The 115343-nt window shown below is 52.0% G+C and carries 100 protein-coding genes and 2 pseudogenes (2 of these 102 cut by a window edge); 44 read left to right on the top strand and 58 right to left on the bottom strand.

Features of this window, described 5'->3' with window-relative positions; genetic code table 11:
- A protein-coding gene (locus tag GFB57_RS16115) for an ABC-F family ATP-binding cassette domain-containing protein (protein ID WP_290366833.1) crosses the window boundary here: on the top strand, positions 1 to 1032 show its 3' portion. The gene continues 684 nt to the left of window position 1, outside the view; the window shows 1032 of its 1716 coding nt (coding positions 685–1716); the start codon falls outside the window, past its left edge; it ends in the stop codon at positions 1030 to 1032.
- Between the two features lie 79 nt (positions 1033 to 1111).
- On the opposite strand, the gene GFB57_RS16110 is transcribed toward GFB57_RS16115, so the two are convergent.
- The 4 genes from GFB57_RS16110 to fdnG (GFB57_RS16095) all read right to left on the bottom strand — a co-directional run bounded on the left by GFB57_RS16110 (position 1112) and on the right by fdnG (GFB57_RS16095) (position 6438).
- Positions 1112 to 1714 (bottom strand): inorganic diphosphatase, encoded by a 603-nt coding sequence (locus GFB57_RS16110; RefSeq protein WP_003020048.1) that lies wholly within the window; start codon positions 1712 to 1714, stop codon positions 1112 to 1114.
- Between the two features lie 129 nt (positions 1715 to 1843).
- Positions 1844 to 2500 (bottom strand): formate dehydrogenase-N subunit gamma, encoded by a 657-nt coding sequence (gene fdnI / locus GFB57_RS16105; protein ID WP_003020054.1) that lies wholly within the window; start codon positions 2498 to 2500, stop codon positions 1844 to 1846.
- A complete protein-coding gene (fdnH, locus tag GFB57_RS16100; protein ID WP_003836226.1) occupies positions 2493 to 3377 on the bottom strand; it encodes a formate dehydrogenase N subunit beta in 885 nt (294 codons plus the stop codon). Before fdnH ends, fdnI (GFB57_RS16105) begins: the two co-directional genes overlap by 8 nt.
- 13 nt (positions 3378 to 3390) lie before the next feature.
- Positions 3391 to 6438 carry a formate dehydrogenase-N subunit alpha gene (fdnG, locus tag GFB57_RS16095; protein ID WP_085952501.1) on the bottom strand — a complete coding sequence of 1016 codons (3048 nt, stop codon included), beginning with the start codon at positions 6436 to 6438 and terminating at the stop codon, positions 3391 to 3393.
- Positions 6439 to 6725: 287 nt separating this feature from the next.
- Between fdnG (GFB57_RS16095) and yddG the strand changes: the two genes are divergently transcribed.
- From yddG to GFB57_RS16080, 3 genes are all read left to right on the top strand, one after another.
- Positions 6726 to 7607, top strand: a complete 882-nt coding sequence (gene yddG, locus GFB57_RS16090) for an aromatic amino acid efflux DMT transporter YddG (RefSeq protein ID WP_003020082.1) — start codon at positions 6726 to 6728, stop codon at positions 7605 to 7607.
- Positions 7608 to 8067: 460 nt separating this feature from the next.
- Positions 8068 to 9159 (top strand): porin OmpD, encoded by a 1092-nt coding sequence (gene ompD, locus GFB57_RS16085; protein WP_003020085.1) that lies wholly within the window; start codon positions 8068 to 8070, stop codon positions 9157 to 9159.
- A gap of 143 nt (positions 9160 to 9302) precedes the next feature.
- On the top strand, positions 9303 to 9683 hold the full coding sequence (locus GFB57_RS16080; RefSeq protein ID WP_085952502.1) for a GFA family protein: 381 nt from the start codon (positions 9303 to 9305) through the stop codon (positions 9681 to 9683).
- Positions 9684 to 9686: 3 nt separating this feature from the next.
- Here GFB57_RS16080 and GFB57_RS16075 read toward each other — a convergent pair whose 3' ends face one another.
- Complete coding sequence (locus GFB57_RS16075) at positions 9687 to 11171, bottom strand: MFS transporter (RefSeq protein ID WP_003020091.1); 1485 nt, start codon at positions 11169 to 11171, stop codon at positions 9687 to 9689.
- A 116-nt stretch (positions 11172 to 11287) separates the two neighbouring features.
- Here GFB57_RS16075 and GFB57_RS16070 point away from each other — a divergent pair, with 116 nt between their 5' ends.
- From GFB57_RS16070 to GFB57_RS16040, 7 genes are all read left to right on the top strand, one after another.
- Positions 11288 to 11866, top strand: a complete 579-nt coding sequence (locus GFB57_RS16070; protein ID WP_003020094.1) for a TetR family transcriptional regulator — start codon at positions 11288 to 11290, stop codon at positions 11864 to 11866.
- Positions 11867 to 12077: 211 nt separating this feature from the next.
- On the top strand, positions 12078 to 13463 hold the full coding sequence (locus GFB57_RS16065) for a NarK family nitrate/nitrite MFS transporter (RefSeq protein ID WP_003020098.1): 1386 nt from the start codon (positions 12078 to 12080) through the stop codon (positions 13461 to 13463).
- A 49-nt stretch (positions 13464 to 13512) separates the two neighbouring features.
- A complete protein-coding gene (locus GFB57_RS16060; protein ID WP_003020100.1) occupies positions 13513 to 17253 on the top strand; it encodes a nitrate reductase subunit alpha in 3741 nt (1246 codons plus the stop codon).
- On the top strand, positions 17250 to 18794 hold the full coding sequence (gene narH / locus GFB57_RS16055; RefSeq protein WP_003020103.1) for a nitrate reductase subunit beta: 1545 nt from the start codon (positions 17250 to 17252) through the stop codon (positions 18792 to 18794). The genes GFB57_RS16060 and narH overlap by 4 nt, the downstream gene beginning before the upstream one ends.
- A complete protein-coding gene (narW, locus tag GFB57_RS16050; RefSeq protein WP_003020105.1) occupies positions 18794 to 19489 on the top strand; it encodes a nitrate reductase molybdenum cofactor assembly chaperone in 696 nt (231 codons plus the stop codon). Before narH ends, narW begins: the two co-directional genes overlap by 1 nt.
- Positions 19486 to 20166 (top strand): respiratory nitrate reductase subunit gamma, encoded by a 681-nt coding sequence (narI, locus tag GFB57_RS16045; RefSeq protein WP_003020109.1) that lies wholly within the window; start codon positions 19486 to 19488, stop codon positions 20164 to 20166. Before narW ends, narI begins: the two co-directional genes overlap by 4 nt.
- Before the next feature lie 98 nt (positions 20167 to 20264).
- Positions 20265 to 21158, top strand: a complete 894-nt coding sequence (locus GFB57_RS16040) for a PhzF family isomerase (RefSeq protein WP_003020111.1) — start codon at positions 20265 to 20267, stop codon at positions 21156 to 21158.
- 58 nt (positions 21159 to 21216) lie between these two features.
- Here the strand turns inward: GFB57_RS16040 and nhoA are convergent, their stop codons facing one another.
- On the bottom strand, positions 21217 to 22062 hold the full coding sequence (gene nhoA / locus GFB57_RS16035; protein WP_003020114.1) for an N-hydroxyarylamine O-acetyltransferase: 846 nt from the start codon (positions 22060 to 22062) through the stop codon (positions 21217 to 21219).
- A gap of 157 nt (positions 22063 to 22219) precedes the next feature.
- Here nhoA and GFB57_RS16030 point away from each other — a divergent pair, with 157 nt between their 5' ends.
- On the top strand, positions 22220 to 22792 hold the full coding sequence (locus GFB57_RS16030; RefSeq protein ID WP_003020117.1) for a flavin reductase family protein: 573 nt from the start codon (positions 22220 to 22222) through the stop codon (positions 22790 to 22792).
- Between the two features lie 28 nt (positions 22793 to 22820).
- Here GFB57_RS16030 and pptA read toward each other — a convergent pair whose 3' ends face one another.
- The gene (gene pptA / locus GFB57_RS16025) at positions 22821 to 23048 is read right to left on the bottom strand and encodes a tautomerase PptA (protein ID WP_003020119.1); all 228 of its coding nucleotides are present in this window, start codon (positions 23046 to 23048) and stop codon (positions 22821 to 22823) included.
- 34 nt (positions 23049 to 23082) lie between these two features.
- Complete coding sequence (locus tag GFB57_RS16020) at positions 23083 to 24087, bottom strand: LacI family DNA-binding transcriptional regulator (RefSeq protein ID WP_162009207.1); 1005 nt, start codon at positions 24085 to 24087, stop codon at positions 23083 to 23085.
- Between the two features lie 319 nt (positions 24088 to 24406).
- Here GFB57_RS16020 and GFB57_RS16015 point away from each other — a divergent pair, with 319 nt between their 5' ends.
- The gene (locus GFB57_RS16015; RefSeq protein WP_003020125.1) at positions 24407 to 25603 is read left to right on the top strand and encodes an L-talarate/galactarate dehydratase; all 1197 of its coding nucleotides are present in this window, start codon (positions 24407 to 24409) and stop codon (positions 25601 to 25603) included.
- Between the two features lie 74 nt (positions 25604 to 25677).
- Positions 25678 to 26988: an MFS transporter gene (locus tag GFB57_RS16010; protein ID WP_003020126.1), complete on the top strand. Its 1311-nt coding sequence runs from the start codon at positions 25678 to 25680 to the stop codon at positions 26986 to 26988.
- A 69-nt stretch (positions 26989 to 27057) separates the two neighbouring features.
- Here the strand turns inward: GFB57_RS16010 and GFB57_RS16005 are convergent, their stop codons facing one another.
- Entirely contained in the window at positions 27058 to 27675 is a 618-nt protein-coding gene (locus GFB57_RS16005) for a glutathione S-transferase family protein (RefSeq protein WP_003020128.1), read from the bottom strand.
- A gap of 112 nt (positions 27676 to 27787) precedes the next feature.
- Between GFB57_RS16005 and GFB57_RS16000 the strand changes: the two genes are divergently transcribed.
- Both GFB57_RS16000 and GFB57_RS15995 read left to right on the top strand, forming a co-directional pair.
- Complete coding sequence (locus GFB57_RS16000) at positions 27788 to 28708, top strand: LysR family transcriptional regulator (RefSeq protein ID WP_003020130.1); 921 nt, start codon at positions 27788 to 27790, stop codon at positions 28706 to 28708.
- Between the two features lie 98 nt (positions 28709 to 28806).
- Positions 28807 to 29796, top strand: a complete 990-nt coding sequence (locus tag GFB57_RS15995; protein WP_003020133.1) for a zinc-dependent alcohol dehydrogenase family protein — start codon at positions 28807 to 28809, stop codon at positions 29794 to 29796.
- Positions 29797 to 29831: 35 nt separating this feature from the next.
- On the opposite strand, the gene GFB57_RS15990 is transcribed toward GFB57_RS15995, so the two are convergent.
- The 6 genes and pseudogenes from GFB57_RS15990 to GFB57_RS15965 form a co-directional block, all read right to left on the bottom strand.
- Positions 29832 to 30605 (bottom strand): amino acid ABC transporter ATP-binding protein, encoded by a 774-nt coding sequence (locus tag GFB57_RS15990; RefSeq protein WP_003020135.1) that lies wholly within the window; start codon positions 30603 to 30605, stop codon positions 29832 to 29834.
- The gene (locus tag GFB57_RS15985; protein WP_003020138.1) at positions 30589 to 31515 is read right to left on the bottom strand and encodes an amino acid ABC transporter permease; all 927 of its coding nucleotides are present in this window, start codon (positions 31513 to 31515) and stop codon (positions 30589 to 30591) included. The genes GFB57_RS15990 and GFB57_RS15985 overlap by 17 nt, the downstream gene beginning before the upstream one ends.
- A 9-nt stretch (positions 31516 to 31524) precedes the next feature.
- On the bottom strand, positions 31525 to 32034 hold the full coding sequence (locus GFB57_RS15980; RefSeq protein ID WP_003020140.1) for a GNAT family N-acetyltransferase: 510 nt from the start codon (positions 32032 to 32034) through the stop codon (positions 31525 to 31527).
- A gap of 10 nt (positions 32035 to 32044) precedes the next feature.
- A pseudogene (locus tag GFB57_RS15975) lies at positions 32045 to 34303 on the bottom strand (NtaA/DmoA family FMN-dependent monooxygenase).
- Positions 34304 to 34328: 25 nt separating this feature from the next.
- Entirely contained in the window at positions 34329 to 35450 is a 1122-nt protein-coding gene (locus tag GFB57_RS15970; RefSeq protein WP_003020146.1) for an amidohydrolase, read from the bottom strand.
- Positions 35450 to 36448: an MsnO8 family LLM class oxidoreductase gene (locus GFB57_RS15965; protein WP_003020149.1), complete on the bottom strand. Its 999-nt coding sequence runs from the start codon at positions 36446 to 36448 to the stop codon at positions 35450 to 35452. Before GFB57_RS15965 ends, GFB57_RS15970 begins: the two co-directional genes overlap by 1 nt.
- Before the next feature lie 507 nt (positions 36449 to 36955).
- On the opposite strand from GFB57_RS15965, the gene GFB57_RS15960 reads away from it, so the two are divergent.
- Both GFB57_RS15960 and ansP read left to right on the top strand, forming a co-directional pair.
- Positions 36956 to 38497, top strand: coding sequence for a PAS domain-containing methyl-accepting chemotaxis protein (locus GFB57_RS15960; protein ID WP_003020152.1), 1542 nt, complete (start codon positions 36956 to 36958; stop codon positions 38495 to 38497).
- 279 nt (positions 38498 to 38776) lie between these two features.
- A complete protein-coding gene (gene ansP, locus GFB57_RS15955; RefSeq protein ID WP_003020155.1) occupies positions 38777 to 40219 on the top strand; it encodes an L-asparagine permease in 1443 nt (480 codons plus the stop codon).
- 41 nt (positions 40220 to 40260) lie between these two features.
- Here ansP and GFB57_RS15950 read toward each other — a convergent pair whose 3' ends face one another.
- From GFB57_RS15950 to GFB57_RS15935, 4 genes are all read right to left on the bottom strand, one after another.
- Positions 40261 to 40482 (bottom strand): YgdI/YgdR family lipoprotein, encoded by a 222-nt coding sequence (locus GFB57_RS15950; protein WP_003020157.1) that lies wholly within the window; start codon positions 40480 to 40482, stop codon positions 40261 to 40263.
- Between the two features lie 137 nt (positions 40483 to 40619).
- The gene (locus GFB57_RS15945; protein WP_003020161.1) at positions 40620 to 41681 is read right to left on the bottom strand and encodes a YncE family protein; all 1062 of its coding nucleotides are present in this window, start codon (positions 41679 to 41681) and stop codon (positions 40620 to 40622) included.
- A 264-nt stretch (positions 41682 to 41945) separates the two neighbouring features.
- Complete coding sequence (locus GFB57_RS15940; RefSeq protein WP_003020165.1) at positions 41946 to 42980, bottom strand: NADP-dependent oxidoreductase; 1035 nt, start codon at positions 42978 to 42980, stop codon at positions 41946 to 41948.
- A 58-nt stretch (positions 42981 to 43038) separates the two neighbouring features.
- Positions 43039 to 43614, bottom strand: coding sequence for an XRE family transcriptional regulator (locus GFB57_RS15935; RefSeq protein ID WP_003020168.1), 576 nt, complete (start codon positions 43612 to 43614; stop codon positions 43039 to 43041).
- 37 nt (positions 43615 to 43651) lie between these two features.
- On the opposite strand from GFB57_RS15935, the gene mddA reads away from it, so the two are divergent.
- Both mddA and GFB57_RS15925 read left to right on the top strand, forming a co-directional pair.
- Positions 43652 to 44170, top strand: coding sequence for an L-methionine sulfoximine/L-methionine sulfone acetyltransferase (mddA, locus tag GFB57_RS15930; protein WP_003020171.1), 519 nt, complete (start codon positions 43652 to 43654; stop codon positions 44168 to 44170).
- Complete coding sequence (locus GFB57_RS15925) at positions 44167 to 44616, top strand: DMT family transporter (protein WP_003020174.1); 450 nt, start codon at positions 44167 to 44169, stop codon at positions 44614 to 44616. Before mddA ends, GFB57_RS15925 begins: the two co-directional genes overlap by 4 nt.
- Positions 44617 to 44679: 63 nt before the next feature.
- Here the strand turns inward: GFB57_RS15925 and GFB57_RS15920 are convergent, their stop codons facing one another.
- The gene (locus GFB57_RS15920; protein ID WP_003020183.1) at positions 44680 to 44913 is read right to left on the bottom strand and encodes a YdcY family protein; all 234 of its coding nucleotides are present in this window, start codon (positions 44911 to 44913) and stop codon (positions 44680 to 44682) included.
- Positions 44914 to 44930: 17 nt separating this feature from the next.
- Positions 44931 to 46529, bottom strand: a complete 1599-nt coding sequence (locus GFB57_RS15915; protein WP_003020186.1) for an ABC transporter substrate-binding protein — start codon at positions 46527 to 46529, stop codon at positions 44931 to 44933.
- 282 nt (positions 46530 to 46811) lie between these two features.
- On the opposite strand from GFB57_RS15915, the gene GFB57_RS15910 reads away from it, so the two are divergent.
- The 3 genes from GFB57_RS15910 to GFB57_RS15900 are packed head-to-tail and all read left to right on the top strand — an operon-like array spanning position 46812 to position 53264.
- Complete coding sequence (locus tag GFB57_RS15910; RefSeq protein WP_003020189.1) at positions 46812 to 48119, top strand: SrfA family protein; 1308 nt, start codon at positions 46812 to 46814, stop codon at positions 48117 to 48119.
- A gap of 4 nt (positions 48120 to 48123) precedes the next feature.
- The gene (locus tag GFB57_RS15905; RefSeq protein WP_061548290.1) at positions 48124 to 51105 is read left to right on the top strand and encodes a virulence factor SrfB; all 2982 of its coding nucleotides are present in this window, start codon (positions 48124 to 48126) and stop codon (positions 51103 to 51105) included.
- Positions 51102 to 53264, top strand: coding sequence for a virulence factor SrfC family protein (locus GFB57_RS15900; RefSeq protein WP_003020195.1), 2163 nt, complete (start codon positions 51102 to 51104; stop codon positions 53262 to 53264). Before GFB57_RS15905 ends, GFB57_RS15900 begins: the two co-directional genes overlap by 4 nt.
- A 19-nt stretch (positions 53265 to 53283) precedes the next feature.
- On the opposite strand, the gene GFB57_RS15895 is transcribed toward GFB57_RS15900, so the two are convergent.
- Positions 53284 to 53457, bottom strand: a complete 174-nt coding sequence (locus GFB57_RS15895; protein WP_003020198.1) for a GhoT/OrtT family toxin — start codon at positions 53455 to 53457, stop codon at positions 53284 to 53286.
- Positions 53458 to 53649: 192 nt separating this feature from the next.
- Here GFB57_RS15895 and yncL point away from each other — a divergent pair, with 192 nt between their 5' ends.
- A complete protein-coding gene (yncL, locus tag GFB57_RS15890; protein ID WP_071524268.1) occupies positions 53650 to 53745 on the top strand; it encodes a stress response membrane protein YncL in 96 nt (31 codons plus the stop codon).
- Between the two features lie 139 nt (positions 53746 to 53884).
- Complete coding sequence (locus GFB57_RS15885) at positions 53885 to 54064, top strand: hypothetical protein (protein ID WP_032932598.1); 180 nt, start codon at positions 53885 to 53887, stop codon at positions 54062 to 54064.
- Positions 54065 to 54501: 437 nt separating this feature from the next.
- On the opposite strand, the gene patD is transcribed toward GFB57_RS15885, so the two are convergent.
- The 8 genes from patD to GFB57_RS15845 all read right to left on the bottom strand — a co-directional run bounded on the left by patD (position 54502) and on the right by GFB57_RS15845 (position 62341).
- A complete protein-coding gene (gene patD / locus GFB57_RS15880) occupies positions 54502 to 55929 on the bottom strand; it encodes an aminobutyraldehyde dehydrogenase (protein ID WP_003020201.1) in 1428 nt (475 codons plus the stop codon).
- 21 nt (positions 55930 to 55950) lie between these two features.
- Positions 55951 to 56757 (bottom strand): ABC transporter permease, encoded by an 807-nt coding sequence (locus tag GFB57_RS15875; RefSeq protein WP_003020204.1) that lies wholly within the window; start codon positions 56755 to 56757, stop codon positions 55951 to 55953.
- The gene (locus GFB57_RS15870; RefSeq protein WP_003843727.1) at positions 56747 to 57691 is read right to left on the bottom strand and encodes an ABC transporter permease; all 945 of its coding nucleotides are present in this window, start codon (positions 57689 to 57691) and stop codon (positions 56747 to 56749) included. The genes GFB57_RS15875 and GFB57_RS15870 overlap by 11 nt, the downstream gene beginning before the upstream one ends.
- Positions 57692 to 58708 carry an ABC transporter ATP-binding protein gene (locus GFB57_RS15865; protein WP_003020210.1) on the bottom strand — a complete coding sequence of 339 codons (1017 nt, stop codon included), beginning with the start codon at positions 58706 to 58708 and terminating at the stop codon, positions 57692 to 57694.
- Positions 58709 to 58724: 16 nt separating this feature from the next.
- A complete protein-coding gene (ydcS, locus tag GFB57_RS15860; protein ID WP_003020212.1) occupies positions 58725 to 59870 on the bottom strand; it encodes a putative ABC transporter substrate-binding protein YdcS in 1146 nt (381 codons plus the stop codon).
- Positions 59871 to 60198: 328 nt separating this feature from the next.
- Positions 60199 to 61608 carry a PLP-dependent aminotransferase family protein gene (locus GFB57_RS15855; RefSeq protein ID WP_003020215.1) on the bottom strand — a complete coding sequence of 470 codons (1410 nt, stop codon included), beginning with the start codon at positions 61606 to 61608 and terminating at the stop codon, positions 60199 to 60201.
- A 93-nt stretch (positions 61609 to 61701) separates the two neighbouring features.
- The gene (locus tag GFB57_RS15850) at positions 61702 to 62118 is read right to left on the bottom strand and encodes a type II toxin-antitoxin system HicB family antitoxin (protein WP_123924900.1); all 417 of its coding nucleotides are present in this window, start codon (positions 62116 to 62118) and stop codon (positions 61702 to 61704) included.
- A gap of 46 nt (positions 62119 to 62164) precedes the next feature.
- On the bottom strand, positions 62165 to 62341 hold the full coding sequence (locus GFB57_RS15845; RefSeq protein WP_003020221.1) for a type II toxin-antitoxin system HicA family toxin: 177 nt from the start codon (positions 62339 to 62341) through the stop codon (positions 62165 to 62167).
- Positions 62342 to 62604: 263 nt separating this feature from the next.
- Here GFB57_RS15845 and GFB57_RS15840 point away from each other — a divergent pair, with 263 nt between their 5' ends.
- The 4 genes from GFB57_RS15840 (at position 62605) to GFB57_RS15825 (ending at position 65563) form a co-directional block, all read left to right on the top strand.
- Complete coding sequence (locus tag GFB57_RS15840; protein WP_003020224.1) at positions 62605 to 64008, top strand: cytochrome ubiquinol oxidase subunit I; 1404 nt, start codon at positions 62605 to 62607, stop codon at positions 64006 to 64008.
- Entirely contained in the window at positions 64008 to 65018 is a 1011-nt protein-coding gene (gene cydB, locus GFB57_RS15835) for a cytochrome d ubiquinol oxidase subunit II (protein ID WP_003020227.1), read from the top strand. Before GFB57_RS15840 ends, cydB begins: the two co-directional genes overlap by 1 nt.
- Positions 65018 to 65143 (top strand): DUF2474 domain-containing protein, encoded by a 126-nt coding sequence (locus GFB57_RS15830; RefSeq protein WP_003020230.1) that lies wholly within the window; start codon positions 65018 to 65020, stop codon positions 65141 to 65143. The genes cydB and GFB57_RS15830 overlap by 1 nt, the downstream gene beginning before the upstream one ends.
- A gap of 189 nt (positions 65144 to 65332) precedes the next feature.
- Entirely contained in the window at positions 65333 to 65563 is a 231-nt protein-coding gene (locus GFB57_RS15825) for a DUF2554 family protein (protein ID WP_003020233.1), read from the top strand.
- Positions 65564 to 65566: 3 nt separating this feature from the next.
- Here the strand turns inward: GFB57_RS15825 and GFB57_RS15820 are convergent, their stop codons facing one another.
- Together GFB57_RS15820 and GFB57_RS15815 are read right to left on the bottom strand one after the other, a co-directional pair.
- Entirely contained in the window at positions 65567 to 67528 is a 1962-nt protein-coding gene (locus GFB57_RS15820; RefSeq protein ID WP_003020237.1) for a U32 family peptidase, read from the bottom strand.
- Between the two features lie 79 nt (positions 67529 to 67607).
- Positions 67608 to 68144: an XRE family transcriptional regulator gene (locus tag GFB57_RS15815; RefSeq protein ID WP_003020241.1), complete on the bottom strand. Its 537-nt coding sequence runs from the start codon at positions 68142 to 68144 to the stop codon at positions 67608 to 67610.
- Positions 68145 to 68248: 104 nt separating this feature from the next.
- Here GFB57_RS15815 and GFB57_RS15810 point away from each other — a divergent pair, with 104 nt between their 5' ends.
- Positions 68249 to 69415 carry a benzoate/H(+) symporter BenE family transporter gene (locus GFB57_RS15810; RefSeq protein WP_199880179.1) on the top strand — a complete coding sequence of 389 codons (1167 nt, stop codon included), beginning with the start codon at positions 68249 to 68251 and terminating at the stop codon, positions 69413 to 69415.
- On the opposite strand, the gene GFB57_RS15805 is transcribed toward GFB57_RS15810, so the two are convergent.
- Positions 69398 to 70267: an AraC family transcriptional regulator gene (locus GFB57_RS15805; RefSeq protein ID WP_003020246.1), complete on the bottom strand. Its 870-nt coding sequence runs from the start codon at positions 70265 to 70267 to the stop codon at positions 69398 to 69400. The two genes, GFB57_RS15810 and GFB57_RS15805, sit on opposite strands and share 18 nt — an antisense overlap.
- Before the next feature lie 185 nt (positions 70268 to 70452).
- On the opposite strand from GFB57_RS15805, the gene GFB57_RS15800 reads away from it, so the two are divergent.
- Positions 70453 to 71361, top strand: a complete 909-nt coding sequence (locus GFB57_RS15800) for a DMT family transporter (RefSeq protein WP_003020250.1) — start codon at positions 70453 to 70455, stop codon at positions 71359 to 71361.
- A gap of 37 nt (positions 71362 to 71398) precedes the next feature.
- Here GFB57_RS15800 and GFB57_RS15795 read toward each other — a convergent pair whose 3' ends face one another.
- The 3 genes from GFB57_RS15795 to tehA all read right to left on the bottom strand — a co-directional run bounded on the left by GFB57_RS15795 (position 71399) and on the right by tehA (position 73836).
- Positions 71399 to 72070, bottom strand: a complete 672-nt coding sequence (locus GFB57_RS15795) for a DUF3313 domain-containing protein (RefSeq protein ID WP_003020253.1) — start codon at positions 72068 to 72070, stop codon at positions 71399 to 71401.
- A 168-nt stretch (positions 72071 to 72238) separates the two neighbouring features.
- Positions 72239 to 72835, bottom strand: a complete 597-nt coding sequence (tehB, locus tag GFB57_RS15790) for a tellurite resistance methyltransferase TehB (RefSeq protein ID WP_003020257.1) — start codon at positions 72833 to 72835, stop codon at positions 72239 to 72241.
- Positions 72835 to 73836 carry a dicarboxylate transporter/tellurite-resistance protein TehA gene (gene tehA, locus GFB57_RS15785; protein WP_003020259.1) on the bottom strand — a complete coding sequence of 334 codons (1002 nt, stop codon included), beginning with the start codon at positions 73834 to 73836 and terminating at the stop codon, positions 72835 to 72837. Before tehA ends, tehB begins: the two co-directional genes overlap by 1 nt.
- 113 nt (positions 73837 to 73949) lie before the next feature.
- On the opposite strand from tehA, the gene ydcK reads away from it, so the two are divergent.
- Complete coding sequence (gene ydcK, locus GFB57_RS15780) at positions 73950 to 74930, top strand: YdcK family protein (RefSeq protein ID WP_003020262.1); 981 nt, start codon at positions 73950 to 73952, stop codon at positions 74928 to 74930.
- On the opposite strand, the gene rimL is transcribed toward ydcK, so the two are convergent.
- The gene (gene rimL / locus GFB57_RS15775; RefSeq protein ID WP_003020265.1) at positions 74922 to 75467 is read right to left on the bottom strand and encodes a 50S ribosomal protein L7/L12-serine acetyltransferase; all 546 of its coding nucleotides are present in this window, start codon (positions 75465 to 75467) and stop codon (positions 74922 to 74924) included. The genes ydcK and rimL overlap by 9 nt on opposite strands.
- 217 nt (positions 75468 to 75684) lie before the next feature.
- On the opposite strand from rimL, the gene alr reads away from it, so the two are divergent.
- Positions 75685 to 76911 (top strand): alanine racemase, encoded by a 1227-nt coding sequence (gene alr, locus GFB57_RS15770; protein WP_003020268.1) that lies wholly within the window; start codon positions 75685 to 75687, stop codon positions 76909 to 76911.
- Positions 76912 to 76977: 66 nt separating this feature from the next.
- Here the strand turns inward: alr and GFB57_RS15765 are convergent, their stop codons facing one another.
- From GFB57_RS15765 to GFB57_RS15750, 4 genes are all read right to left on the bottom strand, one after another.
- On the bottom strand, positions 76978 to 77202 hold the full coding sequence (locus tag GFB57_RS15765; RefSeq protein ID WP_003020276.1) for a YdcH family protein: 225 nt from the start codon (positions 77200 to 77202) through the stop codon (positions 76978 to 76980).
- Between the two features lie 167 nt (positions 77203 to 77369).
- Positions 77370 to 79025, bottom strand: coding sequence for a glucan biosynthesis protein (locus GFB57_RS15760; RefSeq protein ID WP_003020279.1), 1656 nt, complete (start codon positions 79023 to 79025; stop codon positions 77370 to 77372).
- Between the two features lie 193 nt (positions 79026 to 79218).
- The gene (locus tag GFB57_RS15755) at positions 79219 to 80562 is read right to left on the bottom strand and encodes a VOC family protein (protein ID WP_003020282.1); all 1344 of its coding nucleotides are present in this window, start codon (positions 80560 to 80562) and stop codon (positions 79219 to 79221) included.
- A gap of 120 nt (positions 80563 to 80682) precedes the next feature.
- Entirely contained in the window at positions 80683 to 81585 is a 903-nt protein-coding gene (locus tag GFB57_RS15750) for a manganese-dependent inorganic pyrophosphatase (protein ID WP_003020285.1), read from the bottom strand.
- 231 nt (positions 81586 to 81816) lie between these two features.
- Between GFB57_RS15750 and pcaQ the strand changes: the two genes are divergently transcribed.
- Positions 81817 to 82740: a pca operon transcription factor PcaQ gene (pcaQ, locus tag GFB57_RS15745; RefSeq protein ID WP_003020288.1), complete on the top strand. Its 924-nt coding sequence runs from the start codon at positions 81817 to 81819 to the stop codon at positions 82738 to 82740.
- A 40-nt stretch (positions 82741 to 82780) separates the two neighbouring features.
- On the opposite strand, the gene GFB57_RS15740 is transcribed toward pcaQ, so the two are convergent.
- From GFB57_RS15740 to GFB57_RS15715, 6 genes and pseudogenes are all read right to left on the bottom strand, one after another.
- Positions 82781 to 84469, bottom strand: coding sequence for a methyl-accepting chemotaxis protein (locus GFB57_RS15740; RefSeq protein ID WP_003020290.1), 1689 nt, complete (start codon positions 84467 to 84469; stop codon positions 82781 to 82783).
- Positions 84470 to 84638: 169 nt separating this feature from the next.
- Positions 84639 to 85757: an S-(hydroxymethyl)glutathione dehydrogenase/class III alcohol dehydrogenase gene (locus GFB57_RS15735; protein ID WP_286533710.1), complete on the bottom strand. Its 1119-nt coding sequence runs from the start codon at positions 85755 to 85757 to the stop codon at positions 84639 to 84641.
- Positions 85758 to 85789: 32 nt separating this feature from the next.
- The gene (locus tag GFB57_RS15730) at positions 85790 to 86065 is read right to left on the bottom strand and encodes a metal/formaldehyde-sensitive transcriptional repressor (protein ID WP_003020296.1); all 276 of its coding nucleotides are present in this window, start codon (positions 86063 to 86065) and stop codon (positions 85790 to 85792) included.
- Between the two features lie 121 nt (positions 86066 to 86186).
- Positions 86187 to 86645 carry a DUF302 domain-containing protein gene (locus tag GFB57_RS15725; RefSeq protein ID WP_008322331.1) on the bottom strand — a complete coding sequence of 153 codons (459 nt, stop codon included), beginning with the start codon at positions 86643 to 86645 and terminating at the stop codon, positions 86187 to 86189.
- A gap of 34 nt (positions 86646 to 86679) precedes the next feature.
- The gene (rclC, locus tag GFB57_RS15720; protein ID WP_032932627.1) at positions 86680 to 87279 is read right to left on the bottom strand and encodes a reactive chlorine resistance membrane protein RclC; all 600 of its coding nucleotides are present in this window, start codon (positions 87277 to 87279) and stop codon (positions 86680 to 86682) included.
- Positions 87280 to 87454: 175 nt separating this feature from the next.
- Positions 87455 to 87630, bottom strand: a pseudogene (locus GFB57_RS15715) (DUF4113 domain-containing protein); the annotation flags it as partial.
- A gap of 175 nt (positions 87631 to 87805) precedes the next feature.
- Between GFB57_RS15715 and fdnG (GFB57_RS15710) the strand changes: the two are divergent.
- The 3 genes from fdnG (GFB57_RS15710) to fdnI (GFB57_RS15700) are packed head-to-tail and all read left to right on the top strand — an operon-like array spanning position 87806 to position 92402.
- Positions 87806 to 90856, top strand: coding sequence for a formate dehydrogenase-N subunit alpha (gene fdnG / locus GFB57_RS15710; RefSeq protein WP_003020303.1), 3051 nt, complete (start codon positions 87806 to 87808; stop codon positions 90854 to 90856).
- A 12-nt stretch (positions 90857 to 90868) separates the two neighbouring features.
- Positions 90869 to 91756, top strand: a complete 888-nt coding sequence (fdxH, locus tag GFB57_RS15705; RefSeq protein WP_003020306.1) for a formate dehydrogenase subunit beta — start codon at positions 90869 to 90871, stop codon at positions 91754 to 91756.
- Positions 91749 to 92402 carry a formate dehydrogenase-N subunit gamma gene (gene fdnI, locus GFB57_RS15700; protein ID WP_003020312.1) on the top strand — a complete coding sequence of 218 codons (654 nt, stop codon included), beginning with the start codon at positions 91749 to 91751 and terminating at the stop codon, positions 92400 to 92402. Before fdxH ends, fdnI (GFB57_RS15700) begins: the two co-directional genes overlap by 8 nt.
- A gap of 122 nt (positions 92403 to 92524) precedes the next feature.
- On the opposite strand, the gene GFB57_RS15695 is transcribed toward fdnI (GFB57_RS15700), so the two are convergent.
- The 3 genes from GFB57_RS15695 to cybB all read right to left on the bottom strand — a co-directional run bounded on the left by GFB57_RS15695 (position 92525) and on the right by cybB (position 94918).
- Positions 92525 to 93793, bottom strand: a complete 1269-nt coding sequence (locus tag GFB57_RS15695; RefSeq protein WP_003020316.1) for a Y-family DNA polymerase — start codon at positions 93791 to 93793, stop codon at positions 92525 to 92527.
- A 2-nt stretch (positions 93794 to 93795) separates the two neighbouring features.
- Positions 93796 to 94215 (bottom strand): translesion error-prone DNA polymerase V autoproteolytic subunit, encoded by a 420-nt coding sequence (locus GFB57_RS15690; protein ID WP_003020321.1) that lies wholly within the window; start codon positions 94213 to 94215, stop codon positions 93796 to 93798.
- A gap of 172 nt (positions 94216 to 94387) precedes the next feature.
- Positions 94388 to 94918, bottom strand: a complete 531-nt coding sequence (gene cybB / locus GFB57_RS15685) for a cytochrome b561 (protein WP_003020322.1) — start codon at positions 94916 to 94918, stop codon at positions 94388 to 94390.
- A gap of 189 nt (positions 94919 to 95107) precedes the next feature.
- Here cybB and gap point away from each other — a divergent pair, with 189 nt between their 5' ends.
- Together gap and GFB57_RS15675 are read left to right on the top strand one after the other, a co-directional pair.
- Positions 95108 to 96109, top strand: coding sequence for a type I glyceraldehyde-3-phosphate dehydrogenase (gene gap / locus GFB57_RS15680; RefSeq protein ID WP_003020325.1), 1002 nt, complete (start codon positions 95108 to 95110; stop codon positions 96107 to 96109).
- Between the two features lie 126 nt (positions 96110 to 96235).
- Positions 96236 to 97162, top strand: a complete 927-nt coding sequence (locus GFB57_RS15675) for an alpha/beta hydrolase (RefSeq protein WP_003020328.1) — start codon at positions 96236 to 96238, stop codon at positions 97160 to 97162.
- A gap of 41 nt (positions 97163 to 97203) precedes the next feature.
- Here the strand turns inward: GFB57_RS15675 and aldA are convergent, their stop codons facing one another.
- The 3 genes from aldA to hrpA form a co-directional block, all read right to left on the bottom strand.
- Positions 97204 to 98643, bottom strand: a complete 1440-nt coding sequence (gene aldA, locus GFB57_RS15670; protein ID WP_003020331.1) for an aldehyde dehydrogenase — start codon at positions 98641 to 98643, stop codon at positions 97204 to 97206.
- Positions 98644 to 98842: 199 nt separating this feature from the next.
- The gene (locus tag GFB57_RS15665) at positions 98843 to 99640 is read right to left on the bottom strand and encodes a YdcF family protein (protein ID WP_171847522.1); all 798 of its coding nucleotides are present in this window, start codon (positions 99638 to 99640) and stop codon (positions 98843 to 98845) included.
- Positions 99641 to 99720: 80 nt separating this feature from the next.
- Positions 99721 to 103623: an ATP-dependent RNA helicase HrpA gene (gene hrpA / locus GFB57_RS15660; RefSeq protein ID WP_008322336.1), complete on the bottom strand. Its 3903-nt coding sequence runs from the start codon at positions 103621 to 103623 to the stop codon at positions 99721 to 99723.
- Positions 103624 to 103824: 201 nt separating this feature from the next.
- Between hrpA and azoR the strand changes: the two genes are divergently transcribed.
- The gene (gene azoR, locus GFB57_RS15655; RefSeq protein WP_003020341.1) at positions 103825 to 104430 is read left to right on the top strand and encodes an FMN-dependent NADH-azoreductase; all 606 of its coding nucleotides are present in this window, start codon (positions 103825 to 103827) and stop codon (positions 104428 to 104430) included.
- 43 nt (positions 104431 to 104473) lie between these two features.
- On the opposite strand, the gene GFB57_RS25860 is transcribed toward azoR, so the two are convergent.
- The 4 genes from GFB57_RS25860 to GFB57_RS15640 all read right to left on the bottom strand — a co-directional run bounded on the left by GFB57_RS25860 (position 104474) and on the right by GFB57_RS15640 (position 107949).
- Positions 104474 to 104665 (bottom strand): hypothetical protein, encoded by a 192-nt coding sequence (locus GFB57_RS25860; protein WP_003020344.1) that lies wholly within the window; start codon positions 104663 to 104665, stop codon positions 104474 to 104476.
- A 122-nt stretch (positions 104666 to 104787) separates the two neighbouring features.
- Complete coding sequence (locus tag GFB57_RS15650) at positions 104788 to 105114, bottom strand: YdbL family protein (protein ID WP_003020347.1); 327 nt, start codon at positions 105112 to 105114, stop codon at positions 104788 to 104790.
- A 7-nt stretch (positions 105115 to 105121) separates the two neighbouring features.
- Positions 105122 to 105313: a YnbE family lipoprotein gene (locus GFB57_RS15645; protein WP_003020350.1), complete on the bottom strand. Its 192-nt coding sequence runs from the start codon at positions 105311 to 105313 to the stop codon at positions 105122 to 105124.
- Positions 105310 to 107949, bottom strand: coding sequence for a YdbH family protein (locus GFB57_RS15640; RefSeq protein ID WP_003020352.1), 2640 nt, complete (start codon positions 107947 to 107949; stop codon positions 105310 to 105312). Before GFB57_RS15640 ends, GFB57_RS15645 begins: the two co-directional genes overlap by 4 nt.
- A 615-nt stretch (positions 107950 to 108564) precedes the next feature.
- Here GFB57_RS15640 and GFB57_RS15635 point away from each other — a divergent pair.
- Both GFB57_RS15635 and hslJ read left to right on the top strand, forming a co-directional pair.
- Positions 108565 to 109554 carry a 2-hydroxyacid dehydrogenase gene (locus GFB57_RS15635; RefSeq protein WP_003020354.1) on the top strand — a complete coding sequence of 330 codons (990 nt, stop codon included), beginning with the start codon at positions 108565 to 108567 and terminating at the stop codon, positions 109552 to 109554.
- Positions 109555 to 109666: 112 nt separating this feature from the next.
- Positions 109667 to 110086, top strand: a complete 420-nt coding sequence (hslJ, locus tag GFB57_RS15630) for a heat shock protein HslJ (protein WP_003020356.1) — start codon at positions 109667 to 109669, stop codon at positions 110084 to 110086.
- Between the two features lie 13 nt (positions 110087 to 110099).
- Here hslJ and GFB57_RS15625 read toward each other — a convergent pair whose 3' ends face one another.
- A complete protein-coding gene (locus tag GFB57_RS15625; RefSeq protein ID WP_003020360.1) occupies positions 110100 to 110366 on the bottom strand; it encodes a DUF333 domain-containing protein in 267 nt (88 codons plus the stop codon).
- Between the two features lie 274 nt (positions 110367 to 110640).
- Between GFB57_RS15625 and nifJ the strand changes: the two genes are divergently transcribed.
- Positions 110641 to 114165 carry a pyruvate:ferredoxin (flavodoxin) oxidoreductase gene (gene nifJ / locus GFB57_RS15620; RefSeq protein ID WP_003020362.1) on the top strand — a complete coding sequence of 1175 codons (3525 nt, stop codon included), beginning with the start codon at positions 110641 to 110643 and terminating at the stop codon, positions 114163 to 114165.
- A 366-nt stretch (positions 114166 to 114531) separates the two neighbouring features.
- On the top strand, positions 114532 to 115343 hold the 5' portion of the coding sequence (gene ompC, locus GFB57_RS15615; RefSeq protein ID WP_003020364.1) for a porin OmpC. It continues 313 nt past the right edge of the window; 812 of the gene's 1125 nt are visible here — the first part of the coding sequence; the start codon lies at positions 114532 to 114534; its stop codon lies beyond the right edge, outside the window.

Raw genomic sequence — 115343 nt, 5'->3', positions numbered from 1 at the left:
CAAAAAGAGATAGACCGGGTTACCGCCAGCGGCAAACGGCTGGCAACCTGGGGGCGGGTCTACGACAACGAAGATCTCTCCCGCAAGGCCAAGCAGATGGAAAAACAGGTGCAGCGCCTGAAAGAGGTGCAGACAGAAGTGACGGCAGGAAGTCAGTGGACACTAACATTGCAGGGTGATTCCCTGCGTGCAGATCGTTTGCTGGAGATGACCAATCTGTCTGTAGCCCCTGCTCCCGACGCAGATACACTGTTTTCCATTGCCGGTATCCGGTTAAAAAGCGGCGATCGCGTGGCAATTGTCGGGCGTAATGGTTGCGGTAAATCATCGCTGTTAAGGCTTATCTGGCAACAGTTTCAGTCACCGCTGGCATCGACTTCACTGGTGTTGCACCCGCGCGTTACGCTGGGCTATTACGATCAGACGCTGCATCAGCTTGCCGATAACGATTCATTGTTTGACGCGCTGGAAGCGTTTGCCCCGCAGCCAGAGATTCGCAAGATGGCGCTGATTAGCGCGGGTTTTCCGTGGATTCGTCATACGCAGAGGGTCATTACATTAAGCGGCGGTGAGCGCTCCCGGCTGCTGTTTGTGGGGCTGACGCTTGCGCGCTACAGTCTGCTGATGCTCGATGAACCGACCAACCATCTGGATATGGAAGGTAAAGAGGCGCTGGCAGAAACGCTACAAAGCTATAACGGCGGCGTGTTGCTGGTCAGTCACGACCGGCAGCTTATCAGCCAAAGCTGTAACCGGTTCTGGTTAATCGACAATGGCGAACTCAGTGAATGGCACGATCTGGAGGCGGTCAATGCGCGTATTAGGGAAACGTCCGCGGAGATAACCGTTCCCAAAACAGTGGTCGAAGCGAAAGTTGAAATAAGCTGTGACAGCGATGGATTGCTGGAACAAATCCTCGATCTGGAACAGCGTCTGGCCGACGATCTCGCCCGCAAGCCGAAACATCAAAAACCGCTGTTACAGGCGCAATGGCGTAAAGAGATTGAGCGTCTGAACTCACAACTGAAGTAATCTTTATTGCCGGATGGCGCAAGCTTATCCGGCCTACACCAGCAAAATGCGCGTGTAGGCCTGCCATCCGGCATACCATTTATTGCTGCGGTTTTTTCTCTTTCCAGGCATCCCAGGCCTGTTTGATCTCTTGCTTTGCCGTAGCGGCGTCGTTGAAACCGTTTAATTCGACCTTCTTGCGCCCTTCCGGCAAATCTTTGTACACGCGGAAGAAAGATTCCAGACGTTGAACTTCAATCTTGGGCAGATCGCTCAATTCTTTGATGTTGTCATAAGTGGGGTCAATTTTACTGGCCGGCACGGCGACAATTTTGTCGTCCTTTTCACCGCCGTCGATCATCTTCAGGACGCCTATTGCGCGCAGCTTAATCAACGTCCCCGGAGCCAGCGGCGCACGAGTATAAAAGATAACATCCAGCGGGTCGCCGTCACCGGCTAAAGACTGGGTTAGTGAACCGTAGTTGGCGGGATAGGCAACCGGCATTGACTGGAAGCGATCGGCAACGATAAACCCGGTTTTGGCGTCGGTTTCATATTTAATCATTCCACCTGCCGGGATTTCGGTTACGGCATAAAACTCTTCCGGGTTGTTCTCCGGCTGAGGAAATTCGAGGATGTTCTGCGCCTGAACTGAAGCACAAAGAAATACGCTGACTGCGAGTAGTTTTTTCACCAGATGCATTGTCTTTTAACTCTTCTATTATTGGAAAGACAACACCTTACGTTCAGCAGATGACAGAAACATGACGTTTTTTTGGCAAAAAAATGGCGCTACCGATGTAGCGCCATTGCGTAGAGGGAACATCAGGGATTAGTTAACCCCTTCCTCGCTCTCTTTTTTCGCTTCTTGTCTTTCAACTTCGCGATACCAACGTGGGTGATGTTTCTTCGCCCAGCGACGGCTCACCTTCCCTTCAACCATGCCTTTAATCGAACCTTTCACCCAGAATGCCATATACATATGGATGAGGATGGCGTGCATCAGGATAATCCCCGCCGCCGCATGGATCAGCAGGCTATAGCGCACGACCTGCATTGGGAAGAACTGTGCAAAGTATGGACGCCAGATAATAATACCGGTAATCAGCAGCACGAAAATCATGCTCATGATCGACCAGAACATCATTTTCTGCCCGGCGTTGTACTTGCCCACATCCGCCACTTTGTGTTCATTGCCTTTCAGCACTTCCACGATGTTTTTCAGCCACGGAATATCTTTTTTATCCGGGATGTTGTGGTGCACAAAGCGCACAAACATGAACATTAGCGCGACGAAGATCAGTATGCCGAAGAACGGGTGCAAAATGCGTCCCATCTGCGGCGTACCGAAGGTTTGCGTCAGCCATTGCAGAGTCGGGAAGAAGAACGAAATCCCCGACAGCGCCACCAGGAAGAAGCAGATCACCACCGTCCAGTGACAGGCGCGGTCGATAAACTTCGTGCGCACAATCATTTTAGACTTACTCATGATGTTCCTCCTCGTCGTCGTCCACTTCCTTATTCGGACCGATACCAATGTAGTGGTAAATCAGCCCGGCGAAGGTGGCGATAAATCCGGCAGCGGCCAGCGGTTTCAGCGCCCCTTTCCACAGATTGATAGAGGTATCGATCTGCGGATCTTTCGGCAGGCCGTGATACAGCTCCGGCTGGTTGGCATGATGCAGAACGTACATAACGTGCGTACCACCCACACCTTCCGGGTTGTAGAGACCGGCGTGTTCGAAACCGCGTGCTTTCAGTTTTGCCACACGCTGTTCGCCCATTTCCAGCATTTCCTGCTTGGTGCCGAAATGTATTGCCCCGGTCGGACAGGTCTTCACGCAGGCAGGTTCCTGCCCGACGCTGACCCGGTCGACACACAGCGTACATTTATACACGCGGTTATCCTCTTTATTGAGGCGCGGAATATTAAATGGACACCCGGCAATACAGTAGCCGCAGCCAATACAGTGTTCTGACTGGAAATCGACAATCCCGTTGGCGTACTGGATGATTGCCCCGGCAGACGGGCATGCCTTCAGGCAGCCCGGATCTTCACAGTGCATACAGCCGTCTTTACGAATCAGCCATTCCAGCTTGCCGTTCTGTTCGGTTTCGGTAAACCGCATCACCGTCCAGGACTTGGCGCTGAGATCGGCGGGGTTGTCATACACCCCGACGCAGTGGCCAACTTCATCGCGGATATCGTTCCACTCTGAGCATGCCACCTGACAGGCCTTGCAGCCTATACAGGTGGAAACGTCGATCAGCTTCGCGACCTCGGCTTTGTAATCACGGGCCTGAGGTGGCGGCGTGATGGAGTTTGTTGCGGACCGTTTGATGATGTCCTGCGTTTCCATAGACATATGTTCGCCTCCCTTACGCCTTCTCGATGTTAACTAAAAACGCTTTGTATTCCGGCGTTTGCGAGTTTGCATCACCGACATTCGGCGTCAGGGTGTTGGCGATAAAGCCTTTACGCGCGACTCCTTCAAAGCCCCAGTGGATTGGGATCCCAACCGTTTCAACCTGCTGACCGTTGACGTTCAGGGTACGCAGACGACGGGTCACCACGGCAACTGCGCGAATAAATCCACGTTTACTGCTAACTTTCACGTGATCGCCGTTGTTGATCCCTTTCGCTGCCGCCAGCGTTTCGCTGATTTCCACAAACTGCTCTGGCTGGGCAATCGCATTCAGCAATGCGTGCTTGGTCCAGGTATGGAAATGTTCGGTCAGACGATAGGTCGTCCCGACGTACGGGAAGTCCTGTTTCGTGCCCATACGGAGTTTATCCGCCTCGTACAGACGCGCTGCCGGGTTGGAGATCACATTCGGGTGCAGCGGGTTAGTACCCAGCGGCGTTTCCATCGGCTCGTAGTGTTCCGGGAACGGACCTTCCGCCATCTTATCGATAGCAAACAGACGCCCCAGCCCTTCCGGCTGCATGATAAATGGATTGGTGCCACTGCCCGGTGCCGCGGTATTGAAGTCCGGGATATCGTTACCCGTCCACTTCGTACCGTTCCACTGGATAAGCATGCGTTTTGGATCCCACGGTTTACCCTGTGGATCCGCCGAAGCGCGGTTATACAGCACGCGACGGTTCAGCGGCCATGCCCAGGCCCAGCCCAGCGTATTACCCAGACCTGACGGATCGGCGTTATCACGATTGGCCATCTGGTTGCCCTGCTCGGTCCAGCTACCGGTATAAATCCAGCAGGATGATGACGTAGAACCATCATCGCGCAGCAACGCAAAGCTGTTGAGCAACTGACCTTTCTTCGCAACCAGTACACCGTTGGCATCATAGAGATCTTCCAGCGCATAGCCGTTGTTCTCTTTCGCCACTTCCTCTGAGTGCGGTTCGTCCGGCTGCTTATAGTTCCAGCTCATTTTCAGAACGGGTTCTACAGCTTTACCGCCTTCAGTGCGATACATGTCTCGCAGACGGTGGTAAATACCGGCCAGAATTTCGCCGTCGTTGCGGGCTTCGCCCGGTGCGTCCTGACCTTTCCAGTGCCACTGCAGCCAACGGCCGGAGTTGGCGATGGAGCCGTCCTCTTCCGCAAAGCAGGTAGAAGGCAAACGGAAGACTTCGGTCTGAATCGACGCAGGATCAACGTCGTTTGACTCACCGTGGTTCTGCCAGAACGTTGAGGTCTCGGTCACCAGCGGATCGATAACCACCAGATACTTCAGTTTGCTGAGGCTCTGCACCACTTTGTTTTTGTCCGGGAAGGACGCAACCGGGTTAAAGCCCTGACAGATGTAGCCGGTGACTTTTCCGCTATCCATCATGTTGAAGTATTTGATTACGTCATAGGACTGATCCCACTTCGGCAGCCACTCAAAACCCCAGTCGTTTTCTTTCTGTGCAGCATTGCCGTAGAAAGATTTCATCAAGCTGACGAAGAACTTCGGATAGTTGCCCCAGTAGTTAACCTGATCGGCCAATGTCGCTTTTGGCGTGTTCGCGGCCAGATAGGTTTGCAGGTCTGTCTGTTTCTCTGACGGCAGCATCAGGTAGCCCGGCAGGCTGGTAGAGAGCAGACCTAAGTCGGTTAACCCTTGAATGTTGGAGTGACCGCGCAAGGCGTTGACACCGCCACCTGCCATCCCCATGTTGCCGAGCAGCAACTGGATCATCGCCATGGTGCGGATGTTCTGCGCCCCGACGGTATGCTGAGTCCAACCCAGCGCGTACAGGAACGTGGTGGTGCGATCGGCTGCGCTGGTGGAAGCCAGCACTTCGCAGACTTTCAGGAAGTCTTCTTTCGGCGTACCACAAATGTTTTCCACCACATCCGGCGTGTAGCGGGAAACGTGCTGTTTTAGCAGGTTCCAGACACAGCGAGGATGGCTTAACGTTTCATCGCGTTTCGCGTAGCCATTTTCATCGAACTGGTAGTTCCAGGACGATTTATCATATTGGCGTTTGTTTGCGTCATAACCGCTGAACAGACCGTCTTCGAAAGCAAAGTCATCCCGCACCAGCAGGCTGGCGTTGGTGTAATGCTTAACGTATTCAGCGTTGATTTTGTTGTTTTCAATCAGGTACAGCAAGACGCCGGACAGGAACGTAATGTCCGTGCCGGAACGAATTGGCGCATAGATATCCGCCACCGAAGCTGTACGTGTAAAACGAGGGTCAACAACAATCAGCGTGGCATCATTGTTGTTTTTTGCTTCCATCGCCCAGCGGAATCCCACCGGATGTGCTTCAGCGGCGTTACCGCCCATCACCATCACGACGTTAGCATTTTTAATATCAACCCAGTGGTTGGTCATCGCACCGCGACCAAATGTTGGAGCAAGACTTGCTACCGTTGGTCCGTGTCAGACGCGCGCCTGGTTGTCTACTGCCAGCATGCCGAGTGAGCGCACAAATTTTTGCGTCAGCATACCGGTTTCATTACTTGCCGCAGATGCACACAGCATCCCGGTTGAAAGCCAGCGGTTTACCGTTACGCCCTGCTCATTCTTCTCGATAAAGTTGGCGTCACGGTCAGTTTTCATCAGCTTCGCGATACGGGTGAATGCTTCATCCCAGCTGATACGCTGCCATTTGTCGGAACCAGGGGCGCGATATTCCGGGTAACGCAGACGGTTTTCACTGTGCACGTAATCCAGTAATCCTGCGCCCTTAGGACATAATGCCCCGCGGCTCACCGGATGATCCGGATCCCCTTCAATATGGTAAATCGACTCTTTGGCGTTTTTTGCTCCATCTCCCAGGCTATACATTAATAGCCCGCAACCTACGGAACAGTATGTGCAGGTGTTTCGGATCTCTTTGGCGCGTAACAGCTTATAGTTTCGCGCCTGAGCCAGTGCCATTTTGGGTGCAAAACCCAAAGCGGCCACTGTTGTTCCCGCCATACCGCCCGCGCAGATTTTAAAAAATTGTCTGCGGCTGACGTCCATTGCTTTCCTCTTTTTTGCAGGGGTTCGTACATGAAATCTCTCAAATTGCGCCAGCGCAGCAGTCTGAAAGATGCCATGTACAACTTCGCGACGAAACTATCAGCTATATCCATATTTTTTTTGCGTCAAATCAATAACGAAACGGTTCCGCTACTAAATAGTGCACTTTGTTTAACCCTTGTACCCATAAGGGAGTATGGGAAAGGCAATTAATTAGCGCGCTACGGTATAAAAGTGCTATAAATTTCAGCTTAAATTTTTGCCAGTACCATGGACAGACAATCAGAATGACAAAACAAAAGGCAACGTTAATTGGGCTCATTGCCATCGTGCTCTGGAGCACGATGGTCGGACTCATGCGTGGGGTAAGTGAAGGACTGGGTCCTGCGGGCGGCGCAGCAATGATTTTTTCGTTAAGTGGTCTGTTGCTGATTTTTACCGTCGGCTTTCCGAATATCAGAAAAATTCCTGTGCGCTATTTAATCGCTGGTAGCGTGCTTTTTGTTACTTACGAAATATGTTTAGCGCTGGCTCTCGGTTATGCGGCTACTCGTCACCAGGCTATTGAAGTCGGTATGGTCAATTATCTCTGGCCGAGTTTGACGATATTGTTTGCTATTTTATTTAATGGTCAAAAAACAACCTGGTTGGTGATCCCTGGATTAATTATCGCATTGACCGGGGTTTGTTGGGTATTGGGTGGTGAAAACGGCCTTAACCTTGATGAAATTATCAGCAATGTTGCCAGCAGTCCGCTGAGCTATTTTCTCGCCTTTCTCGGCGCTTTTATCTGGGCAACGTATTGCACGGTGACCAATAAATATGCAAAAGGCTTTAACGGCATCACCGTGTTCGTTTTACTAACAGCCGCAAGTTTGTGGATTTACTATTTTATGACTCCGCAACCAGAAATGATTTTCAGCACTTCGGTGACTATTAAAATGTTCTCAGCGGCATTAACGTTAGGATTTGCCTATGCGGCGTGGAATATTGGCATTTTGCATGGCAACGTGACCATCATGGCCGTAGGATCCTATTTTACCCCTGTGCTCTCTTCTGCACTGGCTGCTGTGTTACTCAGTGCACCGCTTTCGCTATCTTTCTGGCAGGGCGCACTGATGGTCTGCGCGGGATCGCTACTTTGTTGGCTGGCAACGCGCCGCGCCTGAAAAAAAGCCGGGTTTTATCACAAACAAATAAAACCCGGCTATACTTTAGACAAATTGATGAATAATAATTGTTCATTCCACTTGCGATTTATGTTTGCATTTGTTTAATTAAATGTTAAATATATGGTAATTAGTTAACACACGAAAATATTATGCGGTTATCTATATCCCTTCATATGCATATATTACACATGCGAAACTAACGCTATTTAAATCATAGCCCTGACAATAGTCCCCTACGTAAATATACCCATTCATATTTGTCACATATAAAGATTAATGCAATCAGTCATATTATGTAGATCTAGATCACACAACTTCAAATATTTCGCAATATTATGAAACTTATTATTGAACTTATACCACTGCGTCATTTAAAAATAGTTTGCCATTGACGAACCCCTTCGTTTAGCAATGGTTTAGGAAACACACCAAGAAAAAATTATAAGGATTATTTAGAATGAAACTTAAATTAGTTGCAGTGGCAGTGACTAGCCTGTTGGCGGCAGGTGCGGTAAACGCAGCTGAGGTATATAACAAAGACGCAAACAAACTGGATATCTACGGTAAAGTTCACGCTCAGCACTACTTCTCTGACGACACCAGCAGCGATGGCGACAAAACCTACGCGCGTCTGGGCTTCAAAGGCGAAACTCAGATCAACGACCAGCTGGTTGGCTTCGGTCAGTGGGAATATGAATTCAAAGGTAACCGTACTGAATCCACCGGTGGTTCCGACAAAGATAAAACTCGTCTGGCATTCGCTGGTCTGAAATTCGCTGAATACGGTTCTTTCGACTACGGTCGTAACTACGGCGTGGCCTACGACATCGGCGCATGGACCGACGTTCTGCCAGAGTTCGGTGGCGATACCTGGACCCAGACTGACGTATTCATGACTGGCCGTACTACTGGCGTTGCAACCTACCGTAACACCGACTTCTTCGGTCTGGTTGAAGGTCTGAACTTTGCAGCTCAGTACCAGGGCAAAAACGAAGACAAACGTAATCCTAACGAAGCTAATGGCGACGGTTTTGGTCTGTCTACCACTTATGAGTACGAAGGCTTTGGTGTAGGTGCTACCTATGCAAAATCTGACCGTACTGATTCTCAGGTAAACCGCACAGATCTTCTCAATCTGAACGCTAAAGGTAAAAACGCTGAAGTATGGGCTGCTGGCTTGAAATATGATGCGAACAACATCTACCTGGCAACCACCTACTCTGAAACCCGCAACATGACTGTGTTTGGTGATGCTGATTATATCGCTAACAAAACGCAGAACTTTGAAGCTGTTGCTCAGTACCAGTTCGACTTCGGTCTGCGTCCGTCCATCGCTTACCTGAAATCCAAAGGTAAAGACCTTAACACCACTTATGGCGACCAGGATCTGGTTGAGTACATCGATTTAGGTGCTACCTACTACTTCAACAAAAACATGTCTACCTTCGTTGATTACAAAATCAACCTGCTGGATGACAATGCCTTCACTAAAGCTGCCGGTGTAAGCACCGACAACATCGTGGCTGTTGGTCTGAACTACCAGTTCTAATTTTGTTGTAGTCAGAATACAAAGCCAGTCCTTCAAGGGCTGGCTTTTTCTCTTGATGTAGACTCGGTCATAAGGAGTATGCCGTGCAGACATTCACTGGTCGTTGTCTTTGCGGACAGAGTCATTTTACCGTTGACGTCGAAATGCTGGATGTCTATGCCTGCCATTGTACGCTGTGTCAGAAATGGTCAGGCGGCATCGCCATGTATCTGGAAGCCAGCGCTCACCCGCTGATGTCGCCAGACTCGGCAGAACCTTCGCACTTTCCTTCCTCAAATCGTGGTGAACGGTTCTTCTGTTCCGGCTGCGGATGCCCACTGTGGTTTACGTTGACGGACAGCGATCGCTACTTTATTCCGTGGACACTTCTGGAACTTAATGAGGTAGATCGCCGCCGCCTAATATTAGCGGCAGAAATCTATACGGAAACACAGCCTGCGTTCTGGAGATTGACGGGGCAATACGCTCGACTGAGTGGGAAAGAAGTCGAAGAGATGGATTACCCCTGTCATTTAGCTCACTAGTTATTAACGTTGTACCTTTGCCAGACTGAACCACATTCCTATCGCTAATACGATAAGCATGCTGCCGGCGCTGCTTAAGGCCACGCTATGTGACCAGGTGAACGCTTCTCTGGCAGCCGTCAGCAATGCCTCACTCAGTGACGACGGGAGCGAGTGTGCCAGTTGTACCGCCTCCCCCATTGACGATGAGGCACGTTCCATTTCCTGCGCATTAAGTCCGGCTGGCGGCAGAATCGATGCAGAAAAGCTACGGCTCAACAGCAAACCAAAGATAGCGATCCCAAGTCCGGCTCCCAGTTCATAAGCCATTGTCTCGATGGCACCCGCGGCCGCGGCTTTTTCCGCAGGTGCTGCTGCCATGATAGCCGCCGTTGAAGCCAGAAGCGCACTGGCGGCGCTGAAGCCGAGCAAAGCCATCAAAATCCAGGCTTGTACCTGTTGGCTACTGAAATCCGTCATCGCCAGGCCGTAAAAGCTAACAGCGCTCAGCGCCATACCCGCCGTCGCCACACAACGTAATCCCAGACGTGAAACCAACATACCGGCAATCGGTCCGCTGAAACCACTTGCCAGCATCACCGGCAGCATGAACAACCCTGCCTGATACGGTGTTAAGCCGTGGACAAACTGTAGCTCCTGAGCCATCAGTAACTCGAAACCCACCAGCGTTATCATCGCGGTCATCGCCATCACTACGCCACTTAAGATTATGCGATGTGTGAACAACCGCATATCAATCATCGGGCGGGCTGCCGCAAGCTGGATGCGGACAAACTGCCACAACAGCAAAGCGCCGGTTAACAGCGTCAGGGCGATGGCAACGGTCGCCGTATGCCCTTTCAGCGCGGTTTTGGCGCTGTAAACCAGCAGCAGAATGGCGACAATCAGCATTATCGCATGACCAAAATTTAACGATTGATCGCGACGTCCAGCCTGACGCGGCACTAAGCGTGCGGTTAAGGCCATTACCACCAGGACAATCGGTACATTAATTAAGAATACGGATCCCCAGTAGAAGTGCTCCAGTAGCATCCCGCCTACCAGTGGGCCAAACGCCGCACCGCCGGAACCAACCGCGGCCCAGACACCGAGCGCCATATTACGATGCCGTTGCTCAGCGAACGTGGCGCGAATCCCCGCAAGCGTTGCCGGCACAATCATCGCCGCGCCAATCGCCAACACGGCCCGGGTGACAATCAGCCAACTGGCGCTATGAGCAAAAGCGGCCGCCAGTGATGCCAGACCAAACAAGCCTCCACCTAACAGCAGCAGGCGTTTAAAGCCGATGCGATCGCCCAGCGCGCCCATTGGCAATACCATACCGGCCATTACCAGGGAATAAATATCAATTATCCACAGCAGCTCGTTGCCACTGGCGCCCAGCGTCATACTCAGCGTGGGCGCGGCAACGTGCAGCACCGTTGCATCAATCGCAACAGGGATGTAGACCAGCACAATAATCACTAACGTTAACCACTGACGAAACATAAAACTCCCTTCAAAACTGAAACTGGACACACGTCCAGGTTCGGCGATCCTACGGAAATTTGAACGTATGTCCAACTTTTTGTTAGACTGCGTGCTAAACGGATATGGGAGGAACGATGAGCTATCTAAATCGGGATGAACGTCGGGAAGTGATTCTGCAGGCGGCAATGCGCGTCGCGCTTGAGGAAGGATTTACCGCCATGACGGTGCGGCGTATTGCCACGGAAGCTCAGGTGTCAACCGGCCAGGTGCATCATCACTTTACGTCTGCCGGCGAGTTAAAATCCCTCGCTTTTGTGCAACTGATCCGTACTCTTCTGGATGCCGAACTGGTCAGCGCAAACGCCAGCTTCCGTGAACGGCTGCATGCCATGCTGGGCAGCGAAGATGGCGGGTTCGAACCCTATATAAAACTATGGCGTGAAGCGCAGGTTCTGGCGGATAAAGATCCGGAAATCAAAAGCGCTTACCTGCTGACCATGCGGATGTGGCACGAAGAAACCGCCGCTATCATCTCTCAGGGACAGAAAGCCGGTGAGTTTTCTTCACGCCCGGATGCTGCCGATGTGGCCTGGCGTTTAATTGCGTTGGTATGCGGTCTGGATGGCATCTATGTATTAGGCATTGAGGAAATGGCCGATCCTGCATTCGAACGCCACCTGGATCGTATGATTACGTTAGAGTTAGTAAATTGATGTTATAGATGAATTAATAATACATCTTTTATATTTACAATTGGTAACACTTAAGCAACGTGTAATTCCCTCATCACGCCGCGTTATTGCGCTTTTTTATCTATTCTTTCAGTCAATATTCCCAAAACTTTTCAATAGTTTCTAAAAGAACTCGCGCGGCGCTGTATGCGTTTATTTCTTTTTCATGAACGGCATGTGCATGGAGAATAATATGTCAGCATCAAATGAGAAAAATAATCGTTATCTTTTAACTGACTGGAAACCCGAAAATCCTGCCTTTTGGGAAAACAAAGGTAAGCACATTGCCCGAAGAAACCTCTGGATATCAGTGAGTTGCTTGCTGCTTGCGTTTTGCGTCTGGATGTTGTTCAGCGCTGTTGCTGTCAATCTGAATAAAATTGGTTTTAATTTTACCACCGATCAACTGTTTTTATTAACGGCATTACCTTCTCTTTCTGGTGCAATATTGCGCGTTCCCTACTCCTTTATGGTACCTATATTTGGGGGGCGCCGTTGGACCATTTTTAGCACCGTCATTCTGGTTATTCCCTGCGTCTGGCTCGGTTTTGCCGTGCAAAATACCGCTACTCCGTTTGGCGTATTTATTATCATTGCGCTGATGTGTGGGTTTGCTGGCGCTAACTTTGCCTCCAGCATGGGTAATATCAGTTTTTTCTTCCCCAAAGCGAAGCAAGGTAGCGCACTAGGCATTAACGGTGGCCTCGGCAACCTCGGTGTCAGCGTGATGCAGTTGATCGCGCCGCTGGTGATCTTTCTCCCCATTTTTACCTTCCTGGGCGTGCAGGGCGTACCACAAGCTGACGGATCGTTACTGTCACTGGCCAATGCCGCATGGATTTGGGTGCCGCTACTGCTGATAGCGACCGTGGCAGCGGGCATAGGAATGAACGACATTGCCAGTTCGAAGGCCTCAATTGCCTCCCAGCTACCGGTCCTCAAGCGTTTTCATTTGTGGTTATTAAGTCTGCTGTATCTCGCCACCTTCGGTTCATTTATCGGTTTTTCAGCAGGCTTTGCCATGCTGGCGAAAACACAGTTCCCTGACGTGAATATTCTGCAACTGGCGTTCTTCGGGCCCTTCATCGGTGCGCTTGCGCGATCGGCGGGCGGTGTTATCTCTGACAAGTTTGGTGGTGTTCGTGTCACCTTAATTAACTTCATCTTTATGGCACTGTTCAGCGCCCTGCTGTTTCTCACTTTGCCCGGCTCGGGCGAAGGAAGCTTTATCGCGTTTTACCTGGTGTTTATGGGCTTGTTCCTGACCGCGGGTCTGGGAAGCGGTTCGACCTTCCAGATGATTGCGGTGATCTTTCGCAAAATCACCATTTACCGGGTGAAGCTGCACGGTGGTACTGAAGAACAGGCCCAGCGTGAGGCGGTAACCGATACCGCCGCCGCCCTGGGATTTATCTCCGCAATTGGCGCTGTCGGGGGCTTCTTTATCCCGAAAGCGTTTGGTTCATCGCTGGCGCTGACCGGATCTCCGGTAGGCGCAATGAAAATATTCCTTGTGTTCTACATCGTCTGCGTGCTGGTGACCTGGCTGGTTTACGGCCGTAAATCACAAAAAAAATAGTCATCTTTTGGCCTGTGTAGGCAACGTTATTCGAAGCAGGAGTTATGTCATGAGTAAACTGTTAGACCGCTTTCGCTACTTTAAACAAAAGGGCGATACGTTTGCCGAGGGGCATGGGCAAGTAATGCACACCAACCGGGACTGGGAAGACAGCTATCGTCAGCGCTGGCAGTTCGATAAAATTGTGCGTTCTACCCACGGCGTTAACTGTACCGGCTCATGCAGCTGGAAAATCTACGTCAAAAACGGGCTGGTAACCTGGGAAACTCAGCAAACCGACTACCCGCGTACCCGCCCTGACCTGCCAAATCATGAGCCCCGTGGCTGCCCACGCGGCGCAAGTTACTCGTGGTATCTCTACAGCGCTAACCGCCTGAAATATCCACTGGTGCGTAAACGCTTAATCGAATTGTGGCGCGACGCCCTGTCCCGCCAGCCCGATCCGGTGCTGGCCTGGGAATCCATTATGAACGACCCGCAAAAATGCCAGAGCTACAAGCAGGTACGCGGGCGCGGTGGGTTTATCCGTTCCAACTGGAAAGAACTTAATCAACTGATTGCTGCTGCCAACGTCTGGACGGTGAAAACTTACGGCCCTGATCGTGTGGCCGGATTCTCTCCCATCCCCGCAATGTCGATGGTCTCCTATGCTGCAGGTACGCGCTATCTCTCGCTACTGGGCGGAACCTGTCTGAGCTTCTATGACTGGTACTGCGACTTACCGCCCGCGTCACCGATGACCTGGGGCGAGCAGACCGACGTTCCTGAATCCGCCGACTGGTATAACTCCAGCTATATCATCGCCTGGGGCTCTAACGTGCCGCAGACCCGTACCCCGGACGCGCACTTTTTTACTGAAGTTCGCTACAAAGGCACCAAGACAATTGCCATTACGCCAGACTACTCGGAAGTCGCCAAACTGTGCGACCAGTGGCTGGCACCGAAACAAGGGACAGACAGCGCGCTGGCAATGGCGATGGGCCACGTGATCCTGAAAGAGTTCCATCTCGACAATCCCAGCGATTATTTCCTCAATTACTGTCGTCGCTATACCGATATGCCGATGCTGGTGCTGCTGGATGCCCGCGAAGATGGCAGCTACGTGCCTGGGCGCATGATGCGCGCCTCAGACCTTGTCGATGGTCTGGGTGAAAGCAACAATCCAGAGTGGAAAACGGTGGCTTTCAACCGCGAGGGCGAACTGGTTGTCCCGAACGGATCTATCGGTTTTCGCTGGGGCGAGAAAGGCAAATGGAACCTGGAACCCCTGGCGGCTGGCGCTGAAACTGAACTTTCCCTCTCGCTGCTTGGTCAGCATGATGACGTGACCGGCGTGGCATTCCCCTATTTTGGCGGCAACGAAAACCCACATTTTCGCAGTGTAAAACAAGAACCGGTGCTGGTCCGTCAACTACCGGTAAAATATCTTACCCTCGCTGACGGTAGCCGTTGCCCGGTGGTGAGCGTCTATGATCTGGTGCTGGCGAATTACGGCCTCGACCGTGGTCTGGATGATGTTCATAGCGCACAAGATTACAGCGAAGTAAAAGCCTACACCCCGGCCTGGGGTGAGCAAATTACCGGCGTGCCACGCCGTCATATCGAACAAATCGCCCGTGAGTTTGCCGATACCGCGCACAAAACGCATGGCCGTTCGATGATCATCCTCGGGGCTGGCGTTAACCACTGGTATCACATGGACATGAACTACCGCGGGATGATTAACATCCTGGTGTTCTGTGGTTGCGTGGGACAAAGCGGCGGCGGCTGGGCGCACTATGTGGGTCAGGAGAAACTGCGTCCGCAAACCGGTTGGTTGCCGCTGGCCTTTGCCCTGGACTGGAACCGCCCACCGCGTCAGATGAACAGCACTTCGTTTTTCTACAATCACTCCAGTCAGTGGCGTTATGAAAAACTCACCGCTCAAGAACTCCTCTCTCCGCTGGCCGATGCGTCGAAGTTTAGCGGACATTTGATTGACTTTAACATACGTGCTGAACGAATGGGCTGGCTGCCCTCTGCGCCGCAGCTTAACCTTAACCCATTGACCGTCAAAGCGAAGGCAGAACAAGCTGGGTTATCTCCTGCGCAATACACTGCCCAAGCGCTGAAGTCGGGTGATATTCGTTTTGCCTGTGAGCAGCCGGATAGCGGCAAAAACCACCCACGCAACCTCTTCGTCTGGCGCTCTAACCTGCTCGGTTCCTCCGGTAAAGGGCATGAATACATGCTCAAGTATTTACTGGGTACCGAAAGCGGGATCCAGGGGGAAGCGCTCGGTTCAAGTGAGGGTATTAAACCTGAAGAGGTTGAATGGCAATCCGCGGCGATAGAGGGCAAGCTCGATCTGCTGGTCACGCTCGATTTCCGTATGTCCAGCACCTGTTTGTTCTCCGATATCGTTTTGCCAACCGCTACCTGGTATGAAAAAGACGATATGAACACTTCGGATATGCATCCGTTTATTCACCCGTTGTCCGCGGCGGTCGACCCGGCATGGGAATCGAAGAGTGACTGGGAAATTTATAAAGGCATCGCCAAAATGTTCTCCGAGGTATGTGTGGGACACCTTGGACAAGAAACGGATGTGGTGTTGCAACCACTGCAACACGACTCTCCGGCAGAGCTGGCGCAGCCGTTTGACATTCTGGACTGGCGCAAAGGCGAATGCGATCTCCTCCCGGGGAAAACGGCACCAAATATCGCCGTTGTGGAACGTGACTACCCCGCTACCTACGAACGCTTTACTTCACTCGGTCCGCTTATGGACAAGCTTGGTAACGGTGGGAAAGGCATTGCGTGGAATACCCAGGCGGAGGTCGATTTCCTCGGCAAGCTGAACTACACCAAACGCGAAGGCCCGGCAAAAGGCCGACCGCTGATTGACACCGCGCTGGATGCCTCTGAGGTGATCCTCGCCCTGGCGCCGGAAACCAACGGTCAGGTGGCGGTAAAAGCCTGGGAAGCGCTGGGGGCGATGACCGGACGCGACCATACGCATCTGGCGTTGAACAAAGAAGACGAAAAGATTCGTTTTCGCGATATCCAGGCGCAGCCGCGCAAAATCATCTCCAGTCCTACCTGGTCCGGCCTTGAAAGCGAACATGTCTCCTATAACGCAGGCTATACCAACGTTCACGAGTTGATCCCATGGCGTACCCTGTCCGGTCGCCAGCAGCTGTACCAGGATCACGCGTGGATGCGAGCGTTCGGTGAAAGTCTGGTGGCGTATCGTCCGCCTATCGATACCCGCAGCGTCAGTGAAATGCGCGAAGTTCCGCCTAACGGCTTCCCGGAAAAAGCCCTCAACTTCCTGACGCCGCACCAGAAATGGGGGATCCACTCTACCTACAGTGAAAACCTGCTGATGCTGACGCTTTCGCGCGGCGGCCCCATTGTCTGGATCAGCGAGACCGATGCCAAAGATCTGGGCATTGAGGATAACGACTGGATTGAAGCCTTCAACGCCAACGGTGCGCTCACCGCGCGTGCAGTGGTGAGTCAACGCGTGCCGCCGGGAATGACCATGATGTATCACGCTCAGGAGCGAATCATGAATATCCCAGGCTCGGAAGTCACCGGGATGCGTGGCGGGATCCATAACTCGGTCACCCGCGTCTGCCCGAAACCCACGCACATGATCGGCGGCTATGCGCAACTGGCATACAGCTTCAACTATTACGGGACGGTCGGCTCTAACCGCGATGAGTTCATCATGATTAGAAAAATGAAAAACATTAACTGGCTGGATGATGAAGGTCGCGATCAGGTACAGGAGGCGAAAAAATGAAAATACGCTCACAGGTAGGCATGGTTCTTAATCTGGATAAGTGCATCGGCTGCCACACCTGCTCCGTCACCTGTAAAAACGTCTGGACCGGGCGTGAAGGGATGGAATATGCGTGGTTTAACAACGTCGAGACTAAACCGGGGATTGGTTATCCGAAAAACTGGGAAGATCAGGAAGAGTGGCAAGGCGGCTGGGTTCGCGATGTTAACGGCAAGATAAGACCGCGTCTGGGCGGTAAGATGGGCGTAATCACCAAAATTTTCGCCAACCCGGTGATTCCGCAAATCGATGATTACTATGAACCGTTTACCTACGATTATCAGCATCTGCATAGCGCGCCGGAGAGCAAGAATCAGCCCACCGCGCGTCCGCGTTCGCTGATAGATGGTAAACGGATGGACAAGATTATCTGGGGTCCAAACTGGGAAGAACTGCTTGGCGGCGAATTTTCAAAACGTGCCCGCGACCGTAACTTCGAGAAGATGCAAAAGGAGATGTACGGTCAGTTCGAAAACACCTTCATGATGTATTTACCGCGCCTGTGCGAGCACTGTCTGAACCCAAGCTGTGTCGCCACCTGCCCGAGCGGTGCTATCTATAAGCGTGAAGAAGACGGCATTGTGCTGATCGACCAGGACAAATGTCGCGGTTGGCGCTTGTGCATCAGCGGCTGTCCGTACAAAAAAATCTACTTTAACTGGAAGAGCGGTAAGTCAGAGAAGTGCATTTTCTGCTACCCGCGTATTGAGTCCGGCCAGCCGACGGTGTGTTCAGAAACCTGCGTTGGGCGTATCCGTTATCTCGGGGTATTGCTGTACGACGCCGACCGTATCGAGGAAGCAGCGAGCACCGAGCATGAAACCGATCTCTACGAGCGTCAGTGCGATGTGTTCCTCAACCCGAACGATCCAGCGGTGATTGAAGAGGCGCTAAAACAAGGTATTCCACACAACGTCATCGAAGCAGCCCAGCGCTCGCCGGTTTACAAAATGGCGATGGACTGGAAGCTGGCGCTACCGCTGCACCCGGAGTATCGCACCCTGCCGATGGTCTGGTATGTGCCGCCATTGTCACCGATACAGTCGGTCGCCGACGCGGGCGGACTGCCGCACAATGGCAACATTTTGCCTGCGGTTGAGTCGCTGCGAATTCCGGTTCAGTACCTCGCCAATATGCTCAGTGCGGGTGATACCGGTCCGGTGCTGAGGGCGCTCAAACGGATGATGGCCATGCGCCACTATATGCGTGCGCAAACCGTAGAAGGCGTCACGGACACCCGCGCGATTGAGGAAGTGGGTCTGAGCGTTGAGCAGGTCGAGGAGATGTATCGTTATCTGGCCATCGCCAACTATGAAGACCGTTTCGTGATCCCGACCAGTCACCGCGAAATGGCGCGTGATGCCTTCCCGGAGAAAAACGGCTGCGGCTTTACCTTCGGCGACGGTTGTCATGGTTCCGACACCAAATTCAACCTGTTCAACAGCAGCCGTATTGATGCCATCGACATCACCGAAGTGCGCGATAAAGCGGAGGGTGAATAATGCAAATCCTGAAGGTTATCGGCCTGCTGATGGAGTACCCCGACGAGCTGCTATGGGAGTGTAAAGACGACGCGCTGGCGCTTGTGGCCAGCGATGCCCCCACGCTGAGTGATTTTAGCCAGGAGCTGCTCAATGCGCCGTTACTGGATAAACAAGCCGAATGGTGCGAAATCTTTGACCGGGGTCGGGCCACCTCACTGCTGCTGTTTGAGCATGTGCACGCCGAGTCCCGTGACCGGGGCCAGGCGATGGTTGATTTGTTGGCGCAGTATGAAACGGTCGGGCTGCAGCTAAACTGTCGCGAACTGCCGGATCACCTGCCTTTATATCTTGAGTACTTAAGCGTGTTACCGGAAGCGGAGGCCAAAGAAGGACTGCAGAACGTCGCACCGATTCTGGCGTTGCTTGGCGGGCGCTTAAAACAGCGCGATACGCCGTGGTATCAACTGTTTGATGCCCTGTTGCAGCTTGCCGGAAGTCCTCTTTCGAGTGACAGTGTCACTAAGCAGGTTGGCGCGGAAACGCGCGACGATACCCGACAGGCGCTGGATGCAGTCTGGGAAGAGGAACAGGTGAAGTTTATCGAAGATAATGCCACCGCCTGTGACAGTTCACCGTTACAAAACTATCAACGACGCTTTAGCCAGGACGTGGCACCTCAGTATGTCGACGTCAGCGCGGGAGGCCCGAAATGATACAGTACCTGAACGTCTTTTTTTACGATATCTATCCGTACCTGTGCGGTACGGTGTTTATCCTCGGCAGTTGGCTACGCTACGACTACGGACAATACACCTGGCGCGCGTCTTCCAGCCAGATGCTGGACAAACGCGGCATGGTGTTGTGGTCAAACCTGTTCCACATCGGCATTCTGGGGATCTTTTTCGGGCACCTGTTTGGCATGTTAACGCCGCACTGGATGTATGCCTGGTTCCTGCCGATTGCGGTAAAACAGCAGATGGCGATGATTGCCGGCGGACTTTGTGGCGTGCTCACACTGGTGGGTGGCGCTGGCCTGCTGGTGCGCCGGTTGACTAACCCGCGCATTCGCGCAACCTCCTCGACCGCCGATATTCTGATCCTCTGCGTTCTGCTGATTCAATGTATTCTCGGTTTAACCACTATCCCGTTCTCTGCACAGCATCCTGACGGCAGTGAAATGCTAAAACTGGTCGGTTGGGCGCAGTCGGTGGTGACCTTCCAGGGCGGTGCGTCTGCGCATCTGGATGGCGTGGCGTGGATTTTCCGTGTGCATCTGGTTCTGGGGATGACCATTTTCCTGCTGTTCCCGTTCACCCGACTGGTCCACGTGTGGAGTGCGCCGTTTGAGTACTTTACCCGCCGTTATCAGATAGTGCGTTCGCGTCGCTAATTTCCTCTGCTGCCCGGTAGCGCTAGCGCTTACCGGGCCTGGATCGCTATCCCGCTTTTTGTACGTTATGATGCTTCTCCATCCCAGGGAGAACGCTAATGAAACCACAGGTTTATCACGTCGATGCCTTTACTTCAGTACCCTTTCGCGGCAATTCAGCGGGAGTGGTGTTGCATGCTGACGGATTGAGCGAAGCACAGATGCAACTTATTGCTCGCGAGCTGCGTCATTCGGAAACCGCATTCCTGCTGACCAGTGACGACAGCGATGTTCGCATTCGTTATTTCACGCCGACGGTCGAAGTTCCCATCTGTGGACACGCTACCGTCGCCGCACATTATGTGCGCGCCAAGGTGCTGGGTCTGGGCAACAGCACCGTCTGGCAAACCTCGCTCGCCGGTCGTCATCGGGTCGATATTGAAGCAAGTGACAATGACTATCGCATCAGCCTTGAACAAGGCGTACCTGGATTCGAAGCTCCGCTGGAAGGTGCTGTACGTGCCGCGATAATCGATGCACTGCACCTGAGCGAAGACGATATGCTGCCCGGATTACCCATTCAGGTGGCCACTACCGGACACTCTAAAGTAATGATTGCGCTGAAGCCTGAGGTGGACCTCGACGCCCTTTCCCCGGATTTGTCTGCCCTGACCGCTATCAGCAAGCAAATTGGCTGTAACGGTTTCTTCCCTTTTCAAATTCGCAAGGGCGAAAACGCCACCGATGGCCGCATGTTCTCGCCTGCTATTGGTATTGTGGAAGATCCGGTTACCGGCAATGCCAACGGTCCAATGGGCGCGTGGCTGGTTCAACATGGGTTGATGCCGCATGACGGGAAAACGCTACGTGTTCAGGGACATCAGGGCCGCGCGCTCGGGCGTGACGGTATTGTTGATGTGACGGTGGCTATCCGTGAAAACCTGCCGGAAAAAGTGACTATTACCGGTTCGGCAGTGATCCTGTTTCACGCCGAATGGGCGGTAGATTTTTAATTGTTCCCGTAGGCCGGATAAGGCGATAACGCCGCATCCGGCATGACTTCCGATGCCCCTATTTCCCCGCCTCCGGATGCGTATCAAACGCCGCCATGACCGTCGCCAGCTCATCTTCGGTAAACCCATGCTTCACGTCATCCACGCCCAGTCCAAACTGTTCCTGCAGCAAGGCATACAGGCTGGCGACATCGGGCAGATTAATCTGCTCTATCGCCCGACCATCCTGATAACGGGTGAAATGAAAATTGGTCAACGTCAGCTTACCGCCGTCCGGAAGATGACGACACATCAGCAAATGATGACGAAAATGCGATTGTGGCCAGTGCGCGGACCAGAAATTGCCCATCAGATAATCGCTCTGGTGCTGCACGACCAGGTCAAAACGGTACATTGATTGCCAGTGATCGTGATGGCGGAACTGCAGGATCCAATCGTCCCCCTCCTGAACCAGACGATATTCGCCGTGTGGCGTTTGCTGCTCAATGTCGGCCTGCAGACGAATCGGCGCCGTCAGCGTTTGCCCGCCGAAGCCAACGTCGGCGATCCACTGCTCTCCCTGTAATTCAACCAGCAACAGACGATGCGTGCGCGGCGGCAGACTTGACGGATTTGCCAGTACCACACGACCGAGAAGGCTGCGTACGTTAAAACCGATTTCGCGTAACGCGCGCTCAAACACTCCATTCTGTTCAAAGCAATAACCGCCACGATGCGCCGTCACCAGCTTCTCTTCCAGCGACAAATCGTCAAGCTGCATCTCTCTTGGCAGCAATACATCCAGGTTTTCAAACGGAATCGCGCCGTTGTGCTGTAAATGCAGCGCTTTTAAAGTTTCAATGTCGACGCTGGCCGAATCTGACCAGCCAATACGGGCAAAATAAGCGGTTAAAAAAGGCGTCATAGGGAGTTCCTGTTCGATTAATGCAGTACTTATAACGCATTTTTAATTTTACGCCGTCGATTTTGTGCGTTGTTCCTCCAGACGAGGCGACAAAATCGCTAATACCGTTAATATCTATATCTATTGTGGTGTGTTATCTCTCAGCCCAGGAGCATCCATGAGCCATTTCCGTTCAATCGAATTAAAACATGCCAGTCGGCTGCTTAACCACGGCCCTACGATACTGATCACCAGCCGGGATGAGCATACCGAGCGGCGCAATGTGATGGCGGCAGCATGGTCAATGCCGGTGGAATTTGAACCGCCGCGGATTGCAATTGTTGTTGATAAGACTGCCTGGTCGCGTGAACTGATTGAGCGTAGCGGCAAGTTCGGTATTGTTATTCCGGGCGTGGCCGCTACCAACTGGACTTACGCGGTGGGCAGCGTTTCCGGTCGCGTGGAAGATAAATTTAACTGCTACGGTATTCCGGTGGTAAAAGGTCCGGTGCTGGGATTACCGTTAATAGAAGCGAAATGTCTGGCCTGGATGGAGTGTCGTCTGCTGCCTGCAACGGCAGCACAGGAAAAATATGACACCCTGTTTGGGGAAGTGGTCTCGGCTGCCGCTGATGAGCGAGCTTTCGTGGAAGGACGCTGGCAGTTTGATGATGATAAACTCAATACCCTGCATCATCTTGGTGCCGGAACGTTTGTCACCAGCGGGAAACGCATAACAGCGGCTGAATAATACGGGCGCAATAATCGCCCGTTCTCTTTCACATGCTGTAGCCGGGTTTTTTAATCAGCCTCGTCATCTGTGGTGCAATTTCCGCATCCCACACGCTCTGCCACGCCTCGGGCTCAATTTCATTCAGCGCCACGCTCACTGAACTCTCTTTGCTTTGTAAATGGCGAATAATGACTTCGGTAATATCCGTCGCCAGTGCGGCCTTCTCTTCTTCGTTCAAATCGCGAGGAAAACATTTGATATCAACGTGCGGCATGACAGGTTCCTTATTGTTTTGGGATGCAGGTAACTTATGCGGACTCTCGTTCAACCAGGTGAAATCCGACATCAATAATATCGTCTTCACGTGGAATTTGTTCGATACGATCGGCAAGCAGAGAGGCGGCGCGTTGTCCAATGGCCCGTCGGTCGACGCTAACTGTGGTGATGGCAGGCCGGTTACTGGCGGCAAAATCAAGATCGCCAAAACCGATTACAGCTAGCTCCTGCGGCACGCGTAAACCACGGCTTTCGGCTTCCATAATCGCCCCCTGGGCTAAGGTATCTGAGCTACAGACAATGACATCAAACTCGCGATCCGCCAATAGCTGCGTCAATCCAGTGCGTCCCAATGCCAGAGAGGCCGGAAGTGGGACGTCCACCTGTGCGTCAGCCGTAATACCATGACGACTCAGCGCATCGCACAGCCCTTGTTTACGCTGGCCTGCCCGGCGATCGGCGGTCCATAACAACCCCGGACGGCGATAACCTTTTTTCAGCAAATAGTCTGCCACCGCCTGACCAACTTTTTCATGCGAAAAACCGACCAGCATATCGATGGGCGTTGGGGTTAAATCCCAGATCTCTACAACCGGAATGGCCGCATTAAGAATCACCTTTTTCAGCTCGGCGGTATGATGGATACCGGTGAGCACGACGCCATCCGGGCGGCGAGAAAGCAGCGTCGCAACCAGCTCTGCCTCAGTTTGCGGCGTGTAACCTGATACGCAGAGCAAGATGTGGTATCCGCGTTCAGCCAGTTCATCGCTTAATGACTGAATGGTATCGACAAACATATTGTTGTTAATTTGCGGAACAACCACGGCGATAAGCTTACTGCGACGCGACGCCAGCCCCCCGGCCAGCGCGTTGGGGATATATCCCGTGGCACGTACCGCCTGCATCACTTTTTCCACGGTTTTCGGGCGCACCAACTGCGGGCTATTTAGCGCCCTGCTCACCGTCATGGGTGACAATCCAGCAGTACGGGCAACATCTTCCAGCGTGGGTGCACGCGGAGGTCTGGCGTTTTTCACTGTCGATGCCCTTGTCAAAAATCGCTGATTTATCCTGGCATTATTCATCATGATTTCGGCTATTGCCAGCGACTCTCGGCGATAACGCTGAGAAAACAGCAGCTTAGTTAATTATCGTCAATCAAAATGATAGCGCAATCACAATGATTTGTGCATTTCTCCATAAAATATTGGAATGTGACATCGTTTACAAGTTACTACCCTTTTATCTCAGTATTTGTGAGCAATTGTTCAAATCACAATCAACTCACTGGTGAAATGATTGCGCTAACACTAAAAATGATAGCGCAATCATTTATTACCACCAGGAGAGAATAATATGTCTTTAAGCGCTAATTCCGATGCCGTGACCTATGCCAAATCGGCTAACGCCAAAACCGCAGCAGAAACCGGTGACCGTATTGAATGGGTAAAACTGTCTCTGGCTTTCCTTCCGCTGGCAACACCAGTGAGCGATGCCAAAGTGCTGACTGGTCGCCAGAAACCACTAACCGAAGTCGCCATAATCATCGCCGAGATCCGCAGTCGCGACGGGTTTGAAGGCGTGGGATTTAGTTACTCCAAGCGTGCTGGCGGTCAGGGGATCTATGCGCATGCCAAAGAAATTGCCGATAACCTGTTAGGTGAAGATCCAAACGATATTGACAAGATCTATACCAAGCTGTTGTGGGCTGGGGCTTCCGTAGGACGCAGCGGCATGGCGGTTCAGGCCATCTCCCCTATCGATATCGCTTTATGGGATATGAAGGCCAAGCGTGCAGGATTGCCGCTGGCAAAACTGCTTGGCGCGCATCGTGACTCCGTACAGTGCTACAACACCTCCGGCGGATTCCTGCATACGCCGCTGGATCAGGTGCTTAAAAACGTGGTTATTTCCCGTGAAAACGGCATTGGCGGCATCAAACTCAAGGTCGGTCAGCCAAACTGTGCCGAGGATATTCGCCGCTTAACCGCGGTACGTGAAGCGTTGGGGGATGACTTCCCGCTAATGGTCGATGCCAATCAGCAGTGGGATCGGGAAACCGCCATCCGTATGGGACGTAAAATGGAGCAGTTCAATCTGATCTGGATTGAAGAGCCGCTCGACGCCTACGATGTAGAAGGCCATGCCCAACTGGCCGCCGCGCTGGATACCCCGATTGCCACCGGTGAAATGCTGACCAGCTTCCGCGAACATGAACAGCTGATCCTTGGCAACGCCAGCGATTTTGTACAGCCCGATGCACCGCGTGTGGGGGGGATTTCACCGTTCCTTAAAATTATGGACCTGGCGGCTAAACATGGTCGCAAACTGGCTCCGCACTTCGCTATGGAAGTTCACCTGCATCTGTCCGCCGCTTATCCACTTGAGCCATGGCTGGAGCATTTCGAATGGCTGAACCCGTTATTTAATGAACAACTTGAGTTGCGCGATGGCCGGATGTGGGTTTCCGAACGTCACGGTCTGGGCTTCAGCATCAGCGAGCAGGCGCGCCGCTGGACGCAATTGACCTGCGAGTTTGGTAAACGTCCTTAATTTATTTGGCGGGTAAGTAATACCCGCCCTCCTCCCCTACAAAAACGCTCTCAACCTTATGAAAGGAGTGGGTGATGAACACAATAATAAAGCGCACAAAAGTGCGTTACGGCATTCTGATATTTCTGTTTCTTGCCACCGTATTTAATTACGCCGATCGCGCGACGTTATCCGTGGTCGCGCCGATAATGAGCAAAGAATTAGGTTTTGATCCTGAAGCTATGGGACTGGCCTTTTCTGCCTTCGGTATTTCTTATGTCATTATGCAACTGCCCGGCGGCTGGTTGCTGGATCGGTACGGTTCCCGGTTGGTATACGGCTGTGCCCTGATTGGCTGGTCACTGGTAACCATGTTTCAGGGCACCATTTATCTGTACGCCAGCCCACTTGTCGTATTGATTATCTTACGATTACTGATGGGTGCGATTGAAGCTCCTGCCTTTCCGGCCAATAGTCGATTAAGCGTGCAATGGTTTCCCAATAACGAACGGGGATTTGTTACCTCAGTCTATCAGGCCGCACAATATATCTCGTTAGGGATTATTACGCCGCTCATGACGATTATTTTGCATAATCTGAGCTGGCACTTTGTGTTTTATTATATCGGGGCTATTGGCGTTATTCTTGGCATCTTCTGGCTGGTCAAAGTCAGGGATCCCATGCATCATCCGAAGGTAAACCAACAGGAAATTGACTATATCCGGGAAGGCGGTGGCGAACCGGCGCTGGGCAATAAAAAAGAGTCGCAGAAAATTACCTTTACGCAAATTAAGAGCGTCTGCGTCAATCGCATGATGATTGGCGTTTATATCGGGCAGTTCTGCGTGACATCCATTACCTGGTTCTTCCTGACCTGGTTCCCTACTTATCTGTATCAGGCGAAAGGCATGTCGATCCTCAAAGTGGGGTTTGTCGCCAGTATCCCTGCCATTGCCGGTTTTATCGGTGGATTATTAGGCGGCGTGTTCTCCGACTGGCTACTAAAACGCGGTTACAGCCTGACGATTGCTCGTAAGCTGCCGGTTATCTGCGGAATGTTGCTTTCCTGTGTCATCGTTATCGCCAACTACACCTCGTCAGAATTTGTGGTGATCGCCGCGATGAGTCTGGCATTTTTCGCCAAAGGGTTTGGCAATCTGGGATGGTGCGTTCTCAGCGATACCTCGCCAAAAGAAGTGCTCGGCATTGCAGGCGGCGTTTTCAATATGTGCGGCAATATGGCCAGTATCATCACGCCACTGGTGATCGGCGTCATTCTGGCGAATACCCAGTCTTTTGATTACGCCATTCTCTACGTCGGTTCGATGGGGTTGATTGGCCTGATTTCTTATCTGTTTATCGTGGGTCCATTGGATCGTATTACGCTGACCCCTTCTGTCGCGTAATTTAACCTTATGGCGATAGTTCGCCCGCTGTTCCGGGATTTGCACTCCTGCGGAACAGCGTTTTTTTATTCAAATAATCTTATTGTTTTTCAGTACAGTACGTAGCCTCGGATGCTGACAAACTGCATCAGCGATAGCGCTAATATTCGGCGTGTTGTCCTGAAACCAGTCATGCCCTGGCCCCCAGGTGCGCATAACGGCAATATATACGTCCAGTAGTGTTAGCTGATCCCCGAATGCGTACGGCTCGGCGTTTAGCTGATCGTTCAGCCACATATAGAGGGATTTACGGTACTCAATGCAGTTCTTTTTCAACTGCGCCGGGGAGTCCGGTACCCAGCGTTCTGGATAGTCGGCATAGGTAAACGTGGGATAGACATTTGCCACCAGCCATATCAACAGACGCTGAAACTGCTGGCGTTCGGCGTGTCCAACGGGTGGTGAAAGTTCAGGGCGACGATCGAGGATCATCAGCGCGATCGCCGCCGTTTCCGTCATCACACTGCCATTTTCCAGTACCAGCGTGGGCACCTGGCATAGTGGATTCATCGTCTTAAGCAACTCCCGCTGAGGGCCGTCACTGTCAAAACCGTCGACATTAATAAAATGATAAGGGATCTCCGCCAGTGTGAGCATCACTTCACTGATGGCCGATCCCCAGCCCGGTACCCCATAGACCTTAATCATGCTGCAATCCCCAAAGTTAAAACCCTAAGTGTAGAGCAGCATTCGGCAACCTATGCAGACGTGATTATTACTTTCATAATAACAATGGTCGAATACCGGGGGAGAATAAGCAATGCGTTCCAGTATGTTTGAATATATGAACATTTTTGTACAGGTTGTTGAGCAAGGTGGATTTGCCAGAGCAGCAGACGTGTTACACCTGCACCGCCCTGCAGTGACCAAAGCTATCCAACATCTTGAAGACGATCTGGGAGTAAAGTTGCTTAACCGCACGACTCGTAAAGTGAGTCTGACAGAAGAAGGTGACGCTTTTTACCAACGCACAAAAATCCTGCTCAGTGACGTTGATGACATCATGGCTTCTTTCTCACCCACTCGCCCTCCGCGCGGAAAACTCAGGGTGAATGCCCCCCTGTCGCTGGCTCACTCGGTATTAGTCCCGGCCCTGAACGATTTCCAGTCGCGCTACCCGGATATTGAGATTGTCCTCACCTCCACCGACCGCAGAATCGATCTGCTTGCCGAAGGTATCGACTGCATGATTCGCATTGGCGAGTTACAAGACTCTTCTCTGATTTCACGGCGGCTTGGCGAGGTAAAAATGGTGACATGCGCGTCACCGGATTATCTGCAACAACATGGCGTACCGCAGACACCAGAGGATTTATCCCGACATCAGGCAATTAACTTTTTCAGTGAACGTCATCGTGAAGCACTGGAATGGTCCTTCGTCCGCGAGGGTGAAACCGTGTCGTTTATCCCCGCAGGTCACATCAGCGTTGATAACTCCGACATCCTTTTGACAGGCTGTTTATCCGGACTCGGTATCATCCACGGTGTGCACGCGGTACTGGCCCCCTGGATCCAGTCGGGCCAGCTCGTTGAGGTGCTGGCTGATTATGCCGGGGAATCAAAACCGGTTTCTGTGCTTTACCCCGACAGACGTCATCTTGCCCCCCGTGTTCGGGTGTTTATTGACTGGCTGTGTGCGCTTTTTACCGAGCAAAAATCGCGCCTACAGGGATTATTATAATCTAAGTAATAGTGAAGTTCCGCAACGGCGGTTTTTCACCCTCATCTGAGCCGTTAAATTGTGCAGACCCAATACAGAACAATTTACAGAGGTTTGCTATGTCTAAGGTCGTGGTTTTTAATCAACCAGGCGACGCTGACGTCCTGACAATCCAGGATATGCCAGTTTCTGCTCCTCGTGCGGATGAAGTTCAGATACGCGTACGCGCAATCGGCATTAACCGTGCGGAAATTATGTATCGTACCGGCCAGTATATTTACCAACCCAAATTTCCGGCTCGTCTGGGCTATGAGGCTTCTGGCGTTGTTGAATCCGTGGGAGACAACGTGCGTGAGTTTGCACCTGGCGATTACGTTAGCGTCATCCCGGCTTTCAGCTTCCATGAGTATGGTATGTACGGTGAAGTCGTCAATGCTCCAGCCCATGCTGTCGTAAAACATCCTGAGAATCTTAGCTTCGAGGAAGCAGCGGCGAGCTGGATGATGTATGTGACCGCTTTCGGTGCGCTGGTTGAATATGCGGATATTAAGCCAGGTGATAACGTGCTGATCAATGCTGCTTCCAGCAGCGTCGGACTGGCGGCAATTCAGATTGCTAACATGCGGGGAGCAAAACCGATTGCGATGACGCGCACCAGTGAGAAACGTGCCCAGCTTCTGCAACTTGGTGCGGCAGAGGTTATCGCCAGCCAGGAGCAGGATCTGGTGGCGGAGATTAACCGGATCACTGACGGCAAAGGTACCCGCGTGGTCTTCGATCCGGTCGGTGGCCCTGGCGTGGCAAAAATTGCCCAAGTGATGCCTGCCGGCGGACTCTTTTTCCAGTATGGCTCTCTTGATGCGCGTGATTTGTCGATTCCGGTAATTGAGATACTCGGTCGCCATCTGACCTTCCGCGGCTATGAGATTTTCGAAATCACCACGAACCCGGAAAAACTGTCACGTGCAAAACGGTTTATCTTTGAAGGACTGCAATCCGGTAAGCTCAAACCGCTGATTGATAAAACCTTTGCCTTTGATGATATCGTTGAAGCACATCAATACATGGAAGCCAACGGTCAGGTGGGCAAAATCGTCGTCACCCTGTAACCCCCGTGCGGCACAGCCTTGTGCCGCAATGTAACTCAAAGCACTTTCGACAAAAACTGCTGGGTGCGTGTATGACGCGGATGATTCAACACCTGTTCGCTGCTGCCCTGCTCGACGATTTTGCCATCGACCATAAACACCACCTGATCCGCCACTTCCCGAGCGAAGCCAATCTCGTGCGTCACCACCACCAGAGTGGTTCCCGACTTCGCCAGCGCTTTGATGACATCCAGGACTTCGCCCACCAGCTCAGGATCCAGTGCAGATGTAGGCTCATCAAACAGCATGACGCGCGGATTTAGCGCCAGCGCACGGGCAATAGCGATACGCTGCTGCTGACCGCCAGATAAGTGACGCGACCAGGCATCGGCTTTATTCCGCAATCCTACCGCATCAAGCAGCGTTAATGCCCGCTCGGTGGCGGCTTTACGCGTTGCCAGTCCGTGCGCGATGGGCGCTTCAATCAGGTTCTCCAGCACCGTTAAGTGCGGGAACAAATTAAAGTTCTGGAACACATAGCCGACGTTAACGCGCTGGCGCAAAATTTCCGCCTCTTTCAGCTCATACAGCTTGTCTCCCTGCCGACGATAGCCAATGTAATCGCCATCGATTTGAATAAACCCCTCATCGACGCGTTCCAGATGGTTGATAGTCCGCAGTAGTGTTGATTTTCCTGAACCGGACGGTCCGAGAATGACCGTTACCGTTCCGGGAGGGATCTCCAGCGACACATTATCCAATGCTTTGTGGCGGCCGAAGTATTTGCTGACGCCGGTAATAGAAATATGGCCTTCAGGCGAGTGGGACATGGACGGCCTCCTGCTGTGGACGTTGACGACTGCGTTTTTCTGCACGACTCACCCGGACTGTGTTGATCGCTGAACGTCGTTCGCTGCGTGCCAGCGCACGTTCGACCAGGTGCTGAATTAGCGATAAGACGCTGGTGATCACCAGATACCACACCGCGCCGACCATCAGCAGCGGGATCACCTCCTGCGTGCGGTTGTAGATCATCTGGATGGTGTAGAACAGCTCCGGCATTGCCAGCACGTATACCATCGCTGTCCCTTTCGCCAGACTGATAATTTCATTGAAGCCAGCAGGCAAAATGGTGCGCAGCGCCTGCGGCAGAATAATCCGCAGCGTACGTCGCCCTGCCGGTAAGCCCAGTGCTGCCGCTGCCTCGTACTGACCGTGATCGACCCCTAAAAATCCACCACGTATAATCTCAGCGGTATAGGCGCTTTGCACCAGCGTCAGGCCAACCACCGCAGTGGAAAACTGACCGAGTACATTGATGGTCTCAAAACTCCCCCACTGAATGGGAGTGAACGGAATACCAATCGTCAGCGTGTCGTACAGATAGGAGAAGTTGTACAGAACGATTAGCACCACAATCAGCGGTAACGAACGAAACAGCCAGATGTATCCCCATGCCAGTCCATTCAACAGCCAGGAAGATGAAAGCCGCGCCAGCGCCAGCAGACCGCCGATGAGAATACTCAACAGCGTCCCGATAAGTGTCAGTAACAGCGTTTGTCCAAGACCAGACAAAATCACCGGATCGAAGAACCAGCGGGCAAACACGCTCCATTCCCAGCGCGGATTAAACGCCACGGACTGGAGAATCACTGCCAGGGCAAACAAAGCAATGACCGCACCAACGGTGCGCATGGGGTAACGCGCCGGTACGACTTTAATGCTATCTGTCGTTTTCATCTTCTCTCCTCAGGCGATTCTGGCCTGACCGGCAATAGTCAGCAGTTTGGTAAAGCGCAGCCGTCCATCAAACGGTGGCTGGCTGTACTCTTCGGGGTTGCGCGTCGTATCAAATTGCGGATCGTAGCCCTGGCTTAAATAAAGTCTGACGGCCTCCGGCTGGCGAAATCCCGTGGTGAGATATATCCGGCTGTAGCCCGCGAGTAGCGCCCGATGTTCCAGTTCCTGCACTACACGCGCCGCCAGTCCCTGCTGACGCAGGCTGCTTTTTGTCCAGATACGCTTAATCTCGGCGGTGTCCTTGTCGTAAGGTTTGTAAGCCCCGGTGGCGATAATTTCGCCGCTACGCTCCAGGACTACAAAAAGTCCCTGCGGTGCCAGATACCATTCGTTCAGTTCCACTTCAGCGTCGCGAGAAAAATAATCGCCATAACGGGCAGCATACTCACCGAACAGACCGTTCAAAATGGGCTGTAGCTCGCTGGCTTCAGGTGAGACCACGCGAAATTGATCGCTCACGATGACCTCCTTAGTCGCCTAAACCGGCCGGGTTGATTTCAGATTGCGGAATGCGTTCCACCCCTTCTCCCCAGCGATTCAGCACCTTGTCATAATCGCCGTTGCCAATCACGCCGTTGAGGGCGGTTTGTACCGGCAGAACCAGACCGCTGTCCTTTTTCAGCGTCACAGCAATGTGTGCCGCTTTTGGCCAACCGCCATCAACACTACCCACCAATTGCGTTTTACCGTTGAGTGCAGCTTTCCATGCGCCGATTACATTAGGACCGAAGTAGGCATCGGCGCGGCCTGACTGTAGGGCCAGGGTTTGCGCGGCATCATCTTTGGTATACACCGGCGTAAACGGCTGTAACCCTTTCTTCACGTTCTCATCGTTCCAGGCCAGCAGGATGGCTTCCTGGTTCGTCCCTGAACCGACGATAATGCGCAGTCCAGCGATATCTTCCGCCTGCTCGATTTTCTTCAGCTTGCTACCGGTTTTGACATAAAAGCCAAGAGAGTCCTTCCGATACGTCGCGAAATCGAATTTTTCTTTGCGTGCTTTGGTGACGGTAATATTGCTGATCGCGGCATCGTATTTGCCGGAAGTGATGCCCAGCGGCCAGTCTTCCCATGACGTAGGTACGACGTTGAGTTCCAGCCCCAAACTGTCAGCCACCAGACGCGCGATGTCCGCCTCGCTGCCGATCAGCGTCTTATTGTCATCGGCAAAGACGGTCAGCGGCGGTTGACTGAGCCCGGCAATCGCCACGGTGAATTTGCCCGGTACGGCCAGGTGCAGGTTTGCGGGCAATTGCGCGATCGCCTGCGTATTCTTTGCCGTATTGATCGGCGTTTTATTGGCTTCCAGACTTACGCCCGTGCCGTTAATCGTCACATCATTTGCCCAGACAGTCGCGCTGAAAGCCAGCGACAGCGCGAGGAATACTGATTTTTTCTGCATAGCGTTTTTCTCTTATTGTGCGAATTGATTTGCAGGTGTCGTTAATCCCAGGCTTGCGCGCAGGGTCGTACCGGGATATTCATGGCGGAACAGGCCCCGCGCCTGAAGCACAGGGACAACCTGTTCGACAAAACGCGGGAAGGTATCCGGCGTTCCGCCCTGGATAATAAAACCGTCTGCGGCTTTCTCGTCGAACCACTGCTGCAGGCCGTCGGCGACCTGTTCCGGCGTGCCGCTGAAACGCGGACGTGGGCTAGCCGCTTCCAGAGCAACCTGACGGAGTGTTAAGCCACGCTCGCGCGCGTTGCGTTTGATCTCATCAGTCGTACTGCGAAAGCTGTTTTGTCCGAGAGAGCCAAGATCCGGGAACGGTGCGTCCAACGGATATTGGGCAAAATCATGATGTTCAAAGTAGCGGCCAAGATAGTTCAGCGCGTCGGTAACGGAGACCAGCGCAGCGGTAGTCTGATACTGCTGCTCAACATCCTCTGCGCTGTCGCCAACAATAACGCTGACGCCCTGGAATATATGCAGTTGATCGGGATGTCGTCCGGCGATTTCCAGCTGACTTTTTACATCCTGATAGAACGCCTTAGCCTCTGCCAGCGACTCCTGATGGGTAAAAATGGCATCAGCATGCTGCGCCGCTAATTTCTTGCCATCTGCTGAAGCTCCCGCCTGAAATATAATCGGACGACCTTGTGGCGTACGCCCAATATTTAACGGCCCGGCGACCTGGAAATAATCTCCATGATGGTTTAGCGTGTGCAGTTTATGCGGATTAAAAAATTCCCCGCTTGTTTTATTACGGGTAAAAGCATCGTCTTCCCAGGAATCCCACAGTCCTTTCACTACCTGTAAATATTCATCGGCAATACGATAACGCTGGGCATGCTCCGGATGCTGAGCGCGAGAATAGTTTTTTGCCGATCCTTCCAGAGGCGACGTAACCACGTTCCAGCCTGCACGCCCGTTGCTGAGATGGTCCAGGCTGGCGAACTGTCGTGCGGTCGTAAACGGCTCGCTGTATGATGTAGACACTGTGCCAACCAGTCCCAGATTCTGGGTGATGCTGGCCAAAGCGGATAATACTGTCAGCGGCTCAAAACGATTTAAAAAGTGCGGGATTGATTTTTCATTAATATACAGACCATCGGCGACAAAAATAAAATCCAGCTTCCCTTTTTCCGCAATAAGCGCCGTCTCTTTGACAAAATCAAAATTAATACTGGCATCGGCCTGAGCCGCCGGGTGGCGCCATGCGGACATATTTCCCGATGCGCCATGCAGAATAGTTCCGAGCCGTAGTTGCCGATTTCCAGCCATAATAACCCCTACCCAACAGGTAAACTTAAAGGTGTGCGAATGCCGTTTTTGCTAACTGCGCAAAGTAATGTGCGGCAGGTTCAATTAAACGTTCGTCTGGATTAAATCCCGGGTGATGTAATCCGTATTCACTGGCACTGCCAATACTGACAAATGCGCCTGGCGTATTTTGCAGGTAGACGGCAAAATCCTCCCCGCCCATATGCAGGTCAGCATGGTGAGTGGTGTAGCCTGACTGTTTCGCCACCGTGGTGGCGATATCGGCCCAACGCGCATCGTTCACCAACGCGGTCGGCCCCGCATGCCAGATAACGTCTATTTGTGCGCCAAAGGCATGGGCAAATCCGGCAGCGATGTCATTAACCCGTGCTTTAACCTGCTGCTGTACCTGAGTCCGGTGCGTTCTGAGCGTCCCTTCCAGCTCAACGGACTCTGGCAGTACGTTCCATGTATTTCCTCCCTGAATACGGGTCACGCTGAGTACCACCGAATCCAGCGTGTTAACGTCGCGACTGGCAACGCTTTGCAACACGGTTACCAACTGGCTGGCAAGCAGGATGGCATCTTTGCCTTCATGCGGACGCGCCGCATGTGCGCCCTTGCCATTTATACGCAGCACGAAGCGATCGACATTGGCATAGAACGCACCGCCGCGTGTGGCAAATTCGCCCACCGGCAAACCGGGCTCATTGTGCATACCAAAAATAGCCGCTACGTTTTGCAGCGCACCGGCGCGGATCAACGTTTTTGCGCCGCCGAAACTCTCTTCAGCTGGTTGAAACAAAATACGTACTCGCCCCGGTAAGGTTGTTTCCTGTTGTTTAAGCAGCAGTGCTGCACCAAGCATCACGCTGGTATGGACGTCATGCCCGCAGGCATGCATCACGCCCGGTGTGAGGGAACGAAACGGAACGTCGGCACTTTCTTCTATCGGTAGCGCATCGATATCCGCCCGCAGCGCGATGACATCTTCTCCCTTGCCGATTTCCGCGACCAGACCGGTTTTCAGCTCGAACGGCAGAATGTCGACATCCGCAGCGTGCAACCAGGCCTGAATGCGCCTGGTGGTTGCTTCCTCCTGCAGGGAAAGCTCCGGGTGCTGATGTAATTCACGACGCCAGTTGATAAGCGTTGAGCTGAGGGTCATCAGAGCACCTCCACGGCATTATGGACTTGTGCCAACAAACGCAGCGATGTCAGACGCGCGTGGCCCTCCGCCACTGGCGTGTCGATAATGAACTCATCAATACCAAATTGCGTATGCAGAGCATTCAGCTTTACCATCACCTCTTGAGCGGTGCCGTGTAACAACGCCAGTTCACGACGCGCGATTTTGCGTGGCGAACTCCCCGCCTGTACGGCGAATGCCAGGGCTTGCTCTTCGCTGGCGACTGTAACGCGTTGACCATTTTCCAGCTCAACGCCCCAGATTTGCACGTTTTCCGCCAGTTGCGCAGCGGTATCGTGACTGTCAGCCACAATCACCTGAACGGCGACTATCGTCGGGCGGTCGCTGTGGGTCTGCCAGAAGGACAAAACCTCACGTAATAACGCTTTGTCACCGTTGAGGTGCGCAGCGAAGATAAAATTCAAGTCGGATTGCGCTGCTAACTGTGCGCTTTGCACACTGGCTCCGAGTACAAATCCTTCTGGCGGTATTGGTGGGATTGGCGTCGGGAATACCGTTTCCCCGCTTTCCGTTCCGTTCAGCGCCAGCCAGCCGTTAAGCTGAGAAAGCTGATCGGCAAAACTGCCTTTTTCTTCCTGATGCAGTCCATGCTGTAACGCCTGAGTCGACAACGGTAACCCGCCAGGGGCCTTCCCTACGCCGAGGTCGACACGTCCAGGAGCCAGTGATGCCAGAAGATTGAAGTTTTCCGCCACTTTGTACGGGCTGTAATGTTGCAGCATCACGCCGCCGGAACCAACGCGGATACGCTGGGTTTGCCCGAGGATCCAGGCGATCACCAGCTCCGGCGATGGACTGGCCAGCTGTGGCGTATTATGGTGTTCCGCGATCCAGAAACGATGGTACCCCCACTCTTCCGCCAGTTGCGCCAGGCGCAACGTCCGGGAAAGCGCAGTCGCGGCAGTTTCACCTTCCCCGATGGGGCTTTTATCCAGAACACTCAGGCGATATGACATGTTACGAGCCTATGTTTGTTAACATGTCTTTATTATTAATTTATCAAATAGCCATACTGAAACATTTAATTCACATTTACTCAGCTAAAAAGTAGATAACAAACCCTACCGCAGCCAGGGTTAAAATTTGGATCGCCCAGTACCGCTAAACTGAAAAACACCAGCAATTAATGGCCTACAAAATATAATAGGGTCGTTGATATCACGGTAATAACATCAAAATCATTTCATGCCATTTTTCTTTTTACGAAAAGGTTTTTTAACGCAATTTACGTTAAGTCAGTTTAAACGACTTGTAACGTTATGCGCTTGTATTAATTGTTTCACTTTTATGACGTGGGATGAATGATTTACATGGAAATTTTTATTTTAACTACTTCCACAGAAATGATGATTAGTAGAGAATGCAACGTTTCTTATTAAAACGGTTTAAAACAGATTTCTAATATCCCCCGATTTCATTGCGGGGATTTTTGTATGGATTATACATAGCATCATGGGACCTCTATGAAAAGTAACATGCCCGTTACACAAATTGAGCACGCACTTAACGATAAAACGACGCTGCTTTCTACGACGGATAAAGAAAGTCATATTACCTACGCCAACTCCGCATTTATTGATGCCAGCGGATTTAACGAACAGCAATTAATGGGCGAACCGCATAATATTATTCGCCATCCTGATATGCCTCCCGCGGCGTTCGCCGATATGTGGTACACGCTACAGCAGGGAGACAGCTGGACGGGAATGGTGAAAAACCGTCGGCAGAATGGCGACCATTACTGGGTTCGCGCCAACGTTACACCGGTCTGGCACAATGAAAAGCTCACTGGCTACATTTCAGTGCGTACCGTTCCTTCGCGCGATGAAATAACTCAAAGCGAAAGTTTATATCAAAAAATTAATAGCCAGCAGTTTAAAGGGTTTCGACTTTTTAAAGGCATTATCATTCGCCGCGGCATATTGTCATGGGCATCAATGTTTAAATGGCTGAGCATTAGCCAGCGCGTCAATTATTCTTTAGGGGTAATCGCCCTGCTCGCTGTGCTATTTCTTTTTGCTCCTGTTAATCCATTTATTCAGGCGGGAGGGTTGCTGTTCTTATTTCTGATGTTTGCTATTTACCTTAAGTATCAAATTTGTCAGCCAGTTAATACGCTACTGACGCAAATGAAGAAAGTGGTATCCGGGAGAAAACCTGATAACTGTCATTTAAATCGGGTGGATGAGATCGGAATGCTGATGCGTCTGGTTAATCAGTCCGGGCTTAATCTGAATTCACTGGTCGATGATGTCAGTACGCAAATATCCGGTATTCGCGCTATCAGTCAGCGAGTATCAAAAGAAGGTACGGCGCTGCATAAGCGTTCCGAAGAAACCTCCGCCGACCTGCAACAAACCGCTGCCGCCATTGAAGAAATTGGTAGCGCGGTACAGCAAACTGCTGAGACTGCGGCACATACTATGACCATGGCCGATAAAACCAGCGCCAATGCGGCAGAAGGCGGCGATATCATGAAACAAACTATCGCCATGATGCAGGCGATATCGCGTGACAACGGGCAGATCGTCGACATCATCGGCGTCATTGATAGTATCGCCTTTCAGACCAATATTCTGGCGCTCAATGCCGCGGTCGAGGCCGCGCGAGCCGGAGAGTCAGGACGCGGTTTCGCCGTTGTGGCGGCAGAGGTCCGTAATCTGGCACAGCACTCAGCGTCTGCAGCAAAAGAGATCAAACAGTTGATTGAGAAGAACGTCGCCAACGTGAATAGCGGCGTCAAAATGGTAGAACAAACGGAGACGCATCTTACCGGGATGATTGGCGATGTCCTGCAGATGTCGATGATGATCAAAGATATTAGTCTGGCGACGCGTGAGCAAACCCTGGCGCTGGATCTGATTAACGATTCGATTTCACGCGTTGGCACCATGACACACAATAATGCCGAGATGGTGGAACGTGTCACCGATGCTACCGCCGATCTGACTCAACGTTCATCGCGCTTACAGCAGGCCGTTCAGGTCTTTGGCGTATCAGCATAACCTTACGGCGCTTATCGGGTGAATGTCTCGATAAGCGCACTCCTCTCCAGATATTTACGCCCTTTTCTTTTATTGGCTGAATCGAGGCCACACCGCGCCAGTGCAGGCTGTACAAAAATGCTGAATTCTTGTTATCGGGGCTTTGCGGAACCGAACAATTGAATGTAGGATGCTCGGCCGGCAGTTTTCCCCCGTAACACAATGAAGGGTAAGGCTGTTTTCGCCGCAGCAGGTGCGGCAAAAAGGATTTGTATTTTTGTCTGGTCAACAGGAAAAGTAATGAACACAAACAACACGCAAGCCGCGGAACAACATGCGGCGAAACGACGCTGGTTGAATGCCCACGAAGAGGGGTATCACAAAGCGATGGGAAATCGACAGGTACAGATGATCGCCATTGGCGGCGCAATTGGTACCGGGTTGTTTTTAGGGGCTGGCGCACGCTTGCAGATGGCTGGTCCTGCTTTGGCGCTGGTTTATTTGGTGTGCGGTATTTTTTCGTTCTTTATACTGCGCGCGCTTGGCGAACTGGTTTTACATCGCCCTTCCAGCGGCAGCTTTGTCTCCTATGCCCGTGAATTTTTAGGTGAGAAAGCCGCCTATGTGGCTGGCTGGATGTACTTTATCAACTGGGCGATGACCGGCATTGTCGATATCACCGCGGTGGCGTTGTATATGCATTACTGGGGCGCATTTGGTGATGTACCGCAGTGGGTATTCGCCCTCGGCGCGCTGGCCATTGTCGGCACCATGAACATGATCGGCGTGAAGTGGTTCGCGGAGATGGAGTTTTGGTTTGCACTGGTCAAAGTGTTGGCGATTGTGATTTTCCTGGTGGTGGGTACCGTCTTTTTAGGCACTGGAAAGCCATTGGATGGTAACGCCACGGGTTTTCACCTGATCACCGACAACGGTGGATTCTTCCCACATGGCTTGCTGCCGGCGCTGGTACTGGTTCAGGGGGTGGTTTTCGCGTTTGCCTCCATTGAACTGGTGGGCACCGCTGCTGGAGAATGCAAAGATCCACAAACCATGGTGCCGAAAGCGATCAATAGCGTTATCTGGCGTATTGGTCTGTTCTATGTGGGTTCTGTCGTGCTGCTGGTTCTGTTACTGCCGTGGAATGCCTATCAGGCAGGGCAAAGCCCGTTTGTTACCTTCTTCTCCAAACTGGGCGTGCCGTATATCGGCAGTATCATGAATATCGTGGTGCTCACCGCGGCGCTTTCCAGCCTTAACTCTGGGCTGTACTGTACCGGACGTATTTTACGTTCCATGTCGATGGGCGGATCGGCGCCGAAATTCATGGCTAAAATGAGCCGCCAACAGGTACCCTGGGCGGGGATCCTCGCCACGCTGGTCGTCTATGTCGTCGGGGTATTTCTTAACTATCTGGTGCCGTCGCAGGTGTTTGAGATCGTGTTGAACTTCGCGTCGTTGGGCATTATTGCGTCGTGGGGCTTTATCATGGTCTGTCAGATGCGTCTGCGCCGGGCCATAAAAGAAGGTAAAACGGCAGACGTTAGCTTTAAACTGCCGGGCGCTCCGTTTACCTCGTGGCTAACCCTGGTGTTCCTGCTGAGCGTGCTGGTGTTGATGGCGTTTGACTATCCAAACGGCACCTACACTATCGCATCATTACCGTTGATTGCCATCCTGCTGGTTGCAGGCTGGTTCGGCGTGCGTCAACGCGTCGCGGAAATCCACCGCACCGCGCCGTAATGGCTGAAGGCCTGACAGGTTAACCCTTCAGGCCCTCTTTTTTAGTTCGCTTCAATCAACTGCGCTACATCGTTGCTGTTAATTTCCCGCGCGTTTCCATCCTGATCGGTATAGCTGGTCATTCCCGTATCTTTATCCAGTTTTGGCTTACCCTGGGTGGTAATGGTTTGTCCGCTTTTGGTCGTCATGACGTAATCAGTGGTGCATCCTGCCAGGGTAAACAGCATTACGCCTGCACAAAGACAGATAAATGGCTTTTTCATGGTATTCCCGTGTTATTCAGTTAGCCGTTGAGGGCGTAGTGTAAGTCCCTGAAGTGGGTCGGGCTACTGGCGGGGTGTAACGAGGCGTATCGTGGGGTTTAGAGAAATGACAGGAGGGGTTTCCCCCTCCTGATTTTTTACAGCGCAATACGAATAACATCGTCCGGCTGGGTAGCTTCCTGCTCGCGGGTAGATTTCTGTTTCACGCTGACGTACAGGGTTTTACCATCGGCAGAGAGCGCCAGGCTATTCGGGAATGTTGGGGTCTCGAATGTTTTGACGACTTTATAGCTTTTCGCGTCGATCACACTCACTTTACCGGCCTGGCGATGAGTCACGTAGGCTTCATTACGCGTCGGGTTGAACAGCACGGCAAGGGATTCCGGCGCGGCGACTTTTGCCAGTACGTTGCCATTACGGGTGTCGATTACCAGCACTTCCGCCGCTTTAGAGTCGGTGACAAATGCACGGTTGCCCGCTGTGTCCAGGCTCAGGTTGATAAAGAAATGCTCTTTCCCATCATCCAGTAGTTTTTTGCGGCTGAGAATTTTGTTGGTGGTGGTATCGATGGTAATGAATTCACCGTCCGCATTGGCGGTGTACAGGCGCTTAGCCTTGCTGTCGACAGCCAGAGCGGTGCTCATTTTGCCGGTATTTTGGATGGTGTCCTTCAGTTTAATGGCGTCGCCGTCCACCACCCAAATCACGCTCTCTTTACCAATACCGCTAATGTATACCGTGTTAGTGGCGTCATCTGCGGCCAGCTCACGCGGCTGCAGCGGGCGAACATCTTCAGAACGCTTACGCGCATCCAGCACCAGACGTCCTTTCACCGCGCCCGTTTTAGCATCCATCGCCGTTACCGCGCTATTTACCGTGTTGCCGAACCACAGCGTTTGCGTGGCGTTATTGATGGTGGCACCAAACGGTTTGAGATCGTTATGAATCACCTGAGTCACTTCGAGGGTGACCGGGTCAAGGCGGTAAACCACCCCGCCGGTATCCAGTTTGCGGCTCTGTGAGGTCGCCAGCCACAGCGCGTTTTCTTGTTGGCTGTACGCCATTTCATAAGCGCCTTTACCGACGGCTTTGCGCAGCAGTTCTTCTGCAGCCTGCGTAGTAAAAGATGATGCAACGAGCAGTGAACCTAACAGTAAAGAACCACGCAGACGCGGTGAAAACAGATGACGTAAAGACATGACGACTCCCTTTGATAAATTCGTTTGTTACTGCTTCACATAGCTTCAATGAGCAAAATCATGGTTTTGCCTTTTTAAGAATGAGAATAGTAATCATTATTTATCTCAATGTGGAGTATTTATTCGCTTTCGGGTTGTAACCTTCTCATTTTCTCCATGAATAATCGCTTTTCATCCAGATAACGTCATTGGCATTTTACCAGGCCTACATTTCGTACGAAGCAGGCCTGGTTACAGACATTCACAGTCTTCCGCTCTTACGCATCAATCCTCAGCAAGACGAATAACTACCTTGCCGAAGTTTTTGCCGGTCAGCAGACCGATAAAGGTTTGTGGCGCATTTTCCAGACCGTCGGTCACCTGCTCGCGGTAGTGGATTTTGTCCTCATTAAGCCAGCGCCCCATCTCCCGCTGAAACTCCTGAATGCGGTGACCATAATCCTGACCAATGATAAAACCCTGCATCCGGATACGCTTTTTCAGCAGCGTTGCCATTAACAGCGGTAATCTGTCAGGTCCGGCCGGAAGAGACGTTGCGTTATAACCACTGACCAGGCCACAAAGCGGAATCCGCGCTGAAGTATTGAGCAATGGCAGAACGGCATCAAATACTTTTCCGCCGACGTTTTCATAATAAATATCAATTCCTTGCGGGCAAGCTTTTGCCAGTTGTTGCGCAAAATCTTGTGCGTGGTGATCGAGGCAAACATCAAAGCCCAGCACCTCTGTGGCATGTCGGCATTTCTCTGCCCCACCTGCCACACCGATTACCCGGCAGCCTTTAAGCTTACCGATCTGCCCAACCGTTGCGCCAACCGGCCCGGTTGCGGCGGCTACCACCAGCGTTTCTCCCGCTTTCGGCTGACCGATATCCAGCAGACCCATATAAGCGGTAAACCCCGGCATACCCATAACACCCAGCGCCCAGGAGGGATGTTCGGGATGAGCGCCAAGCTTCACCAGTCCGTTACCGTCGGAGATGTCATAGTCCTGCCAACCGCTGTAGCTCAATACCCATTCGCCTGGCTGGTAGTCCGGATGGCGGGATGACACCACGCGACTTACGGTACCACCCACCATAACACCACCAATCTCTACTGGTGGTGAGTAAGATGGCTCATCGCTCATGCGGCCACGCATGTAGGGATCGAGGGAAAGATAAACAGTGCGCAGCAAAACCTGGCCTTCGCCCGGGGATGCCACCTCATCTTCTTCAAGACGGAAGTTCTCTGGGACTGGCGCGCCATGTGGACGGGAAGCCAGTACCCAGCGACGGTTACGATTAGTCTGTTGACCCATGATGTGCTCCTCTGCTTTTGGCATGAATCCATCAATAGTAGCAGTCTGTGCCTGCTATTTAGCTGACGACGTGGTTTAACCGCACAACCAGGTAAACGCAGGGTTTCGCGGTTTCATTGATAAACCGACAGTCATTCGGCGGGCCAAGTTCCAGGCAATCACCTGCCTGCATTTCATGGCGTATGTCCCCTTCCACAAAGACTAATTCCCCCTGCTGTAACCAGATAAGTTGTCTGGCCTGCACATAGGAAGAAGCTGGCATCGGGATATCACTTCCGGCGGGTAATTCAATCTGCACCAGATCGATAGGTAGATCGCTGCGCGGTGAAACATGGCGGCGCAGATAGTGGCTTTGCGGATCGTGCCAGACGGGCTGGTCAGCGAAGCGCAGCAGCTTGCCCTCCTGCATTTCAGCCCGCGCAATCAGGGTAGACATGCTGATGCCAAACGCACCGGAAAGTCTACCCAGCAGCGTAGCCGTTGGACTACTCTCGCCGCGTTCTATTTTATGGATCATGGCCCGCGACACGCCCGCGCGCTCGGCAAGTTCCGTGAGTGACCAACCGCGAGATTCCCGCTCAATGCGAATTCTTGCACTGATCCGTTGATTTATACTGTCTTCAATAGTATTCATATTGTAATACTATAGTGAACAAGCCCTGAGGTTCAACATGTCAATTCGATTTGCCAGCAAAGAAGACTGCGCCGCCATTGCAGAAATCTACAACCATGCGGTACTGCATACGGCGGCTATCTGGAATGATCAAACGGTCGATGCCGAAAACCGTATTTCCTGGTATGAATCCCGACAATTGATGGGGTATCCGGTACTGGTGAGTGAAGAGAATGGCGTGGTTACGGGATACGCCTCCTTTGGCGACTGGCGTAACTTTGATGGCTTCCGTCATACCGTTGAACATTCGGTGTATGTCCATCCAGAACATCAGGGAAAAGGACTCGGACGAGCACTACTCAGCAGACTGATAGACGAAGCCCGCGCATGCGGCAAGCATGTAATGGTGGCAGGGATTGAGTCTCAGAATCAGGCATCACTGCATCTGCACAGCTTGCTGGGCTTTAAAACCACCGCGCAAATGCCACAGGTTGGAACCAAATTTGGGCGGTGGCTGGATCTGACTTTCATGCAGTTGCAGTTAGACGATCGTCGTGAACCGGATGCCGGCAGATGAACCAGACGCTGACCCTCTTCTTTCTGATTGCGGCGGGTATTGGTCTGGTGGTGCAAAATACCTTGATGGTACGCATTACGCAGACGTCCTCGACGATCCTTATCGCCATGTTACTTAACTCGCTGGTCGGGATCGTGCTGTTTGTCAGCATATTGTGGTTTAAGCAAGGTTTAGCAGGGTTTGGTGAATTGGTTTCCAGCATACGCTGGTGGACACTCATCCCCGGCTTGTTGGGATCGTTCTTTGTTTTCGCCAGCATCAGCGGATATCAAAATGTAGGCGCTGCCACGACGATTGCGGTGCTGGTCGCCAGCCAGTTAATCGGCGGGCTGGTGCTGGATATTCTGCGCAGTCACGGCGTGCCGCTGCGGGCGCTGGTGGGGCCGGTCTGTGGTGCGGTACTGCTGGTAGTCGGGGCATGGCTGGTGGCGAGACGTTCGTTTTAATTGCCTGATAGCACTTCGTTTATCAGGCCTACAGAACGTTCCTGTTGGCCTGATAAGGGAAAATCAGAGGATTGTGCCACCTTTGGTCAACTGTTCGCGACGGGCTTCCATATCTTCTTTATGCTGACGGCCATGATGCGCGATAGCCGTACGCAAACGCTGTTGCTGGGTATAGCGGTCTTCCCGGCTCAACGCGACATCATCGCTGAGCTCAATCAGCAATTCATTCATATGCGTAATGACGCTCTCCTCAATGGCGGCATCAACACGTGCGCTGACCTCATCCAGATGCGACATAACCTCTCCTTAACTCATTAATTTAATTTTGCTTTTGAAAAATCACTGCCCATCAGGCTAACGCTGTATCCGCTGACGTTGCTACGCGTAGCGTAGAACGTTTTACCGTTTGCCAGGGCTATCCAAGGAGCCTGGTGGTAGAAAATCTCTTGTGACTGCTGGTAAAGCGCGGCGCGCTCTTCCGGTTTGCTCACCAGTTTCGCCTTTTCAACCAGCGAATTATACTCTTTATCGCACCAGCGCGCGGCGTTAGATCCGGTTTTTATGCTGTCGCAGCCCAGCAGCACATCGGCGAAGTTATCCGGATCGCCGTTGTCTGACATCCAACCAAACAACGCGGTGTCGTGCTCACCTTTACGCATTCCGGAGAGATATTCACCCCACTCGTACGATACAATCTTCGCCTTCACGCCCACCTTTGCCCAGTCGCTCTGGATCATCTCGGCAATCCGTCGGGAGTTCGGGTTGTATGGGCGCTGGACCGGCATTGACCACAGCGTCGCTTCAAAGCCATTTTCCAGCCCAGCCTGCTTCAGCAGGTCTTTCGCTTTTTGCGGGTCGTAAGCGTAATCCTGCAGATCTTTATTGAACCCCATCATATTCGGTGGAATCGGCGATTTTGCCACCGTACCGGAACCTAAGAAGACGGCGTTAATAATGGCCTTTTTATCGGTCGCGTAGTTTAGCGCCTGACGCACCAGTACGTTATCAAACGGTTTTTTCTCGGTATTAAATGCCAGATACCCGACGTTCAGCGCGTCAACCGAATGCAGCGTCAAATCCTTATTCTTTTTAATCTCGTCAAACTGTACGGGCGCAGGTGCTGGGATTATTTGGCATTCATTGGTTTGCAGTTTTGCCAGCCGCGTCTGGACGTTTGGCGTGATTGAGAAGATCAGGTGTTTCGTTGGAACGGCGCCATCCCAGTAGTTAGGGTTGGCAAGATAGCGGATTTGCGAGTCCTGCTTGTACTGCTGCAGCACGTAAGGCCCGGTGCCAATCGGCCAGTTGTCGACATTTTCCGGCGTACCTTTTTTCAGCATCGCGTCGGCATATTCCGCAGAGAGAATCGAGGCAAAATCCATTCCCCAGTCGGCAAGAAACGCAGCGTTAGGTTCATTCAGGACAAACTGAACGTGATAATCATCGAGCTTCTTCACTTCTTTAATCAGTTTATCCAGACCGACATCGTTAAAGTATTCATAGCTTCCCTGAGAAACCTTGTGATACGGATGATCGGCATCTTTCTGCCGTAATACCGAGAAAATCACGTCGTCAGCGTTGAAGTCGCGGGTCGGTTTAAAGAATTTATTACTGTTGAATTTCACGCCTTGACGCAGGGTAAAGGTGTAAGTCTTACCGTCAGGAGAAATCGTCCAGTCCGTTGCCAGAGATGGTACCGGGGTATTCTTTACCGGATCAAAGTTGATGAGTCGGTTGTAGAGCACTTGTGAACTGGCCACAAATGAGGGACCGGAACTGGCAATTTGCGGGTTAAATGACTCCGGCGATGCTTCCGAGCAATAGATGATGGTGTCAGTATTGGCCGCGAACGCAACGCCTGACTGTATGACGGTGCTGATAGCCAGCGCGAGTAACGTTTTCCTTGCAATCATGGTTATAAGCCTTCTTATTTTATTATTAACCGAGATATCAGAGCATAGCTGACAAAAACTGACCAATAACAAATCACTATCAGGTTATTCTAATCAGGTGTATTTCGCTGAATAATTCATCACCCTAAGCGAATTAATTTCCCTTAAGTCTTTTTCAAAACGTCAAGATTTTTCCCGGCACTCTATGCCATGAAAATTAGCCCCTTTTTGCCTCTCTTTCTCCGTTTGCTCGTTTTTATAAAACGTAAAGTAGATACGTGAAGAAGTCTAAGGGGTAACAACGTGGCAAAAACTCTCTTGCGCAGCGGCAATTTGGATGACTATCAGGCCGTGGGCGGCGGTGGTCAGGCCGTGTTTGATTCAGCATTGCAAATTCGTGAAACGCTTCGTCTGCGTAAACAGCAGGCGATGGTGGATTGTTTGGCGATCCCACAAATTAACGACAACGGCGATCGGGTTGACTGGTATTCCCCGATAGAAGGGAAAGCCGTGGCGTGGAAAGCCGCTGATGAAGAAGCACGTTTTCGTGCGCTGCGCTATCTGGGGAGCACGCTGGAAAATGCGGCGGCTCTGAGCCGTAAAAGCCTGCAGTCGGGAAAAACCTCCCTACAGCTGTTTGGCTCTCTGCTCGAAAAAGCCATCCAGTTTCCCGGTGAAAACCACGTGTTTCTGGTTGATGGCAAACCCGTTATTACGTTCTGGGGCTTCGTCAATCTGAATGAAAATCCCCGCGACGATGTGCTCGATTGCCTGCGACTTGCCGATATTCCTCCTGTCGTTACCGTAGCAGAGCCGGAACAGGAAGAAGAAATCCCCCCGGAAATCACCTTCGCCGAGGCTGATGCGCCTTTATTGACGCCAGTCGTCGAGCTGGCTAAACCGGCTGAACCCGAACCACAGCCACCGGTTATAGTTAACGAACCGGAGGTTACACCGCCGCTGGCACAAGAGAAACCTGCGCGCCGCCTGCCGCTGTGGAGCCTGCCCGTTGCCGCAGTCATCATTGCCGCCATCGTTGGGCCGCTGCTGTGGAAACAACAGACCACCCAGCCCGTACCCGCAGCCGCCGCTGTTGAAGTCGCTAAGATTGATATGGCACCGCTGCCAGCACTGGCATCTGCTCTGCCTTTGCATCGTGCTGAAGTGACTCCAGCTGCGAAGAAAGAGAAACCTGTAGAAGGACCGGTGGTGATCGCCGCGATTCCAAAAGATGCGCTGGTGATGGATGCCAATCAGATGAAGGCAGGAACGACGCGCTTCCTCAATGGTAACTGGCGCGTCATGGTCGATGTTAAAGATCCGGTGAGCGGCAAAGCGCCGTCGCTGCGCTATCAGATCCAGGCCAATAAAGGCACTGCTCGCGTGGTTCATGGTGACAATATTGTTTGTCGTGCCGAGATTTTCTCCGGTTTGCACCAGTCGGGTGAATTAATGATTAAGAGTCGCGGCAATGCCCGTTGTACAGACGGGTCACGTTATCCGATGCCTGAAATTACCTGCAAAGCGGGAACCAACGACGTCGCCGCCTGTACCGCGCGTTATGACGATCACGCGGAAATCCCTCTGACAATCAAAAAGATAGGTGCCTGATTCTATGTTGGTGAATCTGTGTGATTACAAGCAGAGCGTGACGCTCATCGCCAATAGCGGTGTTCAATTCCTGGATTTTGGCCTGACGCCGCAGGAATCTGCGCACCATGGCCGCTTTGTGCGCAAAACGGCAAACGGTCCCCTGCTACGGCTGGATTTCGATCTGGCAACGGGTCGCTATACCTTGCCTGGCAGCACTGGCGGTCAGCCCGAAGTGGTGAAGCCGGAAAGTACCCAGACGCTGCATTATTCGCTGGATGTCCTCGACGGTGTCTGGCTGCCGCTGCCGTTTCTGCGCTTTAACCCACCGCGCACGTTTGTTGAAGGCCCGGATAACTGGGCGCGCGTGCAGGTACGAAAACTGGCGCAACCCGACAGCGCGGGCAACACCCACCGCGTTACCGTGGCGCTGGATAGCCAGCTCACTGAAAATGCCCCTGCAGCGTTAACGCCTAATGAAAACGACCTGCTCAACGGGACACGATTCGCGCTGGCCTGGCATGACAGTGAAATTGCTGATTTCCTTGACCAGACCTGGATTGACGGCTGGTTGCGCGAATCTTTTATGCACCATGTCACCCAACATGAGAATCGCTCAGAACAAGAGATCCAGCTGGCGCTGCGTAACTTTGAATACCAGGCGCACTGGCTGAATGTGCTGACTCTGTTAGGCGAGCAGCTTTCTGTCCCGGAAGTGAAACTGGTTACGCATACCCTTAGCACACCCGCTATTCCCGTCGATCTTATTTTAGATATCGGTAATACCCATACCTGTGGCGTCCTGATTGAAGATCACGGGGATGCCAATGACGGGCTGCGTCAGACCGCTGAATTGCAGGTCCGTTCGTTAAGCGAGCCGCAGTTCCTCAACGATCCGCTGTTCACCAGTCGGCTGGAGTTTTCCGAAGCGCGCTTTGGTAAGCAGCATTTTTCCGTTGAGAGCGGACGTGATGACGCCTTTATCTGGCCGTCGATTGTGCGTGTGGGTGATGAAGCCCGTAAGCTGGCAATGCAGCGTATGGGCACCGAGGGCAATAGTGGGATCTCCAGCCCGCGCCGTTATCTGTGGGATGAAACGCCGGTGTTACATGACTGGCGCTTTAGCCAGATGAATGGAAAAACCCAGCGCGAACCGCTGGCTACCGCCTTCCCACTGATGAACCTGATGAACGATGACGGGCAACCGCTGTTCAGCCTGCCGCAGGACGATCGTCTGCCGGTATTCTCACCGCAATACAGCCGCAGTACGCTGATGACGCATATGTTATGCGAAATACTGGCCCAGGCGCTGGGGCAAATTAACAGCGTAGCGACGCGTTTGCGCCTCGGATTCCCGGCATCTCCTCGTCAGTTACGGACGCTGATCCTGACCCTACCGTCGGCGATGCCCAAACAGGAACGCGAGATTTTCCGCCTGCGCATGTTTGAAGCTATTGCCCTGGTCTGGAAAGCAATGGGCTGGCACCCGCAGGATGAAGACTTCACTACCCGTAAACAGCAGGAAAAGAGTGTGGTTCCCGTACCTGAAATTCAGATGGAATGGGATGAAGCCAGCTGCGGGCAACTGGTGTGGCTGTATAACGAGGCTATCTCTCACTACGATGGCCACACCGAATCATTCTTTAACGCCCTTGCCCGCCCGGACCGTTTGCCGGAACCCGGTGAGACTAAAGGCCGGGCGCTGCGCGTGGCATCGATCGACATTGGCGGCGGGACAACGGATATGGCCGTCGTCCATTATCAGCTTGATGACGGCGTCGGCGCGAACGTTAAAATTACTCCGCATTTGCTGTTCCGTGAGGGTTTTAAGGTGGCAGGCGATGACATGCTTCTGGACGTGATTCAGCGTTGCGTGTTGCCTGCGCTGCAAACCCGCTTACAACAAGCTGGCGTGACCGATGCCGCTGCATTACTGGCCACGCTGTTTGGCGATTCCGGTCGCATCGATACCCAGGCGATTTTGCGTCAACAAACGGCATTGCAGCTCTTTATGCCGCTCGGTCATGCGGTACTCAGTGCCTGGGAACAAAGCGATATTAACGATCCGGTCGCTGGTCTGCATGCCACATTCGGAGAACTCCTGAGCCAACGACCAACGCGCAACGTGATGAACTACATCCAGCAGGCTATCGACCATGCGTTGCCAGCAGGTTCGCCAGCGTTTGATGTTCTGAGCGTGCCGTTGCAGGTACAGTTCAGGCAGTTACAAGAAGCTCTGTTAGCGGGGCAATTTACCCTGACTTCCCCGCTGCACGCGGTTTGTGAGGCTATTTCACATTATCGCTGCGATATTTTATTAGTGACCGGCAGGCCCGCCTGTTTACCGGGCGTGCAGGCGTTGATCCGCCATCTGCAACCTGTTCCGGTTAACCGTATGATCTGGATGGATAACTACCGCGTGCATGAGTGGTATCCGTTCAGCCAACAAGGGCGGATTGGTAATCCCAAATCCACCGCGGCAGTCGGCGCCATGCTGTGTAGCCTGGCGCTGGATTTGCGTTTGCCGCGTTTTAACTTTAAAGCTGCCGATATCGGCGCTTACTCGACCGTACGTTATCTTGGCGTACTGGATAACACGGTCAATACACTGCGCGATGAGAACATCTGGTATCACGATATTGATCTGGATAAACCAGGTGCGAAGCTGGATGCCCGGTTGCACTTCCCGTTACGTGGCAACGTGACGTTAGGATTCCGGCAACTGGCAAACAGCCGCTGGCCTGCCACGCCGCTGTATACGCTCAGCATAAATTCCGCCGAACTGGCAAAAACCATCGCCGGAGATGGCGTGTTGAATGTACGGCTGCAGCTACGCGGCGGCAGCAAAGAAAGTGGCCCAGAATTCTTCGTCCTGAGCGATGCCTGGTTACAGGATGGCACCCCCGTTGCCGCCAATGCCTTAACGTTAAAACTGAATACGCTGGCAGACCGTCGCCATAGCGGAAGCCATTACTGGATTGATAGCGGGAGCGTGTACCTGAAATGAGTAAGATGTTAAATACCGCGCAGGCCGCCATCGAGTGGGTGGTAGATACCCGTCAACGTGCGGCGCGTCTTGATGATGAAGCGGATGCCCTGCTGGCACAGCTTACGCTAGCCGCAGTGAGTGAATCTGCGCTAGAGACAACCTTTTCATCGCAAGGATGTATAGGGTTATACGGACATTCACAATCGGCAAAAGCACATCTGCTTGCGGCATTGTGCAGCAATGCCACTGGCAAAGTGAATATTGTTACCCCGGATCGCAGCTTTGATTATTTCTCGCATATTAATCCTGGCCATGCGCCAACCAATATGGCGATCCGCTTTACGCGCGATGAAAATCCGCATGATAGCGAATGGCCGTTGCGTCTGCGGTTACTCAGTGAAGCGGAACTGGTACAGCTATTTATCGCCCAGTTCAGCGCGCTCCCGGATAACCGGCAGGTCGAGAAATCGATTATTGAGGCGCGCCTGGAAAAATGGCAAACGCTGCGTCAGCGTCACCCTGTGCCGGGCATTACCGCACATGATGTTGCGGCAATCGGTCGTTTCTGGCGCTCCTGCGTACCGGCAAACCAGCAGCAAATTGACGATGCGCTATGGCACCAGTTTGCCACGTTGCTGCCCGCACTGGATCTGACTACCCGGGCAAACGCTTGGGCACTACTGTGGGGAGAACAACCAGAGCTGACGCAGCAGTGGCTGACGCTGGCGCACACGTTGCAACAAACTGGACACGCGCAAGAATTAGCGGCCCCGCTGAGTCTGCTGGTTGATCATTTTGGTTTACCTGCCGAAAGTTTCCTGACCCAGGTGGCATTAACCGGCAATAATGAGGCGCAAAGCGATGTGGTGGTTCATCCGATTGAAAATCATCAGTTGCTCAATGCAGTCAGCCTTTCTTTGTCGTCACTGGCGCTGCTCACGCGCGAACTGGTCCTGACGGTTGAAGATGCGGTGCTGGAGAATGTCGATCTGCTCGATATTCCCCTCGCCCCGGATACTCACCCGCATCCACTGTGGCAGGCAAAATTAGGCTGGATGCTGGAACATTACCGCCAACACCTGCAACCGGATGTGCTCTTAATCTGCAACGCTGTCTCTACCCGCGCCCAGACGCCCGCCATCACCCGCAAGCTATTGGGCTGGGTTAACGATACTCAACCCATCCACGATGCCGCATTGCCAGGCGTGGTCTGGGCCATTACCCCGCAGGATGCGCGTTTTAGTACCCAACAAAATCTTGATGAATCCGTGCAGCAATTAATGGGCAAACCCGGACTGCACTGGGGCACGCTGCAGGCGCTCGATAAACATAGCTTACAACGCCTCGTCGAATGGCTGACTCAGGCAACCTCACCACAGCAGCGCCAGGCCAGGCTGACCTCCCTGCGTGAACAGCACCAGCAGCGCGTACGCGAAACCCTAATCGGCTGGATTAATCCCGTTGAGACCGAATCAGCAAGCAATGAGTCAGTGATCCGCCAGCTACAAGCTCAGGCGGCAAAGCATGGCGAACTGCTGGATGGTTTGCTCCCGCCGATGCGCATTTTTGAATCGCTGCTGCGTATTCAGCAACCGCGCGAGGAGCAGGTAAGTGGTTTATTTAATGAAGAGATTGACCTGTTTGCCGAGGTGCGTGACACAATGCACTCACTGGAAAGCCAGGAGACCGGATATCAGGCACACAAAATGTGGATTAACCACGTGCGCCAGTGGTGTCGCGATGAAAGTAATGCCCGCCGTTTACGACTCGATCCCCGTACGTTAAGACAGGTTGCCGACATCCTCGTCACCACCAGCTATCGCCTGGAGATGCCGCAGCGCTTACAGCGCATTATGCAGCGCGAAAACGTCTGTGCCGCGCAGCTATACGCCGATATCGGTGATTTTATTACCTGGCTTGGATTTGCCGACGTTGCTGAGGATCAGCGCCCTGCCAGCAGGATCCAGAAAGGATCGGCTATTTTTAGCGCGCCGAAGCAACAGCCGATGTTACGCCTGACGAAGTTGGATGAACAACCTTCGCACGGCGCAAGCCGCTACGTATACGACTGGCTGGTCGCTTTGTATACCCGTGCGAATGAGAACGTGGGGTATCAGCATCCACAGGATGTCAGCGAAGTCGACAAAAAGCGATTAGATGCCCTGCTTTCCGCCTGAAGCGGCGTTTACGCCGTTATCAGAAGAGAGAGAACATTAACGCGACGGGAAAACTCATCGGCCAGGTCGCACCGACTAATACCGCGCTGAGAAAGCGAATTCGCTTTTTATCGCGGGAAAGAAACCAGGTGATGATTGCCGTGATAACGGCCATCACCGCATAAAAAACCAACATTTTTTGGTACAGAGACATGTAAGGCATCCGGGCCGAAAGGTGAAATCGCGCGCAATATGCTCTTTTTCATGACCTACATCAAGTTTTATTAATTAATTTATGAAAAGCGGCTATAAAACAACCTATTTTCATTATGTTCAGAATTCGTACTATTGCGGATAGTTATAACCCGTACTATACCCATAGGGGTTAAAACGAAAGGTGGCACAAATGAATGTTTCCAGTAAAACGGTGGTGCTGATAAATATATTTGCTGCTGTAGGACTTTTCAGTCTGATTTCCGCAAGGTTCGGCTGGTTTGCTTGATGTGGTTCTTGTTTGATTAATTGCAGCGTCCGTTGGCAGAGAGGGACTTCTCTCTGCCATTAGTAAACTATTTTCCCATTCTCACATTGCCGGGTAAATTATCCTTAGTATGTAATACCCCTAATCCTTCTATGGTATTATGCTGCCCGAGGTGAAGTTCCAGAGCCGTTTGCTGCATTTTCAGGTCTCGCCACGTGGTGGCTACAGCTGTTACCTGTTGCTGGGAATGATGCTGGGATTTGCAGGCATGGTGCAACAACTGGGACTGGTTCTGAGCGTTTGTGCGCTACTTGCCTGGCCTTGCAGCTTACGCCGCTGATTACTGTACGGTATACCTGAAAGCACAAAGCCCGATATTAAGCCGTAATGCTTGTCAGTTAACGAACCGAAGGTAATGAATCTGTTGCCTCTGGTGTATTGTTCCGTTCACCTTATGTTTTTCACTTCTCTGAAACGATACTGCCTGTGAACGTGTTAAGGGTACTATCGCCGTACCCTTAACACGTTCACGGGTATCAGTGCCTCAGAGAAGTGATGCCGCTGAGGTGAACGGAACCCTGAGCCGGAATCACATGTTCCCTGTAATGCTTTACTGACTGGCATGCCGGGGCTTTGTTGTATCAATTAGCCTGACCTCGCGGATATTTCCAACTTACCGCCGTCCGATGGCGACGAGGCCAGTGGCGCGAATAGTATAGACACACGTTTGCCGAGATTTAGCTATCCGTGCCCCATTTACCGCTCGCGCTTAAAAGATTACTCATGCTTGATCATGACATGGCGAACAATCGTGTAATCTTCCAGCCCATAAACCGACATATCCTTGCCATACCCAGACTGTTTTTGCCCACCGTGCGGCATCTCGCTAACCAGCGTGAAATGGGTATTGACCCAGGTGCAACCATATTGCAGGCGAGCGCTAAAGCGATGCGCACGCCCAACATCCCGGGTCCAGACGGAAGATGCCAGTCCGTATTTCGAATCATTTGCCCACGCCAGCACCTGGTCTTCATCATCAAATACGGTCACGCTGACCACCGGGCCGAAAACTTCCCGCTGCACGATGGCATCTTCTTGCTTCGCCCCGGCCAGCAGCGTTGGGGCAAAGTAGTAGCCTGCGCCATCCACTTTCTTGCCGCCGGTGATAACTTTGATATGCCCCAGGGCTTTGGCCTCATCGACCGCTTTAGTCACGCGATCAAGATGTGCCTGCGAACTTACCGGTCCCAGTTCCGTCGATTCGTCGTTCGGCGCACCAATTTTCAGGCTGGCAACCGCGGCGCCGAGTTTCTCAACCAACGCGTCATAAATGCCTTTTTGGGCATAGATTCGACAAGCGGCGGTACAGTCTTGCCCGGCATTGTAATAACCAAAGGTCCGCACGCCGCTCACTACCGCATCCAGATCGGCATCATCAAAAATGATCACCGGGGCTTTGCCGCCCAGTTCCATATGTGTGCGCTTAATTGACGGCGCGGTGTGCTGAATAATGTGTTCACCGGTTGCAATGGAGCCAGTCAGAGAAACCATGCGGACTTTTTCATGGCCGGTCAGCGGATCGCCCACCGTTTTACCGCGACCAAACAGGACGTTGATAACGCCAGCCGGGTAAATATCTTTGGCAAATTCGGCCAATTTAAGCGCCGTCAGCGGGGTAATTTCTGATGGTTTAATCACCACACAGTTTCCCGCTGCCAACGCTGGAGCCAGCTTCCACGCCGCCATCATCAACGGATAGTTCCACGGTGCAATAGAGGCCACCACGCCCAGCGGATCACGGCGAATCATCGACGTATGTCCTTCCAGATACTCTCCGGCCGCCTGTCCTTGCAGAGTTCGAGCCGCCCCGGCAAAGAAGCGAAAAACGTCGACAATAGCTGGAATTTCATCGTTGAGGACACAGTGCAGTGGCTTACCGCAGTTAAGTGATTCCAGCTCAGCGAAGGTTTGCGCGTTATCGGCAATAGCGTCCGCCAGTTTCAGCAGCAGTTCAGAGCGGACTTTCGGCGTGGTTTGCCCCCAGGTGGCAAACGCGGTGTCTGCCGCACGCACCGCGGCATCAACCTGCATGGCTGACGCCTCAGCAATCTCCAGAATGAGTTCACCAGTGGCAGGGTTATAGACTGGCTGCTTTTCACCTTCACCGTTGACCAGCTCGCCATTAATCAGTAATTGATGTTGCATAGCAATTTCCCATATCGTCGTTTATTTACCGTTTCCGGCGAGAGTGTCGCCTTCACGCGTTAGCCACCAGGCCCCTAAAATTGGCAGTGTTGTCACCAGCATTACCAGCAATGCCACAACGTTGGTGACCGGCACATCCCGTGGACGGCCCAATTGATTGAGCAGCCACAGAGGAAGTGTTCTTTCATGTCCGGCGGTGAACGTTGTCACGATGATTTCATCAAACGACAAGGCAAACGCCAGCATCCCGCCCGCCAGTAGTGCCGATGCCAGATTGGGCAGCACGACGTAACGAAAGGTTTGCCAGCCGTTGGCGCCAAGATCCATAGACGCTTCAACCAGACTCCATGAGGTACGGCGAAAACGCGCCACAACGTTGTTAAACACCACCACCACGCAAAACGTCGCATGGCCCACTACGATCGTGAGAAAACCCGGTTCCAGGTTGATGGTTTTAAACGCCGTCAACAGCGCAAGGCCGGTAATAATGCCCGGCAGCGCGATCGGCAACAGTAGCAACAGCGATATTGCACTTTTGCCAAAAAAGTCCCTTCGCCACAGCGCGGCCGCGGCCAGCGTCCCCAGAACAAGGGCAATAGCGGTCGACAACGCAGCGATCTTAAGTGACAACGTCACAGACTCCAGGATATCGCTACGCTGCGCCGCAACGCTAAACCACTTCAGCGTTAATCCCTGCGGTGGAAAACTAAAAGCAGCCTCCTCAGTATTAAAAGCATAGGTGGCGATGATGAGGATGGGAAAGTGCAGGAAAATAACCCCACCCCATGCCGCCAGTTTGAGTAACCAGGGCGCGCGTTCAGAGTGCATCAAAAGCTCCCAGACGCTTCACGAACGCCAGATACAGTGCGATTAACACAATCGGCACCAGAGTAAATGCCGCCGCCATCGGCATATTGCCGATCGCCCCTTGTTGCGAATACACCATGTTGCCGATGAAATAGCCCGGTGGTCCCACCAACTGTGGCACGATAAAGTCGCCCAACGTCAGAGAGAAGGTAAAGATAGATCCCGCAGCGATACCGGGTATTGCCAGCGGAAGAACCACATAGCGGAAGGTTTGACGCGGACGCGCCCCCAAATCAGCGGAGGCCTGTAACAGTGACGGAGGAAGTCTCTCCAGCGCGGCCTGTACCGGCAGGATCATAAACGGCAGCCAGATGTAGACGAACACCAGAAAGCGCCCTAAGCCTGAAGTCGACAACGTATTGCCGCCTACCGCAGGCAGCGTCAGGAACGAAAGCAGTAGCGGCTCCAGCCCAAGATGGGTTAAAAACCACTGCGCCACACCGTCTTTAGCTAACAGCAGCGTCCACGCATAGGCTTTAACGATGTAACTGGCCCACATTGGCAACATTACGGCAATGTAAAAAAAGGCTTTCATTTTGCCGCTGGTATAGCGCGCCATATACCACGCCATCGGAAACGCCAGAATCGCGCTGGCAATGGTGACCGCCACCGCCATCGTCAGGGTACGCAAAATGATGTCGTAGTTAGCAGGATTAAACAGCGCCTGCAAATTCGCCAGCGTCAGGTCCGGCGTGACCGACATAGTGAAATCGTCGAAGGTATAAAAACCTTGCCACAACAGCGTCAGTAATGAGCCGAAGTAGACAATGCCAAACCACATCAGTGGTCCAAGGAGCAGCAAAAACAGCCCCATCCCCGGATTACGCCAGAAGTAACCTGAGATCCGGTTCAGGCTTGTCGACTGTGGAGGCGAATGTAAGACGTTCATAGCCATTCACCTCTCCTCAACCAGCGGTACCATCACGTCGCGGGACCACGATGCCATCACCTGCTGACCCGGCGACAACGTTGACGGTAGCATTTCTCCCGTCAGGTTCGCCTGGCTAACCAGCAGTTTTTCCCCTCCGGCAAGTTTCAGCTCAAACCGCGTCGCCGCCCCCTGATACTGCACCGCCTGAATAACACCCCGGGCCTGGACTTCTCCTCCGGCATCATTCAAGCGAATGTGTTCGGGACGTAGGGAGAACATACCCTGTAGCCCACAAACGTTCGCCGACATCGTCGCATCAAAGACATTTGACGTTCCGACGAAACTTGCCACAAACGGCGTCCGCGGACGCATGTAAAGTTCACGCGGAGAATCCACCTGTTCGATGCGACCGTTATTAAACACCGCCACCCGATCGGACATCGACAGGGCTTCACCCTGATCGTGGGTGACAAAGATGAAGGTGATGCCAAGGGATTGCTGTAATTTTTTCAGCTCCAGCTGCATCTGCTCACGCAGTTTGAGATCCAATGCCCCGAGCGGTTCATCCAACAGCAGGACGCGCGGTTCATTGACCAGCGCCCGGGCAATCGCCACACGCTGACGTTGCCCACCGGAAAGCTGCGACGGTTTACGTTCATAAACAAAACCGAGTGCGACCTTATCCAGTGCTTCACGTGCTTTCGCGTGGCGTTGTTTTTTATCAATGCCTTTAACCATCAGCCCATAGGCGACGTTGTCGAGGATCGACATGTGCGGGAATAACGCGTAATCCTGAAATACCGTATTGACGTCCCGTTCCCAGGGCGGCAATTCGCTGGCCTGTTTACCAAAAATAGTGATTGCGCCGCCTGACAGTTGCTCAAACCCGGCAATCAGGCGCAGACAGGTGGTCTTGCCGGAGCCGGATGGCCCCAGCATAGAGAAAAACTCACCGTCGTTAATCGCAATACTCACCCCATCCACTGCACGAACATCCCCATACAAACGCGAGACGTTATGAAACTCCACTGCGTACGTCATAAAACCCCCAGCGGAATTAACGACCACCCATAATGGCGATGTAATCCTGCGTCCAGCGACTGTAAGGAACGAATTTTCCACCTTCGGCAATTGGCGTTTTCCAGAAGGCAATTTTGTCGAAATAGCTATAGCCGTTGGTTTCACAGCCTTTTTCACCCAGTAACGGGCTGGCTTTACAACCTTCAGGCACCACTGGCAGAGAACCAAACCAGGCGGCTACGTCGCCCTGTACTTTCGGGGTTAATGACCAGTTCATCCATTTGTAAGCGCAAACCGGGTGTTTCGCTTCACTGTGCAGCATGGTGGTATCAGCCCATCCAGTAACCCCCTCTTTTGGGAAGACCGTGGCAATTGGCTGACCTTCGCCTTTCAAGGCGTTAGCCTGATAAGGCCAGGCGCTTGACGCCACTACGCCTTCGTTTTTGAAATCGCTCATTTGCACGGTGGTATCGTGCCAATAGCGATGGATCAACGCGTGCTGATCGCTCAGGACTTTGATCACCGCCTGATACTGTTTTTCAGTGAGCTGATAGGGGTCGGTAATACCCAACTGCGGCTGGGTAGCTTTAACGAATAATGCGGCGTCGGCAATATAGATCGGGCCATCGTAAGCCTGAACGCGACCTTTATTGCTTTTCCCGTCAGGCAGATTTTGTTCAACGAATACCACGTTCCAGCTGTCCGGCGGCGTTGGGAAGGTTTTGGTGTTATACATCAGCAGGTTTGGTCCCCACTGGTATGGCGTACCGTAAACTTTACCGCCAACGTTAAACCACTCCCCTTTTACCACTCGCGGATCAAGGGTTTTCCAGTTAGGGATCAGCGCAGTATTAATCGGCTGAACGCGTTTTCCCATTATCAGGCGCAGTGAGGCATCACCAGAAGCGGTTACCAGGTCGTAACCGCCTTTAGCCATCAGGCTGACCATCTCATCAGAGGTGGCCGCCGTTTTTACATTGACCGCACAGCCGGTATCTTTCTCAAACTGCGAGACCCAGTCATATTGTTTATCGGTTTGCCCACGTTCGATATAACCCGGCCAGGCAATAATATCCAGGCGGCCTTCCGGTTTATCTAATGATGTGGGGGGTTCGGCTGCCTGCGCAGTCATCAGCGTCATGCTGAAGGCACACAGGCTACTGAGGGCAAGTTGCTTGCTCATAACGTCTTACTCCTGTCGAAAAAATATTGAGCGGCAGCCTTGCCGTAAATATATGTCCTTTTCTAAAAATAGTCGGGGTGTGGTAAGCGTTCCTGCTGGTGCAAGGAAATTTAATCAGGTTGTGAGCTAACGCTCATTACGCTACAGACTCTGACCAAGGGGGTAATCTTCTGGAGTATAGACAAGGAGTTAGACGCAGAGGTGGCAATAGTATTAACTATTGATATTTTGTATGGCCGCACCCGATATAAATAATACCGTGGTTCAGCATTCACTATTTCGAAAATAAGAATGCGCTATTCATTTATATTGAATAGCGCGTTATGGTTTATTTCATCATTTCACGAATTAATTTGCCAAGCTGTTTTACGGCCTGCTCTTCTCGCTCTCCCCAGTGCCATGCAGTATTAAAACGAAAAAAACGTGTCCAGCTTCCCGAGGTCGAAAACATTTTACCCGGCGCAATGCTGATATGGTGTGCCAGCGCATGGGTACTGAGCACACCAGCATCAAGCGGTTCCGGCAGCTCCAGCCACAGAAAATAACCACTGTCGTTGTGGTGAATTTTGACTTCCGCCGGAAGATGACGCAGCAGCGTTTGCCAGGCCTGTTGTTTACGTTCAGCCAGTTGCCGACGCAAGCGTCGCAAATGCGCGTCATAGCGCCGGGTTGAAAGATAATCAACAAGTGCAAGCTGCATGGGCGAACTGGTAGATAAGGTGCTCATTAGCTGGAGTCGCTGAATACGCCGGGCATGTTTCCCTGCTGCCACCCAGCCAATACGAAATCCTGGCACCAGACACTTCGAGAAAGACGAACAATGCAGAACGCTGTCGGCACGATCCCAGGCTTTGGCTGGTAGCGGTTTTTCGCGGCCAAAGTACAGCTCGCTGTAAACATCATCTTCAATCAGCATTACGTGGTATTTTTCCAGCAAGGCAACCAGACGCGCCTTTTTCTCTGCGCTGAGCGTAAAACCCAGCGGATTTTGGCTGTTGGTCATTAGCCAGCAGGCTTTTACCGGATATTCCTGCAACGCCTGCTCCAACGCGGCAAGATCGATCCCCTCGTTAACGTCGGTGGCTACCGACAGCGCCTTCAGACGTAATCGCTCCAGGGCCTGCAACGCCCCATAAAAACAGGGGTTTTCGACAATCACCCAGTCACCCGGATCAGTGACTGCTTGCAGGCTCAGGTTGAGGGCTTCCAGCGCGCCGGTGGTGATGACGATTTCGTCCGGTGAAATCGTCATCCCCTGTTGAGCATAGCGACGGGCAATGGCATGACGCAGCTCAGCATTCCCCGGCGGCAGGTTTTCAATCACACTCATGGCGGTGGCGGTTTTACTCACCTGCGCCAACGAGCGGTTCAACTGTTGAAGTGGAAACAGACGCGGGTCGGGGAATGCGGAGGCAAAGGGCATCACTGACGCATCCCGGCTGGCCTGCAACATATCAAAAATATAGGTATTGATATCCACCGCTTCGTCGCGCGTGACCTGCACCTGCGGCGCTGCCAGTTCACGTTCGGGGCGCGCGGCGACATAATAACCAGACTGCGGCCGGGCGATAATCCGCCCCTGGCTTTCCAGCAACTGGTATGCGTGTCCGACGGTCATAAAACTCATTCCGCTGCTGACCACTTGCTCACGCAAGGAAGGCAAGCGATCGCCTGGCTGCCATACACCAGACGCAATTTGATCGCGAATTTGCTCTGCCAGTCGCTGGTACTTTTTCATTTTTGATCCTGATTACCGGTGTCGGTGACAATCACTGTGTATATCAGTTTACATAATCAGGGTGTTTTTTTATAACTGTTATAGTTAACAGTTTTACAACATCGTTAACGCCAGCTCTTTGCCTAAGGCGCGCGCAGCAATCTGCACGGCATCAATTTTTGTCGTGTGCTTTAAATCAAATAAACGGGTGATCTCCTGCTTAGGTCTGCCGATCCTGTTCGCCAGCTCCTGCTGGGTGATTTTTGATTCAAGGAAGGCATTCAGCAGAAGAACCTTAGACGCAACGCTCAGCGGTATTTCTACGTAGTCATCTTCAGCGCTAACCGCCGAAGGGAGTGGAATCGCCTCGTTGTCGTCGAAATAGAATTCAAAAGCGGTAATCAATGCCGCCTGCGCGGCCTGCAAAGCGTCATGGCGAGTATTTCCCTGAGTTAATGCTTCCGGAATATCCGGGAAAGAAACCACAAACCCACCTTCCACTGCCGGTGTTAGAGTAACAGGATAACGCATAGGATTTTCAAAATCTCTCATATAATCAACCTTGTAGTGATGATGATTACTGTAAGTCAAGCTGCTTAATAATCGCTTTTCGCAAGGCTTCTTTTATTTCATCACCTGGATGTCTGGGCATAACGCTACGCCTTCCCTGATATCTCAGTTTCAGATGATTTGAGCCGTTTGTAACAGCAACTCCCTGAGATTCAAGCCAGCGTCTAAACTCACTTTGCTTCACTGCGCCTCCCTGTCGTCTATTATACACACAAAGTAAACATTTATGATTACCTTTTAATTACCTTGCTATTAATATCGCAAAATCACTAACGTGGGGAGGACGCTATTTAATAACAGGAATCCAGCTTCCAGATTTCATATCAGCGTGTACAACCTATAACAGCACTGCAACTGTTATGGTTAAAAAGAACTGTTCTGTTTCTGCCCCGCATTGCTTCTCAGGCTTAGAATTGCGCCAAATCAATTTTGCCTGCGGAGTTAAGCATGTTCGGTCTTGACGCGTTTCACCTGGCGAGGATCCAGTTCGCGTTTACGGTATCCTTTCACATCATCTTTCCGGCCATTACCATCGGCCTCGCCAGTTATCTGGCAGTACTTGAGGGGTTATGGCTAAAGACGAAAAATCCCACCTGGCGTTCGCTATACCATTTCTGGTCGAAAATATTCGCCGTAAACTTTGGTATGGGTGTAGTTTCCGGGCTGGTGATGGCTTATCAGTTCGGTACCAACTGGAGTGGTTTTTCCGAGTTCGCCGGTAGCATCACCGGGCCGCTTCTGACCTATGAAGTGCTCACCGCCTTCTTCCTTGAAGCCGGTTTTCTCGGGGTAATGCTGTTTGGCTGGAACCGGGTTGGCCCAGGGCTTCACTTCTTTGCCACTTGCATGGTCGCACTGGGTACCATTATTTCAACCTTCTGGATCCTCGCCTCTAACAGCTGGATGCAGACACCGCAAGGCTATGAAATAGTTAACGGCCAGGTCGTTCCCGTTGACTGGTTCGCCGTTATTTTCAATCCTTCATTCCCTTATCGTTTACTGCATATGTCCGTTGCCGCTTTCCTCAGCAGCGCGTTGTTTGTCGCAGCGTCAGGTGCATGGCATTTATTGCGCGGGAATAACACCCCGGCTATTCGCGCGATGTTCTCAATGGCGCTATGGATGACGTTAATCGTCGCCCCGCTGCAGGCTTTGATTGGCGATATGCACGGTTTGAATACGCTGAAGCATCAGCCGGCAAAAATTGCTGCGATTGAAGGGCACTGGGAAAATCCGCCCGGCGAACCAACCCCGCTACTACTCTTCGGCTGGCCGGATATGGAGCAGGAACGCACCCGCTATGGGCTGGAAATCCCGGCGCTGGGCAGTCTGATCCTGACCCATAGCCTGGACAAACAGGTCCCGGCACTAAAAGAGTTTCCTAAAGAAGACAGGCCTAACTCAACTATGGTGTTCTGGTCGTTTCGCATAATGGCCGGGCTAGGCATGCTGATGATCCTGCTGGGCGCTTTTGCCCTGTGGCTGCGCTATAAGCAGCGTTTATACACCTCGCGCCCTTTCCTGCGCTTTGCCTTGTGGATGGGCCCCTCAGGTCTGATTGCCATCCTTGCCGGTTGGGTGACCACTGAAGTTGGCCGTCAACCGTGGGTAGTTTACGGTCTGCAACGTACGGCGGATGCGGTTTCCGCACATGGTGATTTACATATGAGCATCAGCCTGCTGTCCTTCTTTGTGGTGTACAGCTCAGTGTTTGGTGTGGGTTACAGCTACATGATACGCCTGATCCGCAAGGGGCCACATGAAGATGACCCAACAATTCCGCCAACCGGCACGCCTGCCCGGCCGCTTTCGGCTGCCGTCCTTGATTCTCAACCGGAGGCTCATCGCTAATGGGTATCGATTTATCAGTTATCTGGTTTGTGATTATCGTGTTCGCCACACTGATGTATATCGTGATGGACGGTTTTGATCTCGGGATTGGCATTTTATTCCCCGCGATTCAGGACGCTGATGACCGCGATGTGATGGTTAACAGCGTCGCTCCCGTATGGGATGGGAATGAAACCTGGCTGGTGTTGGGCGGGGCCGGGTTATTTGGCGCGTTCCCGCTGGCCTATGCGGTGATTGTCGATGCGCTGACGATCCCGTTGACCCTGATGCTAATCGGCCTGATTTTTCGCGGCGTCGCGTTTGAGTTTCGCTTCAAGGCCACGCCGGCGCATCGACCATTCTGGGATAAAGCCTTTCTCAGCGGTTCAATCCTGGCGACATTCACCCAGGGCGTGGTGGTGGGTGCCGTACTCAACGGATTTTCCGTTACCGGACGCAGCTACAGCGGCGGTCCTTTCGACTGGTTGACCCCGTTCACGTTGTTCTGCGGCGTTGGCCTGGTTGTAGCCTATGCCCTGCTGGGGGCGACATGGCTGGTGATGAAAAGTGAAAATCCGTTGCAGGATAAAATGCGTCGCGTGGCCAAAAAACTGCTGCTGGCAATGTTGATTGTGATTGCCATTATCAGCCTGTGGACACCACTGGCGCATAGCGCGATTGCCGAGCGTTGGTTTAGTCTGCCCAATCTGTGGTTCCTGATGCCGGTTCCGCTGCTGGTTGCGCTTATCAGTATCTGGCTGTGGCGTTCACTGGGGCAACATAACTGCCATACGCTGCCTTTTGTATTGACACTGGGGCTGATTTTCCTCGGGTTTAGCGGACTGGGGATCAGTATCTGGCCACACATCATTCCGCCGTCCATTACGCTCTGGCAAGCGGCGGCTCCGGCACAAAGTCAGGGCTTTATGTTGGTTGGCGCACTGCTGATTATCCCGATAATCCTGGTGTACACCTTCTGGAGCTACTACGTTTTCCGCGGCAAAGTTCAACATGGTGAGGGGTATCATTGATGCAACAAACAATCTGGAAACGCCTGATGTGGCTGGTGATCCTCTGGGGCGGCAGCGTGCTGGCCCTCGCCGCTGTTGGCATGTTCTTTCGTCTCCTGATGACGGCTGCCGGATTTAAGTCCTGAATCTCTCCGTGATAACACCCGGGCAGCGCTGCACTGCCCGGGTGTTACAAAACCCAACATCGACTAAACAAAAATGTAAAAAACATCGAAATGACAAAACAGAGATTGTCATTATCCCGATTAAAATATTGAATAGTCACCAGGCGAAATTATCGCCAATTCCGCAGCTAACGTACCAGAGGGTGCATGATGTTTAAGAAAGGGTTAACAGTGTTATTGCTGGCCAGCGCGCTTTTTTCCGGTCAACTTTTCGCTACTAATCAGGGACATGAATATCTTCAGGTGCAGGATGCCGATCATTTACTACGACACACGGCCGACAGTGATGAGCTGCGAGTGACGGCGGAAGAATCCGCCGCCGATCTTCGTGAACACCATCACTGGCAAAAATCACGCAAACCCGATACGCATCTGAGCTAACGATTAACCTTTACGCTTCGGCAGTGTCTTCATCAGTTCTTCCGGACTGACCGAAGCCACGACGCTACCCGGCAACGGCATCTTCAGAATGTGATGTTTCATCTTGCCGATCACGTGCATTTCGCACGGTCGGCAATCAAATTTCAGCGTCAGGACTTCATCGCCGTTAACCAGTTGCATTGGTGTCGCTTTCCAGCTCTTGATATTCCCTTTCGCCTGTTTCGGACACAGGTTAAAGGCGAAGCGCAGGCAATGTTTGGTGATCATCACCGGTACTTCGCCCTTTTCTTCATGCGCTTCATAAGCTGCATCAATCAACTGAACGCCATAACGGTGATAAAACTCACGCGCTTTTTGGTTGTAGACGTTAGCCAGGAAACTCAAGTGCGTTTGCGGATAAACCGGCGCTGGCTGGGATACTGGTTTGCGGCTGCCGCGCTTATAGCTTTGCAGGCGCGCTGTATCCAGCATATCAACGGCTTCACGTCGTAACTGATTTAGTTGACCGTTTGGCACGAACAGCGCGCCCGGCAGATTCACCTGAATATTGCGGGCGTAGTACATCGTCTGCCCAAGTTTTGCCAGTCCGTCCTGTAGGTTACTCAACGCTTTTTCCGCATTGTTCGCTTCCTCAAACTGGCCATCCAGCGTATGGGTGATGCTCACGCCCTCTTCACTGGTGAGCGTCAGAATCAACTGCTCCTGCCAGCCGCCGAGCTCAATATCGATCGCAACACGGCGTTCACTGGAGGTTTTGGTTAACGCTTGCTGCCAGTTATGATCGAGGTTGCGATTCAGCGGATGATGTGGACGCACTTTGTGCAGATCGGCAGGCATTTCATTCGGCCATACCCGATAACGATTGTTCCCCGTTTTTTCCACGGTGTTGGCGCGGAATCCAACAACCTCACGTTTGATTAGCACGTTCAGGCCATCCCCGTTAGCCAGCGGTTCTGTCACCTCAACATCGAGATGATCTTTCGCCACCTTCAGGACTTCGCCGACCGGCAAACCGATGAACTTTGGTGAGTCGAATGCGCCGATATCCCCTTTACGGGCATTCACAAAATAATCGGTGCTGCCACGATGGAAGGTTTTCTCCGTGGATGGGGTAAAGAAATGTTCGGTACGTCCCGCTGATGAACGGGCCAGGTCGCCGCGTTCTTCAATGATGGCATCGAGCATCTGGCGATAATGCGCGGTAATATTCTTGACATAACTCATGTCCTTATAGCGCCCTTCAATTTTGAAGGAACGCACACCTGCGTCAATCAATGCGCCGAGGTTGGCGGTCTGATCGTTGTCTTTCATCGACAGCAGGTGTTTTTCATAGGACACCACGCGTCCCTGATCGTCTTTCAGGGTATACGGCAGACGGCAAGCCTGGGAACAGTCGCCACGGTTAGCACTGCGTCCGGTTTGCGCATGTGAAATATAACACTGACCTGAATAGGCAACGCACAGCGCGCCGTGAATGAAAAACTCAATGGTCGCATCGGTAGCCTGATGGATGGCGTTAATTTGCTCAAGGCTCAGTTCGCGCGCAAGGACAATCTGGGTGAATCCGACATCAGCAAGAAATTTCGCCTTCTCAACGCTGCGAATATCACATTGGGTGCTGGCATGCAGTTCAATCGGGGGAATATCCAGTTCCAGAATCCCCATATCCTGTACGATCAGAGCATCAACACCGGTCTGATACAAATCGGTAATTAACCGCTGCGCGGGTTCCAGTTCATCATCGTGCAAGATAGTATTTAGCGTCACAAAGATTTTCGCCCCATAGCGATGGGCGAAAGGCACCAGTTCGGCGATATCTTTCAGGCTATTACTGGCGTTATGGCGCGCGCCAAAACCCGGTCCACCAATGTAAACGGCGTCTGCGCCGTGCAAAATGGCTTCGCGCGCAATGGCGGTATCCCGAGCCGGGCTTAACAATTCAAGGTGATGAGGCTGCTGGCGCATACAGTTGTTACCATCCACAAGCGGTAAAAATGGCGGCTATTGTAGTCACAAGCGCAGCTTTTCGGAATAGTTTTCCCGATTAACTGCGCGGGTAATGGATCAGCGAATGAAAGTGCACCGTTTGTTCGCTGCTGTTACGGTAACTGTGTGCCATATCTCCGGCGAAACGGACACCCTCACCAGATTTAAGGGCGCGCCACTGCCCCTCAATACACATATCCAGCAGACCATTAATCACCACCACGTGCTCTATTACGCCGGTCTCATGCGGAGTAGATTCACTGAGCGCGCCGGGCGCCAATAGTATCGAAAAATGATCGAAGCACAGTTGAGGATCCCACGGGAACAACGGCGTGACGACCATTGCCTGCTGCTGGGGATCGAATGTTAGCGTGCCGTCTGACTCTGGTGGTGAAATAAACGTTGAAAACGGGACGTTCAGCCCAGTGGCAATTTTCCACAATGTCGCCACCGTTGGACTGGATTCATTACGTTCAATCTGCCCCAGCATCGCTTTTGAGACGCCAGTTTCCTCCGCCAGACGCGAAAGACTCCATTCCCGCTGGTGACGTAATGTCCTGAGCGTTGTGGCCAGATAGTGGGTTAAGTTGTCCATTTTCTCCTTCGTCGCTCTCCTTACTCGGAGCTACAGTTTAGCACTTGTACGCTATAACGCACAGTGCTACAGTGATTGACCGTTATAACGCACACGGAGTGAATATGCGTGCATTCTCCATCCCCCTGCCCACTGTATTATCGGGTTTTGTGGCGGTCCTGGTTGGCTATGCCAGTTCGGCGGCCATTATCTGGCAAGCGGCACTCGCCGCAGGTGCGACTACCGGGCAAATTGCAGGTTGGATGACCGCACTGGGGTTAGCAATGGGGGTCAGTACGCTGGTGCTGACATTGTGGTATCGCGCTCCTGTTCTTACCGCATGGTCAACGCCCGGTGCCGCGCTGCTGGTGACGGGCCTGCACGGGGTATCTATTCAGGATGCCATCGGCGTTTTTATCGTGGCTAACGCGCTGATTGTGCTGTGCGGCGTAACCGGACTGTTTGCCCGCCTGATGAAAATCATTCCCCACTCGCTGGCATCTGCCATGTTGGCTGGGATCTTACTGCGTTTTGGTTTGCAGGCATTTAATAGCCTGAACAGTGAGCTTATTTTGTGCGGTAGTATGCTGGTGGCATGGCTGGTGCTAAAAGTTATTGCCCCAAGATATGCCGTTATCGCTGCGATGTTAGTGGGTATTGCCATCGCCTTGATGAAAGGTGACATTGTCACTAATGATGTTAATCTGTCACCGGTTATCCCAGCGTTTGTTACCCCGCACTTTTCATTAGCCCACAGTATCAGCATTGCACTACCGTTATTTCTGGTCACTATGGCTTCGCAAAATGCCCCCGGTATTGCGACCATGAAAGCATCAGGATATTCGTTACCCGTTTCCCCTCTGATAGTTTTTACGGGTCTACTGGCGCTGCTATTTTCACCTTTTGGCGTCTATTCCATCTGCATCGCCGCCATAACCGCCGCAATTTGCCAAAGTCCTGAAGCGCATCCGGATGCAAATCGGCGCTGGCTCGCCGCAGCGGCAGCAGGCGTCTTCTATCTTCTGGCTGGGGTGTTTGGCGGTTCGGTTACAGGACTGATGGCAGCCCTGCCCGTAAGCTGGATCCAGATGCTTGCTGGTCTTGCATTACTCGGCACGATTAGCGGTAGTTTATATCAAGCCTTACATAATGAAGCTGAACGCGATGCGGCCATCGTGACTTTTCTGGTTACGGCCAGTGGTCTGACGGTATTTGGCATTGGGTCTGCATTCTGGGGGCTGGTTGTCGGCGGTATTTGCTACGCAGTGTTGACGTTATTTCGCCGCGCGTAGCTGCGTTGGTGTTTTACCTGTCACTTGTTTAAACCGGTTACTGAAATGACTCGCCGAGCTAAATCCGCAGGCCATTGCAATATCCGACAGGCTGCGTGATGAATAACAGACCAGTTGCTGCGCCAGTGCCATACGGCGTTGCATGACGTACTGATGCGGCGCCATATTCATCGACTGGCGAAACATTCTGGCAAAATGGAATTCGCTTAGCGCTGCCTCACCAGCCAGATCACTCAACGTTATGGGATACGCCAGATGTGCTTCAATATAGGCCAGCAGGTTGCGCAAGGTGGCAGGCGCAAGCCCTCCGGTGACAACGGGAAGTCGCCATTGAACGTTGCTGTAATGCTGGATCAGATGCGTTAACAGTAGTGAAGATGCCGCGCTAAGCGTGAGGTGATTAGCGGGTTGCAGCCAGTCGTTACCAAGCAAAAACTGACGGTAAACCGCCGTGATCCCCGGGTCACTACCAAAAGTATGCTCGTCCAGCGTGAAGCTATAGGGGCTTTTGTCCCAAACTTTTTCACCCACTTCGCGCAGGTGAGCGTCGGTACAATAGAGATGAACAAAGGAAAGATCGTCGCGAATATCCCAACTGGATTCGCTCTCTTTTGGCATCAGGCAAAAACGATCCGGTCCGCCGCCATTCTTCCAGCCTCCCGCCGTTTTGTGATAACTCTCGTAGCCATCCGCGATGTATAAACTGAGCGTGTGGTGATCGCAATACTGGGTAATGGTGTCGCGCTTGTTTGACCAGGCAGCCAGTTGGATCCCCGAATGTAACGCAACTGATTCATGCAGCACGGCATTGTGTTTGCGTAAGTTTTCAAAGGCACCATAGGGCTGAGACATACCATCACATTCAAAATAAGTTAGCAGGCTTTCAGTCTATATCAGCTACATATCGTTAACAGCTTCCTTTTCACCTTTACACTAAAAAAAGCGCAAGATTTTGCAAGTCCACCGCAAGCCGATGAAAGCCCCCTGCTACCCGACGTGACACAGTGTGCGCCTGAAGACCAAAAAGAGAGAGTTGTATGAACGGACTGTTGTACTGCCTGGTGGTGGTGATTTGGGGAACGACATGGATTGCGATTTACCTGCAACAAGGCCCGGTTGCGGCGCCAGTTTCCATCTTCTGGCGCTTTGCCATCGCCAGCACCGTGATGATAGCCATCCTGCTGATCAGCGGGAAATTGCGTAAGCTTTCCGGACGCGACCATCTGTTTTGTCTGTTACAAGGTGGATGCGTTTTTTGCTTTAACTTCTGGTGTTTTTACACTGCCGCTGCGTGGATCAATACCGGTCTCGAATCCGTCATTTTCTCGATGGCGGTCCTGTTCAATGCGGTTAATAGCTACCTGTTTTTTGGTCAAAAACCACCAGGACGCTTTTATGTTGCCGCCGGGCTGGGGCTGACAGGTATCGTCACCTTGTTCTGGCAGGATTTGGTCAACAGCGGGTTGAATCACTCGCTGCTGCTGGGGATTGGTTTAAGCGCCCTCGGCACTTTTGGTTTCTCACTGGGCAATATGATAAGTCTGCGTCATCAGAAAAAAGGTCTCGAGGTGATGACCACCAACAGTTGGGCGATGCTGTACGGCACTGTGTTGATTGCTACCATTGCGCTGGTGCGCGGCGACAGCTTCACGCCACAGTGGACCTTCAGTTATCTCAGTGCGCTGTTGTATCTGGCTATTTTTGGTTCGGTAATCGCCTTCGGCGCCTATTTCACGCTGGTCGGACGCATTGGTCCCAGTAAAGCGGCATACAGTACACTGCTTTTTCCACTGGTGGCGCTAACGCTGTCTACGTTGTATGAAGGGTATGTCTGGCAGGTTAATGCGATTGTGGGATTAGTATTGATTTTGCTGGGGAATCTGGTGATGTTTGCCCGACCAGAAACGCTGATGGGTAAACTCGTATATCGTCGCCGAGCGGCATAAAAAAACGCACCATCCAGGGATGGTGCGTTCTTCGTTATTATTGTTTTTTATTTACGTCAAACATGGAAGCATCAGTCGCCATGTCATCAACAACTTTCTTCAACGTTTCGAACGCCATCGGCGTACTTTCGTTGTTCAGGTCTTTGCCTTCACCCTGACGTACAACTTTAATGACAGGTTTATTGGTTGCCGCATCAATCAACTCACCTTCGAAAAAGAGGTGCGTGTCCATGGTACGGTGCCCCGTCGCCATTTGCGTACCCGCAACGAGCAGTGCAACCGGGACCACTTCATAGAACTGCAGCCCTTCTTTGCTGGTAGCAACACCGGTGATTGCCCCGCGGAAAATCAGACTGCGCGAGCCTGGCGTCGTAACCAGCGGTTTACGTTTTGCCAGGGCAGTTTTCATTTGGGTATTGGTATAGCTCAACAGCTTATCAAGAACCTGCTGACCGACCTGGGTGGTTGGTTTAGGAACCGGATAATACGTGATCGGGTTATAAACGATGTTATCGTATTTAGACTCATTAAAGTTGGGATCAACCCAACGCAGCACCGGCTGTCCGGTTGCAGATTTTGTTTCCTTCAGGCCGGAGTAATCTTTTAAAAAACCTGAATATTTATCAGGCTGCGTAATTTTTGAAGCACAGCCTGATAACGCCAGTAAACCCGTAAGCACTGCAACTTTAAATAAAGTTTGAGCACGCATGGAACGATCCCTTAGTATTTGCAGATATGCATCTGAAATAATAGCAAAAGGAAATCATTTTGGATGAACTAAAAATGGTAAGGCCCGCACAATTTTATCTTAACGTTTTCTTAATATTCAGCACGAAAAAAATGCTGAACGTAGAAAGAGTTATCACAAATGGGCAGGTCAGATCGTTTTCCGCGCCAGCATTGTTGCAAAGCGTAGTTTAATTCGGTTGCCGTGCTCATCCGTACGATGAAGTTCACCTACGTCTTCGTTATATTTCAGCAGATCCCAACCTGTGTAGTAGCGGCGTAACTCCCCTGTTTTAAACGCAAACGGGAACCCAACGGTGCACGGAAAATCATCGGTATCCATTGCCGCGACGATCAGGTTATACCCACCTGGGTTGGTGCAGCGCTGCATATTTTCAATCAGGCCCGGGATGGTTTTCGCGTCCAGGAACATCATCACCACGGTAGAAAGAATAAAATCGTATTCACCGTCAAAGTTTAGCGCATTGAGATCCGCCACCTCAGCGTGCAGATTAGTCAGCCCTTCCGCGTTTTTAATGCGTTCCAGATTGGCGATGCTCATCGGATTCTTGTCCCATGCAGTAACGTCATAACCGTTGGCCGCAAGGTACAGACTGTTACGGCCATTCCCGCAGCCCAGATCTAACGTTTTGCCCGGGGCAACAATTTTTGCCGCGTCGACGACATCGGAATGCGTGCGGGTCAAATCATATTTCTCAGTAAAGTAGTTTTCGTCACAACGGATCATTATTTATCCTCAGATTTCAGTAATGCAGCACGTTCGGTGCGAATAAGCAGTTTTCCCTGCATCAGCAATGCAAACGTACGTATCAGTAATAGCGCAATGATAAAATTGGTAAAAATAAACAGCGGGATCGCCAGCGTATGAAAAAAACCTGACTCGCTGCCGTGCCCTAAATGCAGCCCCGTAGTCGCCAGTGCCGACACGCCGAACGAGAAGCTCCAGAAAGACGCATTAAACGGCTGTGACAAATACCACGGCATCAGGCGTAGCATAAACAGAAGTTGCAGCAGACCATAGCCGAACAGCATTTTGGCTAACGTATCTCCCTCGCCACCGTTCACACTAAGCCACGCGCTACAGGCGACCAGCGCAGGCGCCAGTTGTATACCAAGTGAAGTCCGTAAAACCGTCGGCAGCTCGCCGCAGCTTCGTAAACGCTGCAGAATAACCGGCTCGAGGCTGAGCCAGGAAAATACCCCTGCGCCCAAAAACACCAACCCGGCATCGTTGAAGCCAAGCGCACCACAGGCCATGGCGCTGATAAAGTTATTGGCAACGGTTGGCAGATACAGACCCGGTGTGGTGGCCTCTTCCGGGTGCTCGCCACGCCATAATCCAGCCGTTTGCCAGGCTGCATACGCCAGTTGTATCACCACGCCGATGCTGAACAACACAATCGCCAGCGGTCGATACCACGGGACAAAACCAATCGCGACCAGCATCGTTGTAGCCGGAAACAGACTGACAAAACTGCTCATCACCGGATGACGAATTTCCGCCAGTACGCTATGAGGAAAACGCAGTAAACGACTAATAAAGGCCAGCGTCAACAATCCCCAGATGACCATCGCAAGGATCACTAAACCGTCACCAATCCAGTGGCTTACAGGCCATACCTGGCTGGCATATCGCCACGCGAACCCCATCCCGATGATGCCCAGTACCATGCCAAAATAACCGGCCGGAAGATTGAGGACTCGCTCACTTTGCTTGCTCTTACTCATTTTGTTTATTTTTTAAAGTATATTTGAAATGCATTTTATGGAATTTCCACGAATTTAGCCAGTGCGGAAAACTTTGCTACGTTTAACTAAGGTGCGCAACATGGAAATGAGCTATGACCAAATATCGTCTGGGCGATGAACCTCGCGCCTTTAGTTACCGGGATAATGGCAATAAAAAGAGCGTATTACTACGCCAGATAATTGCGCTCATTGATTTTAATGATGTTAAAGCCGGTACGCTCGGTGGCTGGATTGATGATGAAAGCGTGCTTTCGCAAAGTGGCGATTGCTGGATTTACGATGAGAATGCGCTCGCGTTTTCCGGCGCGACGATATCCGGAAATGCCCGTATTACACAGGCAAGCGTGGTCAGAGATGGCGCACAGATTGGTGATGCCGCCTGGATTGACCGAGCAGAAATCAGCGATAACGCGCAAATACGTGACAACGTCACAATTCGGGATTCTGTTGTTCGCGGTGAGTGCCTTCTCTGCGGTGATGCGCGCATTGTGTGTGACTCTGAAATTATCGCTGCCAAAGGACTAACTCGTGAAAACGACCAGCTCCTGCAAATTTACGATCGGGCGACAGTCAGCAATTCACGCGTGGTGCATCAGGTGCAGATCTATGGTGATGCGATGATTAACTATGCCTTTATAGAACATCGGGCTGAAGTTTTTGATTTTGCACGGGTAGAAGGTAACGAAGAGAATAATGTCTGGATCTGCGATTGCGCTAAAGTCTATGGACATGCGCGTGTCATCGCCGGAACTGATGAAGACGCCATTCCTACCCTGCGCTATAGCTCGCAGGTGGCGGAACACGCGGAGGTTGAAGGTAACTGTGTGCTGAAGCACCATGTGCTGGTCGGGGGGCATGCAAAATTACGCGGCGGCCCAATTCTGCTGGATGGGCACATCCTGATTGAAGGCCACGCCTGTATTCTAGGTGAAGTGCTGATCGAGCATCATATTGAGATAACCGGTCAGGCCCAAGTTGAAGCCTTTGATGGCGATGCGATCCATCTGCGCGGGCCAAAAGTGATCAACGGCGAACAACGTATTACGCGCACCCCTATCGCCGGTTTATTCTGAAGAGTCATCAATGATGCGGGCATAGAGATTCACATCATAGTAATCGCCATTGAGGAACTCCGCTTGTCGTAAGCATCCTTCCAGTTGGAAGCCATTACGCAACGCCACCTGGTTGCTCTTGACGTTATCTACACGACATTTAATCACGAAGCGGCGAATCTCCTGGCGCTGCGCATAATGCTGAATCAATGCCTGTAGCGCCTGAGACAGAATACCTTTGCCCTGGTGATCTTCGTCCAACCAATAACCAATATAAGCGGCTCTGTTCAGCGGTTCTATCTGGTTAAACGAGATAACGCCAGCCACCTCCCCTTGTTCGAAAATAAGGAACATTTTGGCGTAGCCGCGCTGGTGCAACATGATATTGCCCTGCACATTCTTGCGGGTGTCCTCCACAGAAGTCACAAACTGCGGCCAGTTCAGCGACTGCTGGAGCCAGACTTTATTTTTAAGCACCAACTGATGCAGAGGGGTGACGTGTTGTTCTTCGACGGCACGCAGTTCCAGCGCGTCACTAACGATTATTATTTCTGACATGTTTATCTCCTTTGCAATCGTAAACGGGGCATTTCTGACTGGCAGTAGCCGATATTACTCTGTTTAGAGTCGGGGAAGTCTTATTTTTATGCTGTAACAGCAATCACTTAGAAAGAATCTCTGGCGTGGAACCCGTTACTCTGGTGATCCGGGATCCCTTCATGGATAGACCGTAATGATGACAATAACACTTTCACTTTATTGCTAAGGAGCAAGCATGGCAGCACCTTTGGGTCGTTTAGCACTTATTCCGCTTTTACTGATTACCGCCTGTCACCAACCCGTTTCCTCCACTCAAGCAGGCCCCGTTCCCTTTGCAGTCAATCAGCAACAGGTCGTGGATAATACCACGCTGGAAATTTCCCGTAGCGCACTGGAATATAACATTCATAAAGTTCAGCAACTGCTGGCAGATAAAACCCGGATGTGCGCCATTCTTAAAGGAGACGCGTATGGCCACGATCTCTCACTGGTAACACCGGTGATGATGCAAAACGGCGTGCAATGTATTGGTATCGCCAGCAATGAGGAGATTAGAACCGTTCGCCAGTCAGGCTATACATCACAGCTCATGCGCGTTCGCAACGCGACGGAAAAAGAGATGCGCCAGGCAGCGGACTTCGATACCGAAGAGCTGATCGGTAATCTGGATATGGCTAAGCGTCTGAGTGCCATTGCTCAGGAGAAAGGTAAAATCATTCGTATTCATCTGGCACTGAACTCTGGCGGTATGTCGCGTAACGGTCTGGAAGTCAGTACCGCTGCAGGTCTGGAAGAAGCCCGCGCCATTTCCGCATTACCCGGCCTGAAAATTGTTGGCATCATGTCGCATTTCCCGGAAGAAGATGCTGCGGTGGTTAGACGCGATCTGGCCCGTTTCAATACACAATCGGCCCAGGTACTGAAAATTACCGGGCTTAAACGCGAAGATGTCACCCTGCATGTTGCGAATACGTTCGCCACCCTGACCGTTCCTGAATCCTGGCTCGACATGGTCCGTGTTGGCGGTATTTTTTATGGCGATACCATCGCCAGCACCGAATACAAACGCGTCATGACATTTAAATCCGCCATCGCGTCGGTAAACCATTACCCCAAAGGAAACACCGTCGGATATGACAGAACCTATACCCTTAAACGTGATTCCGTTCTGGCCAATATCCCGACAGGTTATGCCGATGGTTATCGCCGTGTATTCAGTAACGCGGGACACGTGCTGATCCGCGGCCAGCGGGTTCCGGTCCTGGGTAAAACATCCATGAATACCGTGATCGTCGATGTGACCGATTTACCGCAGGTTGCATCTGGCGATGAAGTGGTGCTGTTCGGTAAACAGGGAAATGCGCAGGTTAGCGCAGAAGAAGTCGAAGAAATTAGCGGCGCGCTGTTCACTGAAATGTCGATCCTCTGGGGGGCGACGAACAAACGCGTGATGGTCGATTAACACCTAAAACAGGAAGGGCTTCCTTTTCTCGCTGGAAGCCCTTTTACACAGCAAGCGCCATTCTACTTAGCTCTCACTGACACTCTCTCTTTGCAAAATTTTGAGCAAATCTTCCTTCAGGTGGAGTTTCTGTTTCTTAAGACGAACAATGTCCAAGCTATACCCCCGACCATCCGAACCTTCCAGTCTGGAGATCTCATGATCAAGGCTGTTGTGTTTTTCGAATAAGGACAGAAAGCGAGGGTTCTCGGATTTCAGTCGGGAAATAAGGTCTCTGTATTCTGGAAACATACTTTCTCCCTGTTAGTGGACAAGAACGTGTATAAGAAATACACACTCACAGAGTACCCATTTGCCATACAGAAAAATGCGAACAGGATCGAGTAAATAGTGTACAGAATCGTTATGAGGATGAATGCAGATACGGCTCCCCATCAGGAGAGCCGTAAAGAGAGTGATTAACGCATCTCGCGGTCGTCAACGTACTGACGTTTATCCGGCGCTGGTGGGAAGTACTGATACAGCCAGGTTTCGCTGATGGCGTCACCCTGACAACGCAGGAACATACGCATATCTACCGGATCGGTTGAGTCAGAGGTCGGATACCAGTCAAACTGAATGCGATAACCGTCGATTGGTTCCACGTAGAGGATCTCAATCTGTTTCGCTTCACCGCTTGAGAGCGTAATCACCGGTTCAATGCCTTTCGGCGCAGCAGCTTTTAGATCGCCACCAACAAAATCAACGGCAAAACGGCGCGCCCATTTTTCCGGGTAGTGCTCGCCCGGCGCCCATCCTTCCGGAAAACCGCCCATGCCTGTCCGGGTCGCCATCACGCGAGCCAGCGGTGAACGCACCGGCGGCTGAGCACTCCAGTACAGGCGATATTTGAATTCCAGCTCATCGCCGGCTTTGATCTTCTTCTCAGGCTGCCAGAAGCAGACAACGTTATCCAGCGTTTCGCCGGTCGTCGGGATCTCCATCAGGCCGATGGTCCCCTTGCCCCACTGGTTGCGCGGTTCGACCCACAGGCTTGGACGCTTGTTATACCAGCCCATGATGTCCTGGTAATGGGAGAAGTCGCGATCGAGTTGCAGCAAGCCAAACCCTTTCGGGTTGTTATCGGTATAGGCGTTGAACTGCAGCTTTTGCGGGTTATTCAGCGGGCGGCAGATCCACTCGCCATTGCCCCGCCACATCGCCAGACGATCGGAGTCATGAATTTGCGGGTGAATAGTGTCGCACATCCGACGCTCATTGTTGCCGCAGCTGAACATGCTGGTCATCGGCGCAATGCCGAGCTGTTTGATGTCTTTGCGCGCATAGATGTGGTTTTGTACATCCATAATCACCTGCGTTTTCTCGCAGTGGATCACGAACTTGAATGCACCGGTTACGCTTGGGCTGTCGAGAAGTGCATACACGGTAAAGGAGGTTGCGCCCGGTTTAACCGTCTCGAACCAGAAAGAGGTGAAATCAGGAAACTCTTCTTTGCTGTCGGTGTAGGTATCTACCGCCAGACCGCGGGCCGATAAACCGTACTGATAGGTGTCATCCACGGCGCGGAAATAGCTGGCTCCCAGGAAAGAAACGACATCGCGGCGGACCAGTTCTGGCGCTTTAAAAACACGGAACCCGGCGAATCCGAGGTCAGTCTGCCCTTCCAGCTGTTTGGTATCCACGCCCGCATCGTTATATTTAAACAGTTCCGGACGGAAGTGAATTTCACGCGCCATATGCGTACTGCCATCAACCGAGAACATGCGTACACGGCGACGAAAACCCATTCCCACGTGGAAGAACTGCGCATCAAGCTGACGATTTTCAACGTTGTTCCACAGAGACTGCTCTGCGTCATATTGAATGCTGTTATAGGCCTGCGGCGTCAGTTTCGCCAGCGTGTCCGGTAACGCGCGCGGTGCGCCGCCCCAGGGTTTCTGTGCTAAGTCATGGGCCATCGATTGCAGAACGGAAAAATCAAAACGTACGGTTTTTCCGTCTGCAATGTCAGACTCTGCCGCAAAGGCGGCGCGGGAAAAGAGTGATGCAATACCACTGGTTCCGCACACGGCGGCCATTGCCATTGAACCTTTAATAAATCGTCTGCGATTCATGCCTGAAAGTGAGTCCTTCTGGTCGTGTAAATGGTCCCGCGCCGGTCAAAATCAGCGGCAAGAGAGTGCACATTTCTGACCGCTCACTCTAGACAAAATTCATTAATAATCCAATTGTTGGTCGCCGATTATCTGTACAAAATCGAAAATATTTTATGTCGATGGGAACAGACCGAATCCCATGTAAATTCCATTAAAGTAAACCACACCGACGTTTACTTCGCTCTTGCGCCTCCTGATACAGCGCAAACTCGTCATAAACCGCGCAACCCAGCGCCTGTTCAAACGCGTCGCGGCTGGAATTCCCGTGGCTGCGAGCCTGCGTTTCATTCCCCAGATTGGACTGGAAAATCCCTGCGGCGCTCACCGGTAAAAAATCTTCGTAAGTGATGGGTTGCGCAACCAGCCACCCTCGCTCAATGAGCGGTTGCGGGTCGTCATCCGGACGGATTGCCTGGCGATGCGCTTCGCCTGATGGCGTCAGTCGATAACGAAACCAGGCGAGTCCCTGCTGGCGCAGCAGAAACTCACTGTCCGGGAACGCCTTGAACACCTCCTGAAGATGTAACTGGTGCGTCAGATTGTCTTTCCCCGTTCCCGCTTTATTCAGCAATTCGTCGTATAACGCTCTGCCTTTCGGCGTCAGGGCCACACCGCGCTGTTCGATTTCACCGAAACGTGCCGTGTGAGTGCCGCGCATTTCACCGGCAAACAACACCGGTTCTTCCAGCGCTTTGAAACTCGTCTGACGTAATAAAATGGGCACCTCGCGGCGTGGCGGCCCTTCAATCAGTATTTTCGGTTCAATGCCGCATTCCGGCATCATCGACTGCACCCGGTCGATATCCAGCGTACGCGGCGTCAGGTGGTTGATATGGCAACCGGGGAAACACACTACATCAGCAATCAGCCGGTGTTCGTTATGCAATGCGTGATAGGTCTCTTCATCGACCGTGGCGTGCTGATGCCAGCGGAATGTTTCCAGCGCTTCATGCACAAACTCTTGCGCCTGTTCAGATGTAAAACTGCCCTGCGCATCAAATTCATCCAGCAGCTCGTGACAACGGCGAGTGAAAATATCGCGTTTCGCGAGGATCTCAGCGGCTTTTTGCCGCAGCGCGGCGTTTTCGATTAGTTCGAGCCGTAATAACGAGGTGAATACCCGAAACGGGTTGCGCGATAGCGAGGCATCGTCGATGGGACGAAAGGCTGTGGAATGTACGGGGACGCCTGCCTGGGAGAGATCGTAATAACTCACCGGATACATGCCCATAACGGCAAACATTCGGCGCAACGTAGAAAGCTCCTGCGCGGTACCCACTCGAATAGCGCCATGGCGCTCAACGTTTAGCCGGGCCAGTTCATCCGCATTCGCCAGTTTTTCATGCAGCGTCGGATTATTTTCCAGTACCGCCAGATTCACATCAGCGACAAGTTCCAGCAACGTGCCGTATTGCGGGACTTCCTGCTGGTACATTGCTGACATTGCCTGCGAAAATTGTTCCCGAATCTCATCTGCCGTGATGGTGTTCGCCATAATGTCATGCCTCCAGTGAATATTACCTGGAGTGTAGAAAACACCGCTGACTCCGGTGGGAAGAATTTACAAAGTGTGACCCCGCGTAAACTTCCCACCCATATAAACGATGAACAGTACCTACTGACGGGGTTTCAAATGACTTTCCAGCCAGGGGAGCATCTGTTTTTTACGGCTAAGCATACCTTCTACCTTGCAGGGTTGCGGGATGTCTGAAAGTTCTGCTCCAGCAAACCACAGGCTGGTGTCACCCAGATTGATGTCGGTGAGCATCAGCACGACCAACGCAGCATTCTTTTCCTCTGCATAGCGCGCCATTTCCTGACGGAGATCGTCCAGCACCGCATCCACCTGTTGCAGAGCATACAGTTCAAGCTGCGCTACACAGACTGAATGTCCATGGATGGTGAAGGTTTTAATGTCTTTCTGCAAAAGTTCGCGGGCGCTCATCCCTTCCACGCTTGTTTTGGCTGACAGCAGGTCGCGACTGAAAGCGTCAAGATCCACTCCGGTTTTTTGGGCCAGCGCATCAACCGCCAGGCGATCGTCAGTGGTGGTCGTTGGTGAACGAAGCGTGACAGTGTCACTCAATACGGCGCCGAGCAGTAAAATAGCCTCAGCGGAAGATAACTGGTTGCGTTCATCTTCCGTCATCAGTTGCCACAGCAGGGTTGCGCTACTGCCGACGGGCTTCACCCACACTTCCGGTGGCAGACGGGTGACTAACCCACCAAGTCGGTGATGATCGATAATTCCCACCACGTTACTTTCTGTCAACGATTCCGGCCCCTGGGCAGGCTCGGTGAAATCGACCAGCCAGACATCACGATCGGTCAGTTCAAACGTCAACCGTTCAGGCATCGTCAGCCCCGCATGCTCAAAGATAAACTGCGTTTCGCGGTTAGGCTCGCCCAAACGCCATGCCGTCGCCTGCTGGCCACGTAAACTAAGCCAACGAGCCGTCATTGCGGCGGTGCAGATGGCATCGCTATCGGGATTAAGGTGCCCTATTACATGTATCATTCATCAGTGCCTTGTGAAGAGAAATCGTTCAAAAGTAAACAATAACCAAAGTATAACGACTGAACATACTCCCTTCCATGATCCCACCACCCAGCAACGCTGTACAAAACATAAGCAAAATAAATCAGTTGTAAGTAAAACATGATAAATGTTAATAATATTTTGCTATCAGGTTATCAAAAACAAACAACTTTACTTGTCACCGATACGGCTCTGTTTTTAACATCGCTTATGGAAAAAAATGTTCTGTTCAATCAGCGCATTCGCTTGCGCCATCTTCATACTTTTGTCGCCGTTGCACAGCAGGGAACGTTGGGGCGCGCGGCTGAGACCCTTAACCTGAGTCAACCGGCTCTCTCCAAAACGCTAAATGAACTGGAGCAACTGACCGGGACCCGGCTCTTTGAGCGTGGCCGCCTTGGCGCGCAGTTAACGCTGCCAGGAGAGCAGTTTCTTACCCACGCGGTAAGAGTGCTGGATGCGCTCAACACTGCCGGGCAAGCGTTAAATCAGCGCGAAGAATCGCAGACTGATGTCGTACGGATTGGGGCCTTACCCACCGCGGCACTGGGCATTCTGCCTGCGGTAATTGGTCCTTTCCACAAACAGCAAATGGAAACCACGCTACAAGTCGCCACCATGAGCAATCCGATGATTCTGGCAGGTTTAAAATCCGGGGAAATCGACCTTGGCATTGGTCGCATGGCCGATCCGGAATTGATGGTCGGTCTGAATTATGAATTGTTGTTTCTGGAATCACTTAAACTGGTCGTGCGCCCTAACCACCCGTTGTTGCAGGAAACCATCACATTAAGTCGGGTAATGGAGTGGCCGGTGGTGGTTTCGCCAAAAGGAACCGCGCCTCGCCAGCACGCAGAAGCATTGTTGCAAAGTCAGGGTTGTAAAATGCCGCCAGGCTGCATTGAAACACTTTCAGCATCGCTCTCCCGCCAACTGACGGTTGATTACGACTATGTATGGTTTGTCCCTTCAGGTGCGGTTAGAGAGGATTTACGCCAGGCGACGCTGGTATCGTTGCCGATACCTACCCACGGGGCGGGTGAACCCATCGGGATTCTTACTCGTGTCGATGTGCAACTCTCTCAGGCCGCGCAGATCCTTATCGCCGCAATACGCAAAACCGTACCATTTTGATGCCAAAAATAAAGGGACCAGATGGTCCCTTTATTGATGATTAAAACGTTTCCCAATTATCGCCGCTGGCCGTTGCCGCCTGCGGACGTGAATGACCCGGCGTAGTAGTTACCGGAACGCGTTTTATTGCGCTTGTCCCGGTTAAACGGAATGTGCCGACGGCTTCCGTTAAGCGTGCGGCCTGCTCTTCAAGAGAGGCCGCAGCAGCCGATGCTTCTTCAACCAATGAGGCGTTTTGCTGCGTGACCTTATCCATCTCTGAAATCGCCTGGCTTACCTGGACGATGCCCCGGCTTTGTTCATCAGAGGCCGCCGCAATTTCCAGCATAATGTCGGTCACGCGTTTTACCGCATCGACAATATCCGTCATCGTATTGCCCGCTGCGACGACTTCTCCGGAACCCTGGTCAATCAGTCGGACAGATTCGCTGATCAATCCTTCAATCTCTTTTGCCGCCTGAGCGCTGCGGCTTGCCAGCGTACGGACCTCACTAGCCACCACTGCAAACCCACGCCCCTGCTCTCCTGCCCGCGCCGCCTCAACCGCCGCGTTCAGCGCCAGGATATTGGTCTGGAAGGCAATGCTGTTAATAACGGCGGTAATTTCAGAGATTTTCTTCGAGCTCGTTGAGATATTGCCCATGGTTTTCACCACACCAGAGACCATCTGACCGCCCCGGCTGGCCTTGCCGGACGCATCTTCCGCCAGCGTACTCGCATGATGCGCGTTGTCGGCGTTTTGCTTCACCGTAGCCGTCAGCTCTTCCATGCTGGCCGCCGTTTGTTCAACCGCCGCGGCCTGTTGTTCGGTACGTGAAGACAGATCGGTATTACCCGCCGAAATCTCACTGGTACCGCGGTAGATTTCTTCCGCGCCCTGACGTACCGTGCCCACTGTTTTCGCCAGCGACCGTTGCATTGTCTGCAGATGACGGCTCAGGCGCCCAATTTCGCTGCGCCCGGTGGGTTCCTCTGGCATTGTCAGGTCCCCTTCTGAAATTTGCTCAATGCGCTGGGCCGCACGTAACAGAGGATGAATAACGGTACGGCGCAGAACAATAAACGTCATCACGGTCAGTGCCAGCGCAAGAACGAATGCCCCCAGCATAAAGGCCATGCCAAGCTGTGTACGTTGGTGCGCCTGTTCGCTTAACTGATTCGCCCTGGCGGTACGAATATCGATCGCCTTTAACAATACCTTGTTGTAAGCAGAGTCCAGCGGTCTGGCCTGTTCATTTTCATGGTTGATGATCGCCTCGAACATGCCGTTTTTAGCGTACTTGAGCATAGGCTGTAAGCCATCGATATAGGCTTTGAAATTGGCGCTCAGTTCAGCGTCTAACGCCTCTCCAGCAGTAGTTTTCACCGCACGAGCCATATAAGTATTGAAACCGTCCTGCGATTGCTTAATACGTTTTTCTGCCTCGGCAATATTGGCCTTCATGTCATCCATTTCAGCAATACGGCTCGCCGCACCAGCATGGATCATGTTGATACGCGCGGTGCGTAAGTGGTTAGAGCTGTTAGATAACCCCATCCGGACCTGAATCTCATCGGTTACATCGCGCTGATCGCGATCGGCCTGCATAAGAAAATAACCTGCCAGCCCGGAACTTAAGGCGAATAGCAGAAGGATGCCACCGAGAATGGAGGAAAACAGCGGAACCAGCCGGATTTGATGCAGAAAGCCCAGTTTATGCAGGGCTTGCATCGATGTAGTGTTGTCCATGACCGTCGACTCTCTTGTAGGGTTTATGCGTGAAAACACGCCCGTTAGATAGTCATCGGCAATCCGGGAAGTTTACTTACCGTGAAAAGCGCCGGATTCGTCACACTTTCACAACATAATTCTAAAAAATTCAGGAAAGTGCCAGCGGTGAAATCCGCTGGCCAATGAATCAGTTATCACCAAAATGGATAACAGTACGGATGGATTTACCCTGATGCATTAAATCGAACGCTTCGTTAATCTGCTCCAGAGGCAGGCGATGCGTAATAAACGGATCTAACTGAATTTTTCCGCTCATTGCTTCTTCGACCATACCCGGCAACTGAGTGCGCCCTTTTACGCCGCCAAACGCGGAACCACGCCACACGCGACCGGTTACTAACTGGAACGGACGTGTTTTGATCTCCTGACCGGCACCCGCCACCCCAATGATGATGCTTTCGCCCCACCCTTTATGGCAACACTCCAGCGCCGCACGCATCACGTTAACGTTGCCGATACACTCAAAGCTAAAGTCCACGCCACCGTCGGTGAGCTCAACAATCACGTCCTGTACCGGCTTACCGTAATCGTTCGGGTTGATGAAATCGGTCGCGCCCATTTCACCAGCCAATTTGAATTTCTCCGGATTGGTATCAACAGCCAGAATACGCCCGGCTTTTGCCTGCACCGCGCCCTGAATCACCGCCAGGCCAATACCGCCCAGACCAAATACGGCTACGGTATCGCCTTCCTTCACTTTCGCGGTGTTATGGACCGCTCCGATACCGGTGGTCACGCCACATCCCAGCAGACACACTTTATCCAGCGGAGCCTGCGGGTTAACCTTCGCCAGCGAGATCTCTGCGCAAACGGTATATTCGCTGAAGGTACTGGTACCCATATAGTGATAAATCGGCTCGCCGTTATACGAGAAGCGCGTTGTGCCATCAGGCATCAGACCTTTGCCCTGTGTCGCCCGCACGGCCTGACACAAGTTAGTTTTACCCGATTTACAGAACTTGCACTCGCCGCACTCTGCGGTGTACAGCGGGATCACATGATCGCCCGGTTTCAGGCTGGTGACGCCTTCCCCCACTTCAACCACAATGCCGCCGCCTTCATGGCCCAGTACCGCCGGGAACACGCCTTCCGGATCGTCGCCTGAGAGCGTAAAAGCGTCAGTATGGCACACGCCGGTGTGGGTAATTTTAACCAGCACTTCACCTTTCTTTGGTGGTGCGACGTCGATTTCAACAATTTTTAACGGTTGGCCGGGGCCAAATGCAACTGCTGCACGTGATTTCATTTGTCTCTTCCCATTATTGCAAGGTGATGGTGTTATTTTAGATAAGCACGCAGAAGATGGCCGATCTCAGCCATGCGCACAGCTCGCTGGTCTGGTGTTGTCTCCCCACTGACCAGTTCATCTTTCAGGTGGATCTCAACCATTTCGCCCATCAGACCATTGGATGCGCCGCGTACGGCGGCAATTTGTTGCAGGATCGACAGGCATGGTTCGCCAGATTCCAGTGCGCGCTCAAGCGCATCAACCTGACCGCGAATACGGCGTACACGAGTGAGAATGCGTTTTTTATCTTCGGGTGAATGCGGCATACGCCCTCCATATACTATAGGGGGGTATACTATCAGAATTTTTATGTAATTGTAAAAAACTAACATTTATTTAATGAGAGGGTGACGACCAGGCCTCGTCAGATGAGCCCTGGTCGCCAGGTCACTGAATGGCTTTCTGAACTAATTTTTCCAGATTTTTTAAGGGTTGAATTGCCGCAGTATCTGGTCCATAAGTCTGTAATATCTCAACCGGATGATATCCAACGACTACACGTCCATCCGACTCTTCCCGAATCAATACTCTAAAGGGAAGATCGAGCGCCATATCAGGATATGCCTGCATTAATGATGTGCCACCTTTAGGATTGCCAAAAATAATGACGGTTGTGGGTAACATGGTTAGTCCAGCATTTTTAGCCTCTTTCGCATGATCAAATTCTCCAAAAAAAACAAGATTATTACTCTCAATGGCAGCAATGAGATGCTCTCTGGTCTGCTGGTAATTATAAGTACTATACGTTTTGATCATAGTATTCCCGGTGTTGGCAGCATGACTGGTTACCGTCATAAGCAGATACAGTGCAGCTGTAATAAATATATTTTTTAGAGACCGAAGCATCACAACATCCTTAATTTAACGATAGTCTGGAAAGCTATCTAAGACCAGCGGATACTTTGCCGGTATAATCTCTCTCGTGCTGATTCTGTGCAAGGATACATTTGGCAGAATGCACCATCGCAATAAGACCCGCAGCCATCATTATCGTGTCTTTTAAGACCAGTCGCCCAGCGCCAGAAAGATAGGGAAACCCGGTGTGAGAATCCTGGCCACTTACCCATGTTTCTGGTGTAAATATCAGGAATGTCAGAGTGACAAAAGGAGTTAAGAAGGCAAGTGTTGCCCCCCAAAAACCGATTTTTGGTGATACATAATGAGCAAGAATCAATAATGAAAAAATGACTTCAACAACACCAAGTCCGGTAGAGTACCCATAAGTATTATTCGCATGATGCCATGCGCGGTTAGCCTCTATTAATTCGCCTTCATGGTTCATGAACTGAGTATAATTACTCGGATCGTTATAAAAGAAAGACATAAATGGGCTATTAGCTACAAAAGGAACGATGCTATCTGCTTCATAGGGAATGAACTTCAACAATCCTATCCACATAAATACAATGGCAATAGAAATGCGACAAAGATTTATTCCCACGTTTTCTTTCGTTGAAACATATTGGTATAGTTTATCCATCATATCCAGAGGTCCTGTGTTGTAGAAATCACGACCTTTATAACCTTGTTATTTATATGCCTATATGTTCAGGAATCTATAATTTTTGTTTGATCGTCTGTAAAGGTCAAAATATAGACTATGGATAAGTTCGGTTGAGTGGAATGAACTCCTTGTTTTCGGTTTGGCTATCAAACTACTCGTAGCAAATCGTTGTATAACGTGGTGAAAGCATGTCTCTCTTCATCGCCCACGGTTGCTGTATCCCTTGTCCGGCAAAGTAGAGCGTTCCTTTACCCTTTTCCCAGATACCTCCATCAGTTTATCGCTGTTACCCCGCGGCGTTAGGTTGTCGTCAAAAAGATTCAGTTCGCCGTACGTATCGGCAACCAACCTGACATGATCAATTTTTACCAATCCATAACCCAGGCTTACAGCATTAATATTCTCTCACGTCAATAACCACTAAAAGTTAATGGTTTATAAAACAATTTAACCTTACAATAACCATACTTTTTCATGTCTTAAGTTTAAGCTGGAGAAAAAAATGGAGCTCAGCCGGAGGCAGTTCTTTCGAATCTGCGCGGGCGGTATGGCAGGAACCACTGTTGCATCTCTCGGATTCTTATCATCTTTTTCCGTTCACGCGGAAACCCGTCAATACAAACTCTTAAAAGCAAAAGAGACACGTAATAACTGTACGTACTGCTCAGTAGGCTGCGGCATGCTGATGTACAGCCTTGGCGATACAGCCAAAAACGTCAAAGAAAGTATCTACCATATTGAGGGCGATCCGGATCATCCGGTGAGCCGTGGATCGTTGTGCCCTAAAGGCGCTGGCGTGCTGGATTATATTCATAGTGAAACCCGTCTGCAGTATCCCGAATATCGTGCACCGGGTTCGGATAAATGGCAGCGTATTAGCTGGGATGATGCGATTAATCGTATTGCCCGACTTATGAAAGATGACCGCGATGCCAACTTTATTGAGAAAAATGCCCAGGGCGTTACCGTCAACCGATGGTCCACCACGGGCATGCTATGCTCCTCAGCGGCAAGTAATGAAACCGGGATCCTCGACGGTAAATTTGCTCGCGGACTAGGTATGGTCGCTATCGACTGTCAGGCACGGTTATGTCATGGCCCCACCGTTGCTGCTCTTGCACCAACGTTTGGACGTGGTGCGATGACCAACAACTGGGTCGATATTAAAAATGCCAACGTAGTGCTTATTATGGGCGGTAATGCCGCTGAGGCACATCCGGTAGGCTTTAAATGGGTAGTCGAAGCGCAAACTAAAAACGACGCCACCGTGGTGGTAGTCGACCCGCGTTTTAACCGTAGCGCCGCCGTCGCCGATCTGTATGCGCCAATACGCGCTGGTTCCGACACCGCATTCCTGCTCGGTGTAATCCGTTATCTGCTGGAAAACAACCAGGTGCAGCACGACTATGTGCGCCATTACACCAACGCCAGCCTGATTATCCGTGATGACTATCAGTTCGACGACGGCTTGTTCAGTGGCTATGACGACAAAAAACGCCAGTACGATAAATCGAGCTGGTTCTATCAGCTTGACGAACAGGGTAATGCCCTGCGTGATGAAACATTGTCTCACCCACGCTGCGTGTGGAATTTGCTGAAAGCCCACGTCGACCGCTATACGCCAGAAATGGTTAACCGGTTGTGTGGGACCTCAGTGGCAGATTTCAATCGTATCTGCGAAATTCTCGCCAGCACCAGCGTGCCTGACCGCACCGCTACTATTCTGTATGCGCTGGGTTGGACACACCACTCCGCCGGGGCACAGATTATCCGCGCCGCCGCTATGCTCCAGTTGCTACTGGGCAATATAGGCATGGCGGGCGGTGGCGTTAACGCCTTACGTGGCCACTCCAATATTCAGGGCTATACCGATCTTGGCTTGTTGTCGACGAACCTGCCGGGCTATATGCCGCTGCCGTCGGAAAAACAGACAGACTACCAGACCTATATTTCGCAAATCACGCCGCCTGCGCTAGGCGTGAATGAGGTCAATTACTGGCAAAATACGCCGAAGTTCTTTGTTAGCATGATGAAAAGTTTCTGGGGCGACAATGCAACAGTGGAAAATAACTGGGGCTACGACTGGCTACCTAAATGGGATCGCCTGTATGACGTAATGACCCAGGCTGAATTGATGCTCGAAGGGAAGATTAATGGTTACATCGTTCAGGGCTTCAATCCGCTGGCGGCGTTTCCGGATAAAAACAAATCAACTCGCGCGCTTTCAAAACTGAAATATATGGTGGTTATCGATCCGCTGGTCACTGAGTCGTCCAATTTTTGGCAAAATCATGGCGAGATGAACGATGTAAACCCGGCAGATATTCAGACCGAAGTTTTCCGTCTGCCCTCTTCCTGCTTTGCTGAAGAAAATGGTTCAATCGCTAACTCCGGGCGTTGGTTGCAATGGCACTGGGCTGCGGCAGAACCACCGGGTGAAGCCTTACATGACGGGAAGATCCTCGGTCGCCTGTTTATGCGGCTGCGCGAGTTGTATCAACAGGAAGGTGGAGCGAATCCGCAACCCTTGTTGAATATTGCCTGGAATTATAAAGATCCATACGACCCACACCCAGAAGAGATTGCGCGTGAAGCAAATGGCCAGGCGCTTGAAGACCTTTATGATGACAAAGGCCAGCTTATAGCCAAAAAAGGCCAGCAGCTCAGCAGCTTTGCACAGTTGCGCGATGACGGCTCGACCAGCAGTTTCTGCTGGGTCTACTGCGGAAGCTGGACAGAACAAGGCAACCAGATGGCCAATCGCGACAACAGCGATCCGTATGGTCTGGGCTGCACACCAGGCTGGGCGTGGTCATGGCCTGCCAACCGCCGTATTCTCTACAATCGCGCTTCGGCCGATCCATCAGGAAAACCGTGGGATCCCAAACGAACCCTGCTGCATTGGAATGGCAAAAAATGGGTCGGTATGGACGTAGCCGACTACGGCCAGGCCGCACCGGGCAGCAACGTTGGTCCGTTTATCATGAATCCGGAAGGCGTAGCGCGTCTGTTCTCCATCGACAAAATGAACGACGGGCCATTCCCGGAACATTACGAACCCATTGAGTCGCCTATTGGTACCAACCCGCTGCACCCGAATGTTGTATCCAGCCCGGTTGCGCGTATCTACCATGACGATATCGCCAATATGGGTAAAGCGGATGCCTTCCCGTACGTCGCCACAACTTACTCCATTACCGAACTGTTCCGCCACTGGACCAAACATGCGCTGCTCAACGCCATTGCTCAACCCGATCAATTCATCGAAATCGGTGAGGCGCTGGCGAGCAAAAAAGGCATTGCGGCAGGTGATACGGTGAAAGTGATGTCGAAACGCGGCTTTATCAAAGCGAAGGCGGTGGTCACCAAACGTCTGCAAACGCTGACTATCGATGGTAAGCAGGTCGATACTATCGGTATCCCTTGTCACTGGGGCTTTGAAGGCGCCACACGCAAAGGGTTCCTCGCCAATACGTTAACGCCATCGGTGGGTGACGCGAACTCGCAAACACCGGAGTATAAAGCGTTTCTGGTCAACATCGAGCGAGCGTAAGGAAGGGAACTCATGGCTATGCAATCACAAGATATTATTAAACGCTCGGCGACGAACAGCATCACGCCACCGCCCCAGGCGCGGGATTACCGTGCAGAAGTGGCAAAATTAATTGATGTCACTACCTGTATTGGCTGTAAAGGCTGTCAGGTCGCCTGCTCAGAGTGGAACGATATTCGCGATGAAGTGGGCTACTGCAACGGCGTCTACGACAACCCGACCGATCTCAGCGCTAAGTCCTGGACGGTGATGCGCTTTAGCGAAACCACCCAGAACGACAAGCTGGAATGGCTGATCCGCAAAGACGGCTGCATGCACTGCGCCGATCCCGGCTGTTTGAAAGCCTGTCCATCCGCTGGAGCAATCATTCAGTATGCCAACGGGATTGTCGACTTTCAGTCCGAGCACTGTATTGGCTGTGGCTACTGCATTGCTGGCTGCCCGTTCAATATTCCCCGGCTTAATCCCGAAGATAACCGGGTCTACAAATGTACACTGTGCGTTGACCGGGTCAGCGTGGGTCAGGAACCGGCCTGCGTGAAAACTTGTCCGACCGGCGCTATCCAGTTTGGCACCAAAAAAGAGATGCTCAATGTAGCGGAAACTCGCGTGGCGCAGTTGAAAAAACGCGGCTATGCCAATGCAGGCATCTACAACCCGCAAGGGGTCGGCGGTACCCACGTGATGTATGTACTTCATCACGCAGATCAACCATCGCTGTACCACAATCTGCCGGATGAGCCAAAAATCGCCGCACCAGTGAACCTCTGGAAGGGGATTTTAAAACCACTCTCTGCCGCCGGATTTATCGCCACCTTTGCCGGGCTGATTTACCACTACGTGGGAGTAGGCCCAAACAAAGAGACGGATGATGATGAAGAGGAGAACGGTCATGAGTAAAAGCAAAATGATTCTGCGCACCAAATTCATCGACCGTGCTTGTCACTGGACGGTGGTAATAAGCTTCTTCCTGGTGTCGCTTTCCGGTATTGCGCTGTTCTTCCCGACGTTGCAATGGCTCACCGAAACTTTCGGTACACCGCAAATGGGGCGAATTCTACATCCGTTTTTCGGGGTGATGATTTTCATCGTGCTGATGTTTATGTTCGTCCGTTTTGTACACCACAACATTCCCGATAAACAGGACCTTCCCTGGATTAAAGGGATCGTTGAGGTACTTAAAGGCAATGAGCATAAAGTCGCTGATGTGGGGAAATACAACGCAGGGCAGAAAATGATGTTCTGGAGCATCATGAGTCTAATTCTGGTATTACTGATTACCGGCGTTATTATCTGGAGGCCCTACTTTGCCCATTATTTCTCAATTAACATTGTTCGTTGGAGTTTGTTAATCCACGCGACAGCAGCCATTGTGCTGATCCACGCCATTCTGATCCATATGTACATGGCGTTTTGGGTAAAAGGTTCAATTAAAGGGATGATCGAAGGGAAAGTGAGTCGACGCTGGGCGAAGAAACACCATCCTCGCTGGTACCGTGAGGTTGAACTTACTGAAGAAAAAGCACCGGAATTAGAATCTAAATAAAAGCAATAAGGCCGCTGTTATTCAGCGGTCTTATTCTCTCAATGGCCCAGTGATATGCTGCGGCGCTGCGAGACCTGATTATCAGGCGAATAAAAGGCCCTCCATTCAATGATGAACAAACCCTATCCAACCCGCAGCAAATCACTGTATCTCGTGGTATAACGCGGTGAGAGCATATCTCGCTTCATCGCCCACGGTTGTTGTATACCTTGTCCGGCAAAATAGAGCGTTCCTTTACCCTTTTCAGCATTGAGCGTATCCAGAACGGCCATCAGCTTATCGCTGTTATGCCATGGAGCGTTGTCATCAAAAAGATTCAACTGTGCAACACCTGAGCTAAAAAAATCGCCCAGCATGACCCCTGCTTTTTGATAACGTAGCCCCTCTCGCCATATTGCGTCCAGGCTACATGTGGCCGCCCTTATAATTTCCCGACTATCCTGGGTTGGTGTCAGCAGTTTTATCGATGCGCTGTTACCGTAATACGGTTCATTCAGGGAAAATGGGCTGGTTTTGATAAACGTAGAGATAAACCGGCAGAACTGGTGCTCTCTGCGCAGCTTTTCCGCAGCACGTGAAGCATAGGTACAAATTGCCTCTCGCATCGCGTTGTAATCCGTGAGTTTTTCACCAAACGATCTTGAGCAGATAATTTCCTGCTTAACTGGCGCAAACTCCTCCAGCTCCAGGCAAGGTTCACCGCGCAATTCCCGCACAGTGCGCTCAAGCACAACGTTGAAATGTTTGCGGATAAAGCGAATATCGGTATCTGCCAGGTCGCAGACCGTTTTAATGCCCATAGCGTCAAGTTTTTTACTGATACGGCATCCAACACCCCAGACTTCATCAACCGGGAGCGCAGTCATCAGCTTACGCTGGCGCTCAATATTCGAGAGATCCACCACCCCGCCAGTCTGTTCCTGCCACTTTTTGGCAGCATGGTTAGCCAGCTTGGCCAGGGTTTTGGTCTGGGCGATACCGACCCCAACCTTGAGGCGTGTTTTTTGTAAAATGGTTGCTCTGATTTCCCGACCAAAATCCGTCAGATCCCGGCAGTTTCGCACGCCCGTTAAATCGCAAAAGGCTTCATCAATACTGTACATCTCCACGCGCGGCGACAGCTCCTCCAGAATCGACATCACCCTGCTGCTCATATCCGCATACAATTCGTAGTTCGAACTAAAACAGAACACGCCATAGCGCCTGAACAGATCTTTCTGTTTGAAATATGGTGCGCCCATATTAACGCCAAGCGCTTTTGCCTCCGCGCTACTGGCAATGACACAGCCATCGTTATTTGAAAGAACGACAACGGGTTTACCCTTCAGATCGGGCCGGAATGCCGACTCACAGCTGGCATAAAATGAATTAACATCCACCAGCGCAAACATAATCAGCCCGCAGATTTAATGATGAATGTCACTACGCCAAATATATCCAGCGTGTCCTCGCTGCCGATCATGATCGGCGCGTAGGCGCTGTTCTCTGGCTTCAACATCACCACCGGATGCAATTGCAGGCGCTTAACGGTGAATTCGCCTTCAATAGCAGCAACCACAATGTCTCCGTGGGCCGCTTTTCTGGCACTGTCGACTACCAGCAAGTCGCCAGCACCGATCCCTGCCCCCATCATGGAGTCGCCAGACGATTTAACAAAATAGGTTGCGCTGGGATGCTGCACCAACAGATCGTTGAGATCGATACGTTTCTCAACGTAATCCTGCGCAGGAGAGGGAAAACCGCAGGGCACGAGATCGCTAAATAGCGGGAAGTGTTTGATTTCGCGGTGTTCAACTGGCTGGAAAAACAACATAATAATCTGCCTCTCATATAACTGTATTTATATACAGTAGTTTTAATGAAGACAGTGATCAAGTGACAAGTGTGGCGAATTGAGCGTTGTTTAACCATCTTGTCGATAAGCTTTTATGATGTCTGAAAAAATAATCGGCTAAAAAAATGCCCCACATTTGCGGGGCATTACCTCAGGAGCGTTTTCGCGGCATCATGCGCAACAACGTATTGTCCTTCCAGAAATAGTGATGCATCAGGGCAGCAGCAGCATGCAGAGCAATAACAAAATAACCCAGGTTTGCCAGCGTCACGTGCCAGGACTTCAGCATATCCACTAAATCAAAGTTGGCCTCTGCCGCATGCGGCATAACGATGCCGAATGCAATCCACGGGTTACCCCGGTTGTACATCATCACCAGCCCAATAATCGGCAGGACAATAAACAACAGATAGATAACCAGATGCCCCAGATGCGCCATTCCGGTCATCATCGGCTTCGGTTTTGGCACAATCGGCGGAGCCGGGTATTTCAGCCTGACCAGCAGACGCGCCACCATCAGCGTTAAAATAGTGATACCGCAGGAGACGTGCACCATGTTGAACAAGGGGCGATAGCTGCGCGGGAAAAATCCGCGAAACTCCATGGCGCTGTACGCCACAATAACCAACAAAAAGACCAGCCAGTGAATACCGATTTGCAGGCCAGAATATTTATTCCCCATAACACTTCCTGAATAAAAACAATAATGCGTCAACATAACGGGCTTTTGTTAAAAATTCATTAACTTTTGTTCACCCATTTTCAGTCGCTTACGCTTAACCGCAAGAACCGCTATTGCCGAGGATGCCTGTCTGGACTAAGCCTGGTAGGGAAAATATGTCGTACCGCCTCATTCTGACAGGAGAAAACCATGAGTAAAATTGGCATTAACGGTTTTGGTCGTATCGGTCGTCTGGTATTGCGTCGACTACTGGAAGTCAAAAGCAACGTGGAGGTTGTGGCCATTAATGACCTCACCTCGCCCAAAATTCTCGCCTATCTGTTAAAGCACGATTCAAACTACGGCCCGTTTCCCTGGAGCATCGACTTTACCGAAGACGCGCTGATTGTCGACGGTAAAAAAATCGCGGTTTACGCAGAAAAAGAGGCCAAAAATATTCCGTGGAAAACGACTGGCGCTGAGATAATCATCGAATGCACCGGTTTTTATACCTCGACAGAAAAAGCCAACGCGCACCTGGATGCAGGAGCCAAAAAAGTGCTGATATCCGCCCCGGCTGGCGATATGAAAACCATCGTCTTTAACGTCAACGACGATACAATGGATGCGAACGATCGGATTATCTCGGTCGCATCGTGCACCACTAACTGCCTCGCACCGATGGCGAAAGCCCTGCACGACAGCTTCGGTATTCAGCTTGGCACCATGACCACCATCCACGCCTACACGGGAACGCAGTCGCTGGTTGATGGACCTCGCGGGAAAGATCTGCGCGCCTCACGGGCAGCAGCGGAGAATATCATTCCCCATACCACCGGAGCCGCCAAAGCCATTGGTCTGGTCATTCCGGCATTGAGCGGAAAATTAAAAGGCCACGCCCAGCGTGTTCCGGTGAAAACAGGATCCGTCACGGAACTGGTATCGGTATTGGGGAAAAAAGTCACTGCTGAAGAGGTCAACAACGCGCTGAAAAAAGCCACGCAAGACAATGAGTCATTTGGTTATACCGATGAGGAAATCGTCTCATCAGATGTCATTGGCTCGCATTTCGGTTCGGTATTTGATGCGACACAAACCGAAATTACCGAAGTGGGCGATCTGCAACTGGTAAAAACAGTCGCCTGGTACGATAACGAATACGGTTTTGTCACCCAACTTATTCGTACGCTGGATAAATTTATCAAGCTCTAATGTTCTGGCGGAGGCTCGCCTCCGCCCTCTTTCATTTCCCGCGAATTCAATACGTTGTGAGTCTCTCCCCGTTTTCGATTTACTGACTGTGCTATAGCTAACCTTTGCCACTGAGGGAGCATAGTAATGGAAGCACTGAGTCGTGAAACGTTAGAAAACATGATGGAGCAAGCCGTTGCTAAGGCCACCACCGTCTCATTCTGGCCGCAGGGTGAAGCCCCCGGAGCAAAAAACAGCGATGCGGTGTTTACGCCTGAACCCCGACATACAGGAACATCTCAGTATGATCGTGCGGTCACCGGTATTCGCGCCCCGGAAATTACCGTTTATGCCCCCGCAAAACCTAACGGCATAGGGATCCTTGTCACGCCAGGCGGCTCTTATCGTCGCGTGGTGGTGGATAAAGAAGGCAGCGTACTGGCACCGTTCTTTAACGCTCGCGGTTATACCCTGTTTGTGATGACCTACCGCATGCCGGGTGATGGCCATGAGGAAGGCGCAAACGCGCCGCTGGCCGATGCCCAGCGCGCCATGCGCTACATTCGCGCCAACGCCCATGAATGGAAAATTAACCCTGATCGTATCGGTGTGTTGGGCTTCTCTTCCGGTGGTCACGTGGCCGCCAGTCTGGGAACCCGGTTTGCTGAAACGGTTTATACGCCGATAGATAACGTAGACGAGCAACCTGCGCGCCCTGCGTTTATGGCACTGGTGTACCCGGTTGTCACTCTGCGCGAAGACATCGGTCACCCGGGATCTCGTCTTGAGCTGGTTGGCGCTAAGCCCGAAAAGGAAGATCTGCGCCACTATTCTCTGGAAGAACGCGTGGATAGCACAACGCCGCCGACATTCCTGCTACACGCCATTGACGATCCGGCGGTGAAGGTAGAAAACAGCCTGGTCTTCTTTAATGCGCTACGTGAGCAGGGCGTTCCGGTCGAAATGCATCTGTTTGAACGCGGTAAGCACGGATTTGGTATTCGTGATGCGCAAGGGTTACCGCTGGCAATCTGGCCGGAAATGATGATGAACTGGGTAGCCACTAAAGTGTGAAGATTGCGCCGGGTGGCGTACAGACTCACCCGGCGAAAAACTTAGGACTGCAGATACACCACTTGCGTTTGCAGGTATTCGTTCAGACCATGTTTACCATCAGCCCCGCCAATCCCGGACTTACGCCAGCCAGCGTGGAAGCCCTGCATCGCCTCGAAGTTTTCACGATTAATATAGGTTTCGCCAAACTTCAGCCCCTTAATCGCCTTCATTGCCGTATTCAGATTCTGCGTATAGATCGATGAGGTCAGACCGTAGTCGCTGTCATTGGCCATTGTCAACGCCTGTTCCAGCGTATCAAACGCCACCACCGGCAGCACCGGACCAAACGTCTCCTCGTGCATAATCGCCATCTCCTGGCGCACGTCTAGCAGTAACGTCGGCGGGTAGTAATAACCTTTGCCGATAACAGCCTTACCGCCCAGCACCACTCTGGCCCCTTCCTTCACTGCTCGTGCGACTTTCTGCTCCACACGATCCAGCGCAGCGGCGTTAATCAGCGGCCCCATCGCAATGTCATTGCGTTCGGCCGGATTGCCAAACTGCACGGCTTTCATCGCCTCACCCAAACGATTAACGAACTGGTCATAGATACCTTTCTGAACGTATACGCGCTCAGCACAGTTGCATACCTGTCCGGTATTGATCACCCGCGAGTCAACAATGGCCTTCACCGCCAGCTCAAGATCAGCATCGTTCATCACGATAGCCGGAGCTTTACCACCCAACTCCAGACAAACTTTAGTGATGTTTTTGGCCGCTGCGGCCATAATTTTCTCGCCCGCGCCGACGCTGCCGGTCATACTCACCATCGCCACCTTGGGGTTTCCGGCCAGCTCCTGACCGACCGTTTCACCGCGTCCCAGCACCAGATTAAAGACCCCGCGCGGTAAACCAATGTCATCAACAATTTTGGCAAAGGCGATGGCGTTATTAGGTGTGAATTCACTCGGCTTAATGACAATGGTATTCCCCGTCAACAAGGCGGGAGCCAGTTTGCGGGCAATCAGGAAAAACGGGAAGTTCCACGGCAGAATACCCGTCGTCACGCCCAGTGCACGCTTAAACAGCAGAATATTCTCACCCGGGCGATCGCTTTGCAGGATCTCGCCTTCATAGCGACGCGCCCACTCCGCCATGTAATCGATATAGTCGGCGGTAAACGCGACTTCAACGTCAGCCAGTTGTCGAATTTTTCCACCTTCCGCCACAATCAACGCGCTGATTTCATCGGCTCGCTGGCGGATACCCGCAGAAATTTTGCGTAACCAGTTTGCCCGTTCAATGGCAGGCAACGCTTCCCATTGCGGCTGAGCGCGATCCGCGGCATCGATCGCTTTACGTGCGTCTTCGGCACGCCCATCGGGAATACGCGAGATAATCTCTTCCGTGGCCGGATTGACGACATCAATCCAGGCGTCATCGTGCCAGGTCACAAACTGCCCATCGATATACATAGGATGTTGTACGGGTACTGACATGCGGCTCTCCTGTGATTGATTTGTTTTTAACAAGTAAAACTATTGTTAATTAATATCAATCATGCATGGCGCATTATCGCTGGAGTGGCGGTTCTGTGAACTGCTTCATAAAAGCATCTGGAAAAGTGATGATGAAGAGAAAAAACAGGTGGGCTTTCTGCCCGTTTGCCGTAAAACGCCGACAAACGGGCAGAAGGGATTACAGAGAACGGATCTCAAGTAAGTCGGTCAGCGCGGTATCATTTTTTAGCTGCTGCCAGGCTTGCTCAACCTCCTGAGGAATATCAACATGGGCGATAAAATCGCGGCCGCAAGGCCCGTAGCCGGTTTCATCATCACGCAGACGCGGAAGCTCACCGGTAATGAGAGACAGGTAACGATCCACCGACCACAGACCTTCGGCGGTCGGGGTAAAATCCACGCCGTCGCCCTGCTCAGTCAACTCGGGGACAAAACCGGGGAAACTGATCCAGCGTGGAGCCTGCGGATCGTCACGCGTGACGCGTTCAAATGTCGCCATGGTGCGGCGCTGCATGGTAGGGTCTTGCACCACAATGACGGTCCCCATGGTTTGGGTCGCCTGACGCAGTAACGCACAACTGAACCGGGCGTTTTCCCCACTGTTGGTGGACTGATCCTCCACCCAAATTTTCTCACCGGGAATGTGCCAGAACTGGTGCGCGATATCGGCAAGGATCGCCGCTTCCGCGCGACCGGTGGTACGAATCGTGTGGTAGCGTGGATGCTCTGCGATGGCAGCATACAGAAAGGTCGTTGAGTGACCGATACCACCGCTAATCAGTAAGGGAACCTGTTGCTCTTTCGCTACCCGACAGGCTGCATCGATGGTCGGGATCACTGCGTTCCCGGCCAGAATCACGCAATCTGTCTGCACCGTGATATTTTCAGCGAAATCATTTTGCGCCAGCCATTGCCCCACGGTGTTAATCGCCGCAAGGGTGGTGGCGGAAAGTGGCGGAAACTGTCTCATGTTCATGACTCCTGGAGTTTGTTCTTTACCGGATACAGATGCCGGATGGCGGCTACGCCTTATCCAGTCTACGGTCCAGCACTGCGTTAACCCGTAATCTGATCCATTGCCTGCAGGATACGCTTATCCGAAATCGGATACGGCGTGCCAAGCTGCTGGGCAAAGTAGCTGACGCGCAGCTCTTCTATCATCCAGCGGATCTCTTTGACATCGTCATCTTCGCGGCGCGCGGGCGGCAGTTTATTGAACCACTGCTGCCAGGACTGCTGCACGCTGTCCACTTTCAGCATCTGCGCGCGATCGCGGTGCGGATCGATGGCCAGTTTCTCCAGCCGTTTTTCAATCGCCTGCAAATAACGCAACGTATCGCCCAGACGTTTGAAACCGTTGCCGGTAACAAATCCGCGATACACCAGTCCGCCCATTTGCGCTTTGATATCCGCAAGCCCCAGCGCCATGGTCATATCCACGCGCCCTTTCAGACGTTTGTTGATATTAAACACTGCGGTCAGGATCTGTTCGACCTGCTTCGCAATCTCCACCACCGTATCGTTCAGTTCAGCCCGCACTTTTTCATGCAACGCCGCAAAGCCTTCTTCGGTCCACACCGGACCACCGTTGGCGTCAATTAACTGATCCACACCGCAGGAGATACAGTCGTCTATCAAATCCAGAACTTTACCGTACGGGTTAAAGTACAGTCCCAGCTTGGCTTTATTGGGCAGCTTCTCGTGCAAATATTTGATTGGCGAAGGAATATTCAGCAGCAACAGGCGGCGTAAACCGCACCACATCGCCTGCTGTTGTTCCAGCGGATTATCAAACAGTTTGATGGCAACGCTGTCACGCTCATCGACCAGCGCCGGCCACGCTTTCATCTTATAGTTACCGCGTTTTTGTTCGTAACTTTCCGGAAGTCGGCCGAAGCTCCAGATGTGCAATCCACTCTGTTCGATACCGTCATCGGCCACCGCAGACAATGTTTCCTGAACTTTGCCCTTCAGCGCATCTTTCAAATCCTGTAGCGAACGCCCTTCCTGCAGCTTCTTGTTCTTATCATCCACCACCCGGAAGGTGATTTTTAGGTGATCGGGCACCTGATCCCAGTGCCAGTCTTCACGGTCAACGGTGACGCCAGTCATGCGGCGCAGTTCACGCTCCAGCGAGTCCAGCAGCGGCAGTTCCAGCGGCGTGACGCGGCCTAAAAACGCTTCCGCATAGTTCGGTGCGGGTACAAAGTTGCGTCGTACCGGTTTTGGTAACGACTTAATCAGGGCGATCACCAGTTCGCGGCGCAGCCCTGGAATTTGCCATTCAAAACCGCTCTCGTCGATCTGGTTGAGCAGCGGGAGTGGAATATGTACGGTCACACCGTCCGCATCGGCTCCGGGTTCGAACTGGTAGCTCAGGCGCAGCTTAAGGTTACCCTGATGCCAGAAGTTCGGATAATCCAGCTTACTGATTTTCTCCGCGCCCTCTTTGATGAGCATGCTCTTTTCAAAGTTGAGCAGATCCGGTGTTTCACGGCTGACCTTTTTCCACCAGCTATCAAAGTGACGAGCAGAAACCACCTCATGGCTGATACGTTGGTCGTAGAACTCAAACATCGTTTCGTCATCGACGAGAATGTCACGGCGGCGTGATTTGTGTTCTAACTCTTCCACTTCCGCTCGTAGTTTCAGGTTATCGCGGAAAAACGCATGGCGCGTTTGCCAGTCACCTTCCACCAGCGCATGACGAATGAACAGTTCACGCGATAACGCAGGATCGATCTGACTGTAATTCACCTTACGGGCCGCAACAATCGGTAAGCCGTAGACCGTGACTTTTTCTGTCGCCATCACAGCACCCTGCGCGCGTTCCCAGTGCGGCTCACTGTATGAACGTTTGATCAGATGCTGGGCTACCGGCTCCACCCATTCAGGATCGATACGCGCGGCAATGCGTCCCCACAAGCGGCTGGTTTCCACCAACTCCGCTACCATCGTCCACTTCGGCGGTTTTTTGAATAAACCTGACCCCGGGAAGATCGAGAAGCGAGCGTTACGCGCCCCGGTAAACTCCTGTTTATCGGTATCTTTCATCCCGATATGAGACAGTAAACCGGTCAACAACGCGACGTGGATCTCCCGATATTCAGCAGGTTCGCTGTTAACCGGAATACCCAACTCTTTCACCACCTGGCGCAGTTGCGTGTAGATATCCTGCCACTCTCGCACGCGCAGATAGTTCAGAAAGTCGACTTTGCACTGGCGACGAAACTGGTTTGACGACAACGCTTTTTGCTGCTCGCCGAGATAGTTCCACAGGTTCACAAACGCGAGGAAATCAGACTCTTTATCGTGGAAACGGCGGTGCTTCTCGTCGGAAGCCTGCTGCTTGTCCATTGGACGCTCGCGCGGATCTTGAATGGACAATGCCGAGGTAATGATCATCGCCTCACGTACGCAGCCATGTTTTTGCGCTTCCAGCACCATGCGCGCCAGACGCGGATCCACCGGCAGTTGCGACAGTTGACGGCCCAACGGCGTTAACTTGTAAGCGGTTGCCTGTTCGTCGGTGGTTATCGCCCCCAGCTCTTCGAGCAGGCGTACACCGTCCTGAATATTGCGCTTATCCGGCGCTTCAACAAACGGGAACGCCGCGATATCGCCCAGCCCCAACGCGGTCATCTGCAAAATAACGGATGCCAGGTTGGTACGCAGGATCTCCGGGTCGGTAAACTCCGGACGCGACAGGAAATCGTCTTCGGAATACAGACGAATACAGATCCCTTCCGACACACGACCGCAGCGGCCTTTACGCTGGTTGGCAGAAGCCTGCGACACCGGTTCAATCGGCAAGCGCTGAACTTTGGTGCGGTAACTGTAGCGACTGATACGCGCGGTGCCCGGATCAATGACGTATTTGATTCCCGGAACGGTCAGCGACGTTTCTGCCACGTTGGTCGCCAGCACGATACGGCGACCACTGTGCGACTGGAATACACGGTTCTGCTCACTGTTTGAAAGACGCGCATACAGCGGCAACACTTCGGTGTGGCGTAAATCCAGTTTATTCAGGGCATCGGCGGTATCACGGATTTCACGTTCGCCGCTCATGAAGATCAGAATGTCGCCCTGACTTTCACGGCCTAACTCATCTACGGCATCAAAAATCGCCTGCAGTTGGTCACGCTCGGTGTCATCTGCATCTTCAACAATCGGGCGATAGCGCACTTCCACCGGATACGTTCGGCCGGAGACTTCGATAATCGGCGCGTTATTGAAATGCTTTGAAAAGCGTTCAGGATCGATGGTCGCCGAAGTGATGATAATTTTTAGATCCGGGCGACGCGGCAGAAGTTCTTTCAGATAGCCGAGCAGAAAGTCGATATTCAGACTGCGTTCATGCGCTTCATCGATGATGATAGTGTCGTACTGCATTAGCAGCCGATCCTGTTGGATTTCCGCCAGCAGGATACCATCCGTCATCAGCTTGACCATGGTGTTATCACTGACATGATCGCTGAAACGAACTTTATAACCAATACAGCCGCCCGGCTCGGTCTGCAGCTCTTCCGCAATACGGTTCGCCACGGTGCGCGCCGCCAGACGACGCGGCTGGGTATGGCCGATCAGCCCTTTTACCCCGCGCCCCAGTTCCATACAGATTTTGGGTAACTGGGTGGTTTTCCCCGAGCCGGTCTCGCCAGCAACAATCACCACCTGATGATCGCGAATTGCGTCCAGAATATCCTGTTTTTTCTGGCTGACGGGCAGGTTTTCCGGATAGCTGATTTCCGGACGCGCCGCTTCACGCAGCACAACTTTACCGGCTGCCTGCTCAATCTCTTTCGCCATCTCCTGGTAAATGGCCTGTTGTGCATCAGGATTTTTAACCTTCTTCACACCGTGCAGGCGGCGGGCAAAACGCTGTCTGTCACGCAGCATCAATGAATCCAGCTGTTGCTGCAACATGGTGAAGGTTAATTTTTGTTGTTCTGTCATAGCGTTAAAAGGCAGTGCTCTGCCGGGTTAAATCTCTTTTAGATGATGGGTATAGAGTACCACATCGGCGCTTTTCATGTGTTGTTCAATAATTTCGAACATAGGATTCGATATATTGCGCTATCACTGCGACAGGATTGTGAATAAAGTGTCAACAAGCAACGGGGCTCTCCCCCTTCAAACACATAAAAGGAAACACCCATGAGCAAGGTATTAGTTCTTAAATCCAGTATTCTGGCAGGGTACTCTCAGTCTGGTCAGTTGTCTGATTATTTTGTTGAACAGTGGCGTGAAAAGCACTCTGCTGATGAAATCACTGTCCGTGACCTGGCTGCAAATCCTGTACCGGTACTGGATGGCGAACTGGTGGGTGCGATGCGCCCGAGCGATACACCGCTGACGCCGCGTCAGCAGGAAGCGCTGGCGCTGTCCGATGAGCTGATTGCTGAGCTGAAAGCGCATGATGTGATTGTTATCGCCGCGCCGATGTACAACTTCAACATCCCAACGCAGCTGAAAAACTACTTTGACCTGATTGCTCGCGCTGGTGTGACTTTCCGTTATACCGAGAAAGGCCCGGAAGGCCTGGTGACGGGTAAACGCGCTGTGGTGCTGACCAGCCGTGGTGGTATCCATAAAGATACACCAACCGACTTGATCACGCCGTACCTGAACGTATTCCTGGGCTTTATCGGTATCACCGACGTGAATGTCGTCTTTGCTGAAGGTATTGCTTACGGCCCGGAAGTGGCGTCTAAAGCACAATCCGACGCGAAAGCCGCTATCGACAGCGTAGTCGCTGCCTGATAATACCCCCTCTCACCATCCGGTGAGAGGGTTTCTCCGGCACTTACTTCTTTACCTGTACCCGTATCTGTTTGCCGTGAATGCGATTAATATCACGCCAAATGGTTGCATAATCCCTGCATTTCGCCAGATTCTCTTCCCAGCAATGAAGCAAAAATTGTTCAGGCTCCGCGACATCCCGGCTTAACAGTTTGAATACCCAACGATTCCAGACATACCACTTGAGAAGCCACATGATTTCACCCCACAACGCGACCGGTGTTGGACTATATCAGCATCCATTTTATGCCGTGTGGCAACTATTGCGATGTCGATGAGTAAGTCAGCGTCGTGACCAGGGGTTGTGTACAAAGAGATTTATTCTTTCCGCAACCACTTACCATTTATACCCTGGACGTATTCACCCGGTTTAGCGCGAGCAACTAACTTTTGCCCGGCCATTTTTGCTACTTCATCTGGCGGAATATTATTGCTCTCTGCCAGTTGCTGATAGCTGGCGTTGCGCGCTTTATTAATCTCACTCACCAGTGCCTGCGTTTCGGCATCGGTTTGCAATGCAACCAGATAGCCATTGAGCGTTTCCCCTACTCGCCCCTGAGTTCTGGCTTCATTCAGGGTCAATGCCCACGCATTGCTACTGAGTAAACTCAGGACGACCAGCGCCACTGCAAACTGTTTTCTCATCATGACCTCAGAACAAATCGCTGCGCGATTTCAATAAGCTTTCGACGTCTTTATCAACTTTGATATGGATCTCATGCTCGATTTTGACGTTCATATTAATGGTGATGGGCTCTTTTGGCGCAGCCACTTCGATTCTGGGAGTGCACCCTACCAGCAGAGATGAAGCCAGCAGACCCAGCATGGCAGCTATCGTTTTCATTGTTGTTCCTCACATTCCTTGCCTTCCGGGCAATGGGTTTCCGGCAGCGCTGCATTTTGTTCAAGCCATGCCTGTAAATTGTCGCCAAAACGCAAACTGCGCCATAGCGTAAAGACGTTTTCCTCGTGGGTATAATTCAAATTAACTGTACCTACTTTGCCATCCACCCGACTATTGCCAGTCACGGTTGACTGCATGGTTAAGACACCGAGGTTATCCAGATTTATTTTCGTCCACGAATGGCTTATTTCCATATAACGCAGCCAGTTAATGGCCGCCCCCGCCGCCATGTTATCTTTGACGACCGCATCCGCGGTGTCCTTATCAATACGCAACGTCATCGGCCCCGGATTAGTCAACCAGCCGTCTTTGATGATCCATTTTTCGTTATCCAGCCATAATGGCAACGCGCCACTGACCGGGCCAGACATGGCGAACTGTTTGGGGTTAACCGCACTGATAAGCTCGCTGGAAGAGATATTCTGCACTCGCAATAAGGCCGGATCGTGCTGCGGCATCCGCAGTTGCTGCATGATGATTTTACCCCCCAGCAGATCAGCGCTGACATCGCTCAACAGTAACGGGTTGTTTTCACTCCAGGGGTACGCCCCCTGCAGATCGGCGGCGATATTTTTCACCGTCACCTGATTCACCACTTCCGCAATACGCAGTGAAATAGGTCCACGCGTACCCAGTTGCCATGCACCTTCACTAAACCGGAAAGGCAATACAAAATCGACACCGTTGATTTGGTTATCGGGCATCCAGGCGCTACCGCCTTTTAACACTCCATGACCGCCCGCTTCAAAGCCCTGCTCCGGGGCTGCCGAAAACGCGACCTGCGCATACAGCTCACCTTCTCGTAGCTTCATTTTCCAGTCAGGTGGGATCAGAGGTTGGAATACGGTGAGCGATTGTTTTGGCCACCAGGCCTGTCCGCGCAGGCGGATACCGTCCCAACGACCATTCAACTGTACGGGCCCAATCGCCCCAGCGTGAAGCTGGCCTTTGAACTGGAAGATTGTCGGATCGCTACCATCGACGCTAAACTTCAGCGTCGATGGTGGTAACACGCTTCCCCCGGTGAAGGTGGTGTTACCTGCGTCCAGCGACAGCGCGCCGCTAAATGTCGGTTTGGTTGCATCCCGCACCCAGACTATCGGTTCGTCCATCACCAGGCGTGGGTTTTCCACCTTCATCGTGCCGTATTGCAGATGATCAAATCCGGTGGAAAGATCAAATAGCTTCAGGGTATTGTCATGCCATTCCCCCTTACCCGCTACGTCCCAACGGGCATGCATCGGCGTAAAGCTGCCTTCACCCCAATATCGCCACTGCCAACGACCAGCATCAGGAAGAAAATCATTTGCCAGGCCATCCAGATGCAGTTCAAAGCCCCCCATCTGGTTTTCATGCGCACGTAAAATAGCCTGCAGACGCCCATCCACACCGCGTTGCGTGACTTTTACCCCTGCCAGCGGCCAGCGAATCTCGTCAATATCCAGCGAATCAATCACCCGCCCACGTGAGCGCAGCAGCGCCCCTGGCTCGAAAGCCAATTGCGGATCGTTCAGACTTCCGGTGAGTCTCGCGGGTAATTTCGCGTAGAAGATCAGATCGCCCTGTTTCGCTTCACCGGTCAACTGTAGCGGCATCTCGCTACTATCCATGCCAAGCTTACCCGGCCCCAGCGTTAATACGGCATTTCCTTTACCGGCGTCGCCATGCGTCAGAACATTCAGACGCCCACTCACCACCGCGTTTTCCAGTCCTGCCTGCCAGTTTTCAACTTTCATGCCCAGCCGGCCACTTAACGGGAATCCCTGATAAGGCCAGTTCCAGCGTCCGTCGCTGATGGTCAGTTGCTGGCGTGTTATTTCCCACGGAAGGTCAAGCAGCGGATCGGCATTATCCCGCGCCATGACGATCAGTTGTCCACTGTTTTGTTGCCACTCCAGTTCGGCGTCCACAAGCGTAGGTTCTTGCGGCAAACTTAACGTCGCAACCGCATGACCGCTTACCGGCAGTCCATCGGGCACCAGTGGCATAGTAAATTCACCGACCAGTCTTACCGGCGGCTGGCCTTCAAATGCCGCAACATCCAGCTCAGTTACTGTGAGGTTTTGCCCGTGCAAACGCCCCTGGAATTTAACTTTGTCCCCCTGGTAACGCAGCTGTTGAGTAGAGGGAGTGAGCGAGAGTGACAGTTTTCCCTGCCATTCCTGCCATGGAGAGAGAATAAGTTTGTCGATGTTAATCCAGGTATTAGGCAGCATTGACTGCCATTCAGCCAGCGTTTTGGGCGCTACTGGCGACGGCTCTGTCTGCGGCAATTTGGCCAGGCAAGCTGAGTCCAGCTCGATGCTCCCGACATTCAGCAACCAGCGGCTGGGGTGAGACAGATCCGCCTGAGTAATGCGCGCTAGCGGACAATCTTCAACCAGATAGCGGAGTTCAGGTATATGTAACCCATGCCGTGTCAGCCGCGGGCTCTCGTCCAGCGCGATGCGTGTTCCAACGGGTAACCAGATACCCACCAACGTAGGCACCCACAGGCCAAGCGTCATCACTAGCGTCAGCGGCACGAGAATCAATAATAAGAGGAGTGCCAGAACGGCTTTATATTTACCCTTCATGGGTAGTTAATATCCTGATTTAGCAAAAATTTAAGCCGGTTTAGGCCCGTATTGTGGCATGTTTAACTGGATATGCCCACATTAAGGATAGATAACCGTTTTATAGGCACGCTGTTACACGTGCCGTCGGGGATATTAAGATTCAGACTCAATGGGGCCTCAGTTGTCCATCGCTATGTTTAGGTCCTATACGACCTGCTTCTATCAGAATTTCTTCAATGAGTTCTTCGAGGCACTCCCTACCATGATGATCGCAGACCAGATGTACCTGCCGGGAAATCTCATCAGGTTTCATACCATCGCATAATGCCGCCTTCAGCATTAAGGTGGCCCATCGTTTTGCTTCAGAGTGAGTTAACATGACTCCTCCCGATATTTGCTACCTGTATAAGCGTAGCTGTCAGGATGTGATTCGGCTGGCTTTTTCACCACGTTGTCTTTACCGGCATGAGCTGAATGAAAATTATCCAGTTGTTGAAAACGCGTAATCTGCCCACACTAACCAGATATACGTTGGAATTATTCATTACGTCCATGACTATCAATAACTTTTTATATTTTGTAAAATAATTTGAATTAGATTAATGTGACGTCAAAATCACTGGAGAAAGTCTTATGAAACTCGCCATCTATAGTACAAAACAGTACGACAAGAAGTATCTGCAGCAGGTTAACGAGGCTTTTGGTTTTGAACTTGAATTCTTTGACTTTCTGTTGACGGAAAAAACAGCCAAAACCGCCCATGGCTGCGAAGCCGTGTGCATTTTCGTCAACGACGATGGTAGCCGCCCTGTTCTGGAAGAGCTGAAAAAGCATGGCGTGAAATATATCGCGCTACGTTGTGCCGGGTTCAACAACGTCGATCTCGACGCTGCAAAAGAGCTGGGTATGCAGGTCGTACGTGTGCCAGCCTATTCACCGGAAGCCGTCGCTGAGCATGCGATTGGCATGATGATGACGCTGAATCGCCGCATTCACCGCGCTTATCAGCGTACCCGTGATGCCAACTTCTCTCTTGAAGGGCTGACCGGCTTTACCATGTATGGCAAAACGGCTGGGGTGATCGGTACCGGTAAAATCGGTATTGCGGCCCTGCGGATCCTGAAAGGTTTTGGTATGCGCCTGCTGGCGTTTGATCCCTACCCAAGCGCTGCTGCGCTGGAGTTAGGTGTTGAATATGTCGATCTTAAAACGCTATTTGCCGAGTCCGATGTCATCTCTCTGCACTGCCCGTTAACACCGGAGAATTATCATCTGCTCAATCACGAAGCCTTTGAGCAAATGAAAAACGGCGTGATGGTGATTAACACCAGCCGCGGGGCGTTGATCGATTCACAAGCCGCTATCGATGCGCTGAAAAACCAGAAAATTGGTTCTCTGGGTATGGACGTGTATGAAAACGAACGCGATCTGTTCTTTGAAGATAAATCCAATGACGTGATTCAGGATGATGTGTTCCGTCGCCTGTCGGCCTGTCATAACGTGCTGTTTACCGGGCATCAGGCGTTCCTGACCGCCGAAGCGTTAACCAGCATTTCTGAGACTACGCTACAGAATCTGGCACAAATCTCCAAAGGCGAAACCTGTCCAAACGCCCTCTTCTGATTTCCGTGCTCCCCTGGATTCAGGGGAGCATTTTCAGACAATCACCGATGATAAAACACTCAGTATCATTATTATATTGAATGTATTCCCGTCACAAACCCAGAGAAATAGAATGAAGAAAGTTGTCACGTTGATTGCGCTCAGCATGCTGATGGCTGGCTGTGTGAGCAATGGAAAAGTGTCCGTCAATCGCGAACAGTTGCAGCATCACCGCTTCGTTTTGCAGAGCGTCAATGGCAAGCCGATAACCGTCGCCAATAACCCACCTGAATTAAGTTTCGGTGAAAATATGACAGTGTCGGGAAAAATGTGTAATCAGTTCCATGGTCAGGGCAAGCTGTCCGACGGTGAATTAAAAGTGAAAGACATGGCAATGACGCGCATGATGTGCGCCGATCCACAGCTTAACGCGCTCGACGGCATCGTCAGCGAGATGTTTAAGCAAGGCGCACAGGTTGATCTGACTGCTGACCAGTTAACACTGGCTACGGCAGAACAAACGTTGACGTTTAAACTGGCAGGTTTAATGTAGTAAAAGCAGTGGCTCAATAATTCCCACAGCTTCCGGCGGCAAGCGACTGCTCACTACAGCGTTTGCCGTTAGGTAATGCACACATGCCGATGGCAGAACCATCCAGTTGGCGTGCCACGGAGAGCGAACCTCCAATCATGGCGCAATTTGCCTCTCCAGAACTGGACATTGCGGCCTTCATCCCCGGTGCGACATGAGCGGCGGTTGCCTGCTGAACAGGTTCACTGCTGCACGCCGATAATAATAACGCGGCACACCCTACCCAAAACGCTGCGCGCATCTTACTCCCCTCTGAAAATTAACCAAACGACACAGCCATAAATAATAGGCAGCGGAAACATTGCCGTCGAGAGGCAAAATGCGCATTTATGCGTGCTGTTTACATTTTCTGGCAATTTTTTGGCTACTCCTTTGATCAAACCATTCATTCTGATTATTCCCAGGACACAAAAGCGAAAATCTGTCTTTAGCGCTTTTGCTAAAATAGAAAGATAACTACAGGATCCGCCGCGGTTACGCGGGTCCCTCTTTTTGCGCAATGTAAGGGTGTCAGTATGATCACAATTGACGGTAATGGTGCGGTTGCTTCAGTCGCATTTCGTACCAGCGAAGTTATCGCCATCTACCCGATTACGCCCAGTTCGACGATGGCTGAACAGGCAGATGCCTGGGCTGGAAACGGGCTTAAAAACGTCTGGGGAGATACCCCTCGCGTCGTAGAAATGCAGTCAGAAGGCGGCGCAATCGCGACCGTTCACGGTGCATTGCAGACCGGTGCGCTCTCTACGTCGTTTACCTCATCGCAGGGTCTGTTGCTGATGATCCCAACGCTGTACAAACTGGCCGGTCAGTTGACGCCATTTGTGCTGCACGTTGCCGCGCGTACCATTGCTACTCATGCGCTGTCTATCTTCGGTGACCATTCCGACGTAATGGCAGTGCGCCAGACAGGGTGCGCGATGCTGTGTGCCAGCAGCGTGCAGGAAGCACAGGACTTTGCGCTCATTTCACAAATGGCCACTCTGAAAAGTCGGGTTCCGTTTATTCATTTCTTTGATGGTTTCCGCACATCGCATGAAATCAATAAAATTGTGCCGCTGGCCGATGACACGATCCTCAGCCTGATGCCGCAAGCTGAAATTGATGCGCATCGTGCCCGCGCGCTGAACCCTGAACATCCCGTTATTCGCGGGACATCTGCGAACCCGGATACCTACTTCCAGTCGCGTGAAGCGACAAACCCCTGGTACAACGCGGTTTACGAAAACGTCGAACAGGCGATGAACGACTTCGCCGCGGCGACGGGCCGCCAGTATCAACCCTTTGAGTATTACGGTCATCCACAGGCGGAACGTGTCGTTATCTTGATGGGTTCTGCAATTGGTACCTGCGAAGAAGTCGTCGAAGAGTTGCTTGCTCGTGGAGAGAAAGTTGGCGTCCTGAAAGTTCGGCTGTTCCGCCCATTCTCTGCCAAACATTTACTGCGCGCCCTGCCGGAAACCGTACGCAGCATCGCCGTTCTGGATCGCACTAAAGAGCCGGGTGCCCAGGCAGAACCGCTATATCTGGATGTAATGACCGCGCTGGCGGAAGCCTTTAACTGCGGCGAGCGGGAAACCCTACCGCGCGTAATTGGCGGGCGTTATGGCCTTTCTTCCAAAGAGTTTGGCCCGGACTGCGTCATGGCGGTCTTTACTGAGCTGAGTAGCGCGAAGCCGAAACCTCGCTTTACGGTTGGTATCTATGATGATGTCACCAACCTGTCACTACCGCTACCGGAAAACACCCTGCCCGGTACCGCGAAGCTCGAAGCGCTGTTCTACGGTCTGGGCAGTGACGGCAGCGTGTCGGCCACCAAAAATAATATCAAGATTATCGGTAACTCGACGCCGTGGTATGCGCAGGGTTATTTCGTGTATGACTCGAAAAAAGCAGGCGGTCTGACGGTTTCTCATCTGCGCGTCAGCGAGCAGCCTATTCGATCAGCGTATCTGGTTTCACAAGCCGATTTTGTTGGCTGTCACCAACTGCAATTTATCGATAAGTATCAGATGGCCGAGCGCCTGAAACCAGGCGGGATCTTCCTGCTTAATACGCCTTACAACGTGGATGAAGTCTGGGCGCGTTTGCCGCAGGAAGTTCAGGCAGTACTGAATCAGAAGAAGGCCCGTTTCTACGTGATTAATGCGGCCAAAATCGCTCGCGAATGCGGTCTGGCAGCGCGTATTAACACCGTTATGCAAATGGCATTCTTCCATTTGACGCAAATCTTACCCGGCGACAGCGCGTTGGTTGAATTGCAGGGTGCGATTGCGAAAAGCTATAGCAGTAAAGGTCAGGATCTGGTTGAACGTAACTGGCAGGCGTTGGCTCTGGCGCGTGAATCCGTCGCCGAAGTGGCACTCCAGCCAGTTGACCCGCACAGCGCTAACCGCCCACCGGTGGTTTCTGATGCCGCGCCGGATTTCGTGAAAACCGTTACCGCGGCAATGCTCGCCGGTCTGGGTGATGCTCTTCCCGTATCCGCGCTGCCGCCAGACGGCACCTGGCCAATGGGCACCACGCGTTGGGAAAAACGCAATATCGCCGAAGAGATCCCCATCTGGAAGGAAGAGCTGTGTACCCAGTGTAACCACTGCGTTGCCGCTTGCCCGCACTCGGCAATCCGCGCCAAAGTGGTTTCACCAGAAGCGATGGAAAACGCCCCTGCCAGCCTGCATTCTCTGGATGTGAAATCACGCGATATGCGCGGTCAGAAATATGTCCTGCAGGTTGCGCCTGAGGATTGCACCGGTTGTAATCTGTGCGTCGAAGTGTGTCCGGCGAAAGACAGGCAGAATCCGGAGATCAAGGCCATCAATATGATGTCGCGCCTTGAGCATGTTGAAGAAGAAAAAGTTAACTATGACTTCTTCCTCAATCTGCCGGAAATAGACCGCACTAAACTGGAACGCATTGATATTCGTACTTCACAGTTGATAACGCCGCTGTTTGAATATTCCGGCGCCTGCTCGGGCTGTGGTGAAACGCCGTATATCAAACTGCTTACGCAGCTGTACGGCGACCGCATGCTGATCGCCAATGCGACCGGCTGTTCATCGATTTATGGCGGTAATCTGCCCTCAACACCGTATACCACCGACGCCAACGGTCGTGGGCCTGCGTGGGCAAACTCACTGTTTGAGGATAACGCCGAGTTCGGGCTGGGCTTCCGTCTGACGGTGGATCAGCACCGTGTGCGCGTTATGCGTTTATTGGAACAGTTTGCCGATAACATTCCGGCTGAACTGCATGACGCCCTGCACGCTGAAGCGACGCCAGAAGTACGCCGTGAACAAGTTGCCGCGCTGCGCCAGCACCTGAAAGATGTCGAAGGCGCACAGCAGCTGTTAACCGATGCCGACGCGCTGGTCGAGAAATCCATCTGGCTGATTGGCGGCGACGGCTGGGCTTACGATATTGGTTTTGGCGGTCTGGATCACGTCCTGAGCCTGACCGAGAACGTCAATATTCTGGTGCTGGATACTCAATGTTACTCCAACACGGGTGGACAAGCGTCGAAAGCCACGCCTCTCGGGGCTGTCACCAAATTTGGCGAACACGGCAAGCGCAAGGCGCGTAAAGATCTTGGCGTCAGTATGATGATGTACGGGCATGTTTATGTCGCGCAGATCTCTCTGGGCGCACAGTTGAACCAGACGGTGAAAGCGATTCAGGAAGCAGAAGCCTATCCGGGTCCGTCGCTGATTATCGCCTATAGCCCATGTGAGGAGCACGGTTACGATCTCGCGCTAAGCCACGATCAGATGCGCCAGCTGACGGCGACCGGATTCTGGCCGCTGTACCGCTTTGATCCGCGTCGTGCAGATGAAGGTAAATTGCCGCTGGCGCTGGACTCTCGCCCACCGTCAGACGCGCTGGCTGAAACATTGCTTAACGAGCAGCGCTTCCGCCGCCTGAATGCCCAACAGCCAGAAGTTGCTGAGCAACTGTGGAAAGACGCCGCCGCCGATCTGCAAAAACGCTACGACTTCCTGGCCCAACTGGCAGGTAAAGCAGAAAAGAGCGGTGCCGAGTAATACATTTATCTCAGTATTTGCCTGGAACCAAAAAAAAAGCCCGAACAGTTGTTCGGGCTTGTCAATTTATTCGCTGGCTAATTAATAATTACCATCAATATACCAACGAAAAATAAAACGTGACAATAAAGGCATATAACACGCGCAGAATAGCCCAACAAAATTCAATTGTATAATTTTTATTTTATATATTTTCACGCAACACATTCATCGCAATTATCATCATTTCCGTAGAATTATTTATTTAAGGTTTTACTTAAGGCGTAACAATTCATATTTATCTCTTTACGGAACTTCTCCTTTAGCATGCTTTTACTCCCTACATGGGTAGTCACAGGTTAATAAAAAAACTAAAGGATTATTTCAATGAACAGAAAAGTACTGGCTCTCGTAATTCCTGCCCTGCTGGCTGCAGGCGCTGCTCACGCTGCTGAAGTTTATAATAAAGACGGCAACAAATTAGATCTCTACGGTAAAGTAGACGGCCTGCGTTATTTCTCTGATGATGCCAACAAAGATGGCGATCAGACTTATGTTCGTGGCGGCTTCAAAGGCGAAACTCAGATCAACGATATGCTCACCGGTTACGGTCAGTGGGAATATCAGGTCAATGCCAACACCACTGAAGGCAACCGCAACAATAATTTCACTCGTCTGGCCTTTGCCGGTCTGAAATTCGGCGACTACGGCTCATTCGACTACGGCCGTAACTACGGCGTACTGTACGACGTAGAAGGCTGGACCGATATGCTGCCTGAGTTCGGCGGTGACTCCTACACCTATGCTGATAACTTTATGACCGGCCGTGCTAACGGCGTAGCGACCTACCGTAACACTGACTTCTTCGGTCTGGTGAACGGTCTGAACTTTGCACTGCAGTATCAGGGCGCGAACGAGCAAGCGGGTGATGAGCAGGAAGGTACCGGTAACGGCAGCGATCGTAACGTGCAGAACTCTAACGGCGACGGTTTCGGTATCTCCTCTACCTACGATCTGGGTATGGGTGTAAGCTTCGGTGCGGCTTACTCGACTTCTGACCGTACTAACGATCAGGTTAACGCTGGTAAAGCTGGCGGCAACGTTGCCGGCGGTGATACAGCTGACGCATGGACTACCGGCCTGAAATACGATGCCAACAACATCTACCTGGCAACCATGTACTCCGAAACCCGTAACAT

The sequence above is a fragment of the Citrobacter sp. S39 genome (assembly GCF_009495675.1).
Taxonomy (GTDB): Bacteria; Pseudomonadota; Gammaproteobacteria; order Enterobacterales; family Enterobacteriaceae; genus Citrobacter; species Citrobacter freundii.
Note: the sequence above shows the minus strand (reverse complement) of the source record. Positions and strands in the feature narration are given on the sequence as shown.

Coding starts and splice junctions, on each gene's coding strand:
- GFB57_RS15740 (WP_003020290.1), bottom strand. CDS start 84,469: ATGGACAACACTACATCGATGCAAGCCCTGCATAAACTGGGCTTTCTG.
- fdnI (WP_003020312.1), top strand. CDS start 91,749: ATGAGTAAAAGCAAAATGATTCTGCGCACCAAATTCATCGACCGTGCT.
- yncL (WP_071524268.1), top strand. CDS start 53,650: ATGAATGTTTCCAGTAAAACGGTGGTGCTGATAAATATATTTGCTGCT.
- GFB57_RS15640 (WP_003020352.1), bottom strand. CDS start 107,949: ATGAAGGGTAAATATAAAGCCGTTCTGGCACTCCTCTTATTATTGATT.
- GFB57_RS16040 (WP_003020111.1), top strand. CDS start 20,265: ATGAAACCACAGGTTTATCACGTCGATGCCTTTACTTCAGTACCCTTT.
- GFB57_RS15825 (WP_003020233.1), top strand. CDS start 65,333: ATGTTTAAGAAAGGGTTAACAGTGTTATTGCTGGCCAGCGCGCTTTTT.
- GFB57_RS15875 (WP_003020204.1), bottom strand. CDS start 56,757: ATGCACTCTGAACGCGCGCCCTGGTTACTCAAACTGGCGGCATGGGGT.
- GFB57_RS15925 (WP_003020174.1), top strand. CDS start 44,167: ATGAACCAGACGCTGACCCTCTTCTTTCTGATTGCGGCGGGTATTGGT.
- tehB (WP_003020257.1), bottom strand. CDS start 72,835: ATGATCCGTTGTGACGAAAACTACTTTACTGAGAAATATGATTTGACC.
- GFB57_RS15840 (WP_003020224.1), top strand. CDS start 62,605: ATGTTCGGTCTTGACGCGTTTCACCTGGCGAGGATCCAGTTCGCGTTT.
- narI (WP_003020109.1), top strand. CDS start 19,486: ATGATACAGTACCTGAACGTCTTTTTTTACGATATCTATCCGTACCTG.
- GFB57_RS15850 (WP_123924900.1), bottom strand. CDS start 62,118: ATGCGTTATCCTGTTACTCTAACACCGGCAGTGGAAGGTGGGTTTGTG.
- GFB57_RS15625 (WP_003020360.1), bottom strand. CDS start 110,366: ATGCGCGCAGCGTTTTGGGTAGGGTGTGCCGCGTTATTATTATCGGCG.
- GFB57_RS15900 (WP_003020195.1), top strand. CDS start 51,102: ATGAGTAAGATGTTAAATACCGCGCAGGCCGCCATCGAGTGGGTGGTA.
- ydcS (WP_003020212.1), bottom strand. CDS start 59,870: ATGAGCAAGCAACTTGCCCTCAGTAGCCTGTGTGCCTTCAGCATGACG.
- GFB57_RS15650 (WP_003020347.1), bottom strand. CDS start 105,114: ATGAGAAAACAGTTTGCAGTGGCGCTGGTCGTCCTGAGTTTACTCAGT.
- ansP (WP_003020155.1), top strand. CDS start 38,777: ATGAACACAAACAACACGCAAGCCGCGGAACAACATGCGGCGAAACGA.
- cydB (WP_003020227.1), top strand. CDS start 64,008: ATGGGTATCGATTTATCAGTTATCTGGTTTGTGATTATCGTGTTCGCC.
- gap (WP_003020325.1), top strand. CDS start 95,108: ATGAGTAAAATTGGCATTAACGGTTTTGGTCGTATCGGTCGTCTGGTA.
- narW (WP_003020105.1), top strand. CDS start 18,794: ATGCAAATCCTGAAGGTTATCGGCCTGCTGATGGAGTACCCCGACGAG.
- fdnH (WP_003836226.1), bottom strand. CDS start 3,377: ATGTCTATGGAAACGCAGGACATCATCAAACGGTCCGCAACAAACTCC.
- GFB57_RS15965 (WP_003020149.1), bottom strand. CDS start 36,448: ATGTCATATCGCCTGAGTGTTCTGGATAAAAGCCCCATCGGGGAAGGT.
- GFB57_RS15895 (WP_003020198.1), bottom strand. CDS start 53,457: ATGTCTCTGTACCAAAAAATGTTGGTTTTTTATGCGGTGATGGCCGTT.
- GFB57_RS16075 (WP_003020091.1), bottom strand. CDS start 11,171: ATGTTTCGTCAGTGGTTAACGTTAGTGATTATTGTGCTGGTCTACATC.
- GFB57_RS15800 (WP_003020250.1), top strand. CDS start 70,453: ATGAACGGACTGTTGTACTGCCTGGTGGTGGTGATTTGGGGAACGACA.
- hslJ (WP_003020356.1), top strand. CDS start 109,667: ATGAAGAAAGTTGTCACGTTGATTGCGCTCAGCATGCTGATGGCTGGC.
- rclC (WP_032932627.1), bottom strand. CDS start 87,279: ATGGATAAACTATACCAATATGTTTCAACGAAAGAAAACGTGGGAATA.
- GFB57_RS15810 (WP_199880179.1), top strand. CDS start 68,249: ATGCGTGCATTCTCCATCCCCCTGCCCACTGTATTATCGGGTTTTGTG.
- GFB57_RS15935 (WP_003020168.1), bottom strand. CDS start 43,614: ATGAATACTATTGAAGACAGTATAAATCAACGGATCAGTGCAAGAATT.
- GFB57_RS16010 (WP_003020126.1), top strand. CDS start 25,678: ATGAACACAATAATAAAGCGCACAAAAGTGCGTTACGGCATTCTGATA.
- GFB57_RS15920 (WP_003020183.1), bottom strand. CDS start 44,913: ATGTCGCATCTGGATGAGGTCAGCGCACGTGTTGATGCCGCCATTGAG.
- GFB57_RS15735 (WP_286533710.1), bottom strand. CDS start 85,757: ATGAAATCACGTGCAGCAGTTGCATTTGGCCCCGGCCAACCGTTAAAA.
- fdnI (WP_003020054.1), bottom strand. CDS start 2,500: ATGAGTAAGTCTAAAATGATTGTGCGCACGAAGTTTATCGACCGCGCC.
- GFB57_RS16065 (WP_003020098.1), top strand. CDS start 12,078: ATGTCAGCATCAAATGAGAAAAATAATCGTTATCTTTTAACTGACTGG.
- hrpA (WP_008322336.1), bottom strand. CDS start 103,623: ATGACAGAACAACAAAAATTAACCTTCACCATGTTGCAGCAACAGCTG.
- fdxH (WP_003020306.1), top strand. CDS start 90,869: ATGGCTATGCAATCACAAGATATTATTAAACGCTCGGCGACGAACAGC.
- GFB57_RS15990 (WP_003020135.1), bottom strand. CDS start 30,605: ATGTCCCACTCGCCTGAAGGCCATATTTCTATTACCGGCGTCAGCAAA.
- nhoA (WP_003020114.1), bottom strand. CDS start 22,062: ATGACGCCTTTTTTAACCGCTTATTTTGCCCGTATTGGCTGGTCAGAT.
- GFB57_RS15995 (WP_003020133.1), top strand. CDS start 28,807: ATGTCTAAGGTCGTGGTTTTTAATCAACCAGGCGACGCTGACGTCCTG.
- GFB57_RS15985 (WP_003020138.1), bottom strand. CDS start 31,515: ATGAAAACGACAGATAGCATTAAAGTCGTACCGGCGCGTTACCCCATG.
- GFB57_RS16030 (WP_003020117.1), top strand. CDS start 22,220: ATGAGCCATTTCCGTTCAATCGAATTAAAACATGCCAGTCGGCTGCTT.
- GFB57_RS15730 (WP_003020296.1), bottom strand. CDS start 86,065: ATGCCGCATTCACCCGAAGATAAAAAACGCATTCTCACTCGTGTACGC.
- narH (WP_003020103.1), top strand. CDS start 17,250: ATGAAAATACGCTCACAGGTAGGCATGGTTCTTAATCTGGATAAGTGC.
- GFB57_RS16000 (WP_003020130.1), top strand. CDS start 27,788: ATGCGTTCCAGTATGTTTGAATATATGAACATTTTTGTACAGGTTGTT.
- GFB57_RS16080 (WP_085952502.1), top strand. CDS start 9,303: ATGCTGGATGTCTATGCCTGCCATTGTACGCTGTGTCAGAAATGGTCA.
- GFB57_RS15755 (WP_003020282.1), bottom strand. CDS start 80,562: ATGGCGAACACCATCACGGCAGATGAGATTCGGGAACAATTTTCGCAG.
- cybB (WP_003020322.1), bottom strand. CDS start 94,918: ATGGGGAATAAATATTCTGGCCTGCAAATCGGTATTCACTGGCTGGTC.
- GFB57_RS15665 (WP_171847522.1), bottom strand. CDS start 99,640: ATGAACATGAGACAGTTTCCGCCACTTTCCGCCACCACCCTTGCGGCG.
- GFB57_RS15950 (WP_003020157.1), bottom strand. CDS start 40,482: ATGAAAAAGCCATTTATCTGTCTTTGTGCAGGCGTAATGCTGTTTACC.
- aldA (WP_003020331.1), bottom strand. CDS start 98,643: ATGTCAGTACCCGTACAACATCCTATGTATATCGATGGGCAGTTTGTG.
- yddG (WP_003020082.1), top strand. CDS start 6,726: ATGACAAAACAAAAGGCAACGTTAATTGGGCTCATTGCCATCGTGCTC.
- GFB57_RS15970 (WP_003020146.1), bottom strand. CDS start 35,450: ATGACCCTCAGCTCAACGCTTATCAACTGGCGTCGTGAATTACATCAG.
- GFB57_RS15645 (WP_003020350.1), bottom strand. CDS start 105,313: ATGAAAACGATAGCTGCCATGCTGGGTCTGCTGGCTTCATCTCTGCTG.
- GFB57_RS15830 (WP_003020230.1), top strand. CDS start 65,018: ATGCAACAAACAATCTGGAAACGCCTGATGTGGCTGGTGATCCTCTGG.
- alr (WP_003020268.1), top strand. CDS start 75,685: ATGGCAGCACCTTTGGGTCGTTTAGCACTTATTCCGCTTTTACTGATT.
- pptA (WP_003020119.1), bottom strand. CDS start 23,048: ATGCCGCACGTTGATATCAAATGTTTTCCTCGCGATTTGAACGAAGAA.
- azoR (WP_003020341.1), top strand. CDS start 103,825: ATGAGCAAGGTATTAGTTCTTAAATCCAGTATTCTGGCAGGGTACTCT.
- GFB57_RS15725 (WP_008322331.1), bottom strand. CDS start 86,645: ATGCTTCGGTCTCTAAAAAATATATTTATTACAGCTGCACTGTATCTG.
- GFB57_RS15795 (WP_003020253.1), bottom strand. CDS start 72,070: ATGCGTGCTCAAACTTTATTTAAAGTTGCAGTGCTTACGGGTTTACTG.
- GFB57_RS15805 (WP_003020246.1), bottom strand. CDS start 70,267: ATGTCTCAGCCCTATGGTGCCTTTGAAAACTTACGCAAACACAATGCC.
- GFB57_RS15915 (WP_003020186.1), bottom strand. CDS start 46,529: ATGATTGCAAGGAAAACGTTACTCGCGCTGGCTATCAGCACCGTCATA.
- ompD (WP_003020085.1), top strand. CDS start 8,068: ATGAAACTTAAATTAGTTGCAGTGGCAGTGACTAGCCTGTTGGCGGCA.
- GFB57_RS15750 (WP_003020285.1), bottom strand. CDS start 81,585: ATGATACATGTAATAGGGCACCTTAATCCCGATAGCGATGCCATCTGC.
- GFB57_RS16005 (WP_003020128.1), bottom strand. CDS start 27,675: ATGATTAAGGTCTATGGGGTACCGGGCTGGGGATCGGCCATCAGTGAA.
- GFB57_RS15765 (WP_003020276.1), bottom strand. CDS start 77,202: ATGTTTCCAGAATACAGAGACCTTATTTCCCGACTGAAATCCGAGAAC.
- GFB57_RS15635 (WP_003020354.1), top strand. CDS start 108,565: ATGAAACTCGCCATCTATAGTACAAAACAGTACGACAAGAAGTATCTG.
- patD (WP_003020201.1), bottom strand. CDS start 55,929: ATGCAACATCAATTACTGATTAATGGCGAGCTGGTCAACGGTGAAGGT.
- GFB57_RS16060 (WP_003020100.1), top strand. CDS start 13,513: ATGAGTAAACTGTTAGACCGCTTTCGCTACTTTAAACAAAAGGGCGAT.
- pcaQ (WP_003020288.1), top strand. CDS start 81,817: ATGGAAAAAAATGTTCTGTTCAATCAGCGCATTCGCTTGCGCCATCTT.
- GFB57_RS15675 (WP_003020328.1), top strand. CDS start 96,236: ATGGAAGCACTGAGTCGTGAAACGTTAGAAAACATGATGGAGCAAGCC.
- GFB57_RS16015 (WP_003020125.1), top strand. CDS start 24,407: ATGTCTTTAAGCGCTAATTCCGATGCCGTGACCTATGCCAAATCGGCT.
- GFB57_RS15960 (WP_003020152.1), top strand. CDS start 36,956: ATGAAAAGTAACATGCCCGTTACACAAATTGAGCACGCACTTAACGAT.
- rimL (WP_003020265.1), bottom strand. CDS start 75,467: ATGTCAGAAATAATAATCGTTAGTGACGCGCTGGAACTGCGTGCCGTC.
- GFB57_RS15905 (WP_061548290.1), top strand. CDS start 48,124: ATGTTGGTGAATCTGTGTGATTACAAGCAGAGCGTGACGCTCATCGCC.
- mddA (WP_003020171.1), top strand. CDS start 43,652: ATGTCAATTCGATTTGCCAGCAAAGAAGACTGCGCCGCCATTGCAGAA.
- GFB57_RS15695 (WP_003020316.1), bottom strand. CDS start 93,793: ATGTTTGCGCTGGTGGATGTTAATTCATTTTATGCCAGCTGTGAGTCG.
- GFB57_RS15870 (WP_003843727.1), bottom strand. CDS start 57,691: ATGGCTATGAACGTCTTACATTCGCCTCCACAGTCGACAAGCCTGAAC.
- GFB57_RS25860 (WP_003020344.1), bottom strand. CDS start 104,665: ATGTGGCTTCTCAAGTGGTATGTCTGGAATCGTTGGGTATTCAAACTG.
- GFB57_RS15885 (WP_032932598.1), top strand. CDS start 53,885: ATGCTGCCCGAGGTGAAGTTCCAGAGCCGTTTGCTGCATTTTCAGGTC.
- tehA (WP_003020259.1), bottom strand. CDS start 73,836: ATGAGTAAGAGCAAGCAAAGTGAGCGAGTCCTCAATCTTCCGGCCGGT.
- ydcK (WP_003020262.1), top strand. CDS start 73,950: ATGACCAAATATCGTCTGGGCGATGAACCTCGCGCCTTTAGTTACCGG.
- GFB57_RS16070 (WP_003020094.1), top strand. CDS start 11,288: ATGAGCTATCTAAATCGGGATGAACGTCGGGAAGTGATTCTGCAGGCG.
- fdnG (WP_003020303.1), top strand. CDS start 87,806: ATGGAGCTCAGCCGGAGGCAGTTCTTTCGAATCTGCGCGGGCGGTATG.
- GFB57_RS15945 (WP_003020161.1), bottom strand. CDS start 41,681: ATGTCTTTACGTCATCTGTTTTCACCGCGTCTGCGTGGTTCTTTACTG.
- GFB57_RS15940 (WP_003020165.1), bottom strand. CDS start 42,980: ATGGGTCAACAGACTAATCGTAACCGTCGCTGGGTACTGGCTTCCCGT.
- GFB57_RS15815 (WP_003020241.1), bottom strand. CDS start 68,144: ATGGACAACTTAACCCACTATCTGGCCACAACGCTCAGGACATTACGT.
- nifJ (WP_003020362.1), top strand. CDS start 110,641: ATGATCACAATTGACGGTAATGGTGCGGTTGCTTCAGTCGCATTTCGT.
- GFB57_RS16110 (WP_003020048.1), bottom strand. CDS start 1,714: ATGCATCTGGTGAAAAAACTACTCGCAGTCAGCGTATTTCTTTGTGCT.
- GFB57_RS15690 (WP_003020321.1), bottom strand. CDS start 94,215: ATGTTGTTTTTCCAGCCAGTTGAACACCGCGAAATCAAACACTTCCCG.
- GFB57_RS15820 (WP_003020237.1), bottom strand. CDS start 67,528: ATGCGCCAGCAGCCTCATCACCTTGAATTGTTAAGCCCGGCTCGGGAT.
- GFB57_RS15855 (WP_003020215.1), bottom strand. CDS start 61,608: ATGAAAAAGTACCAGCGACTGGCAGAGCAAATTCGCGATCAAATTGCG.
- GFB57_RS15760 (WP_003020279.1), bottom strand. CDS start 79,025: ATGAATCGCAGACGATTTATTAAAGGTTCAATGGCAATGGCCGCCGTG.
- GFB57_RS15865 (WP_003020210.1), bottom strand. CDS start 58,708: ATGACGTACGCAGTGGAGTTTCATAACGTCTCGCGTTTGTATGGGGAT.